Annotated in this window: 107 protein-coding genes, 1 tRNA gene and 1 riboswitch (2 of these 109 only partly in view); of the genes, 52 read left to right on the top strand and 56 right to left on the bottom strand. The window is 59.2% G+C overall.

Annotated features, from left to right (window positions below):
• Positions 1-28, bottom strand: partial view of a hypothetical protein gene (locus tag ACOYXH_RS02865; RefSeq protein ID WP_150692034.1) — the 5' end (the start) only. Its footprint begins 209 nt before the window's first position; the window shows 28 of its 237 coding nt (coding positions 1-28); the start codon lies at positions 26-28; its stop codon lies off the left edge, out of view.
• A gap of 180 nt (positions 29-208) precedes the next feature.
• Between ACOYXH_RS02865 and ACOYXH_RS02870 the strand changes: the two genes are divergently transcribed.
• Complete coding sequence (locus tag ACOYXH_RS02870) at positions 209-673, top strand: outer membrane lipoprotein (protein ID WP_007918566.1); 465 nt, start codon at positions 209-211, stop codon at positions 671-673.
• A gap of 76 nt (positions 674-749) precedes the next feature.
• Here the strand turns inward: ACOYXH_RS02870 and ACOYXH_RS02875 are convergent, their stop codons facing one another.
• The 5 genes from ACOYXH_RS02875 to nhaA form a co-directional block, all read right to left on the bottom strand.
• Positions 750-1,001, bottom strand: a complete 252-nt coding sequence (locus ACOYXH_RS02875) for a pyocin S6 family toxin immunity protein (RefSeq protein ID WP_095049131.1) — start codon at positions 999-1,001, stop codon at positions 750-752.
• Positions 1,002-1,028: 27 nt separating this feature from the next.
• The gene (locus ACOYXH_RS02880; RefSeq protein ID WP_034154981.1) at positions 1,029-1,274 is read right to left on the bottom strand and encodes a colicin E3-like toxin immunity protein; all 246 of its coding nucleotides are present in this window, start codon (positions 1,272-1,274) and stop codon (positions 1,029-1,031) included.
• 55 nt (positions 1,275-1,329) lie between these two features.
• Complete coding sequence (locus tag ACOYXH_RS02885; RefSeq protein ID WP_095049132.1) at positions 1,330-1,584, bottom strand: colicin E3-like toxin immunity protein; 255 nt, start codon at positions 1,582-1,584, stop codon at positions 1,330-1,332.
• 7 nt (positions 1,585-1,591) lie between these two features.
• On the bottom strand, positions 1,592-2,806 hold the full coding sequence (locus ACOYXH_RS02890; RefSeq protein WP_258709359.1) for an S-type pyocin domain-containing protein: 1,215 nt from the start codon (positions 2,804-2,806) through the stop codon (positions 1,592-1,594).
• Between the two features lie 171 nt (positions 2,807-2,977).
• Entirely contained in the window at positions 2,978-4,162 is a 1,185-nt protein-coding gene (gene nhaA / locus ACOYXH_RS02895) for a Na+/H+ antiporter NhaA (RefSeq protein WP_095049134.1), read from the bottom strand.
• A gap of 250 nt (positions 4,163-4,412) precedes the next feature.
• Between nhaA and ACOYXH_RS02900 the strand changes: the two genes are divergently transcribed.
• Positions 4,413-5,507 (top strand): PLP-dependent cysteine synthase family protein, encoded by a 1,095-nt coding sequence (locus ACOYXH_RS02900; RefSeq protein ID WP_460410245.1) that lies wholly within the window; start codon positions 4,413-4,415, stop codon positions 5,505-5,507.
• A gap of 147 nt (positions 5,508-5,654) precedes the next feature.
• Here the strand turns inward: ACOYXH_RS02900 and ACOYXH_RS02905 are convergent, their stop codons facing one another.
• From ACOYXH_RS02905 to ACOYXH_RS02915, 3 genes are all read right to left on the bottom strand, one after another.
• Positions 5,655-7,268, bottom strand: a complete 1,614-nt coding sequence (locus ACOYXH_RS02905; RefSeq protein ID WP_460063240.1) for an NAD(P)/FAD-dependent oxidoreductase — start codon at positions 7,266-7,268, stop codon at positions 5,655-5,657.
• A 97-nt stretch (positions 7,269-7,365) separates the two neighbouring features.
• Positions 7,366-8,019 carry a COG3650 family protein gene (locus ACOYXH_RS02910; protein WP_460063243.1) on the bottom strand — a complete coding sequence of 218 codons (654 nt, stop codon included), beginning with the start codon at positions 8,017-8,019 and terminating at the stop codon, positions 7,366-7,368.
• Positions 8,020-8,078: 59 nt separating this feature from the next.
• A complete protein-coding gene (locus ACOYXH_RS02915) occupies positions 8,079-8,678 on the bottom strand; it encodes a short chain dehydrogenase (RefSeq protein WP_095049138.1) in 600 nt (199 codons plus the stop codon).
• Positions 8,679-8,782: 104 nt separating this feature from the next.
• Here ACOYXH_RS02915 and ACOYXH_RS02920 point away from each other — a divergent pair, with 104 nt between their 5' ends.
• Positions 8,783-9,697 (top strand): LysR family transcriptional regulator, encoded by a 915-nt coding sequence (locus tag ACOYXH_RS02920; RefSeq protein WP_095049139.1) that lies wholly within the window; start codon positions 8,783-8,785, stop codon positions 9,695-9,697.
• Positions 9,698-9,810: 113 nt separating this feature from the next.
• Here the strand turns inward: ACOYXH_RS02920 and ACOYXH_RS02925 are convergent, their stop codons facing one another.
• From ACOYXH_RS02925 to ACOYXH_RS02940, 4 genes are read right to left on the bottom strand one after another with little or no spacing between them, the layout of a single operon-like run.
• A complete protein-coding gene (locus ACOYXH_RS02925) occupies positions 9,811-10,287 on the bottom strand; it encodes a DoxX family protein (protein ID WP_095125618.1) in 477 nt (158 codons plus the stop codon).
• Positions 10,284-11,042, bottom strand: a complete 759-nt coding sequence (locus ACOYXH_RS02930; RefSeq protein ID WP_095049141.1) for an HvfC/BufC N-terminal domain-containing protein — start codon at positions 11,040-11,042, stop codon at positions 10,284-10,286. The genes ACOYXH_RS02925 and ACOYXH_RS02930 overlap by 4 nt, the downstream gene beginning before the upstream one ends.
• Complete coding sequence (gene bufB, locus ACOYXH_RS02935; protein ID WP_460411537.1) at positions 11,039-11,926, bottom strand: MNIO family bufferin maturase; 888 nt, start codon at positions 11,924-11,926, stop codon at positions 11,039-11,041. The genes ACOYXH_RS02930 and bufB overlap by 4 nt, the downstream gene beginning before the upstream one ends.
• A gap of 25 nt (positions 11,927-11,951) precedes the next feature.
• Complete coding sequence (locus tag ACOYXH_RS02940) at positions 11,952-12,257, bottom strand: BufA1 family periplasmic bufferin-type metallophore (RefSeq protein ID WP_095049143.1); 306 nt, start codon at positions 12,255-12,257, stop codon at positions 11,952-11,954.
• A gap of 267 nt (positions 12,258-12,524) precedes the next feature.
• Between ACOYXH_RS02940 and ACOYXH_RS02945 the strand changes: the two genes are divergently transcribed.
• Both ACOYXH_RS02945 and ACOYXH_RS02950 read left to right on the top strand, forming a co-directional pair.
• A complete protein-coding gene (locus tag ACOYXH_RS02945) occupies positions 12,525-12,776 on the top strand; it encodes a hypothetical protein (RefSeq protein ID WP_093438705.1) in 252 nt (83 codons plus the stop codon).
• A gap of 32 nt (positions 12,777-12,808) precedes the next feature.
• The gene (locus tag ACOYXH_RS02950; RefSeq protein ID WP_256579902.1) at positions 12,809-13,075 is read left to right on the top strand and encodes a phosphopantetheine-binding protein; all 267 of its coding nucleotides are present in this window, start codon (positions 12,809-12,811) and stop codon (positions 13,073-13,075) included.
• Between the two features lie 103 nt (positions 13,076-13,178).
• On the opposite strand, the gene ACOYXH_RS02955 is transcribed toward ACOYXH_RS02950, so the two are convergent.
• The 5 genes from ACOYXH_RS02955 to ACOYXH_RS02975 all read right to left on the bottom strand — a co-directional run bounded on the left by ACOYXH_RS02955 (position 13,179) and on the right by ACOYXH_RS02975 (position 18,180).
• Entirely contained in the window at positions 13,179-13,880 is a 702-nt protein-coding gene (locus tag ACOYXH_RS02955; protein ID WP_008082262.1) for an ABC transporter ATP-binding protein, read from the bottom strand.
• Positions 13,881-14,648: a high-affinity branched-chain amino acid ABC transporter ATP-binding protein LivG gene (gene livG, locus ACOYXH_RS02960; protein ID WP_041478028.1), complete on the bottom strand. Its 768-nt coding sequence runs from the start codon at positions 14,646-14,648 to the stop codon at positions 13,881-13,883.
• Positions 14,645-15,901, bottom strand: coding sequence for a high-affinity branched-chain amino acid ABC transporter permease LivM (locus ACOYXH_RS02965; protein ID WP_093438700.1), 1,257 nt, complete (start codon positions 15,899-15,901; stop codon positions 14,645-14,647). The genes livG and ACOYXH_RS02965 overlap by 4 nt, the downstream gene beginning before the upstream one ends.
• Complete coding sequence (gene livH / locus ACOYXH_RS02970) at positions 15,898-16,821, bottom strand: high-affinity branched-chain amino acid ABC transporter permease LivH (RefSeq protein ID WP_007918526.1); 924 nt, start codon at positions 16,819-16,821, stop codon at positions 15,898-15,900. Before livH ends, ACOYXH_RS02965 begins: the two co-directional genes overlap by 4 nt.
• 231 nt (positions 16,822-17,052) lie before the next feature.
• The gene (locus ACOYXH_RS02975; RefSeq protein ID WP_016986598.1) at positions 17,053-18,180 is read right to left on the bottom strand and encodes a branched-chain amino acid ABC transporter substrate-binding protein; all 1,128 of its coding nucleotides are present in this window, start codon (positions 18,178-18,180) and stop codon (positions 17,053-17,055) included.
• A gap of 352 nt (positions 18,181-18,532) precedes the next feature.
• Between ACOYXH_RS02975 and ACOYXH_RS02980 the strand changes: the two genes are divergently transcribed.
• Positions 18,533-18,853 (top strand): DUF2288 domain-containing protein, encoded by a 321-nt coding sequence (locus ACOYXH_RS02980; RefSeq protein WP_460410247.1) that lies wholly within the window; start codon positions 18,533-18,535, stop codon positions 18,851-18,853.
• A gap of 290 nt (positions 18,854-19,143) precedes the next feature.
• Here ACOYXH_RS02980 and ACOYXH_RS02985 read toward each other — a convergent pair whose 3' ends face one another.
• Positions 19,144-21,342, bottom strand: a complete 2,199-nt coding sequence (locus tag ACOYXH_RS02985; protein WP_095049146.1) for a hypothetical protein — start codon at positions 21,340-21,342, stop codon at positions 19,144-19,146.
• A gap of 194 nt (positions 21,343-21,536) precedes the next feature.
• Between ACOYXH_RS02985 and ACOYXH_RS02990 the strand changes: the two genes are divergently transcribed.
• Positions 21,537-22,433, top strand: a complete 897-nt coding sequence (locus ACOYXH_RS02990) for an NAD(P)-dependent oxidoreductase (protein ID WP_460410248.1) — start codon at positions 21,537-21,539, stop codon at positions 22,431-22,433.
• Here the strand turns inward: ACOYXH_RS02990 and ACOYXH_RS02995 are convergent.
• Positions 22,324-24,606, bottom strand: coding sequence for a putative bifunctional diguanylate cyclase/phosphodiesterase (locus ACOYXH_RS02995; protein ID WP_258709365.1), 2,283 nt, complete (start codon positions 24,604-24,606; stop codon positions 22,324-22,326). The two genes, ACOYXH_RS02990 and ACOYXH_RS02995, sit on opposite strands and share 110 nt — an antisense overlap.
• A gap of 149 nt (positions 24,607-24,755) precedes the next feature.
• A complete protein-coding gene (locus ACOYXH_RS03000; RefSeq protein WP_034155003.1) occupies positions 24,756-25,124 on the bottom strand; it encodes a YkgJ family cysteine cluster protein in 369 nt (122 codons plus the stop codon).
• A 301-nt stretch (positions 25,125-25,425) separates the two neighbouring features.
• Between ACOYXH_RS03000 and ACOYXH_RS03005 the strand changes: the two genes are divergently transcribed.
• Positions 25,426-26,775 (top strand): spinster family MFS transporter, encoded by a 1,350-nt coding sequence (locus ACOYXH_RS03005; RefSeq protein WP_258709366.1) that lies wholly within the window; start codon positions 25,426-25,428, stop codon positions 26,773-26,775.
• Positions 26,776-26,937: 162 nt separating this feature from the next.
• Here ACOYXH_RS03005 and rapA read toward each other — a convergent pair whose 3' ends face one another.
• Complete coding sequence (rapA, locus tag ACOYXH_RS03010; protein WP_095125612.1) at positions 26,938-29,784, bottom strand: RNA polymerase-associated protein RapA; 2,847 nt, start codon at positions 29,782-29,784, stop codon at positions 26,938-26,940.
• Positions 29,785-30,036: 252 nt separating this feature from the next.
• Here rapA and ACOYXH_RS03015 point away from each other — a divergent pair, with 252 nt between their 5' ends.
• The 3 genes from ACOYXH_RS03015 to ccoM all read left to right on the top strand — a co-directional run bounded on the left by ACOYXH_RS03015 (position 30,037) and on the right by ccoM (position 30,915).
• Complete coding sequence (locus tag ACOYXH_RS03015; protein WP_003222394.1) at positions 30,037-30,378, top strand: hypothetical protein; 342 nt, start codon at positions 30,037-30,039, stop codon at positions 30,376-30,378.
• 116 nt (positions 30,379-30,494) lie between these two features.
• Positions 30,495-30,656, top strand: a complete 162-nt coding sequence (locus ACOYXH_RS03020) for a hypothetical protein (protein ID WP_007918490.1) — start codon at positions 30,495-30,497, stop codon at positions 30,654-30,656.
• 145 nt (positions 30,657-30,801) lie between these two features.
• Positions 30,802-30,915: a cytochrome c oxidase subunit CcoM gene (ccoM, locus tag ACOYXH_RS03025; protein ID WP_003222396.1), complete on the top strand. Its 114-nt coding sequence runs from the start codon at positions 30,802-30,804 to the stop codon at positions 30,913-30,915.
• Positions 30,916-31,900: 985 nt separating this feature from the next.
• Here ccoM and ACOYXH_RS03030 read toward each other — a convergent pair.
• Complete coding sequence (locus ACOYXH_RS03030; protein WP_007917114.1) at positions 31,901-33,376, bottom strand: inorganic phosphate transporter; 1,476 nt, start codon at positions 33,374-33,376, stop codon at positions 31,901-31,903.
• Positions 33,377-33,750: 374 nt separating this feature from the next.
• Positions 33,751-33,951 (bottom strand): hypothetical protein, encoded by a 201-nt coding sequence (locus tag ACOYXH_RS03035; RefSeq protein WP_008080067.1) that lies wholly within the window; start codon positions 33,949-33,951, stop codon positions 33,751-33,753.
• 204 nt (positions 33,952-34,155) lie between these two features.
• Between ACOYXH_RS03035 and ACOYXH_RS03040 the strand changes: the two genes are divergently transcribed.
• The 12 genes from ACOYXH_RS03040 to pcaC all read left to right on the top strand — a co-directional run bounded on the left by ACOYXH_RS03040 (position 34,156) and on the right by pcaC (position 45,643).
• Positions 34,156-34,317: a hypothetical protein gene (locus ACOYXH_RS03040; protein ID WP_156685510.1), complete on the top strand. Its 162-nt coding sequence runs from the start codon at positions 34,156-34,158 to the stop codon at positions 34,315-34,317.
• Positions 34,318-34,600: 283 nt separating this feature from the next.
• Complete coding sequence (gene pcaR / locus ACOYXH_RS03045) at positions 34,601-35,443, top strand: pca regulon transcriptional regulator PcaR (RefSeq protein ID WP_007917109.1); 843 nt, start codon at positions 34,601-34,603, stop codon at positions 35,441-35,443.
• A gap of 294 nt (positions 35,444-35,737) precedes the next feature.
• Positions 35,738-37,084, top strand: coding sequence for a 4-hydroxybenzoate transporter PcaK (locus tag ACOYXH_RS03050; protein WP_093438668.1), 1,347 nt, complete (start codon positions 35,738-35,740; stop codon positions 37,082-37,084).
• A gap of 287 nt (positions 37,085-37,371) precedes the next feature.
• Positions 37,372-38,229, top strand: coding sequence for a CoA transferase subunit A (locus ACOYXH_RS03055; RefSeq protein WP_077571457.1), 858 nt, complete (start codon positions 37,372-37,374; stop codon positions 38,227-38,229).
• On the top strand, positions 38,229-39,008 hold the full coding sequence (locus ACOYXH_RS03060; RefSeq protein ID WP_064393051.1) for a CoA-transferase subunit beta: 780 nt from the start codon (positions 38,229-38,231) through the stop codon (positions 39,006-39,008). The genes ACOYXH_RS03055 and ACOYXH_RS03060 overlap by 1 nt, the downstream gene beginning before the upstream one ends.
• On the top strand, positions 39,005-40,210 hold the full coding sequence (pcaF, locus tag ACOYXH_RS03065) for a 3-oxoadipyl-CoA thiolase (RefSeq protein ID WP_460410249.1): 1,206 nt from the start codon (positions 39,005-39,007) through the stop codon (positions 40,208-40,210). Before ACOYXH_RS03060 ends, pcaF begins: the two co-directional genes overlap by 4 nt.
• 36 nt (positions 40,211-40,246) lie before the next feature.
• Positions 40,247-40,951 (top strand): protocatechuate 3,4-dioxygenase subunit beta, encoded by a 705-nt coding sequence (gene pcaH, locus ACOYXH_RS03070; RefSeq protein ID WP_008080089.1) that lies wholly within the window; start codon positions 40,247-40,249, stop codon positions 40,949-40,951.
• 1 nt (position 40,952) lies between these two features.
• On the top strand, positions 40,953-41,519 hold the full coding sequence (pcaG, locus tag ACOYXH_RS03075; RefSeq protein ID WP_095049153.1) for a protocatechuate 3,4-dioxygenase subunit alpha: 567 nt from the start codon (positions 40,953-40,955) through the stop codon (positions 41,517-41,519).
• 210 nt (positions 41,520-41,729) lie between these two features.
• Positions 41,730-43,025 (top strand): MFS family transporter, encoded by a 1,296-nt coding sequence (locus tag ACOYXH_RS03080; RefSeq protein WP_095049154.1) that lies wholly within the window; start codon positions 41,730-41,732, stop codon positions 43,023-43,025.
• A 46-nt stretch (positions 43,026-43,071) separates the two neighbouring features.
• Positions 43,072-44,436 carry a 3-carboxy-cis,cis-muconate cycloisomerase gene (locus ACOYXH_RS03085; RefSeq protein ID WP_095049155.1) on the top strand — a complete coding sequence of 455 codons (1,365 nt, stop codon included), beginning with the start codon at positions 43,072-43,074 and terminating at the stop codon, positions 44,434-44,436.
• A 12-nt stretch (positions 44,437-44,448) separates the two neighbouring features.
• Complete coding sequence (gene pcaD, locus ACOYXH_RS03090) at positions 44,449-45,240, top strand: 3-oxoadipate enol-lactonase (protein ID WP_095049156.1); 792 nt, start codon at positions 44,449-44,451, stop codon at positions 45,238-45,240.
• A 10-nt stretch (positions 45,241-45,250) separates the two neighbouring features.
• Positions 45,251-45,643 carry a 4-carboxymuconolactone decarboxylase gene (pcaC, locus tag ACOYXH_RS03095; protein ID WP_007957838.1) on the top strand — a complete coding sequence of 131 codons (393 nt, stop codon included), beginning with the start codon at positions 45,251-45,253 and terminating at the stop codon, positions 45,641-45,643.
• A 105-nt stretch (positions 45,644-45,748) separates the two neighbouring features.
• On the opposite strand, the gene ACOYXH_RS03100 is transcribed toward pcaC, so the two are convergent.
• The 5 genes from ACOYXH_RS03100 to emhA all read right to left on the bottom strand — a co-directional run bounded on the left by ACOYXH_RS03100 (position 45,749) and on the right by emhA (position 54,302).
• Positions 45,749-46,552: a methyltransferase domain-containing protein gene (locus tag ACOYXH_RS03100; RefSeq protein WP_095125608.1), complete on the bottom strand. Its 804-nt coding sequence runs from the start codon at positions 46,550-46,552 to the stop codon at positions 45,749-45,751.
• A 268-nt stretch (positions 46,553-46,820) separates the two neighbouring features.
• Positions 46,821-48,080, bottom strand: coding sequence for an OprD family porin (locus ACOYXH_RS03105; protein WP_460410250.1), 1,260 nt, complete (start codon positions 48,078-48,080; stop codon positions 46,821-46,823).
• 439 nt (positions 48,081-48,519) lie between these two features.
• Complete coding sequence (gene emhC, locus ACOYXH_RS03110) at positions 48,520-49,980, bottom strand: efflux RND transporter outer membrane subunit EmhC (protein ID WP_093438633.1); 1,461 nt, start codon at positions 49,978-49,980, stop codon at positions 48,520-48,522.
• Positions 49,977-53,141, bottom strand: a complete 3,165-nt coding sequence (emhB, locus tag ACOYXH_RS03115) for an efflux RND transporter permease subunit EmhB (RefSeq protein ID WP_095125606.1) — start codon at positions 53,139-53,141, stop codon at positions 49,977-49,979. Before emhB ends, emhC begins: the two co-directional genes overlap by 4 nt.
• 3 nt (positions 53,142-53,144) lie before the next feature.
• On the bottom strand, positions 53,145-54,302 hold the full coding sequence (gene emhA, locus ACOYXH_RS03120; protein WP_095049160.1) for an efflux RND transporter periplasmic adaptor subunit EmhA: 1,158 nt from the start codon (positions 54,300-54,302) through the stop codon (positions 53,145-53,147).
• Positions 54,303-54,568: 266 nt separating this feature from the next.
• Between emhA and emhR the strand changes: the two genes are divergently transcribed.
• Complete coding sequence (gene emhR, locus ACOYXH_RS03125) at positions 54,569-55,201, top strand: efflux system transcriptional repressor EmhR (protein WP_016982806.1); 633 nt, start codon at positions 54,569-54,571, stop codon at positions 55,199-55,201.
• Positions 55,202-55,777: 576 nt separating this feature from the next.
• Here the strand turns inward: emhR and ACOYXH_RS03130 are convergent.
• From ACOYXH_RS03130 to ACOYXH_RS03140, 3 genes are read right to left on the bottom strand one after another with little or no spacing between them, the layout of a single operon-like run.
• The gene (locus tag ACOYXH_RS03130) at positions 55,778-56,827 is read right to left on the bottom strand and encodes an alkene reductase (RefSeq protein ID WP_460410251.1); all 1,050 of its coding nucleotides are present in this window, start codon (positions 56,825-56,827) and stop codon (positions 55,778-55,780) included.
• Between the two features lie 28 nt (positions 56,828-56,855).
• On the bottom strand, positions 56,856-58,022 hold the full coding sequence (locus tag ACOYXH_RS03135; RefSeq protein ID WP_095049162.1) for an MFS transporter: 1,167 nt from the start codon (positions 58,020-58,022) through the stop codon (positions 56,856-56,858).
• Positions 58,023-58,056: 34 nt separating this feature from the next.
• Positions 58,057-58,359, bottom strand: a complete 303-nt coding sequence (locus ACOYXH_RS03140) for an ArsR/SmtB family transcription factor (protein ID WP_007917068.1) — start codon at positions 58,357-58,359, stop codon at positions 58,057-58,059.
• Positions 58,360-58,529: 170 nt separating this feature from the next.
• Between ACOYXH_RS03140 and ACOYXH_RS03145 the strand changes: the two genes are divergently transcribed.
• A complete protein-coding gene (locus ACOYXH_RS03145) occupies positions 58,530-59,114 on the top strand; it encodes an acyl carrier protein phosphodiesterase (RefSeq protein WP_220558245.1) in 585 nt (194 codons plus the stop codon).
• 105 nt (positions 59,115-59,219) lie between these two features.
• Here the strand turns inward: ACOYXH_RS03145 and ACOYXH_RS03150 are convergent, their stop codons facing one another.
• Both ACOYXH_RS03150 and olsB read right to left on the bottom strand, forming a co-directional pair.
• Positions 59,220-60,014 carry a lysophospholipid acyltransferase family protein gene (locus tag ACOYXH_RS03150; RefSeq protein WP_095049164.1) on the bottom strand — a complete coding sequence of 265 codons (795 nt, stop codon included), beginning with the start codon at positions 60,012-60,014 and terminating at the stop codon, positions 59,220-59,222.
• On the bottom strand, positions 60,014-60,769 hold the full coding sequence (olsB, locus tag ACOYXH_RS03155; RefSeq protein WP_093438600.1) for an L-ornithine N(alpha)-acyltransferase: 756 nt from the start codon (positions 60,767-60,769) through the stop codon (positions 60,014-60,016). Before olsB ends, ACOYXH_RS03150 begins: the two co-directional genes overlap by 1 nt.
• Before the next feature lie 153 nt (positions 60,770-60,922).
• On the opposite strand from olsB, the gene ACOYXH_RS03160 reads away from it, so the two are divergent.
• From ACOYXH_RS03160 to ACOYXH_RS03180, 5 genes are all read left to right on the top strand, one after another.
• Positions 60,923-61,801 (top strand): acyl-CoA dehydrogenase middle domain-containing protein, encoded by an 879-nt coding sequence (locus tag ACOYXH_RS03160; RefSeq protein ID WP_220558246.1) that lies wholly within the window; start codon positions 60,923-60,925, stop codon positions 61,799-61,801.
• 181 nt (positions 61,802-61,982) lie between these two features.
• Positions 61,983-63,056 carry a serine hydrolase domain-containing protein gene (locus ACOYXH_RS03165; protein ID WP_095049166.1) on the top strand — a complete coding sequence of 358 codons (1,074 nt, stop codon included), beginning with the start codon at positions 61,983-61,985 and terminating at the stop codon, positions 63,054-63,056.
• Positions 63,053-63,349 carry an amidase gene (locus tag ACOYXH_RS03170; protein ID WP_095049167.1) on the top strand — a complete coding sequence of 99 codons (297 nt, stop codon included), beginning with the start codon at positions 63,053-63,055 and terminating at the stop codon, positions 63,347-63,349. Before ACOYXH_RS03165 ends, ACOYXH_RS03170 begins: the two co-directional genes overlap by 4 nt.
• Positions 63,350-63,532: 183 nt before the next feature.
• Positions 63,533-64,123: a YceI family protein gene (locus ACOYXH_RS03175; protein ID WP_095049168.1), complete on the top strand. Its 591-nt coding sequence runs from the start codon at positions 63,533-63,535 to the stop codon at positions 64,121-64,123.
• 1 nt (position 64,124) lies between these two features.
• Positions 64,125-65,282, top strand: coding sequence for a phospholipase D-like domain-containing protein (locus tag ACOYXH_RS03180; protein WP_093438576.1), 1,158 nt, complete (start codon positions 64,125-64,127; stop codon positions 65,280-65,282).
• Between the two features lie 61 nt (positions 65,283-65,343).
• Here ACOYXH_RS03180 and bglX read toward each other — a convergent pair whose 3' ends face one another.
• Positions 65,344-67,635, bottom strand: a complete 2,292-nt coding sequence (bglX, locus tag ACOYXH_RS03185) for a beta-glucosidase BglX (protein WP_460410252.1) — start codon at positions 67,633-67,635, stop codon at positions 65,344-65,346.
• Between the two features lie 262 nt (positions 67,636-67,897).
• Here bglX and ACOYXH_RS03190 point away from each other — a divergent pair, with 262 nt between their 5' ends.
• From ACOYXH_RS03190 to ACOYXH_RS03205, 4 genes are all read left to right on the top strand, one after another.
• Complete coding sequence (locus tag ACOYXH_RS03190; RefSeq protein WP_320413980.1) at positions 67,898-68,506, top strand: LemA family protein; 609 nt, start codon at positions 67,898-67,900, stop codon at positions 68,504-68,506.
• A 13-nt stretch (positions 68,507-68,519) separates the two neighbouring features.
• Positions 68,520-69,272 carry a TPM domain-containing protein gene (locus ACOYXH_RS03195; protein WP_220558251.1) on the top strand — a complete coding sequence of 251 codons (753 nt, stop codon included), beginning with the start codon at positions 68,520-68,522 and terminating at the stop codon, positions 69,270-69,272.
• Between the two features lie 33 nt (positions 69,273-69,305).
• Positions 69,306-69,923: a TPM domain-containing protein gene (locus ACOYXH_RS03200; RefSeq protein ID WP_038358258.1), complete on the top strand. Its 618-nt coding sequence runs from the start codon at positions 69,306-69,308 to the stop codon at positions 69,921-69,923.
• A 284-nt stretch (positions 69,924-70,207) separates the two neighbouring features.
• Positions 70,208-71,425, top strand: a complete 1,218-nt coding sequence (locus ACOYXH_RS03205; protein ID WP_320413981.1) for a class I SAM-dependent methyltransferase — start codon at positions 70,208-70,210, stop codon at positions 71,423-71,425.
• A 111-nt stretch (positions 71,426-71,536) separates the two neighbouring features.
• On the opposite strand, the gene ACOYXH_RS03210 is transcribed toward ACOYXH_RS03205, so the two are convergent.
• Complete coding sequence (locus ACOYXH_RS03210) at positions 71,537-72,427, bottom strand: DMT family transporter (RefSeq protein ID WP_220558253.1); 891 nt, start codon at positions 72,425-72,427, stop codon at positions 71,537-71,539.
• Between the two features lie 291 nt (positions 72,428-72,718).
• On the opposite strand from ACOYXH_RS03210, the gene ACOYXH_RS03215 reads away from it, so the two are divergent.
• The 3 genes from ACOYXH_RS03215 (at position 72,719) to ACOYXH_RS03225 (ending at position 74,156) form a co-directional block, all read left to right on the top strand.
• A complete protein-coding gene (locus tag ACOYXH_RS03215) occupies positions 72,719-73,300 on the top strand; it encodes a DJ-1/PfpI family protein (RefSeq protein ID WP_095049176.1) in 582 nt (193 codons plus the stop codon).
• A 13-nt stretch (positions 73,301-73,313) separates the two neighbouring features.
• The gene (locus tag ACOYXH_RS03220) at positions 73,314-73,619 is read left to right on the top strand and encodes a ribbon-helix-helix domain-containing protein (RefSeq protein WP_095049177.1); all 306 of its coding nucleotides are present in this window, start codon (positions 73,314-73,316) and stop codon (positions 73,617-73,619) included.
• Positions 73,620-73,811: 192 nt separating this feature from the next.
• Positions 73,812-74,156, top strand: a complete 345-nt coding sequence (locus tag ACOYXH_RS03225) for a YegP family protein (protein ID WP_095049178.1) — start codon at positions 73,812-73,814, stop codon at positions 74,154-74,156.
• 138 nt (positions 74,157-74,294) lie between these two features.
• Here ACOYXH_RS03225 and ACOYXH_RS03230 read toward each other — a convergent pair whose 3' ends face one another.
• On the bottom strand, positions 74,295-75,176 hold the full coding sequence (locus tag ACOYXH_RS03230; protein WP_449123160.1) for a dihydrodipicolinate synthase family protein: 882 nt from the start codon (positions 75,174-75,176) through the stop codon (positions 74,295-74,297).
• A gap of 22 nt (positions 75,177-75,198) precedes the next feature.
• Complete coding sequence (locus ACOYXH_RS03235; RefSeq protein WP_077571483.1) at positions 75,199-75,981, bottom strand: aldolase; 783 nt, start codon at positions 75,979-75,981, stop codon at positions 75,199-75,201.
• Positions 75,982-76,087: 106 nt separating this feature from the next.
• Between ACOYXH_RS03235 and ACOYXH_RS03240 the strand changes: the two genes are divergently transcribed.
• Positions 76,088-76,630 carry a helix-turn-helix domain-containing protein gene (locus tag ACOYXH_RS03240; protein ID WP_034153101.1) on the top strand — a complete coding sequence of 181 codons (543 nt, stop codon included), beginning with the start codon at positions 76,088-76,090 and terminating at the stop codon, positions 76,628-76,630.
• 99 nt (positions 76,631-76,729) lie between these two features.
• Here the strand turns inward: ACOYXH_RS03240 and ACOYXH_RS03245 are convergent, their stop codons facing one another.
• Positions 76,730-77,749 (bottom strand): DUF4917 family protein, encoded by a 1,020-nt coding sequence (locus ACOYXH_RS03245; RefSeq protein WP_095049181.1) that lies wholly within the window; start codon positions 77,747-77,749, stop codon positions 76,730-76,732.
• A 156-nt stretch (positions 77,750-77,905) separates the two neighbouring features.
• Between ACOYXH_RS03245 and yiaY the strand changes: the two genes are divergently transcribed.
• The gene (gene yiaY / locus ACOYXH_RS03250; RefSeq protein ID WP_460410253.1) at positions 77,906-79,054 is read left to right on the top strand and encodes an L-threonine dehydrogenase; all 1,149 of its coding nucleotides are present in this window, start codon (positions 77,906-77,908) and stop codon (positions 79,052-79,054) included.
• A gap of 31 nt (positions 79,055-79,085) precedes the next feature.
• On the opposite strand, the gene ACOYXH_RS03255 is transcribed toward yiaY, so the two are convergent.
• The gene (locus tag ACOYXH_RS03255; RefSeq protein WP_095125604.1) at positions 79,086-79,703 is read right to left on the bottom strand and encodes a hypothetical protein; all 618 of its coding nucleotides are present in this window, start codon (positions 79,701-79,703) and stop codon (positions 79,086-79,088) included.
• 221 nt (positions 79,704-79,924) lie between these two features.
• Here ACOYXH_RS03255 and ACOYXH_RS03260 point away from each other — a divergent pair, with 221 nt between their 5' ends.
• The 8 genes from ACOYXH_RS03260 (at position 79,925) to ACOYXH_RS03295 (ending at position 86,464) form a co-directional block, all read left to right on the top strand.
• Positions 79,925-81,202: an NHL repeat-containing protein gene (locus ACOYXH_RS03260; RefSeq protein WP_460410254.1), complete on the top strand. Its 1,278-nt coding sequence runs from the start codon at positions 79,925-79,927 to the stop codon at positions 81,200-81,202.
• Between the two features lie 368 nt (positions 81,203-81,570).
• Positions 81,571-82,305, top strand: a complete 735-nt coding sequence (locus ACOYXH_RS03265; RefSeq protein WP_449123162.1) for a PA3715 family protein — start codon at positions 81,571-81,573, stop codon at positions 82,303-82,305.
• Positions 82,306-82,334: 29 nt separating this feature from the next.
• Complete coding sequence (locus ACOYXH_RS03270) at positions 82,335-83,063, top strand: PA3715 family protein (RefSeq protein WP_095125602.1); 729 nt, start codon at positions 82,335-82,337, stop codon at positions 83,061-83,063.
• Between the two features lie 4 nt (positions 83,064-83,067).
• Positions 83,068-83,484 (top strand): fosfomycin resistance glutathione transferase, encoded by a 417-nt coding sequence (gene fos, locus ACOYXH_RS03275; protein ID WP_095049186.1) that lies wholly within the window; start codon positions 83,068-83,070, stop codon positions 83,482-83,484.
• 60 nt (positions 83,485-83,544) lie between these two features.
• Positions 83,545-84,183 (top strand): LysE family translocator, encoded by a 639-nt coding sequence (locus ACOYXH_RS03280; protein WP_095049187.1) that lies wholly within the window; start codon positions 83,545-83,547, stop codon positions 84,181-84,183.
• A gap of 79 nt (positions 84,184-84,262) precedes the next feature.
• The gene (locus tag ACOYXH_RS03285; protein WP_320413986.1) at positions 84,263-85,612 is read left to right on the top strand and encodes a sensor domain-containing protein; all 1,350 of its coding nucleotides are present in this window, start codon (positions 84,263-84,265) and stop codon (positions 85,610-85,612) included.
• Between the two features lie 116 nt (positions 85,613-85,728).
• Positions 85,729-85,884, top strand: a complete 156-nt coding sequence (locus ACOYXH_RS03290) for a KGG domain-containing protein (protein ID WP_007911485.1) — start codon at positions 85,729-85,731, stop codon at positions 85,882-85,884.
• A gap of 76 nt (positions 85,885-85,960) precedes the next feature.
• The gene (locus ACOYXH_RS03295) at positions 85,961-86,464 is read left to right on the top strand and encodes a DUF4142 domain-containing protein (protein WP_220558257.1); all 504 of its coding nucleotides are present in this window, start codon (positions 85,961-85,963) and stop codon (positions 86,462-86,464) included.
• 81 nt (positions 86,465-86,545) lie between these two features.
• Here ACOYXH_RS03295 and ACOYXH_RS03300 read toward each other — a convergent pair whose 3' ends face one another.
• Complete coding sequence (locus tag ACOYXH_RS03300; protein ID WP_007911483.1) at positions 86,546-86,956, bottom strand: low affinity iron permease family protein; 411 nt, start codon at positions 86,954-86,956, stop codon at positions 86,546-86,548.
• A gap of 164 nt (positions 86,957-87,120) precedes the next feature.
• On the opposite strand from ACOYXH_RS03300, the gene tam reads away from it, so the two are divergent.
• Positions 87,121-87,891, top strand: coding sequence for a trans-aconitate 2-methyltransferase (gene tam, locus ACOYXH_RS03305; protein ID WP_460410255.1), 771 nt, complete (start codon positions 87,121-87,123; stop codon positions 87,889-87,891).
• 203 nt (positions 87,892-88,094) lie between these two features.
• On the opposite strand, the gene ACOYXH_RS03310 is transcribed toward tam, so the two are convergent.
• Entirely contained in the window at positions 88,095-88,832 is a 738-nt protein-coding gene (locus tag ACOYXH_RS03310; protein ID WP_220558840.1) for a class I SAM-dependent methyltransferase, read from the bottom strand.
• A gap of 571 nt (positions 88,833-89,403) precedes the next feature.
• On the opposite strand from ACOYXH_RS03310, the gene ACOYXH_RS03315 reads away from it, so the two are divergent.
• A complete protein-coding gene (locus ACOYXH_RS03315; RefSeq protein ID WP_220558260.1) occupies positions 89,404-89,766 on the top strand; it encodes a DUF6124 family protein in 363 nt (120 codons plus the stop codon).
• 86 nt (positions 89,767-89,852) lie between these two features.
• Here ACOYXH_RS03315 and ACOYXH_RS03320 read toward each other — a convergent pair whose 3' ends face one another.
• The 13 genes from ACOYXH_RS03320 to ACOYXH_RS03380 form a co-directional block, all read right to left on the bottom strand.
• Positions 89,853-90,257, bottom strand: a complete 405-nt coding sequence (locus ACOYXH_RS03320) for a type II toxin-antitoxin system HicB family antitoxin (protein WP_220558261.1) — start codon at positions 90,255-90,257, stop codon at positions 89,853-89,855.
• Between the two features lie 217 nt (positions 90,258-90,474).
• Positions 90,475-90,548, bottom strand: a tRNA-Gly gene (locus ACOYXH_RS03325).
• Between the two features lie 158 nt (positions 90,549-90,706).
• Positions 90,707-91,591, bottom strand: coding sequence for an alpha/beta fold hydrolase (locus ACOYXH_RS03330; RefSeq protein ID WP_095049196.1), 885 nt, complete (start codon positions 91,589-91,591; stop codon positions 90,707-90,709).
• Positions 91,592-91,907: 316 nt separating this feature from the next.
• Positions 91,908-92,600, bottom strand: a complete 693-nt coding sequence (locus ACOYXH_RS03335; protein WP_460410257.1) for a pseudouridine synthase — start codon at positions 92,598-92,600, stop codon at positions 91,908-91,910.
• Positions 92,601-92,633: 33 nt separating this feature from the next.
• On the bottom strand, positions 92,634-92,864 hold the full coding sequence (locus ACOYXH_RS03340) for a cysteine-rich CWC family protein (protein ID WP_064119704.1): 231 nt from the start codon (positions 92,862-92,864) through the stop codon (positions 92,634-92,636).
• Positions 92,857-94,344, bottom strand: coding sequence for a sensor domain-containing diguanylate cyclase (locus ACOYXH_RS03345; protein ID WP_095049198.1), 1,488 nt, complete (start codon positions 94,342-94,344; stop codon positions 92,857-92,859). Before ACOYXH_RS03345 ends, ACOYXH_RS03340 begins: the two co-directional genes overlap by 8 nt.
• A gap of 391 nt (positions 94,345-94,735) precedes the next feature.
• Positions 94,736-96,508 carry an allophanate hydrolase gene (gene atzF / locus ACOYXH_RS03350; protein ID WP_460410258.1) on the bottom strand — a complete coding sequence of 591 codons (1,773 nt, stop codon included), beginning with the start codon at positions 96,506-96,508 and terminating at the stop codon, positions 94,736-94,738.
• Between the two features lie 24 nt (positions 96,509-96,532).
• On the bottom strand, positions 96,533-100,165 hold the full coding sequence (uca, locus tag ACOYXH_RS03355) for an urea carboxylase (RefSeq protein WP_460410259.1): 3,633 nt from the start codon (positions 100,163-100,165) through the stop codon (positions 96,533-96,535).
• Positions 100,166-100,443: 278 nt separating this feature from the next.
• On the bottom strand, positions 100,444-101,085 hold the full coding sequence (locus ACOYXH_RS03360) for an urea amidolyase associated protein UAAP2 (RefSeq protein ID WP_095049201.1): 642 nt from the start codon (positions 101,083-101,085) through the stop codon (positions 100,444-100,446).
• A gap of 11 nt (positions 101,086-101,096) precedes the next feature.
• Entirely contained in the window at positions 101,097-101,822 is a 726-nt protein-coding gene (locus ACOYXH_RS03365) for an urea amidolyase associated protein UAAP1 (protein WP_460410854.1), read from the bottom strand.
• Between the two features lie 25 nt (positions 101,823-101,847).
• Positions 101,848-102,636 carry an ABC transporter ATP-binding protein gene (locus ACOYXH_RS03370; RefSeq protein WP_095049203.1) on the bottom strand — a complete coding sequence of 263 codons (789 nt, stop codon included), beginning with the start codon at positions 102,634-102,636 and terminating at the stop codon, positions 101,848-101,850.
• Positions 102,633-103,448 carry an ABC transporter permease gene (locus ACOYXH_RS03375; protein ID WP_095049204.1) on the bottom strand — a complete coding sequence of 272 codons (816 nt, stop codon included), beginning with the start codon at positions 103,446-103,448 and terminating at the stop codon, positions 102,633-102,635. The genes ACOYXH_RS03370 and ACOYXH_RS03375 overlap by 4 nt, the downstream gene beginning before the upstream one ends.
• Positions 103,449-103,466: 18 nt before the next feature.
• Positions 103,467-104,534: a putative urea ABC transporter substrate-binding protein gene (locus ACOYXH_RS03380; RefSeq protein ID WP_095049205.1), complete on the bottom strand. Its 1,068-nt coding sequence runs from the start codon at positions 104,532-104,534 to the stop codon at positions 103,467-103,469.
• Positions 104,535-104,597: 63 nt separating this feature from the next.
• A riboswitch (guanidine-I (ykkC/yxkD leader) is annotated at positions 104,598-104,698 on the bottom strand.
• 283 nt (positions 104,699-104,981) lie between these two features.
• Here ACOYXH_RS03380 and ACOYXH_RS03385 point away from each other — a divergent pair.
• Both ACOYXH_RS03385 and ACOYXH_RS03390 read left to right on the top strand, forming a co-directional pair.
• A complete protein-coding gene (locus tag ACOYXH_RS03385; protein WP_095049206.1) occupies positions 104,982-105,245 on the top strand; it encodes a hypothetical protein in 264 nt (87 codons plus the stop codon).
• A 181-nt stretch (positions 105,246-105,426) separates the two neighbouring features.
• Complete coding sequence (locus tag ACOYXH_RS03390; protein WP_460410260.1) at positions 105,427-105,834, top strand: hypothetical protein; 408 nt, start codon at positions 105,427-105,429, stop codon at positions 105,832-105,834.
• A 131-nt stretch (positions 105,835-105,965) separates the two neighbouring features.
• Here the strand turns inward: ACOYXH_RS03390 and ACOYXH_RS03395 are convergent, their stop codons facing one another.
• Positions 105,966-111,263 (bottom strand): SET domain-containing protein-lysine N-methyltransferase, encoded by a 5,298-nt coding sequence (locus tag ACOYXH_RS03395; RefSeq protein WP_460413254.1) that lies wholly within the window; start codon positions 111,261-111,263, stop codon positions 105,966-105,968.
• Between the two features lie 303 nt (positions 111,264-111,566).
• Between ACOYXH_RS03395 and ACOYXH_RS03400 the strand changes: the two genes are divergently transcribed.
• On the top strand, positions 111,567-111,581 hold the beginning of the coding sequence (locus tag ACOYXH_RS03400; protein WP_095125586.1) for a glycosyltransferase family 4 protein. 1,230 nt of this gene lie beyond the right edge of the window; the window shows 15 of its 1,245 coding nt (coding positions 1-15); the start codon lies at positions 111,567-111,569; its stop codon lies beyond the right edge, outside the window.

Raw genomic sequence — 111,581 nt, forward strand, 5'->3', positions numbered from 1 at the left:
TGGTGACGACGATGATGAAGTAATCCATGAAAATCCTTGGTGTCCGTGGCGCAGAATCGGTAATTTGGCGCTACTGTAGGGGCTAAATCAGGGAGAGCGTGCAGGTGTCTGTACCGCGCCTGAATGAAAGCCAATTTATCCGGGCAGTGTCGTGACAGGCGTCAAGCCACGGAGTTTAATGACTATATGTTTCTTTGGAGTTGATGCTATGCGTAAGTCTGTTCTGCTGGTTGCTTCCTTTTCCACGATGGCGATGTTGCTTACCGGCTGCCAATCGAGCCTGACCGGTGACTCCTACTCCCGTGACGAAGCGCGTCGCGTGCAGACGATTCGCATGGGCACCATCGAATCCCTGCGCCCGGTGAAAATCGAAGGCACCAAAACCCCGATCGGCGGCCTCGCTGGTGCAGCGGTCGGCGGCGTTGGCGGCAGCGCCATCGGCGGCGGCAAGGGCAGCATCGTTGCCGCGGTTATCGGTGCGGTGGCGGGTGGTCTGATCGGTTCGGCCACGGAAGAAGGCCTGACTCGTACGCAAGGTGTGGAAATCACCGTGCGTGAAGACGACGGCAGCATGCGTGCTTATGTGCAGCAGGTGCAGGAGAATGAAGTGTTCCGCGTTGGCGAGCGCGTGCGCATCTCCACCGTTGGCGGGACCAGCCGCGTTTCGCACTAAGCGGAATTCAGGGTAAAGAAAACCCCGATCAGGTGACTGGTCGGGGTTTTTTGTTTTTTGCTTCCCAATTCGGTAGTCAGTAATCAGCACCGGTGCCCATGAAGAACTCCAAACCCTTCGGGAGGCTAACTTTGAGAAGAGTTTTCAGCGCAGTGACTTGATCTGTAGTCAATAACAGCTCCCCGGGTTCCAATTCATTCAGGGGCTTGGATTCAATGAGCTGTGCAACTTTTTCGTTCATCTCGCTATCTTTTATATGTAACTCGAATTGCAAAGAGTCATCTTGAGCGTCATCAGGGTAAAAGCCGGTTATCGAAAGGTAGCGCATTAAATTTCAATAGCCTGTTTGTCGGTATTAACTGTAGTCAAACGAAATTTGATAGTCGTTGGCACTCAGAATGATTTGATGTTGAAAGTATGGCTGAATGGTCGCAACCCACTTCTCGACGACGTTGAAGCTGCCATTATTGATGTTGCCCTCCACCGGAATGCCTAAGGCATTCAGTACTGATTCATCATCCCCCAGATCTTTTGACGACTCCTCGCCCTGCAATTGCAGGGTTGCTGTGTCGTACCACTCCAGTCTCAGTTCTAGTCCCATATCTCTTCCTCACAGATATCTTTTTTTGATATTTTTTCGGGTATTGAATGGGTATCTACCAGTTGTCGCGGTATACGAATGATATCTGATAGTCGTAAGACGAATATTGGATGAAGTGCTGGAAGTACGGTTGAAGAATCTTTAACCAATCGGATTTAACATCAAATCCGCCATTATTTATGTTTCTGGCAGGCGACAGGCCTAACGCTTCAATTAGTGAGCAGTCCTCACCAAAATCTTTCGACAGCTCCTCTCCTTCACCCAGTTCGGTTTGCTTGTCATACCATTCAAGCCTGGCCTTCAGTCCCATGTAATCCTCATAAATATTTTTTGATATTTCGTTTCTTTTTGGGCGGATCTATCTGTTCGCCAGTCCTATGATCGAAAGAGCCTAAATGGCTGCCATCGCTTGCGCGGTATGCTTCAAGTTCACCGTGCAGATAGTCCCATTCGTATATTATCCGGCCTTTCGCGTTGATCCAGCGATCCCGAAGCCCTCCGTTGTATGGTGTTTTCTTTTTTGCTCTTCTCAAATCAGGAAAGGCTGTTATATCCACCGTTTCAGGAGCTGGGTGATAGGTATGACCCTCTTCGGCGGTACCTTTCGCAGCGCTGACAACAATGTAAATCGGTTTTACTCCCGACCCCACCGGAAAAACCAGAATGAAATCCCGGTACTCCGGCGGATAAACCGGATTCACCAGAATCCCGTCCGCTGCTTTCGTCGGCGGATACACCCAGATATGCGGCGCTTGCGGTGCAGCCTCCAGCGCGGGGATGCCAAGGATGTCCGAGCCATCCACGGCAGGCGTCCAGATCAGTTCTACGCCTTCGCCCAAGTCAGCAATGAACCGGCTGTCACGCAACTTGAACTGCACGACATCAACCATTTCCCAATCGCGATTCTTGCCGGTGTAGAAACCGTAGCCCTTCAGGCTGCCGTCGGCCTGCTGTTCGACCCTCAGCCGAACACGCGTTCGCGCCTGTTCAAGTCCACGCAGTTGTTCGTCGGTATAGAGCGCACTGTCGCCAAGACTCGATGGCATGAACAGCGCAACCAAACCAACTAAAGGCGCAACAGCCGCGCTTGATACAGCAGCGGGCAGTGCTTCAAACACCGATCCCGCCAGAGCCAGACTGCCAAATCCGGCCGGAATAGCGGTTGCGCCGATTTTCTTGAGCGGAACTGCGCCGCTTTCATCGGCCTCACGCGCGCCCAGCAGAATCAGATCGCCGTAATCCTTCAGGCTGTCGGTCGGCACCATCCCCGAAGGACTCGAGTAATCGATAATCGCATCCGGCAATTTGCAGGACTTGGCGAATACGCAGCCGGCGCGAACGGGATCGGCTTTTTTGACCGCCACCTCACGACTGCGCTCGAAAGCCTCCTGCCGCGCCAGCATGGCGTCGTAAGCGTTTTGTCTGGCATCGCGCTCGGCCAGTTCAGTGGCCGTCATGTAGCGGTAGGTGACGTGATGCCCGTCGCCTTGCGGTGGGTTTTGAACCCGAGGAATGTCCTTGTTGCCAGCCACTGATCGTCCTTTCGTTCATCCATCGACAGCCCTTCGCAAAGGGCTGCGCAACGTTAACGAAGCAGGAAAATGGTGGCTGTAGGACGCGTCGCTAAAGACGTGAGGATTGTTCGCTGTGTAACGGGAACGCAGGAAGTTTGTGGCGAGGGTGCTTGACCCTCGCCACAGAGGTTATATCGGTTGGGAGTTCTTGCGACTCGCCGCCGCCGTCACCGCATAACCAATCAACGCCGCCAGAATCGACCCGGTCAAAATCCCCATCCGGTCCATGCCAGCGTAATCACTCACACCCGGTTCAAACGCCAGCGAGCCGACAAACAGGCTCATAGTGAAGCCAATGCCGCACAGGATCGCCACGCCCAGCACCTGACCCCAGTTGGCACCTTGGGGCAGGGCGGCGATGCCGGTTTTGACCGCGAGCCAAGTCAGGCCGAACACGCCGACGGTCTTGCCCAGCAGCAGGCCCACCGCGATGCCCATCGGCACATGGTGAGTGAAGCTTTCCACGGTGACACCGCTCAGCGACAGGCCGGCGTTGGCGAAGGCGAACAGCGGCAGGATGCCGTAGGCCACCCATGGGTGCAGCGCATGTTCGAGGGTCAGCAACGGCGACGGTTCGGCGTTTTTCGTGCGCAGCGGGATGCAGAAGGCCAGGGTTACGCCAGCCAGCGTTGCGTGGACACCACTCTTCAGTACGCAGACCCAGAGGATCAAACCGATGATCATGTACGGCCCAAGCTTGACCACCCCGAGCCGGTTCATCGCCACCAGCGCCGCGATGCACGCTGCTGCAAGGCCCAGGGAAAGAGTCGAGAGTTCGCCGGAGTAGAAGATGGCGATGATCACGATGGCGCCGAGGTCATCGATGATCGCCAGGGTCATCAGGAACAGTTTCAGCGACACCGGTACGCGCTTGCCGAGCAGTGCAAGCACGCCGAGGGCGAAGGCGATGTCGGTCGCGGTCGGGATTGCCCAGCCGTCGAGGGCTGCCGGATTGTCGCGGTTGAGGAACCAGTAGATCAGCGCCGGCACCAGCATGCCGCCGATCGCGGCTGCACCGGGCAGGACGATCTGCGACGGTTTAGACAGCTGACCGTCAAGGACTTCGCGCTTCACTTCCAGGCCGATGAGCAGGAAGAACATCGCCATCAGACCGTCGTTGATCCACAGCAGCAGGGGTTTAGCGATTTTCAACGCACCGATCTGCGCCACCACCGGGGTGTCGAGCAGGCCGGTGTACAGCCACGACAATGGCGAGTTGTTGATAATCAGGGCCAGGATGGCTGCAGCGATCAATAACAGACCGCTGGCAGCTTCCAACTGAAAGAAACGCGTGAAAGTGCTACGCAGAGGCAAGGTCGCTCTCCATCGAATCGTCAAAAAGGTGGGACACCCTAACCCGTACTGTTAGTTGTTAAAACAAAAGTTATATTCTTTTTTGTTATATGTCGTTACAGGGTGTCTGGCTCAAGCCACGCTGAGCCTAGCAGTTGCCTGACATATTGAGACTCAGCTGTATCTGTGCGCGCTATAGGATTTTTCCTAAGCTGATGAATGAGCCTTTCGAACAGCTTCATTTCCTGCCGAATCAACGAGAACCATCACCATGAGCGACAACCGACAGTGGGCCCGCGAAGCCATCCGCATCATCGAAGCGGATTTCCAGCGCAGCGCCGACACCCACCTGATCCCTTTGCCGCTACCGGGTTTTACGGGCATCGAGTTGTACTTCAAGGATGAGTCCAGCCATCCGACCGGCAGCCTCAAGCATCGGTTGGCGCGCTCGCTGTTCCTCTATGCATTGTGTAATGGCTGGCTGAAACCCGGCGCACCGGTGATCGAGGCGTCCAGCGGTTCGACGGCCATTTCCGAGGCGTACTTTGCGCGGATGCTCGGTTTGCCGTTCATTGCGGTGATGCCGGCGACTACCTCCAAGGAAAAAATCGCGCAGATCGCTTTCTACGGTGGCCAGAGCCATCTGGTGAAAGATCCGACGCAGATCTACGCCGAATCCGAGCGCCTGGCTCGTGAGCATGGCGGCCACTTCATCGACCAGTTCACCTACGCCGAACGTGCCACTGACTGGCGCGCGAACAACAACATCGCCGAATCGATCTTCCAGCAGATGCGTTACGAGAAACACCCGGAACCGAGCTGGCTGATCTCCAGCCCCGGCACCGGCGGCACCACCGCGACCCTGGGCCGTTACGTGCGCTATCGCCAGCATTGCACCCGCGTGTTGTGCGCCGATGCCGAGCGTTCGGTGTTCTTTGATTACTACCAGACGGGCGACGCCGGTTTGCGCCTGGATTGCGGTTCGCGGATTGAAGGTATTGGCCGGCCGCGCGTTGAGGCGTCGTTCCTGCCCAAGGTGATCGATGCGATGGTCAAGGTCCCGGATGCCCTCTCGCTGGCGGCCATGCATTATCTGGCGCAGCGCCTAGGACGGCATGTTGGCGGGTCGAGCGGGACCAATCTGATCGGTGGGTTGATGGCGGCGCAGCAGATGAAAGCGGCGGGGGAGTCGGGGTCGATCGTGGCGATTCTGTGCGATGGTGGCGAGCGGTATGGCGACACGTATTACGATCAGGATTGGTTGAAGGCGCAGGGGTATGAGTTGGCAGGGTTGATCGAAGCAGTGACTGCGAGTGCCGAGCGCGGTGAGCCGCTGCCTGACTCAGTCCTGCGCGCCAATATCTAAAGCCGAATGCAAAAACCAATGTGGGAGCGAGCCTGCTCGCGAAGGCAGTGTGTCAGGCAACTTGGTTGTTGAATGACACTCCGCTTTCGCGAGCAGGTCGAATCGTCGCACCGTCGCTCCCACAGGGATTTTTGTTGCTTCAGACGATTAGTCAGTCAGGCCGAGAATATCCCGTGCCACGGCTTCTGCAATCCGAATCCCGTCAACACCCGCCGACAGAATCCCGCCCGCATAACCCGCGCCTTCACCCGCCGGGAACAAGCCCTTTACGTTCATGCTCTGCAGCGTTTCGTTACGAGTGATGCGCAGAGGTGACGAAGTGCGCGTCTCGATCCCGGTCAACACCGCATCATGCAGCGAGTAACCGCGAATCTGCTTCTCGAACGCCGGCAACGCTTCGCGGATTGCCTCAATGGCAAAATCCGGCAAGGCCAAGGCCAGATCACCCAGCGCCACACCCGGTTTGTACGACGGTTCGACTTCGCCCAACTCGGTCGATGGGATGTCGTTGATGAAGTCGCCAACCAGTTGCGCCGGGGCCTTGTAATCGCTGCCGCCGAGGATAAAGGCGTGAGATTCCAGACGTTCCTGCAACTCGATCCCGGCCAGCGGGCCGCCCGGGTAATCGACTTCCGGGGTGATACCGACAACGATCCCGGAGTTGGCATTACGCTCGTTGCGCGAGTACTGGCTCATGCCGTTGGTGACCACGCGGTTCGGCTCTGACGTCGCGGCGACCACGGTGCCGCCCGGGCACATGCAGAAGCTGTAGACCGAGCGGCCGTTCTTGGCGTGGTGCACCAGTTTGTAGTCGGCAGCCCCGAGTTTCGGGTGGCCAGCGTATTTGCCCAGACGTGCACGGTCGATCAGCGATTGCGGGTGTTCGATACGGAAACCCACCGAGAACGGCTTGGCTTCCATGAACACGCCACGGCTGTGGAGCATGCGGAAGGTGTCACGGGCACTGTGGCCGAGGGCCAGAACCACGTGTTTCGAATGCAGGGTTTCGCCGCTCGCCAGTTGCACGCCGACCAATTGGCCGTCTTCGATCAGCACGTCGGTGACGCGTTCCTGGAAGCGCACTTCGCCGCCCAGATCGCGGATCTGCTCGCGCATGTTTTCAACCATGCCGGTCAGACGGAACGTACCGATGTGCGGCTTGCTGACGTAAAGGATTTCTTCCGGTGCACCGGCCTTGACGAACTCGTGCAGGACTTTGCGGCCGAGAAACTTCGGGTCCTTGATCTGGCTGTACAGCTTGCCGTCGGAGAACGTGCCCGCACCGCCTTCGCCAAACTGCACGTTGGATTCCGGGTTGAGCACGCTTTTACGCCACAGGCCCCAGGTGTCTTTGGTGCGCTGGCGGACTTCGGTGCCGCGTTCGAGGACGATCGGCTTGAAGCCCATTTGCGCCAGCAGCAGGCCGGCGAAGATCCCGCACGGGCCGAAACCGACAACGATCGGACGCTGGCTCAGGTCGCTCGGCGCCTGACCGACGAATTTGTAGCTGACATCCGGCGCCACGTTGACGTTACGGTCATCGGCGAACTTGCCCAACACGTTGGCCTCGTCGCGTACGTTGAGGTCGATGGTGTAGATGAAGCACAGTTCGGAGGACTTTTTGCGCGCATCGTAGCTGCGCTTGAACAAGGTGAAATCGAGCAAATCATCGCTGGCGATGCCCAGGCGTTGCACGATGGCAACGCGCAGGTCTTCTTCGGGATGGTCGATTGGCAGCTTGAGTTCAGTGATTCGTAACATGGCGAGGATCCGGGTTCGCGGGGCGCACAACTGCGCCAGGGCGTTTGAAGGCCGCGATTATAAGCCGCAAAGGCCGGATCCGGTGAGGCTAAAACGCTCAGTCGTTGCGCGATCCGCCGAAATACCCGCAACCACGCTGCACCTGGCCGTCGATGCGCAACTCGGCGCTCATGTGCTGCACGCTGCCGGTGCTGCTGTCGACGCAGCGTTGCGGTGCGACCCACAATTCGATGCGCTGGTTGTTGGCTTCGCTGCTCAGATTGAAGCGGCCATCGCCCAATTGATCTTCAATATACGGCACAGCAAGTGGCGGCTGACCTTCGCGGTCGATGACCATGCCTTTGCCGCTGACTTTGACATTCCACTCCGGGCCATGGCCGGCGGCACGCAGGATCAGCAGTTTGAAGTTGGGATCGTCACACGCGGTGCCGGAGCGCTCGACACGATACAACTGAGTCAGGTCGAGTCGATCGCCGGCGACTTTGCCGCGAACATCGGCAAACAGTTTGCCTTGCTCATCAGCCAGCGTTGCCGCTTCTTGCAGAATGCTGGTGCCACCAATGTCATTGACCACCAGTTGACGCTGATCCTGACATGGCTGAAACACCAGTTTGCCGTCAGCGGCGGTCAGTTGCCCCTGCATCCGCGTCTGCCCGACGTGCGAGGCACTTTCTCGCTGGCCATCGAACAACTGGCAAGCGGCAAACAACGGCAGCAGGGCAATAACGACTAACGAACGGGCAACACGCATCTTCGGCTCTCCAGACAAGTGCCGCCACGTTACGCAGCCTGACCGTTCATCACAAGGGTTTAGCCCACGTGAAATGTCTGACCTGTCTGCAAGCCTTCGACACTTTTCGCGTAGGCCAGCGCCACATCCGCCGCAGGAACCGGCTTGTAACCACGGAAATACGGGGCGTAGCTACCCATGGCTTCCAGCAGTACGGTCGGGCTGATCGAGTTCACTCGCAGGCCGCGTGGCAATTCGATCGCGGCGGCGCGGACGAAGCTGTCGAGGGCGCCGTTGACCAGCGCTGCCGAGGCACCGCTGCGAATCGGATCGTGGCTGAGCACTCCGGTGGTGAAGGTGAATGACGCGCCGTCATTGGCGAATTCGCGACCGATCAGCAGCAGATTGACTTGGCCCATCAGTTTGTCTTTAAGCCCGAGGGCGAAGCTGTCTTCAGTCATCTCACCCAGCGGTGCGAAGGTCACGTTTCCGGCAGCGCAGACCAGTGCATCGAACTTGCCGGTCTTTTCGAACAATTTGCGGATCGATGCGCTGTCGCTGATATCCACCTGCAAGTCACCGCTGGTGCGGCCAATGCGGATGACTTCATGGCGTTGCGACAGTTCTTTGTCCACCGCTGAACCAATGGTGCCGCTAGCGCCTATCAACAGAATCTTCATCGTGCCGTACCTCAAGTGATTGAACGAGGTTTCAGTCTAGAGTGGTTTTTTCTGTGGATAAGCGCGCTAATAGGCAACCTTTGGTTTTCAAATGGAAACAATCCATGAGCGAAATGGATGATCTGGCGGCGTTCGCGGTGTTGATCGAAGCGGGCAGTTTCACTTTGGCGGCGCAGCAGTTGGGTTGCAGCAAGGGCCAGTTGTCCAAACGCATCAGCCAGCTCGAAGCGCAGTTTTCCGTTGTGTTGCTGCAACGCACCACCCGGCGCTTGAGCCTGACTGCGGCGGGCGCTGCGTTACTGCCGCAGGCGCAGGCGCTTGTAGTCCAGGTCGAAAAAGCGCGTCAGGCATTGGCGCGATTGAAGGACGATATGGCCGGACCGGTGCGTATGACCGTGCCGGTGTCGCTGGGCGAAACCTTCTTTGATGGTCTGTTGTTGGAGTTCTCGCACAAATACCCCGAGGTGCAGATCGAGCTTGAGTTGAATAACAGTTACCGCGATTTGTCTCGGGACGGGTTTGATCTGGCGATCCGTAGCGAAGTGGCCAACGACGAGCGACTGGTCGCCAAACCGTTACTGGCATGGCAGGAAATGACCTGCGCGAGCCCGGCTTACCTCGAACGCTTCGGTGAACCGTTGACCCCGCAGGCACTGGCCGAGCATCGGTGCTTACTCAACAGCCACTACAGCGGGCGTGAGGAATGGCTTTATCACCAGCAACACGAATTGCTGCGGGTGCGGGTGTCGGGACCGTTTGCCAGCAACCATTACAACTTGCTGAAGAAAGCCGCGCTTAGCGGTGCCGGTATCGCGCGACTGCCTTCCTACTTGCTGCAAGCGGAATTGGCTGACGGTCGATTGCGCTGGCTCCTGCGCGATTTTCAGACCCGGCGCATGCCGATGTACCTGGTGCATCCGTATCAGGGCGGACTGCCGAAGCGCACGCAAGTACTCGCTGACTATCTGATCGGCTGGTTCAGACGCAGCGGTGAGGCGCTGGATCGCCTTCAGCGCTGATCATATGAACGTAAACCCAATGTAGGAGCTGCCGAAGGCTGCGATCTTTTGATTTTTTTTTTCAAAGCAAGATCAAAGGATCGCAGCCTTCGGCAGCTCCTACAGGTCGGCGTTCAGTTGGCGAAATGGCGGGCGATCAGATGATCAATCGACAACTTGCCCGGCCCCGTCGCCATCAGGTACAGCAACACCGCCGCCCAGGTGCCGTGGGTCGGATAGGCATCGGGATACACAAACAGTTGAATGGTCAGGGTCATCCCCAACAGCGCCAACGCCGAAAAACGCGTAGCGAAGCCGATCAGAATCAGCAGCGGAAAAAAGTGCTCGGCGAACGCGGCCATGTGCGCGGCAATCTCTGGCGACAATAACGGCACGTGGTATTCGCTCTTGAACAACGGAATCGTCGAGTCGGCCAGACGTGGCCAGCCGAGTTGAAAAGTGCCGTCAATCAAATCAATGGCCAAACCTTCAACCTTGGTCTGTCCTGATTTCCAGAACACCGCGGCAATCGAGAAACGCGCAATGAACGCGATCAGGCTGTGGGGGATTTTTTCCAGCAGCGCGATGGCGCGGGTGATGAGCGTTTTCATGGCAGTTCCTTGTTATTCAAGTGGGTAATGGCGTTGTGCGCGATCAGCAAGCCAAGGGTTTGCGCGAGGTCGAACTCAGGGCTGTTTTCCGCCGCTTTCAGCAGTGGCTGGCCATCGATCAGGTTGCGGATAAACGTACTGGCGCCGGGGTCAACGGCAAACACTTCGACGTCCAGGCCATTGCGCAATACCAGCGCGTGTTGCCTTTGGTTGATGTCGATGCCCTCCAGTGTCGCGTCGTGTTGATGTGCGCCCCAGATCGCCACCACGGCATAGGTTGAGTCGAGCAGGTGCAGGGAGGGATGAAGGTCGAGGCGCAGCTCACTCAGCGTTTGCGCATCAGTCAGTGCTGCCGTGATTTCTTCTGGCCGGACGGGCAGGGCGTCGGCGGCGTGATAGGCGAGGGTGCGCAGGTGCTCAAGGCGCGCCACGTCGGCCAGATAAGGCACGCTGCCGGCCGGTTCAAACGCTGCAATGAAGTCCGCCAATTGTTCGCCGTAGCGGCTCATCAACCGACTTTGCGGCGGTTGCTGTTGTACGAAAACGGCCGCCATGGCGCGGAAGAATTCTTCGCCCACCAATTGCGCAACCACCGGATAGCTGTCGCCCAACGCATTGCTCAGCGAGCCCTGCACGTTGTTGCGATACACCGCGAAACGGCTCGCCGGATCAGCGCCGTTGGCACTGCACAGACCTTCGGGGCAGGGCAGCCGCGTGTCGATGAGCGCAGCCGCGAAAGCGCGTTGAGTGCTCATGTGCGGCCTCCGGCATCGCGCAAAAGCGCATCAGCCTGTTGCGCCTCGGACAGCAGCACCGTGAACGCCGGCACTTGATTGTCGCGTTCGATCAATGTCGCCACCGGGCCGGTGCGCTGCAGCACTTGCCGGTACAAACCCCAGACGGCTTGATCGATCGGCGCGCCGTGATCATCGATCAGCAAACGGTCGCCGAGGCTGTCGCTATCTTCGGCAAAACCGGCCAGATGAATCTCGCCAACCCTGTGCAGGGGCAGGGCATCGAGATACGCCAGCGGATCACGCTGATGGTTCACACAGGAAACGTAGACATTGTTGACGTCCAGCAACAGGCCACAGCCGCAGCGGCGAATGACCTCTGCGATGAAGTCTGCCTCATCGATCGTCGAGCGCTCGAACGCCAGATAGGTTGCCGGATTCTCCAGCAGCATGGGTCGTTGGAGGGTGTTCTGCACCTGATCGATATGTTCGCAGACGCGGTTCAGCGTCGGCGTGTCATAGGCCAGTGGCAGCAGGTCATTGAGAAACACCGGGCCGTGGCTCGACCAGGCCAGATGCTCGGAAAAGGATTGCGGTTGATAGCGCCGAATCAGTTCGGCGAGGCGCTTGAGGTGCTGTTCATCCAGCGGCTCTTCAGCACCGATGGACAAGCCGACACCGTGCAGCGACAGCGGATACTGCTCGCGGATCAAACCGAGAAAATGATGAAACGGACCGCCGACCACCATGTAGTTTTCGGCGTGGACTTCGAAGAAGCCGATGTCCGGTTGTGAGCCGAGCACTTCACGAAAGTGCCCGGTCTTGAGTCCCAGCCCGGCACGGGGCGGGAGCCCGGTGAGGGCTGCCTGAGTGCGGGGTTGGGCATGGTCATTGAGGGTGAGCATGATCGTCACTCAGGCAGTTCGCGGATCAGGACTTGGCTTTGAACGCTTCCATCTGACCGAAACCGGTCGGCGAGGTCTTGCTCTCGGTGGTGGCGCAGGTGCCTTTCGGAACGAGTTTCCAGGCGTTGGCCTGGTAGTCCGTTTTCGACGTGCCGGCACAAGTGGTGCCTGCGCCTGCGGCGCAATCGTTGTGACCTTTCATGGCCACGCCGAAGCATTTTTCCATGTCGGCGTCAGCGGCGTGGACGGTCGATACAGCAGCCATGCTCAGGGCAGAACCGAGGGCCAGAACCAGGGCAGTGGCGGACAGGGTGCGAGTGGTAGCAGTCATGATGTTTCTCCAGTCTTGTTCAGGGTTTTTACAAGCGGTTTGTGCTTGCTTACCCCACTAGAGAACGCTCACTGCGATGCGTTACAGCAACGCTCAAATCTTTTCCAAAAGAACCAACGCACGTCGCCGGTGGGAGCAGAGATAGCCCGAGGGAATTGAATAATGGTTATCGTGAACGGTTATTAAAAACTGTCATTTCTGACAGTTGGCAGGGTTTTTCGACTGAGTATATTGGGCTTGTGGCGGTACACATCAGGGAGAAAGACCATGAATTTGTCCGAATTGAAAAAGCTCGTGCAAGCCAGGATCGACGAGAAGGCCAATATCATCCTGGATGAAAAGGTTGTTAATGACGGCGCTGCATTTGGTGAACTGCAGATCTATTTTTGCCTGCGTCGCATTCTGAATAAAAAAGCCACTCTTGAAGATTTTGGTGTCTTGCACGCGGTGAGTGATTTGCTGCAGGCGACGGGTGTTATTTCTGCGAATCAGACGCTGGGATCAAGAGTTGCCCCCTGATTCGGGACGTTTCCTCGCGGCAGGAACCTTCAATGAAAAGTGAGGTGTTGGAAATGGACGATGTAGAGCAACAAGTGAGAAAGTTTGTCGCTGATTATTTTGAAATCAATGAGGACCAAGTCAAAAATGAAAGCAGCTTCGTCGGTGATCTGGGGTTGGACGACGTGGACAAGCTTTATTTGATGATGGTGATTGTGAATGAGTTTGGTATGGAGATCCCGGAGTATGAATCCATGGCTTTTACAACGGTGCAGGACGTGATCAATTATCTACGCGAAGAAAACGTCAATGATCAGTAAAACATGGCAGCCTGTTATGAACCGCCAAAGTCCGGTCCCCAAGGGAGGAATGCCAGGCACAAAAAAAACGGCCCGAAGGCCGTTTTTTGTTGGGCGAAACACATCAACCGCCGAGGTACGCCTCGCGTACTTTCGGGTCGGTCAGCAGCGCTTCACCGGTGCCTTGCATGACCACACGGCCGTTCTCCAGAACGTAGGCGCGGTCAGCGATTTTCAGCGCCTGGTTGGCGTTCTGCTCGACCAGGAACACGGTCACACCGTCCTTGCGCAGCATTTCGATGATGTCGAAAATCTGCTGGATGATGATCGGTGCCAGGCCCAGTGACGGCTCGTCGAGCAGCAGCAGTTTCGGCTTGCTCATCAGCGCACGGCCGATGGCGAGCATTTGCTGTTCGCCGCCGGACATGGTGCCGCCGCGCTGGTTGAAGCGTTCTTTCAGGCGCGGGAACAGGCCGAGGACCTTGTCCATTTGTTCCTGATAGTCGCCCTTGTCGGTGAAGAAGCCGCCCATGGAGAGGTTTTCTTCAACGGTCAGACGGGCGAATACCCGACGACCTTCCGGCACCACCGCGATGCTCTTGCGCATGATCTGCGACGAGTCCTGGCCGACCAGTTCCTCACCCATGTAGCGGATGCTGCCGCTGTGCGCTTGCGGCGAACCGCAGAGCGTCATCAGCAGCGTGGACTTGCCGGCACCGTTGGCGCCGATCAGGGTCACGATCTCGCCCTGACGGACTTCGACGTTGACGCTGTGCAGGGCCTGGATCTTGCCGTAGAAGGTGGAAACGTTTTCGAACTGCAGCATTTACGCTTCCCCCAGGTAGGCTTTGATCACTTCAGGATTGTCGCGGATCTGTTCCGGTGTGCCGTCGGCCAGAGGCGTGCCCTGGTTGATCACGACGATGTGGTCGGAAATGCTCATGACCAGTTTCATGTCGTGTTCGATCAGCAGCACGGTGACGTTGTGCTCTTCACGCAGCACGCCGATCAGCGCCTTGAGGTCTTCGGTTTCCTTCGGGTTCAGACCGGCCGCCGGTTCGTCGAGCATGAGGATCCGTGGACGGGTCATCATGCAGCGAGCGATTTCCAGACGCCGTTGCTGACCGTAGGCCAGGGTGCCGGCGGTACGGTTGGCGAACTCTTTGAGGTTGACCTTTTCCAGCCAGTACTCGGCAAATTCCATGGCCTCGCGCTCGCTTTTGCGAAACGCCGGGGTCTTGAACAGACCGGCCAGGAAGTTGGTGTTCAGGTGACGGTGCTGGGCGATCAACAAGTTTTCGACCGCGGTCATGTCCTTGAACAAGCGCACGTTCTGGAAGGTGCGCACCACGCCTTTGAGGGCGATCTTGTGGCCCGGCAGGCCTTGGATCGGCTCGCCGTCCAGCAGGATGCTGCCGCCGGTGGGCTGATAGAAACCGGTCAGGCAGTTGAACACAGTGGTCTTGCCCGCGCCGTTCGGCCCGATCAATGCAACCACTTGTTTTTCTTTGACGGTCAGGGCCACACCGTTGACCGCCAGCAAGCCGCCGAAGCGCATGCTCAGGTTTTCGACTTTAAGGATCTCGCGGCTCATTTTCGCAACTCCATGTGTGGGCGTTGCATCGGCAGCAGACCTTGTGGACGCCAGATCATCATCAACACCATCAGGGCACCGAACATCAACATGCGGTACTCACTGAACTCACGCATCATTTCCGGCAACAGGATCATCACCACGGCCGCGAGAATCACGCCCAGTTGCGAGCCCATGCCACCCAGCACGACGATGGCGAGGATGATCGCCGACTCGATGAAGGTGAACGACTCCGGCGTCACCAGACCCTGACGTGCAGCGAAGAAGCTACCGGCGAAACCGGCGAACGCAGCGCCGAGGGTGAAGGCGGACAGCTTGATGATCGTCGGATTCAGCCCCAGCGCACGGCAGGCGATTTCGTCTTCACGCAGCGCTTCCCAGGCACGGCCGATCGGCATGCGCAGCAGGCGGTTGATGACGAACAGTGCGGCCAGTGCCAGCAACAGGGCAACGAGGTAGAGGAAGATCACCTTGTTGATCGAGTTGTATTGCAGACCGAAATACTCGTGGAAGGTTTGCATGCCTTCCGCGGCCTTACGTTCGAAGGTCAGGCCGAAGAACGTCGGTTTCTCGATGTTGCTGATGCCGTTCGGGCCACCGGTGATGTCGGTCAGGTTACGCAGGAACAGACGGATGATCTCGCCGAAGCCGAGGGTTACGATCGCTAGATAGTCACCGCGCAAACGCAGCACCGGGAAGCCCAGCAGGAAACCGAACGTCGCCGCCATCAGGCCGGCAATCGGCAGGCAGATCCAGAAGCTCAGGCCGTAGTAGTGCGACAGCAGCGCGTAGCTGTAGGCGCCGACGGCGTAGAAGCCGACGTAACCGAGGTCAAGCAGACCGGCCAGACCTACGACGATGTTCAGGCCGAGGCCGAGCATCACGTAGATCAGGATCAGCGTCGCGATGTCCACCGCGCCACGCGAGCCGAAGAACGGCCACACCAGCGCCACCAGGATCAGCGCAATGATGAAATAGCGCTGGGTGGTCGGCAGGGTCAGGAAGTTGCTGGCCTTGGCCGGAATCAGCGGCAAGCCCGGCGAGGATCGCCAGGCCTTGCTGATCTGCTGATTGAACAGCACGCGCAGGAACATCAGTACCGAGCAGATGGCGATGGTCGCCAGCACGGCCGGGCTGGTGTTGTGCACTTCCAGGTTGATGCCGACGATGGTCAGTTTCAGACCGAGTACCGGGTAGGCCACGGCCCACACCAGCAAAGCGCTGAACAGCGCCTGTTTAAGATTCCTAGTCATACTTTCTCAACCTCCGGACGGCCCAGAATGCCGGTCGGACGGAACAACAGCACCAGAACCAACAAGCCGAAAGCCACGACGTCCTTGTACTGGTCGCCGAAGATATCGGCACCAAAGGCTTCCGCCACCCCAAGCACCAGCCCGCCGAGCATGGCGCCGGGGATGCTGCCGATACCGCCCAGTACCGCTGCGGTGAAGGCTTTGAGGCCGACGAGGAAACCGGCGTTCGGGTTGATTACGCCGTACTGCATGCTCAGCAGCACAGCCGCAACGGCCGCCAGCGCGGCACCGATGACGAAGGTCAGGGCAATGATGTTGTTGGTGTTGATGCCGAGCAGGTTGGCCATCTTGATGTCTTCGGCGCAGGCGCGGCAGGCGCGACCCAGGCGAGAGCGGGAGATGAACAGGGTCAGGCCGAGCATGGCGATCAGGGTCACCACGAACACCACGATCTGCATGTAGGAAATCAGCACTTCTTGTGCGCCACCTGGGCCGAAGGCAATGTTGCCCGGAATCAGGTTGGGGATAGCTTTGTCCTTGGAGTCTTGCGCCAGCAGAACGGTGTTCTGCAGGAAGATCGACATACCGATTGCGGAAATCAGCGGGATCAGACGGTTGCTGCCGCGCAACGGGCGGTAGGCAATGCGTTCGATGCTGTAACCGTAGGAACTGGTGACGACGATGCTGGCGATAAACGCTGCGGTCATCAACAGCGGGACACTGTCGAGTCCCATCATGGTCAGCCCGGCGATGGCGATGAACGCCACGTAGGAACCGATCATGTACACCTCGCCGTGGGCGAAGTTGATCATTCCAATGATGCCGTAGACCATCGTGTAGCCGATGGCGATCAGGGCATACATGCTGCCAACGTTCAGGCCGTTAACCAGCTGTTGGAAGAAGTGATAGATGTCAGGCATTACAGCGCTCCTAAAAACCTGATACGCATTTCACTGGTGGAGTCATTTTCCCGCCCGGCCCCGTGGATCTTTATCCACTTCGAATCCGGGTTTTGCCAGCGAACCGCTGATGACGGTTTTGAGATTTTCAGGTGGGGAGACTGGCGGATCACGCCAGCGCGGCCCAATACATTCGTAAAACAAAGCCCACGGCACGCCGTGGGCTTTATTGGCAGTCAGTCAGGCAGCGCCTTACTGAGGTGACACTTCGGTTTTCGGCTTGCCGTTGTGCCACTCGTAGACTACGAATTTGAAGTCTTTCAAGTCGCCCTTGGCGTCGAAGCTCAGGTCGCCAGTAGGCGTCTTGAAGGTACCGGCATGAATGGCTTCAGCCACTTTGGTCGCGTCTTCGGACTTGGCTGCCTTGATGCCTTCGGCAATCACTTCAACCGCCGAGTAGGAAGGGAACACGAACGGGCCGCTCGGATCTTCTTTCTTCGCCTTGAAAGCATCAGCCAGGGCAATGTTGGCTGGATCCTGGTCGAAGGATTTCGGCAGGGTCACCAGCAGGCCTTCGGCCGCGTCTTTGGCGATCTGGGTGATCGAGTCGTTACCCACGCCTTCCGGACCCATGAACTTGGCTTTCAGGCCTTTTTCCTGGGCTTGACGCAGGATCAGACCCAGCTCCGGGTGGTAGCCGCCGTAGTAAACGAAGTCGACGTTGGCTTGTTTGAGTTTGGCGATGATCGCCGAGAAGTCTTTGTCGCCGGCGTTGACGCCTTCGAACACGGCAACCTTGGTGCCTTTCTTCTCGAGGGTCGATTTCACAGCGGTGGCGATGCCTTCACCGTACTGCTGTTTGTCGTGCAGCACGCCAACGATTTTCGGTTTGACGTGATCGGCAATGTAGTTACCGGCGGCAGGGCCCTGGGCGCTGTCCAGACCGATGGTGCGGAAGATCATTTTGTAACCACGGGCGGTGATGTCCGGGCTGGTGGCAGCCGGGGTGATCATGATCACGCCTTCGTCTTCGTAGATGTCCGAAGCCGGTTGAGTGGAGCTGGAGCACAGGTGACCAACCACGAACTTGACGCCGTCGTTGACGACCTTGTTCGCGACCGCTACCGCTTGTTTCGGATCGCAGGCATCGTCGTATTCAACGGCTTCGAGCTTCTTGCCGTCGACACCGCCCTTGGCGTTGATTTGCTCGATGGCCATTTTCGCGCCACTGAACTGCATGTCGCCGTACTGGGCTACAGGACCGGTTTTAGGACCGGCGATACCGATTTTGATGGTGTCAGCTGCGAACGAATGGCTGGCAACCCCGGCCAGAACCATAGCGGCAAACAGTTTGGAAATCTGCTTAGTAGCCTTAGTCATAGTGCTCCACTCTTACTGTTGTAATTTTTTTGAGTTCTGGCGCCGTAGCAGCAGAACCGGGTCAGATATCTTTGCGATACCCTCCGGAAATGCCCCCGGCAACTGTACCGGTACAGTGTAGAGCGCCGGTTGTCAGCCTGGGAAGCGGGCGCCGAGGGGCAAAACTTCGGGGTGTCGCATTTTTGAATGAAAAAGACAGAATTGCGGCGGGGCGTTCGTGGGCATATATCCCAATCAGCAGCATTCCCTGGCGTTCCTGCTCTTTTCGTTCGGTGCAGCCATTTGCAACCGGGTTTTGCTGGCGGACCACCGACGTTATTATTCGCGTCGATTTCTTTTCCGGACAGCACCCATGAATCAAGAACCTAGCACCCTCTATGCCAAGCTGCTTGGTGAAACCGCATCTATTACCTGGAAAGAGTTGGAGCCGTTCTTCGCCAAGGGTGCCCTATTGTGGGTCGACCCTGCGCTGGATTTGATCGCCGCTGCCGAGGCCGTGGCGTCGGATGATGGCGAGAAAGTGGCTGCCTGGCTGGCCGAAGACAGACTCGCCAAGCTGTCTGAAACGCGGGCGCTGGATCTTTACGAGCGCGATCCGTCGTTGTGGGCGGTGGTGGTTTCGCCGTGGATTATGATCCAGGAAAGGGCAGTCGCTGCTGACGTCGCACCGTGATAGTGCGACCAGCCATCAGCGAAAAGTGTGTAGCGGAGTAGCGTGATGGCACGTTGCCGTAGAGAAACACCACAAGCGCAGGCGGGCTCACGGTGACGTAAACGTAACGGGAACAGTTTAGTAAGCAGCCTAACGGCTGCTTAATTGTTTCTGGATATTGGAAAGGCCGAAATCTTCAGTGAATTTGAAGGCCTCTTCGCGAGCAGGCTCGCTCCCACATTTGGAATGTATTCCCCTGTGGGAGCGAGCCTGCTCGCGAATGGGGCGACTCGTTCTCAGATCAGATCAGATCAGACCGAGAACGACTTGCCGGTATGGTTATTGAGGGAAATAACCTTGGTCTTGCCAATCCGGTGACGGTAAATCTCGCGCAGGTACTTGATCGACTTCTTCACGCAATCACGCGACAAACGAATGTCGTTGATCGAGACAAACTTCTCTTTGTCGTTGATCAACTCGCGGTACTTCTTCTCGTACATCGGTTTTATTGCATACCAGTTAGTGTCGAGGATCTTCGCCGGGTTCTCGAATTCGTTGAGCAGGTCGTCGATGCGGTCTTCGTCGAACTCTTCGTTGATGATGAAATCGAGGATCGAGTTGTCCAGGGTCTCGTCGAAACGGTACGGGTTCTTCGCGAAGCAGCGCTTGATAAACGCCACGATCAAGGTCAGGAAGTCATCCGACAGGCACGGGCTCTTCGCGATCAGGGTGGTCAGCGAGAGGTTGGCCGAGGCGCCGATCACCAGCGCGTAACGCTTGAGCGTGGTGTTGGGGAACAGGCTGTTGAGGTGAGTCTTCAACCGGTTCAGGTCCATGTACGACAGCTTGTAGTCTTTCGGCAACGAGACAATCGAGACCACCGACGAGCAGTTCTTGAAGAAGTGCAGGTCGTGCAGCGCGGCAGCGTCGTAGCCGGAATTCTTGTACTGCTCCAGCGAAGCGCGATAACGCTTGGACTCAATCGGCAACAGACTGATGCCTTCAATCGCCTGGGTGACTTTGTTGAAGTGCGGCAGGTCGATCGAGCGGAAGAACAGGTCGTCGATGTTCAGGCGCTGCGGCTCTTTGTCGAACACCTTGAACTTGTCGCTGCTCGGTGGCGGGGTTTCCGGCACCACCGATTCGGCGTAGGCAATTGCCACCGGGCCGGCCAGACTCATGAACAGGTCGTTGGCGTCGAGGCGAATGGTTTCGCCGATGTCGATGCCGGCGCGGCGGAAGTAGTTCTGGTCGTAGTCGGTGGTGACGGCCTGCGCTGTCAGAATGTTGAAGATCTGCTGCGAGATGTATTGATTGGCGTGCTTCTCCATCGCATTGACATCAATGTTCTGGATGTTGCCGTCATCGCTTTCTTCGGCGTAACGCATGATGTCGTTGGAGATCAGCATCATCGCGTTCCAAGGGCGGATACGCCCCATGACGCTCGCTTCGCTGCTGTCTTCGTTAGCGAAGTTGTAGGAGAAATCCCATTCTTCCGAGAGGTATTTGCACAGCAGGCGACCGGCGTTGATGTGCAGCGCCTCGGACATTTCGCTGCGGTGGTCGGAAATGTTCGGCAGCACGCAGATGCCGCTGGTGAAGATCGGTTCGAACACAAACGAGTGACCACTCTTGCCGTCATGCTCGTCCATCGGTTTGGTGTCGAACGTCTTGTTCATGTACGAGTGCTGCTGGGCCAGACCGAATTCCGAAGCCATGCCGGAACCGGTACCGCCGCCGGCACTGAAGATCGAGAAATACAGACGCGACTGGTTGGCCTTGATGCCGCAGCTGTCGATCAGGTACGAGTGGATCATTTTCCAGTCAGGGCTGGAGAAGCGCTGGGTGTCCTTGTTGAGGATGATCTTCGCCAGGTACTGGCCGAGGATCGGCGCGTTACCGGCGCCACCGGCGTGGACTTCGGACAAGTCCATGATCTTCATTTTGCTGTAGTCGCGCAGGAAGCCGCTTTTCTCGCCCTTGCGCGAGAAACGGATGCGCCCGGCGATGTCCTTGTCGAGGTCGCCGAGCATCACCAGCGGTTCGACCAGGAACACCGGTTTGGTCGATTTGTTCGGGCCGATGCGCAGGTTGTTCTTGATCCACTGGGCCGGGCTGTAGCCCTTGTCGGCCAGACGCCGATCTGCCGCGCGGTCTTCGTTGTTGAATTCGTTGAGGTAAAACTTGCGCGCGTTGTACACCAGCTCCGCGACATCGAGCGCGATGTTGGAGCCGCAGCGACCGAGGCCGATCAGGCACACAGACGGGAATTCCTGGTCGTTGTGCTGTTCGTTATCGCCTTCCAGGTGCGGCGGGCGCGGGAACACCAGATCACGCAAACCGTCGAGGTTGTCGAGGATGCGGTCGGTATTGGTTTCGGTGAAGTACAGGTATTGCTGAGTCGACAGCGGGCGCGACGGCAGCAATGGCTTCGACGGTGACGGGCTGTTGGCGGCGGGGCTCAAAGTCAGATCGGATACCGCAGTGGCGGGATTGTTTTTAGAAGTCATTGTGCGCCATATACCTGGACTGGGTTGGCTCGTGGGCTTTTGCCTGCGAACCTCACGGAATAAGATCTCGCGTCTTTGTGCGCGAATTGAGCCCGAGCATCAGGTTTTTGGCCTGACTGTCGCTGGGGGGAATCCTTTCCTGATCGTTGATGAATCGGCCATTATTCGGCGATCTTTAATCGAAAAGAGGCAAAATGATGTCAACGCTACCTTCGTTGGGGTTCGCCGGAATCGGTCTGATGGGCCTGCCCATGTGCCGGCGTTTGTTGGAGGCGGGTTATCCGCTGACCGTGTGGAACCGCAACCCGGCCAAGTGCGCGCCATTGGTCGAGGCCGGCGCGCGACAGGTAGCGAGCCCCGCTGAACTGTGCGAACACGCTGACGTGGTGATGCTGTGTCTGGCCAATACGGCGGTGGTTCGCGAGGTGGTGTTTGGCCCTGTTGGTGTTGCCGAAGGCGCGAAGAGAGGCCAGTTGCTGGTGGATTTTTCCAGTCTTGAGCCAACCGCCACGCGCGAGATGGCCACAGAACTGGCGGAGAAAACCGGCATGGCCTGGTTGGACTCACCGGTGTCCGGTGGCGTGGTGGGTGCCGAGGCGGGCAGTCTGGCAATCATGGTCGGTGGTGACGCTGCGGATCTTGAGCGGGTGCGCCCGGTGTTGCTCAATCTCGGTCAGCGCGTCACGCACATGGGCGGCATCGGTGCGGGGCAGGTGACCAAGGCCTGCAATCAGATGATCGTCGCCTGCAACGCGCTGGTGATTGCCGAGGTGGTGGCGCTCGCCGAGCAAGCGGGGGTCGATGCGAGCCTGATCGCCGAAGCGCTGGCCGGTGGTTTTGCCGACTCCAAACCGTTGCAGATCCTCGCCCCGCAAATGGCTGACAGCCGTTTCGAACCGATCAAATGGCACGTGCGCACATTGCTCAAGGATCTCGACACCGCCGTCAAATTCTCCCGCGAACAGGGTTCGGCGACGCCGATCAGCGGATTGGCCGCACAACTGATGCGTCTGCATGGGGCGCAAGGCTATTTGGCGCAGGATCCAGCGACACTGGTGCAAATGTACCGCGCGCCAGAATCAGCGGATTGACCGTGTGTGAATGCTTGCGCTGATTGATTTCTTCCAGCACCGGGCGCAACTCGTCCAGCGGCACGGGGCGACTGAGCAGGTAACCCTGGATGAAATCGCAGCCCGAGCGTTCAAGGAATTCGTACTGCTCCAGACTTTCCACGCCTTCGGTCACCACCTGTAAATGCAGGGTGTGCGCCATAACGATGATCGCCTGGACGATCTCCATGTCGGCGGTCGCCGTGGGAATGTCGAGGATAAACGAGCGGTCGATTTTCAGGGTGTTGAGCGGCAGGCGTTTGAGGTAGGCCAGCGAGGAATAACCGGTGCCGAAGTCGTCGATCGACAACGACACACCGAGCGCACGAATCTGACGCAGCAGCACCAGGGTGTTGGCAATGTTGCCCATCAACGCGTTTTCGGTGACTTCCAGTTCCAGCCGTCCCGGCGCCACCCCGGCGGTGCGTAATGCGCTTTCGATTTCCGTGGCCAGTTCTTCCCGGGTGAGGTTGAGCGGAGAGCAGTTCCAGGCAATTTTCAGTTCTTCGCAGCCATGCCGCGAGAGTTCGCCCAGATCCTTGCAGGCCCGGCGCAGCACCCAATTATCCAGTTCGGCAATCAGGCCATTATTTTCGGCGATAGAGATAAAGCGATCCGGGGTCAGCAACCCGTGCAGTGGATGCTGCCAGCGGATCAGTGCTTCAAGCTTGGTGACGCGGCCGGTCTTCAGTTCGAAGATTGGTTGGTAATACAGCGTCAGGCCGTTTTCTTCGCGCAAAGCGTGGCGCAATTCTTCTTCCAGTTGCAGCTCGAAGCTGGCGCGGGTCTTGAGGTTGGAACTGAAAAAATGCAGGCCGTTGCGCCCCGCGCCTTTGGATTGATACAGCGCCAGATCCGCGTGTTTGAGCAATTCTTCGCAGGTGCTGCCATCCTCCGGAAACAGACTGATGCCGATGCTGGTGGTCATCACCATGCGGCGTCCGGCCAGTTCGATCGGCTCCTTCATCTTGAGCATGATGCGCTGGGCCATGTTGCGGGCTTCTTCGCGGTCACGCAGATTGATGAGGATGCAGAACTCGTCGCCGCCGAAACGCGCGACCACGTCTTCATGGCTGCGCACCGAGCCTTTGATGTGCTGGGCGATGACTTTGAGCAGTTCGTCACCGGCGTCATGGCCGAGGCTGTCGTTGATCCGCTTGAAGTGGTCGATGTCGAGAAACATCACCGCGAGCATGCCGCCCTCGGTGGCTTTCTGGCAGAGTTTCTCGGCGAAGATCTGGTTGAACCCGCGGCGGTTGATCAGGTTGGTCAGGGCGTCGTAGTTGGCCGCTTGTTGCAGCGACATGCGCGCCTGATCGAGCTGGCTGAGCAGGGCGTTGACGCGGCGCAGGTCCTCTTCTTTGTTCTGCAGTTTCTTGTCGGCCAGCGCCGCACTGATCGCACTGCCAAGGATCAGCAGGATGATCAGCGCCACGGTCAGGCCCAGTTGCAGATGCCCGTTATCGCCGCCGCTCGCTGTCAGGCCTCCCTCGGGAAGAACCAGATCCAGCGCAGCCATGCCGGTGAAATGCATGCTGATGATGCCAGCGCCGAGAATCAGCGCAGCGCCGTACTTGAGCAACTGATGCGCCACGCCGCTGCCTTCGCTCAGATAGCGGGCCACACACAGCGCGGCGAAACTGGCGCCGATGGCGATCGCCACAGACAGCGCGAACAGTCCTGGCTGATAGTAGGCGGTGGCGCTCGACTTCATCGCCGCCATGCCAACGTAATGCATGCCGGCGATGCCCAGGCCGATGACAAACGCGGTTTTCAAGCAATGCAACGCACTCGGCTGCGCTTCGCTCAAAGTTTGCATGGCCAGCCAAGAGGCGAGCAGGGCGATCAGCAACGAGAAAAGGGTGATACCAAGGTCGTACTGAATGTCGATCGGTGTCTGGAAAGCCAGCATGCCGATAAAATGCATGGCCCAGATGCCGCCGGCCAGGCAGGTCGCGCCGATCCAGCGCCAGATCCGCCGCGATCCCGGATCTTCGGCATTTACAACGCGCTCAGCCATATCCAGGGTGGCGAAACTGGCTGCGCAGGCGACCAGATACGCAACCATCACCAGGAGAGGGTTGTGACTGCAATCGAGGATGACCTGCCCGCTCTCCGGCAGCTCGGCAACAAACTGCAAACCAAGCCACTCCATAGCATGCCCCGTCTCTGAAGTCGTCCCGAGTGCGCGTTGAACGCAGTTGAATGTCAGGAGTATAGAGGCCGATTTCGGCGTGCAAGCGGTAGTGGCACATTGGCGCTAATGATTTTGGCATTAGCGTCATAGCGATTGGCGCTAAAAGCTTAAGCGATCTGTTCGAAAGGGATTTGCGCCCAATCGGGTTGCAGGGGCGGCAAGCCGAAACGCGCGCGGGCCTTATCGCAATCGACATTCTGCTCGCCGTTTTCCCACGACGACTCGAATTCGCGGCAGGGGCTGGAACGCAGTTCATAAATCGAACACTTCACCTCGCTGCCGACTTCGCCGACCAACGCCGTGCAGCGCGGCGATTTGCAGTCGGTGCCGTTCATCGCCACCCGGCTGGGGCTGATCTGTGTGACCAGTTCATCAGGCACCGTGCCGCCGGAAGATGCGCACTCACCCCAAAAGAAAGACACGCGAAAATGGGAACAGCAGGCACCGCAATTCAGACACGGACTGACTTCAGACATGGGCGAGGGTATCAAAGGGATTGATCGGGAGATCCGGACGGATCCGGCGGCCATTCTAGGCTTTGCCGCAGACTTGGGAAGGGGGGCAGGAAACTATTTTTTTGTGGCAAGGTTTTGCCGCAAAAGCCCCGGTTTTCGGGGGATTTCAGGCTTATCAAGGGCTTACGTTTCGTTACAGTGCCATGGGTCGATATCAGGCAGACGAATGATCACAGACAGCCTTTGCGCGGCTGACTAGATTGCAGGTTCCGGGCTCGGATGCGGTGGCAGTGAAGCCCTATAACAATAAAGAGACGGACCCATGCAGAACTCGACCCAAGCGGCGAATGCCTGGCGCATTCTGTTCCTGCTGTTCCTCGCCAACCTGTTCAACTTTTTCGACCGCACCATTCCGGCGATCATCATCGAGCCGATCCGCATGGAATGGCACCTCAGTGACTTTCAACTGGGCATCGTCGGTACCGCATTCACCATTGTGTACGCGATTGCCGGACTGCCGCTGGGGCGGATGGCCGATACCGGTTCGCGCAGCAAGCTGATGGGCTGGGGCCTGGCGACGTGGAGTGCGCTGACGGCAGTCAATGGCCTGGTCGGCAGTTTCTGGAGCTTCCTGATCGTGCGCATGGGCATCGGCATCGGTGAAGCCAGTTATGCGCCGGCGGCCAACTCGCTGATCGGTGATTTGTTTCCTGCCCATCGTCGGGCGCGGGCGATGGGCATATTCATGCTCGGTTTGCCGTTAGGGCTGTTATTGGCGTTTTTCACCATCGGGGCGATGGTCAAGGCGTTCGACAGCTGGCGTGCGCCGTTCTTTATTGCCGCAGTACCAGGGCTGATCCTAGCGATTTTCATGTTCTTCATTAAAGAGCCGAAGCGCGGGGCGGCGGAAACCGTGCAGGTTTCGCAAGAAAAGGTCGACAAGCCGATCCGGCGGATTCTGGCGGTGCCGACTTTTCTCTGGCTGGTGATGGCCGGGTTGTGCTTCAACTTTGCGACGTATGCCTGTAACTCGTTTTTGGTGCCGATGCTGCAACGCTATTTCCTCATGCCGTTGCAGGAAGCGGCGGTGGCCACCGGAGTTATCGTTGGCGTGACCGGGCTGGTCGGCTTGACCCTGGGCGGCTGGATTGCCGACAAAATTCACCAGCGTGTGGCCAACGGGAGACTGTTGTTTGCCGCGTTCAGCCTGATCATTTCAACGCTGTGCACGGCGTGGGCGCTGCACGCCGGGCGTATCGAGATCGGTGTATTCGTGGCGGTGTTCAGCGTCGGCTGGCTGTTCGCCTACAACTTCTACACCTGCGTTTATACGGCGATTCAGGACGTGGTCGAACCGCGCCTGCGAGCGACGGCGATGGCGTTGTTCTTTGCCGGGTTGTATTTGCTGGGCGGTGGTCTGGGGCCGGTGGTGGTGGGGGGCTTGTCGGATCATTTTGCGCACACGGCGATGCTGGCGGCGGGGGCGGAGCAGATGACCGAAGCGTTCAAGGCAGTCGGGCTGCATGATGCGATGTACCTGATTCCGGTGGCGCTGTTTTTGACCATGGTCTTTCTGTTTCTGGCGGCGCGGTGTTTTGTCCGCGATGCGCAGCGGATGAAGGCGGGGTTGGTGGCGGTGGTTGAGCCAGAAGTGGCTGCGGCGACTGCATAGCCGCTATCGCGAGCAGGCTCACTCCTACAGGGGGACGCATTCCAACTGTAGGAGTGAGCCTGCTCGCGATAGGGCCCTTAGTATCGGCAAGTAAATAACAGGCAAACAAAAAGGCCCGCATCGCTGCGGGCCTTTCTGTTTTCAGCGGTGGAGCGGGGCGGTTTAGCCCGCCACCAACACCCGAATCGCTTCCAGGCGCAACGCCGCTTTATCCAGCATCGCCAGACCCTGCTCACGCTGCTGGCGCAGCGCATCCAGTTCGCTGTCACGCACAGTCGGGTTGACCGCTTGCAACGCGGTCAGGCGCGCCAGTTCTTCGTCGGTGTCGGCTGCCAGACGGCGGCGGGCCTCGGCCACGCGCTCGGCGTGACGCGGGGCGATCTTGTCTTCACCGGCGTTGATCCGTGGCGTCAACTGATCGCGCTGGGCCTGGATGAACTTGTTGGCGCTGGCACGCGGCACGCTTTCCAGCTGATCGTTCAGCGTTTCAAACGATACCCGTGGCGACAGGTCGTTGCCGTTGGCGTCGAGCAGGCAGCGCAGGGCGGCCGGCGGCAGGTAACGGCCCAGTTGCAGCGAACGCGGCGCGACCACTTCGCTGACATACAGCAATTCCAGCAACACGGTGCCCGGCTTCAGGGCTTTGTTCTTGATCAGTGCGACAGCGGTGTTGCCCATCGAACCGGACAGCACCAGGTCCATGCCGCCCTGCACCATCGGGTGTTCCCAGGTGATGAACTGCATGTCTTCGCGCGACAGCGCCTGGTTGCGGTCGTAGGTGATGGTCACGCCTTCGTCGTCGCCCAGCGGGAAACTGGCGTCGAGCATTTTTTCGCTCGGCTTGAGGATCAGGGCGTTTTCCGAATGGTCTTCGCTGTCGATGCCGAACGCGTCGAACAGGGTTTCCATGTAGATCGGCAGGGCAAACTGATCGTCTTGCTCAAGGATGGCCTCGACCAGCGCTTCACCTTCGCCAGCGCCGCCGGAGTTCAGCTCCAGCAGACGGTCGCGACCGGTGTGCAGCTCGGCTTCCAGACGCTCACGCTCGGTGCGTGCTTCGTCGATCAGCGCTTGCCACTCGCTGTCGTCGGCTTCTTCGAGCAGCGGCAGCAGGCGCGGGCCGAACTGGTGCTGCAAGGCGTTGCCAGTCGGGCAGGTGTTGAGGAACGCGTTGAGCGCTTCGTGGTACCACTGGAACAGGCGCTCTTGCGGGCTGGTTTCCAGGTACGGTACGTGCAGTTCGATGATGTGTTTCTGGCCGATCCGGTCGAGACGACCGATACGCTGCTCGAGCAGGTCCGGGTGCGACGGCAGATCGAACAGCACCAGGTGGTGCGCGAACTGGAAGTTGCGACCTTCACTGCCGATTTCCGAGCAGATCAGCACTTGCGCGCCAAACTCTTCGTCGGCGAAGTAGGCGGCGGCGCGGTCACGCTCAAGGATGTTCATGCCTTCGTGGAACACCGTGGCCGGGATGCCGGAACGCACGCGCAGGGCGTCTTCCAGGTCCATCGCGGTTTCGGCGTGGGCGCAGATCACCAGCACCTTGGTGCGCTTGAGCATTTTCAGCTGATCGATCAGCCACTCGACACGCGGGTCGAATTTCCACCAGCGCTCTTCTTCGCTGGCGTCCGGCTGGGCCTGGAAGCTGACCTCCGGGTACAGCTCGGCGTGTTCGCCCAGCGGCAGTTCGAGGTATTCGTCCGGGCATGGCAGCGGGTACGGGTGCAGTTTGCGCTCCGGGAAACCCTGCACGGCGGCGCGGGTATTACGGAACAGCACGCGGCCGGTGCCGTGACGATCGAGCAGTTCACGCACGAGGCGCGCGCTGGCTTCGGTGTCGCCATCGTTGACAGCGGTCAGCAAGGCTTCGCCTTCGTTGCCGAGGAAACCCTGAATGGTTTTGTGCGCTTTGGCCGAGAGACGGCCCTTGTCGAGCAGTTCCTGAACGGCTTCGGCCACCGGGCGATAGTTCTCGCTCTCGGCGCGGAAGGCAGCCAGGTCATGGAAACGGTTCGGGTCGAGCAGGCGCAGACGGGCGAAGTGGCTGTCCTGGCCGAGTTGTTCCGGGGTGGCGGTGAGCAGCAGCACGCCCGGAATGACTTCGGCGAGTTGCTCGACCAGCGAATATTCCGCGCTGGCTTTCTCTTCGTGCCAGACCAGGTGGTGGGCTTCGTCGACCACCAGCAAATCCCAACCGGCAGCAAACAGTGCGTCTTGCGCCTTTTCGTCGTCGACCAGCCATTCCAGCGCGACCAGCGCCAGTTGGGTGTCTTCGAACGGGTTGGTGGCATCGCTTTCGATGAAACGTTCTTCGTCGAACAGCGCAACTTGCAGGTTGAAGCGGCGGCGCATTTCGACCAGCCACTGGTGCTGGAGGTTTTCCGGGACGAGGATCAGCACGCGGTTGGCGCGGCCCGAGAGCAGTTGGCGATGGATCACCAGACCGGCTTCGATGGTTTTACCCAGACCCACTTCGTCCGCCAGCAGAACGCGCGGCGCGATGCGGTCGGCGACTTCGCGAGCAATGTGCAATTGGTGCGCGATTGGCTGAGCGCGTACGCCACCCAGGCCCCAGAGCGACGATTGCAATTGGCGGCTGGTGTGTTCGAGGGTGTTGTAACGCAGCGAGAACCACGCCAGCGGGTCGATCTGCCCGGCGAACAGACGGTCGCTGGCCAGACGGAACTGAATGAAGTTCGACAGCTGGGTTTCCGGCAGGGTGACGGCTTCGTTCTGCCCGTTGAGACCGTGATAGACCATCAGCCCGTCGACGTCGTCGACTTGCTGCACGGTCATCTTCCAGCCTTCGAAGTGGGTGATGCTGTCGCCCGGCGAGAATCGCACGCGGGTCAGGGGCGCATTCCGTAGCGCGTACTGGCGGGTTTCGCCAGTGGCCGGGTAAAGCACGGTCAACAAGCGGCCGTCCTGTGCCAGAACGGTGCCTAAACCAAGCTCTGCTTCGCTGTCACTGATCCAGCGTTGCCCCGGTTGATACTGCTGCGCCATGCTGCCTGACTCCCACCTTGAAAAAGCGGGCTATCTTAACGGAATGCAGGCTTCAGGGCCAAAGATTACTGGCGTAGGAGCTGCCGTAGGCTGCGATCTTTTGATCTTTGAGAACCCTTGAGGTTTGAGCTGTCTGATGAAGATCGCAGCCTTCGGCAGCTCCTACACGTGCCAAGTGCGTCACAGATTTTCGACCAGTGGCTCAAGGCGCCTTTGCCGCAGCCGATAGCCTGCTGACAGGAGACCCCATATATGTTGCCACCGATGCTCCCCCTGAGCGCTGTGCCGATCACTTCCCAGCAGGATCCGATCCGCCAGCGGCCGGACATTCCTCCGGTGGTGCCGGTGCAGGAAAGCTCCAACGAAAGCACGATCGATCTGCAAAAGCGCGACCCGGAAGAGGATCGACTGCTGGCGCGTGAAGAGCAGCGCCGTCAGCAAGAACGTGATCGCCGTCGTCGCGAAGCCGACGAAGACCCGGAAGAACACCTGGCGGTGCCCGGTACCGAACTGAATGCCGACAACACCGTGCCGGTGGTGCCGCTGATGGAAGATCAGCCGCGTCAGGGCTTGTGGGTCGATATCGAGATTTGAGTCGCTGTACCGCGTGGGGCGCGCCGGCTGGTCAGCGCGCGTCTGAGGCTGCATTATTGGCGCAGTCCTGCCGGTGATGTGGCAGTTGTGATTCTTTCAAGTGATGTACTGACGCCATGAGCCAAGACGACAAATTGATTGACCTCAGCACTGAGCGCGCCAAGCGTGTGCATGACATTAAAGAGAAGCGCCTGAACGAGGTGCGCCAAGCGTTCGAACAGGCTATGCCGCTGGGAAAAGCCAAGAAAAAGTCGAAAAACAAGCCGAAAAAGCGTTGATCTCCCCCTGCATCCGTTGATGCAGGTCAGTTATTTTCCCTCCTTTATCCCCCTTCGTTGCTGGTATTGATCCCGGTCAATTTGTGCGCCTGTGTGTTTGGTAACTTAGTCCCATCGCAGCAGAGCAGGGGCCAGGAGGCCAGTCATGTTTTTCGATAACGTGGTGTTTGCCGGGGTCCTGACTGTAGGGCTGATGGTTCTGTTTTTTGCAGGGTTTGGATTTTTTATCTGGAAGGATGCGAATAAGCGCAAGAAGTGATTCTTCTGGATTGATGAGCACGCAAGGCATTTTGGGGCGACTTCGGTTGCCCCTTTTTTTTGTGTCTTGGCGGCCTTTGGGCCGACCATGCTCCTGGGGTTCTGGGTGAATATCCGTTTTTGCGGGTGTTGCTGATTACGGTTCCGCCCTTACGGCGGGTCACCTTTTTCAAACGCCAAAAAGGTAACCCAAAAGGCTTGCTCCTGCGTTCGGCCCTCGCAGGCTCGGGTTCCTTCGCTCCGGGATCGATCCGGGCGCAGCGGCTCCGGTTTGCTTCGCTGCACCTCCTTCCGCTGTGTTTGGCTTCGCCAAACGGTCGCTGCGCTCCCACGCCCGGATCAATCCCTCCACTCAGCCTTCCGACGTCGCCTTACAGATCAAGATCAAGAGCAGGCGAGCTGACACTCGGCCTATTGAGTGGTGAAAAGCGGGTGTTCGGCTTTGGGTTTGTGGTGCTCTTGCCACTCACCCCAGCCCTCTCCCGAGGGAGAGAGAGCCGATGGTGGGCCTGTGAAAATTTGCGTTCAACTCGGACTTTCACGTCGGCGTAACTCTACCAAACACCTCGATCAGTCCCCTCTCCCTCCGGGAGAGGGCTAGGGTGAGGGGCTTTTGATCTGGCTTTTGATCTGGCTTTTTGCCCCATCGGCAGGCCGAGCGAAGGTGTTCATCCGGGGGTAGGCGCGTAGCGCCGTGCGGCGTAGCCGCATACATCGAGAGGAGGTGCAGCGAAGCAAACCGTAGGCGATGCCCCCGGATGGACACCGTAGCGAGGGAACACTGAGCTTCAGCGAAGTGCCGTACGCCAGGGGCAAAGCCTTTTGGTTCCTTTTTGGCGTTTGAAAAAGGGACTCGCTGTAAGAGCGAAACCGCCAGCGGCAGCACCCGCAGCAACGGATATGCCCCCAATCCCAATCCCAAAACCCCAAACACAAAAAAAGGCGCGATCCTCTCGAATCGCGCCTTTCTCAAGTACCGCTATCTATCAACTACCCAGCGCCTTCGACGCCAGCCAGAACAACCCGGCCGACAGCGCCACAGTCGCCGGCAGGGTCAACACCCACGCCAACAGAATGGTACGCACCGTGCCACCCTGCAGGCCGCTCTTGTTAGCAACCATGGTGCCCGCCACGCCCGAAGACAGCACGTGAGTGGTCGACACCGGCAGGCTGAAGATATTGGCCATACCGATCAAACTGGCAGTAGTGATCTGCGCCGACATGCCCTGGGAATAGGTCATGCCCTGCTTGCCGATCTTCTCACCGATGGTCAGTACCACGCGTTTCCAGCCAACCATGGTGCCCAGGCCCAGGGCCAGTGCAACCGCCAGAATCACCCAGAACGGGGCGTATTCGGTGGTGGTGGTCAGGTCTTTGCGCAGCTTGTCGAGGTCAGCCTTTTCACGGGCTTCCAGGCCAGGCAGCTTGCCAACCTTCTTCGCGGTGTCGTCCAGGCAGAGCAGGTAACGGCGCACTTCAATGCGGCTTTCCGACGATAGCGAGTGATAGTCCGCTACGCCTTTAAGCGTGTGCAGCAGGGCGCTGATGGTCGGTTCGGTCTGCTGCGGGTTGCAGCGGAATTTCTCCGGCAGGTCGCCTTCCACGCTTTTGCCCAAGGCCAGGAATTCACCCAGCGAATCGGCGTTGCGCTGGTAGAACTGGCTCAGGTGCAGGGTCGCATCGCGAGTGCGTTCGATCTGGTACGTGGTGCTGTTCAGATCAAGGACGAACTGCGCCGGGACGATACCGATCAACACCAACATGATCAGGCCGATGCCTTTCTGGCCATCGTTGGAACCGTGCACGAAGCTCACGGCCATGGCCGAGATCACCAGAACGAGACGGTTCCAGAACGGTGGGTGCTTCTTGTCGTCGATCTTACGGCGTTGTTCCGGTGTCTTGTGCATCTTCGACAGCGGACGCCACCACTTCAGGCCGATCAGGATCAGCGCGGCGATCAGGAAGCCGGCCATTGGCGAGAACACCAGCGAGGCACCGATGTCGATCGCTTTCTGCCAGTTCACGCCGTCGGCCAACGGAATGTCGTTGATCAGGGCGTTGGCGAGGCCGACACCGAGGATCGAGCCGATCAGGGTGTGCGAGCTGGAAGCCGGGATACCGAAGTACCAGGTGCCCAGGTTCCAGGCGATTGCCGCGGCGAGCAACGAGAACACCATCGCCAGGCCATGGCCGGTGTTCACATTGATCAGCAGCTCAACCGGCAGCAAATGGACAATGGCATACGCCACGCCAACGCCGCCCAGCAGCACGCCGAGGAAATTGAACACACCGGAGAAGAACACCGCCAGATGGGGCGGCATGGCTTTGGTGTAGATAACAGTGGCTACCGCGTTAGCGGTGTCATGAAATCCATTGATGAACTCGAAGGCGAGGACAAACGTCAGGGCGAGCAAGAGGCTCACAAGCACCCAAGCATCCAGTCCGCTGAATAAATCGATCATGAAGGTTTTCTGACCCGGTCGTAAGGGGGCGCGATTATGCCAGAAAAGACTGGAAATCGATCCCCTCCCTGCTCATCGGTTACACACTTCTTCGATTTAATTTGTTGCAACGCATGAAAACCAAGCGTGCTACAGGGTTTTTCAAGTGTTTGATTTGTTTAATAAAAAGCTTGTTTTGCAAGCGAATTTACCGATGCGCAGACGTCTCAAACGCTTGTCTGAAATATCTGTGAAACCTGTAGGACGCCCGTTCTCAGTCAGTCAGACCGGATGATGGCCGCTGCCCGCGGGTAGCGGGCGCGCAAGGCATCGTCGTTCCACCGCGCTTGTAACCGGTGTGGACGCAAACCTTCAAAAGATCCGAAAACCGTGGCTCAAGGCTCTTCGGCTTTGAGTTCCTTTTCGATTTTTTCGATTTCCTGCTTGAAGACCTGATCCTGAACGGTAGGGCGTTTACGCCATGCTTTGCGTTCCGGTTCGGGCTGAGCGGCGTAGGTGGTGACTTCCCCGCCGTAAACTTCCTTGTAACGTTGTTCCTGGCGCTCAAGTTCCGCGCGCAGTTCGTCTTTCGTCACAGTGCTACCTGTATGAGTTGAGTTAAGTGTCTGGTGAAACGCACTGCAACGAATCGATTGAACGGAGCCACCGCGAGTTCAACGCCCGGACAGGCATTGGTGTGAACGGTGGGGCGATCAAGACTTCCGTGTTACAGGCGGCTACGGCACCAGATAAAAACTGACGCAGCATCAGTTTCCTGTTTCAGCGAGCGCAGGCGTTGCATGAGTAATGCGCGTCAGGCGCTGGCCGGGCTGTTGGCGATGGGCATCGCCGCAGCGGGTGACGACCTCGCGATTGAAAACGAGGTGCCACTGAGCTGCATTATAGCGGTCGATTCAGGAATGACTATCTTTGCCAAGTTAAAAACGGTTCCGGATGTGTGATTGTTTTGTGACTCGCAACTTTTGTTACTAGTTGAAGTGCGTGTTGGCGCTTATTGCGTGGGTGATCTGTTTTTGGCGCCATTTAGTCGGACAACTAAGGCTGTGATTCTGATAATCGCAAAGTTTGGCTTGCCCCATAAATGGCTAGAGGCTAGCCCATCAGCTGATTGCGATTATCGGTCGACGGTTCGATAATCGCCCAATCTTGCAGCCCGACGCTTGTGCATTTGTCGGCGAGCCGCTTGTATAGCCCATTGATCCGTGCCGGATAAAAGGACAAGAAATGAACGATCAAATGCGCAACTCCTTCACCTCCGTGGCGCCGCCGATCGTCGCCTCGCCGGCCAAACGCATCCAGGCGCTGACCGGTGATCCGGACTTCATGACTTCGCTGGCTCGTGGTCTGGCGGTGGTGCAGGCGTTTCAGGAGCGCAAGCGCCATCTGACTATCGCCCAGATCAGCCACCGCACCGAGATTCCCCGCGCCGCCGTGCGCCGTTGCCTGCATACGCTGATCAAACTCGGCTACGCCACCACGGACGGTCGCACATATTCATTGCTGCCCAAAGTGCTGACCCTCGGCCACGCCTATCTGTCGTCGACGCCGTTGGCAGTGTCCGCTCAGCCGTACCTCGACCGCATGAGCGAACAACTGCACGAAGCCTGCAACATGGCAACGCTCGAGGGCGACGACATTCTCTACATCGCCCGCTCGGCGACCACCCAGCGACTGATTTCGGTGGACCTGTCGGTGGGCGGCCGTCTGCCGGCGTATTGCACATCAATGGGCCGGATTCTGCTGGCAGCCCTTGATGACACCTCGCTGCGTGAATACCTCGATCACGCCGAACTGGTCGCCAAGACCAGCCGCACGATTCACACGCCCGATGCTTTGCTCGAATGCCTGCAGGAAGTGCGGCAGCAAGGCTGGTGCATCGTCGATCAGGAACTGGAACAAGGTCTGCGTTCGATTGCCGTGCCGGTCTACGACGCTTCCGGCCAGGTGGTGGCAGCGCTCAACGTCAGCACCCACGCCGGTCGCGTCAGTCGTACCGAGCTGGAGCAGCGCTTCCTGCCGGGACTGCTCAGTGCCAGTCGTGACCTCAGTGCGCAGCTGTTCGCCTGATGAAGCTGTTCGATAAACGCACAGTGTTGCGTTTATCGAATTGACGCTAAAACCCTCGGATCATTAATGTCGCGGCAGCGTCATCCGGCGCTGATGTGAATGAACCCGCCGGACTGCCGACTCCCATAATAATGACAAGAGGCAACTCACCATGCGCATGCTCTCCGACTGTCTCCGCCCCATCCGCTGTTGCCGGGTTCACCGCAACGCCTGATCCAGACCTTCTATTCTTGTGACCGTGCCGCTCTCTGGCCGGCCGCCGTTCGACTGCGTTTTTTGCGTGGAATAAAAATAATGAACCAGCCTCAGTCCGCTGTGGGTAACTGCCTCGACGTGCAGACCTTCATCAATGCCCAACCGATCTCGCGCTATCAGTGGCGCGTAGTGATCCTGTGTTTCCTGATTGTCTTTCTCGATGGCCTCGACACCGCCGCGATGGGGTTTATTGCCCCGGCGCTGTCGCAGGATTGGGGCATCGACCGGGCCAGCCTTGGCCCGGTGATGAGTGCCGCGCTGATTGGCATGGTCTTCGGCGCACTGGGTTCCGGGCCTTTGGCTGACCGCTTCGGACGCAAAGTGGTACTCGTTGGCGCGGTGGTTCTGTTCGGTGCCTTCAGCCTGGCGTCGGCGTACAGCAGCAACGTTGAACAGCTGCTGGTGCTGCGCTTCCTCACTGGCCTTGGCTTGGGCGCGGGGATGCCGAATGCCACAACTCTGCTCTCGGAATACACCCCGGAGCGCAAGAAATCGCTGCTGGTGACCAGCATGTTCTGCGGTTTCAACCTGGGCATGGCCGGTGGCGGGTTTATTTCCGCCAAGCTGATTCCGGCGTTCGGCTGGCACAGCCTGCTGCTGATCGGCGGGATCCTGCCGCTGATCCTCGCCGTGGTGCTGCTGTTCTGGCTGCCGGAATCGGCGCGTTATCTGGTGGTGCGCAATCGTGGCACGGACAAAGTGCGCAAGACCCTGGCGCCGATCGACCCGGTCACCGTCGCTCAGGCCTCGAGCTTCAGCGTACCGGAACAGAAAACCGTCAAGGCGCGCAACGTGTTCGCGGTGATCTTCTCCGGCACTTACAGCACTGGCACCTTGCTGCTGTGGCTAACCTACTTCATGGGGCTGGTGATTGTTTATCTGCTGACCAGTTGGTTGCCGACACTGATGCGTGACAGCGGCGCGAGCATGGAGCAAGCCGCATTTATTGGCGCGTTGTTCCAGTTCGGCGGGGTGTTGAGCGCGGTCGCTGTGGGATGGGCGATGGACCGCTTCAATCCGCACAAGGTCATCGGCATTTTCTACCTGCTGGCCGGGGTGTTTGCCTACGCGGTCGGACAGAGCCTGGGCAACATTACGTTGCTGGCGACTTTGGTGCTGGTGGCGGGGATGTGCGTCAACGGCGCGCAATCGGCGATGCCGTCACTGGCGGCGCGGTTTTATCCCACCCAAGGGCGGGCGACCGGGGTCTCATGGATGCTGGGGATTGGCCGCTTTGGCGCGATTCTCGGGGCATGGATGGGCGCGACATTGTTGGGCCTGGGCTGGAATTTCGAGCAGGTGTTGACGGCGTTGGTGATTCCGGCGGCATTGGCGACTACTGCGGTGGTGATCAAAGGCATGGTCAGTCATGCGGATGCGACCTGAGTATCAGCGCATGATCGTTCCCACGCTCTGCGTGGGAACGCCTCAATAGACGCTCTGCGTCTGCTTTGGGAGGCGGAGCGTCCCGGGCTGCATTCCCACGCGGAGCGTGGGAACGATCAATCAAAACACGAACCGATAGGCTGACAACAATCTGTTCGATAAACGAACACTCAGTCGATTATCGGATTGTTTGGCGATTTTCCCAGGCTTAATCTGCAGTGACTCCGGCGCTGAACCTCGCGCCTTTTTATCACTGGCGATTCATTACAAAAACAGGAGCCCGCTCCATGGCTGAGATCCTTTCGCTGCACGACGCGGTGAAGCAATTCGTCAACGACGGTGACACCGTCGCACTCGAAGGCTTCACTCACCTGATCCCTACAGCAGCGGGTCATGAAATCATTCGTCAGGGCAAGAAAGATCTGACGCTGGTGCGGATGACACCTGACCTGATCTACGACCAACTGATCGGCGCCGGTTGCGCACGCAAACTGATTTTCTCCTGGGGCGGCAACCCGGGCGTCGGTTCGCTGCACCGCCTGCGTGACGCGGTCGAGAAACAATGGCCGCATGCTCTCGAAATCGAAGAGCACAGCCATGCCGACCTGGCCAATGCCTACGTCGCTGGCGCATCCGGCCTGCCGTTCGCGGTGCTGCGCGCCTACGCCGGCTCCGACCTGCCGAAGGTCAATCCACTGATCAAAACCGTGACCTGCCCGTTCACCGGTGAAGTGCTGGCGGCGGTGCCGTCGGTGCGCCCGGACGTGACCGTGATCCACGCACAGAAAGCCGACCGTCAGGGCAACGTGCTGCTGTGGGGCATCCTCGGTGTGCAGAAAGAAGCGGCACTGGCGGCCAAACGCTGCATCGTCACCGTGGAAGAGATTGTCGACAACCTCAACGCGCCGATGAATGCCTGCGTGCTGCCGACCTGGGCCTTGAGCGCAGTCTGCCACGTACCCGGCGGCGCGCACCCGTCCTACGCCCACGGTTACACCGAGCGCGACAATCGTTTCTATCAGGCGTGGGACCCGATTGCCCGTGACCGTGAAACGTTTACTGCGTGGATCAACGAATACATCCATGGCTGCGCTGACTTCAGCGCGTTCCAGGCCAAGTTGGCCGCTGCTTCGGAGGCCAAGTAATGACTTACACCACCAATGAAATGATGACCGTCGCGGCGGCCCGTCGCCTGAAGAACGGCTCGGTGTGCTTCGTCGGTATCGGCCTGCCGTCGAAAGCCGCCAACCTCGCGCGCCTGACCTCGTCGCCGGACGTGGTGCTGATCTACGAGTCGGGCCCGATTGGCGCCAAGCCAAGCGTGTTGCCGCTGTCCATTGGTGACGGCGAGCTCGCTGAAACCGCTGACACCGTCGTACCGACCGGTGAGATTTTTCGCTATTGGTTGCAGGGCGGACGCATTGACGTTGGTTTCCTCGGTGCTGCGCAAGTCGACCGTTTCGGCAACATCAACACCACCGTGGTTGGCGATTACTTCTCGCCGAAAGTGCGTCTACCGGGGGCCGGTGGCGCGCCGGAGATTGCCGGTTCGGCAAAAAGCGTGTTGATCATCCTTAAACAGTCGGCGCGTTCGTTTGTCGACAAGCTCGACTTCATCACCTCGGTCGGTCACGGCGAAGGCGGCGACTCGCGTAAACGTCTGGGCCTGCCGGGCGCCGGGCCGGTCGGGATCATCACCGACCTGTGCATCATGGAACCGGAAGAAGGCACCCACGAATTCGTGGTCACCGCGCTGCACCCGGGCGTGACCCGCGAGCAAGTGGTCGCGGCCACCGGTTGGGCGATTCGTTTTGCCGAGCATGTTGAAAACACCGCTGAACCGACTGAAGTCGAACTGACTGCGCTGCGCGATCTCGAAGCGCGTACTGCCGCCGCCCACGGCCAGGCACCGGGAGAAGCATGATGCGTGACGTTTATATCTGCGACGCGATTCGCACCCCGATCGGCCGTTTCGGCGGCGGTTTGTCCGCCGTCCGCGCCGATGACCTGGCCGCTGTGCCGATCAAGGCCCTGATGGAACGCAATCCATCGGTGGACTGGAATGCCATCGACGAAGTCTTCCTCGGTTGCGCCAACCAGGCCGGCGAAGACAACCGCAACGTTGCGCGTATGGCCCTGCTGCTGGCGGGCCTGCCGGAAAGCGTACCGGGCGTGACGCTCAATCGTCTTTGCGCTTCGGGCATGGACGCGATCGGCACCGCATTCCGCGCCATCGCCAGCGGCGAGATGGAGTTGGCAATTGCCGGCGGCGTCGAGTCGATGTCCCGCGCGCCGTTCGTGATGGGCAAGGCTGACGCAGGGTTTTCGCGCAACATGAAACTGGAAGACACCACCATCGGCTGGCGTTTCATCAATCCGTTGATGAAGGCGCAGTATGGCGTCGATGCGATGCCACAGACGGCTGACAACGTCGCCGACGACTATAAAGTGTCGCGCGCCGATCAGGACGCGTTCGCTCTACGCAGTCAGCAACGCACTGCTGCCGCGCAGGCTGCGGGCTACTTCGCCGAAGAAATCGTCGAAGTGCGGATCGCCCACAAGAAGGGCGAAACCGTGGTCAGCCAGGACGAACATCCGCGCGCTGACACCACGATTGAAGCGTTGACCAAATTGAAACCGGTCAACGGCCCAGACAAAACCGTCACCGCCGGCAATGCTTCTGGCGTCAACGACGGTGCTGCCGCACTGATTCTGGCTTCCGCCGACGCGGTAAAAAAACATGGCCTGACCGCCCGCGCCAAAGTGCTCGGCATGGCCAGCGCCGGTGTCGCACCTCGGGTGATGGGCATCGGCCCGGTGCCGGCGGTGCGCAAATTGATCGAGCGCCTGGGCGTCGCGGTCAGCGATTTCGACGTGATCGAACTCAACGAAGCGTTTGCCAGCCAGGGTTTGGCGGTGCTGCGTGAACTGGGTCTGGCGGATGACGCCGCGCAGGTCAACCCGAACGGCGGGGCGATTGCCCTTGGTCACCCGTTGGGCATGAGCGGTGCGCGTCTGGTGCTGACCGCGCTGCATCAGCTGGAAAAGACCGGTGGCAAGAAAGGTCTGGCGACCATGTGCGTCGGTGTCGGCCAAGGTCTGGCCCTGGCCATCGAACGCTTCTGACGCAAGCCGTGACGAAATAGAACAGAGGAAAGCGACATGTCTGACAAGCCTGGTTACCGTCGTCCGCAGGAAGGCACTCAGCCTGAGTACCTGCACCCGACGTATCAATCCACCAACCTGCGCTCGCCGTCCAAACCATTGGTGTTTCTGCCGCACTCGCTGTCGGAAATCACCGGGCCGACCATCGGCGCCGAGCGCGTGGGCGACACCGATAACGACCTGACCGCCCAGCATGAAGGCGAGCCGCAGGGCGAACGCATCATCATTCACGGCCGCGTGCTCGACGAAAACGGTCTGCCGGTGCCGGGGATTCTGGTGGAGATCTGGCAGGCCAACGCCGCCGGCCGCTATAACCACAAGCGCGACCTGCACGACGCGCCGCTGGACCCGAACTTCACCGGTACTGGCCGCACCGTCACCGACGCCGATGGCTGGTATCAGTTCCAGACCATCAAGCCCGGCGCCTACCCTTGGGGTAACCATCACAACGCCTGGCGCCCGGCGCATATCCACTTCTCGCTGTTCGGGCCGAGCATCCTCACGCGTCTGGTCACGCAAATGTATTTCCCGGGCGATCCGCTGCTGGCCTACGACCCGATCTACAACTGCGTGCCGGACACCTCGGCCAAGGAACGCCTGATCGCCAGTTTCGATCTGGAAAAAACCATTCCGTCCTACGCCCTCGGTTATCGCTGGGACATCGTGCTGCGCGGGCGTGAAGCCACGCCGATGGAGAAATAAGATGACGCTGACTGCGACCACGTCCCACACCGTCGGGCCGTACTACCACATCGGCCTGACCTGGCTGAACCGTGAAGACCTCACCGTTGAGCAAACCCTCGGCGAGCGCGTGGCAATCACCGGGCAAGTGGTGGATGGCAACGGCGATGTCGTTAACGACGCCATGCTCGAAGTCTGGCAGGCCAACGCTGCCGGCAAATACGACCACCCGGAAGACGAGCAGGACAAACCGCTTGATCCGCACTTTGAAGGTTTTGGCCGGGTGCCGGTGGATGCTGAAGGGCGCTTCCGTTTCACCACCATCAAACCGGGCACGGTTGAGGGGCTGAAGGGCTCGACCCAGGCGCCGCATCTGGTGGTGCTGGTGTTTGCCCGTGGCTTGGTCAAACACTTGCTGACGCGGATCTACTTTGAAGGCGAGCCGGCCAACGTTGATGATCCGTTACTCGATTGTGTGCCGGCCGAGCGTCGCAGCACGTTGCTGGCCAAGCAGGACGCCTCGGGTGTTTACCAGTGGAATGTGATTCTGCAGGGCACTGATGCCGAAACCGTGTTCTTCGATTATTAAAATCAAAAGATCACCGCCTGCGGCAGCTTCTACATGATCGTTCCCACGCTCTGCGTGGGAATGCCGCCATGGACGCTCCGCGTCCACTGTGACGCGGAGCGTCACCGGATGCGTTACCACGCGGAGCGTGGGAACGATCGATGTAGGATGTGGAACGGGACTGTTGCAAAGTATGTCTAGACTCTCACTGTCCCTATCGAGTGAAAAACAATGACAACGACCACCTCCCATTACACCGGTGAAGAGCGCAGCAAGCGCATCTTTGCCATTGTCGGCGCCTCGTCTGGCAACCTCGTCGAATGGTTCGACTTCTACGTCTACGCTTTCTGCGCGATCTATTTCGCCCCGGCGTTCTTCCCCTCCGACAACCCGACGGTGCAACTGGTCAATACCGCTGGCGTGTTCGCCGCCGGCTTCCTGATGCGCCCGATTGGTGGCTGGATTTTCGGCCGGGTCGCCGACAAGCACGGGCGCAAGAATTCGATGCTCATCTCGATTCTGATGATGTGCTTCGGCTCGTTGCTGATTGCCTGCCTGCCGACCTATAAGGACATCGGCGTCTGGGCACCGGTCCTGCTGTTGTTCGCACGCTTGCTGCAAGGCTTGTCGGTCGGCGGCGAGTACGGCACCACCGCGACCTATATGAGCGAAGTTGCCCTTAAGGGCCAGCGTGGATTTTTCGCCTCGTTCCAGTACGTGACCCTGATCGGCGGACAACTGCTGGCGGTGTCGCTGGTGGTGGTCCTGCAGCAATTCCTCACCGAAGAAGACCTGCGTGCCTACGGCTGGCGGATTCCGTTTGTGGTCGGTGCGGTGGCGGCGCTGATTTCGCTGTTCCTGCGTCGCAGCCTGAAAGAAACCACCAACAAGGAAACCCGCGCGCATAAAGACGCCGGCAGCATCAGCGCACTGTTCCGCGATCACAAAGCCGCGTTCATCACCGTGCTCGGTTACACCGCCGGTGGTTCGCTGATTTTCTACACCTTCACTACCTACATGCAGAAGTACCTGGTCAACACCGCTGGCATGCACGCCAAGACCGCCAGCTACATCATGACCGGCGCGCTGTTCCTGTATATGTGCATGCAGCCGCTGTTCGGCATGCTTGCTGACAAGATTGGCCGCCGTAATTCGATGCTCTGGTTCGGCGCGCTCGGCACGCTGTTCACCGTGCCGATTCTGTTGAGCCTGAAAAGCGTCAGCAGCCCGTTCCTCGCGTTTGTATTGATCACCGTGGCGCTGGCGATTGTCAGTTTCTACACCTCGATCAGCGGCCTGGTAAAAGCCGAAATGTTCCCGCCGGAAGTCCGCGCCCTTGGCGTTGGTCTGGCCTATGCGGTGGCGAACGCGATCTTCGGCGGTTCGGCGGAATTCGTCGCCCTGAGCCTGAAGAACATCGGCATGGAAAACTCCTTCTACTGGTACGTTACGGCCATGATGGCGATCGCCTTCCTGTTCAGTCTGCGCTTGCCGAAACAGGCGGCGTATTTGCACCACGATCTCTAACCCGAAGTGCGCGGGTCGTCACGGCCCGCGCCGGCAAGGACTGTTTATGACTCAGCGACCGGGCAATCAATTGTTCGATGCCTATTTCACTGCCCGCGATATGCGTGAGGTGTTCTGCGATCAGGGCCGCGTGCAGGCCATGCTCGACTTCGAAGCGGCGCTGGCCCGGGCCGAGGCGCGGGTCGGGTTGATTCCAGCTTCCGCTGTGGCACCGATTGCGGCGGCATGCAGCGCTGGTCTGTATGACTTCGCGGTGCTGGGCGAGGCGATTGCCACGGCCGGCAATTCGGCGATTCCGCTGGTCAAGGCATTGGGCAAGCAGATTGCTGCCAGCGACGCTGAAGCCGAACGTTATGTGCATTTGGGCGCGACCAGTCAGGACGTGATGGATTCCGGGCTGGTGTTGCAATTGCGTCAGGCGCTGGCGTTGATCGAGAACGATCTCTCGCAACTCGCTGATTCCCTCGCGATCCAGGCGCAACGTCATGCTGCAACGCCGTTGGCCGGGCGCACGTGGCTGCAACACGCGACGCCGGTAACCCTCGGCATGAAAATCGCCGGATGGCTGGGCGCGGTGAATCGCAGCCGTCAGCGCTTGCGTGAACTCAAGCCGCGTTTGCTGGTGCTGCAATTCGGTGGCGCTTCCGGGACCCTCGCCGCGTTGGGCGAACAGGCCTTGCCGATTGCCGAAGCGCTGGCTGAAGAACTGCAACTGACCTTGCCGGAACAGCCGTGGCACACCCAGCGTGATCGCGTGGTCGAGTTCGGCGCGGTGCTGGGTTTGATCGCCGGCAGCCTGGGCAAATTCGGCCGCGACATCAGCCTGTTGATGCAGACTGAAGCGGCTGAGGTGTTCGAGCCATCGGCACCGGGCAAGGGTGGTTCGTCGACCATGCCGCACAAACGCAACCCGGTGGGCGCGGCGGTGTTGATCGGCGCAGCGACGCGGGTGCCGGGTCTGGTCTCGACGCTGTTCAGCGCGATGCCCCAGGAGCACGAGCGCAGCCTCGGTCTGTGGCATGCCGAATGGGAAACCCTGCCGGAGATTTGCTGCCTCGTTTCCGGTTCGCTGCAACAGGCACGCTTGCTCGCCGACGGTCTGGAAGTCGACGCCGCACGCATGGCCCGCAACCTCGAATTGACTCAGGGGCTGGTGTTGGCCGAAGCCGTCAGCATCGTCCTTGCCCAGCGTGTCGGCCGCGACGCCGCGCATCACCTGCTCGAACAATGCTGCAAACGCGCGGTGGCCGAGCAGCGCCATTTGCGCGCCGTGCTCGGTGACGAACCGCAAGTCACCGCCGAGTTGAGCAGCGCTGAACTTGATCAACTTTTGAACCCCGCTCATTACCTCGGCCAGGCAAAAACCTGGGTCGAGCGCGCGGTGGCCGAACACAACGCATTGTCTGTCTGAAAGGAGAGGGCTGTGGCTTTCGTTCAACTCGCCGATGGCGAACTGCATTATCAAATCGAGGGCCCGGTCGATGCGCCGGTGCTGGTGCTCTCCAACTCGCTAGGCACTGATCTGCACATGTGGGACGCGCAGATGCCGGCGTTTACCGAGCACTTTCGCGTGCTGCGTTTCGATACCCGTGGCCACGGCGAATCGCTGGTGACGCCGGGTCCTTACAGCATCGAGCAACTCGGTCATGACGTGCTCGGTTTGCTGGATGCACTGCACATTGAGCGTGCGCATTTTTGTGGGCTGTCGATGGGAGGCCTGATCGGCCAGTGGCTGGGGATCAATGCCGGGCATCGGCTGCATAAGCTGATCGTCTGCAATACCGCGGCAAAAATCGGTGATCCGTCGGTGTGGAATCCACGCATCGAAACCGTGCTGCGTGACGGTGCGGCAGCGATGGTGGCCCTGCGTGATGCATCGATTGCCCGCTGGTTCACCCCGGACTTTTCGGCTGCTCATCCGGCAGCGGCCAAGCAGATTACCGACATGCTCGCGGCCACCTCGCCGCAAGGTTATGCGGCTAACTGCGCAGCGGTGCGTGATGCGGATTTCCGCGAGCAACTGGTTTCGATCAACGTGCCGTTGCTAGTGATTGCCGGCACTGAAGATGCGGTGACGCCGCCGGCCGGTGGGCACTTTATTCAGGAACATGTACGCGGCGCCGAATACGCCGAGTTCTATGCGGCGCACCTGTCCAACGTGCAGGCTGGCGTGGACTTCAGTGATCGTGTGTTGGCGTTTTTGCGGGCTAAGTGAGGAAGTTTTTGTGGACGAGAAACAACGTTACGACGACGGCATGCAAGTGCGTCGCGCGGTGCTGGGCGATGCCCATGTCGATCGCAGCCTGACCACGCTGACCGAGTTCAACTCGGAGTTTCAGGAAATGATCACCCGGCATGCGTGGGGCGATATCTGGACGCGACCGGGCTTGCCACGTCATACGCGCAGTCTGATCACCATCGCCATGCTGATCGGCATGAACCGCGAAGGCGAACTGAAACTGCACTTGCGCGCGGCGGCCAATAACGGCGTGAGCCGGGGTGAGATCAAGGAAGTGATCATGCAGAGCGCGATCTATTGCGGGATTCCAGCGGCGAATGCGACGTTTCATCTGGCTGAATCGGTTTGGGATGAGCTGGGTGTTGAATCCAGGGATTGATGGTGCCTGAGCTGACGTCTTCGCGAGCAGGCTCGCTCCCACATTTGGAATGCGTTCCCCTGTAGGAGTGAGCCTGCTCGCGATAGCGATAGTGGCCGCGACGAATCAGACGGTGGCAACAATAAATATCCGCTTGAACGCAAACAACGTATGCCCATCCCCCTCCTGCGGATAATGCTTATGCACCCGCATCAGGTAGTGATAGATAAACCGCGCCTGTTCCGCTGAATCCAGCGCCTGCATCACCGGCCGCAGCGCCGAGACCTTCACCCAGTCATAAATTGGCGATTTGCCGTCAACCACCTGCAACTGCTCGGTCTCCCAGATATCCAGGGATGAGGTCAGCGGCGCGAGCAAGCGGTAGTAATCCTCCAGTGCCAACAACGGCCGCGCGGCCATGCGCTGGCGCAGTTCAGGTGTGCCCATTGGCGTGCCACCGGGGCCGCCATTTTCGAGAGTGTCGAGCATCAGCCGATACCACAGCGCATCGCGCCAGTCCGGCATGTGCGCCGCCAGACAACCGCCGGGATTCAGATAACCGAGCAGATGCGGCAGCAGCGTTTCATGGCCCTCGATAAAGTGCAGCACGGCGGCTGCGAGCAGCAGGTCCGCCGGCTGCTCCGGTTGCCAATCGAGCAGATCGCAGTGTTTCCACGATGCCCTGAGCGGCAGACAGCGCGCTTCTGCGAGCATCTGTGCCGAGCTGTCGATCCCCTGCAACTGCGCGCGCGGCCAGCGTTTGGCCAACAACTGCGTGGCAATGCCGGTGCCGCAGCCAAGGTCGTAAATGCGTTGAGGATTTGGCAGGTCAACACGGTCGAGCAATTCATTGACCGGGCGTTGCCTGAGACGGGAAAACTGCTGGTACGCCTTGGCGTCCCAGTCGGGTGTTGCAAGACGAGAGATCATTGAGGTGGTCCTCCAGTGATCGATGGTGTCTTCCGATGACAACCTGGCTCCCAGCTTGAGGACCGACTACGACGACGGAAGCGGAAAGGTGAAGCACCTGACTCCTTCAGGTTTTGTCACTTTACCTGCCGGCCGGCAAAGTGCCACTTCTCCTGACCAATGGCGAGAATTCCAATGTAGGAGCTGCCGAAGGCTGCGATCTTTTGATCTTGTTTTTAAGATCAAAAGATCGCAGCCTGCGGCAGCTCCTACAGGGGTGGATCGGTGTTTACAGGAGGCTGATCGGGTAGCTGACGATCAAGCGGTTCTCATCGAACTCGTTGTTGCTGAAGTCCCGGCGCATGGTCGAGTTGCGCCATCTGACGTTCAGATCCTTAAGCGCGCCGCTCTGCACGGTGTAGCCCAGTTCTGATTCGCGGCCCCACTCCTTGCCGTCGGTGATGGTCCCGGTGTGCACGTTGTAGCCGCTGATGTAGCGGTTCATCAGGGTCAGGCCGGGGATGCCCAGCGCGACGAAGTTGTAGTCATGGCGTACTTGCCAGGAACGTTCCTGCGCATTGTCGTAGCTGGCGTTGTAGCTGTCGTTGGCCAGCGTGCCGCCGCTGGTGCCGTTGACGCGCATCCACGCGCTGTCGCCGGTGAGTTTCTGCAGGCCGACGTAGAAGGTGTTGCCGCCGTACTTCGCCGAGAACATCCCCGACCAGGTTTTGTTGTCGAGGTCGCCGGCGCGGGCGCTGCCATCGTCCTTGCCGTAGAAGAAGCCGAGGTTGGCGCCCAGCGTCCAGTCGCCCAGCGGCTGGCTGTGGATCAGGTTGACGTATTGCTGGCTGTAGATGTCCTTGAGTTCGGCGTTCCACAGGCCGATCTGTGTGCGTTTTTCGTTGAAAACGTATTCGCCGCCCTGAAAGTTGAAGCGATCAGAGGTGAACGCCGCTTTGCCGGTCATCGACATGTCGCTCATGCTGCTGTCATCGCGCGGGCTGTTGGCGCGGAACTGGCCGCCGTAGAGGGTCAGGCCGTCGATTTCTTTGGACGTGATCTGCCCGCCACGGAAGGTCTGTGGCAATGAGCGGCCATCGTCCGAACGCAGGATCGGCAGCACCGGCATCCACTCGCCGACCTTCACTTCGGTCTGCGAAAGCTTGGCTTTGAAAGCGACGTTGGTGCGACCGAAGTTGTCCGCCGGACGACCGTCATGGTCCAGCGGCAACAATTGGGTGCCGCCCGTGCCTTTGCCGCCATCAAGCTTTACCGAATACAGGCCCAGCACGTCCATGCCGAAGCCGACGGTGCCTTGGGTGAAGCCGGATTTGGCGTCGAGGATGAAGCTCTGCGTCCACTCTTCAGCCTTGCCCTGAGCCTTGGTCGGGTTGGTGAAGTTACGGTTGATATAGAAGTTGCGCAGGTTGAGATTGACCTTGGCGCCCTCGATGAAGCCGGCTTCTTCAGCCGCTGCGGGCAGCGCCGCGCCGGCCAGGGCCAGGGCGATCAGGCCGGGAATTGCGTAAGGCGCAGGGGAGGTTGTCATGGGCTCGGGTCTCTCTTGTTTTTTTAAGGCGAACAGGTGCGCTGACACCGGTTTTCGGAGTGCAAACATGAAAAGTGTTCAGAGGTGAAACGACGGCAATCAGCCGGACGGGGCAGGGCGCGGGAGCATGGTGTCGAACCTGTTGTTATTGGTTTTGTGGAGCGAATGGTGCGGGGGGCGGTGGTGGGGATTCAATCGGCGGAAGCGGTTTTTGGGCGATTATCGAACGCAAGATTTGCTCGGGGTTTTGGGTGAATGGGAGGGCCTCATCGCTGGCAAGCCAGCTCCCACAGGTTTTTGTGTCGTTCACAATGTTGGGTACACCACAGAACATTGTGGGAGCTGGCTTGCCAGCGATGGGGCCAGCCCAGACACCACAACTTTCCGACAGGCAACAAAAAGCCCACCAATCGGTGGGCTCCTTGTATTCAGCCGATGATCAGAACAACTTCATCTTCGGCGCTTCTTCTTTCAGCGGTTCGTTCTGCGCGGTCTGCGCATTCCAGCCACCGCCCAAGGCCTTGTACAGGTTGACCGCACTGGTCAGCTGCGCGAGGCGGTCGGTGATCAGCGCTTGTTGCGCGCTGAACAGCTGACGCTGGGCATCGAGGAAGGTCAGGTTGCTGTCGACGCCGATGCGGTAGCGACGTTCGGCCAGGCGGTAGTAATCCTGGTTGGCCGCGACGAAGTCACGCTGCGCTTGCAACTGCTCGGTGTAGGTCTGGCGGGCGGCGAGGCCGTCGGCGACTTCCTGGAAGGCCGTTTGAATGGACTTTTCGTAGTTCGCCACGCCAATGTCCTTCTGGATCTTGGCGTAGTCGAGGCTGGCGCGCAGGCTGCCGGCGTTGAAGATCGGCAGGTTGATCTGCGGCTGGAACAGCCATGTCCCCGAACCACCCTTGAACAGGCCGGACAGGTCCGGGCTCAGGCTGCCCGCGTTGGCGGTCAGGCTGATGCTCGGGAAGAACGCGGCACGGGCTGCGCCAATGTTGGCGTTGGCCGCTTTCAGGTTGTACTCGGCTTGCAGAATGTCCGGACGACGTTGCAGCAGGTCCGAAGGCAGGCCGGCCGGTACGTCGCTGAGCAGGTCATCGGACAGCGGTTTGGCCGTTTGCAGATTAGCCGGGATACCAGTGCCGAGCAGCAGGGTCAGGCTGTTTTCGTCCTGCGCCACCTGGCGGGTGTAACGCGCCAGTTGTGCGCGGGCGTTCTCGACCGAGGTGCGCGACTGCGCCAGGTCCAGTGCCGAAGCGACACCGACTTCGTTGCTGCGGCTGGTCAGCTTGTAGCTTTCTTCAAAGGCACCGAGGGTGTCTTGCGTCAGCTTGAGCAGTTCCTTGTCCGCTTGCCAGGTCAGGTAAGCGTTGGCGACGCTGGCGACCAGACTGATCTGCGTGCTGCGGCGTGCTTCTTCGGTGGCGAAGTATTGTTGCAGCGCTTGTTCGCTCAGGCTGCGAACGCGACCGAACAGGTCGAGTTCGTAGGCGCTGATGCCGACAGTGGCGGAGTAGGAGCTGGTGATGCTCGACTCGCCGGTCTGCGATGCACGGGCCGGAACCCGCTGACGGCTGCCGCTGGCATTGGCCGATACCGCCGGGAACAGGTCGGCGCGCTGGATGCGGTATTGAGCCGCATAGGCGTCGATGTTCAGCGCCGCGACACGCAGGTCGCGGTTGTTTTCCAGGGACACCTGGATCAGCTGTTGCAGCGCCGGGTCATGGAAAAACTGCTTCCAGCCTTGCTCGGCAGCGGCTTGCGCCGGTGCCTGGGCCGGCGAATAGGCCGGCCCCTGCGGGTACTGACCTGCGACCGGAGCCTCAGGCTGCTGATAATCAGGTATCAGCGAGCAACCGCTCAGCACGAAGGCGGCGACTGCGATGGAGAGTAGCGACTTGCTCATTGGCCAGCCTCTTTAGGAGTTTCTTTAGTGTCATCCGGGTCGGTGATTTTACGCTGGCCCATGGACGAAACCGTAACGAAGAACAGGGGTACCCAGAAAATCGCGAGTACGGTGGCGGTGATCATACCGCCAATTACCACGGTGCCAATGGCGTGCTGGCTGCCTGAGCCGGCGCCTGTGGAAATTGCCAGAGGCACTACGCCGAGGATGAACGCCAGGGACGTCATGATGATCGGACGCAGACGCATGCGGCAAGCTTCGATGGCTGCGTCGCGCAGACTGGCGCCCTGTTCATGCAATTCCTTGGCGAACTCGACGATCAGAATGGCGTTTTTCGCTGCCAGACCGATGGTCGTCAACAGCCCCACCAGGAAGTACACGTCGTTGGACAGCCCGCGCAGACTGGTCGCCAGCAAGGCACCGATGATCCCCAGCGGAACCACGAGCACCACCGCAATCGGAATCGACCAGCTCTCATAGAGAGCCGCCAGACACAGGAATACCATCAGCAGCGACAGCGCAAACAGTGCCGGCGCCTGCGAACCCGCCAGACGTTCTTCATAGGACAGCCCCGTCCAGGAGATGCCTACGCCTTTCGGCAGTTTCGCGGCAATGGCTTCGACCTCGGCCATGGCTTCACCCGTGGAGTAACCTGGAGCCGGGGCACCGAGGATTTCCACCGCTTCCACACCGTTGTAGCGCGAGAGCTTCGGCGAACCGTAGATCCACTCGCCCTTGGCGAATGCCGAGAACGGAACCATGGTGCCGCTGGCGTTGCGTACGTACCACTTCTTCAAGTCTTCCGGTTTCATGCGCGAATCCGGCTGGCCTTGCACGTACACCTTCTTCACCCGACCACGGTCGATGAAGTCGTTGACGTAGCTACTACCCAAAGCAATCGACAAGGTGTTGTTGATGTCGCTGATGGTAACGCCCAGGGCGCTGGCCTTCTCGTCATCGATTTCGAGCTGGAATTGCGGCTCGTCATTCAGACCGTTCGGACGTACCTGCGACAACACTTTGCTTTGCGCCGCCATGCCGAGGAACTGGTTGCGTGCCTCCATCAGTTTTTCATGACCGATACCGGCGCGGTCCTGCAGGAACACGTCGAAACCGGTGGCGTTACCCAACTCCAGCACTGCCGGCGGGGCGAAGGCGAACACCATCGCGTCGCGGAAGGTAAAGAAGTGCTGCTGGGCGCGAGCCGCCAGCTTGAACACGCTGTTGTCGGCGTTACGCTCATCCCATGGCTTGAGCATGATGAATGCCATACCCGAGCTCTGACCACGGCCGGCGAAGTTGAAACCGGTCACGGTGAACACCGAGGCGACGGTGTCACCTTCACCGCCATCCTTGGTCGGACGCAGCAGGTATTCACGCATTTCATCCACGACTACCTGGGTGCGCTGGGCGCTGGAACCGGCCGGGGTCTGCACTTGAGCGAACAGTACGCCCTGGTCTTCTTCCGGCAGGAAGGAGGAGGGGATGCGCATGAACAACCAGATCATGCCGATCAGAATCAGCGCGTAGGCCAGCAGGTAAGGCACCTTCTGGCGCAGGATATTGCCGACGCCACGCTCGTAGCTTTTGACGCTGCGATCGAAGTTGCGGTTGAACCAGCCGAAGAAGCCTTTTTTCGGAACGCCGTGCTCACCATGGGGAATAGGCTTGAGCATGGTCGCGCAGAGTGCCGGGGTGAAGATCAGCGCGACCAGCACCGACAGGGCCATGGCCGAGACAATGGTGATCGAGAACTGCTTGTAGATCACACCGGTCGAGCCACCGAAGAACGCCATTGGCAGCAGAACCGCCGACAGTACCAAGGCGATACCAACCAGTGCGCCCTGGATCTGGCCCATGGATTTCTTGGTCGCTTCCTTCGGAGACAGGCCCTCCTCAGCCATGACTCGCTCGACGTTTTCCACCACGACGATGGCATCGTCCACCAGCAAACCGATGGCCAGTACCATGCCGAACATGGTCAGGGTGTTGATGCTGAAACCGGCGGCGGCGAGGATGCCGAACGTACCGAGCAATACCACCGGCACGGTCATCGTGGTGATGACGGTGGCGCGGAAGTTCTGCAAGAACAGGAACATCACCAGGAACACCAGCGCGATCGCTTCGACCAGCGTGTGAACCACACCTTTGATCGACTCGGTCACTACGGGGGTCGTGTCGTACGGGAACACCACTTCCATGCCTGGCGGGAAGAACGGCTTGAGGCTGTCGATAGTGGTGCGCAAGGCTTTGGCCGTATCGAGGGCGTTGGCGCCGTTGGCCAGTTTCACTGCCAGACCGGATGCCGGGCTGCCGTTGAACTGGGCACTGATGGCGTAGTTTTCGCCACCCAGGCCAACATCAGCCACGTCTTTGAGGCGAACCTGCGAACCGTCCTTGTTGACCTTGAGCAGGATTTCCTTGAACTGCTCGGCCGTCTGCAGACGGGTCTTGCCGATGATCGTCGCGTTCAGCTGCTGGCCCTGTACGGCCGGCAAGCCGCCGAGCTGGCCGGACGAGACCTGGACGTTTTGCGCCGCGATGGCAGTCTTCACGTCGATCGGGGTCAGGTTGAAATTGTTCAGCTTGGCCGGGTCGAGCCAGATGCGCATCGCATACTGGGCACCGAAGACCTGGAAGTCACCGACGCCAGCAGTCCGCGAAATCGGATCCTGCATGTTCGACACGATGTAGTTGGACAAGTCGTCCTTGGTCATGCTGCCGTCACGCGAGACCACGCCGATGACCAGCAGGAAGTTTTTCACTGCCTTGGTCACGCGGATACCTTGTTGCTGCACTTCCTGCGGCAACAGCGGAGTGGCGAGGTTCAGCTTGTTCTGAACCTGCACCTGCGCGGTGTCGGAGTTGGTGCCTTGCTCGAAGGTCGCGGTGATGGTCATGCTGCCGTCGGAGTTACTTTCCGAGGACACATAACGCAAGTTGTCGATACCGTTGAGCTGCTGCTCGATCACCTGGACCACGGTATCCTGCACGGTTTGCGCCGAAGCGCCCGGGTAGGTCACGGAGATCGCAATGGCCGGTGGCGCAATGCTTGGGTACTGGTTGATCGGCAATTTCAGGATCGAAAGTGCCCCGACCAGCATGATCACCAGGGCAATTACCCAGGCAAAAATCGGACGGTCGATGAAGAATTTTGACATGGATTACTCCCCTTTGCCGCCGGCGGCTTTGTCAGCTGCCTGAGCGGGGGCCGGGTTCTTGGTGCCGACGTTGGTCGCTTCAGTCGGTTTGACCTCGACGCCCGGTTTGACGAATTGCAGCCCTTCGGTGATCAGGCGATCGCCGGCCTTCAAGCCGTCTTCGATCAGCCATTGGCTGCCGACGGTGCGGCTGGCCTTCAACTGACGCAACTCGACTTTGTTGTCCGGGCCGACGACCAGTGCGGTCGGCGTGCCTTTGAGGTCACGGGTCACGCCTTGCTGCGGGGCGAGGATCGCGGCGCTGTTGACACCGGCCTGCAGCTGCGCGTGGACGAACATGCCTGGCAACAGGGTGTGATCCGGGTTCGGGAACACGGCGCGCAGGGTTACCGAACCGGTGGTCTGGTCGACCGACACTTCGGAGAATTCCAGCTTACCGTCGAGCTTGTATTGGCTGCCGTCTTCCAGAGTCAGCTTGACTGCGGCGGCGTTGTCACCCGCTTTCTGCAGACGACCGCTTTCCAGTTCGCGGCGCAGCTCCAGCAGTTCCACCGAGGACTGGGTGACATCAACGTAGATCGGGTCCAGTTGCTGGATCACGGCCATGGCGTCGGTTTGACCATTGCTCACCAAGGCACCTTCGGTGACCGAAGAGCGGCCGATACGCCCGGAGATCGGCGCGTACACCTTGGTGTAACGCACGTTGATCTGCGCGCTCTGCAGCGACGCTTCCGATTCCATGCGGTTGGCCACGGCGGTGTCGTATTCCTGGCGGCTCACGGCCTGTTCATCGACCAGTTGCTTGTAGCGGTCGGAGATCGACTTGGTCGAACGCAGGCTGGCTTCGGCGCTTTTCAGGGTCGCTTCATAAACCGCCGGATCGATCTGATACAGCTGCTGACCGGCTTTGACATCGCCGCCTTCCTTGAACAGGCGCTTGAGAATGATGCCGTTGACCTGTGGTCGAACTTCCGCGATGCGGTACGCACTGGTGCGCCCCGGCAGTTCGGAGGTGAGGGTAAAGGCTTGTGGTTGCAGGGTGACGACGCCGACCTGAGGCGGTGGAGCGGCCGGTGCCGCTTCTTCCTTTTTACATCCGCTGAGCAGCGATGCCAGGGCGACGGCAGTGACCAGAGCGGTAACAGCTGGCTTGAATTGCATGAAGATCCTCGGGTCAGGCGCGCAAAAAGCGCACAAGAAGTGTGGAAGGGTAAAAAATGGGTATCGGGTGGATAAGTAGCTTGCTAAGGAATATACTTACGTTCATGGTTGTTTGTAAATACCTTGGCGTCGTATCCACCCTGTTACAAAACTCGTCGCAAGGTTTGAAATTGTAGGCCGGGGAGCAGATCCGTGAGAGATCGCCCCCTCTTTATTCAGCGGATATTCAGCCATCCCTGAAACATCCTGTTTGAGGTTTTACTGTCATGGTCCGTCGTACCAAAGAGGAAGCTCAAGAAACCCGTAGCCAGATCCTGGAAGCGGCGGAGAAAGCCTTTTATGAAAGGGGTGTCGCTCGTACGACGCTGGCCGATATCGCGACAATGGCCGGCGTCACACGTGGTGCTATTTACTGGCATTTCAGTAACAAGGCCGATCTGGTCCAGGCCATGCTGGATTCGCTGCGTGAGCCGCTGGATGAATTGGCCAGGGCCAGCGAAAGTGAAGATGAACTCGATCCGTTGGGCTGCATGCGCCAACTGCTGATTCATTTGTTTCATCAAGTTGCGCTGGACCCGAAAACCCGGCGTATCAACGAAATTCTGTTTCATAAGTGCGAGTTCACCGATGAAATGTGCGATTTGCGCCAGCAGCGCCGGGACGTCAGTCTCGATTGCAACGAGCGCATCGCTCTGACGTTGCGTAATGCGGTCAATCGCGGCCAGTTGCCAGAAGATCTCGACACCGCCCGCGCGGCCATCAGTATTCACAGCTATATCGATGGCCTTCTGTATGGATGGCTTCTGGCGCCGGACAGCTTTGAGCTGCATGCCGAGGCCGAGCGTTGGGTCGATACAGGGTTGGATATGCTGCGCCTGAGCCCCAGCCTGCGCAAATGAAACAAAATGCGTAATTGACACCGCTTATGTCAATTGGCCTGCCTTTATATAGCTTCGCAGCGGGGGGGGTTTAAACGTAGCGAGCTACGCATTTTGTAGGGGATTTGTGTCTTGTGTGTGAATGAGTGTAAGCCGCTTGCCCTCACCCTAACCCTCTCCCAGAGGTAGAGGGGACTGACCGAGGTGTTCTTGCGAGATACACCGACGTGAAAAATCCAGCCGAACTCAGGTTTCGAATATTCCCCGATCGGCCCCCTCTACCAGAGGTAGAGGGGACTGACCGAGGTGTTCTTGCGAGTTACGCCGACCTGAAATGTCCGGTTGAACTCACGTCCCGAACATTCCCCGATCGGCCCCCTCTCCCAGAAGGAGAGGGACTGACCGAGGTGTTCTTGCGAGTTACGCCGACCTGAAATATCCGGTTGAGCTCCGATTTCGAACGTTCCCCGATCGGCTCCCTCTCCCCTGGGAGAGGGCTGGGGTGAGGGGCTACGTACTCAGACGCGCAATCATTCTCCAGGCGAGCACAAAAAAGCCCCCGACTCTCAAAAGTCGGGGGCTTTGTGTTCCTACTGCTTATAGCGCTGGATAGTCGATGTAACCGACCGGCCCCTTACCGTAGAACAACTCCGGACGCGCATCATTCAACGGCGCATCCGCCTGCAAACGAGCCGGCAGATCCGGGTTGGCAATGAACGGCACACCAAATGCCACGGCATCAGCCTTGCCGCTGGCCAGCCATTCATTGGCGCTGTCCTTGGTGAATTTTTCGTTGGCAATGTACGGGCCACCGAACGCCTCTTTCAATTGCGGACCGAGGCTGTCGGCGCCTTCTTTCTCACGGGAGCAGATGAACGCGATGCAGCGCTTGCCCAGTTCACGTGCGACGTAGGTGAAGGTTTCCGCCAGGTTGTCATCGCCCATGTCATGGGAGTCAGCGCGCGGTGCCAAGTGCACACCAACGCGACCAGCGCCCCAGACTTCGATCGCGGCGTCAGTCACTTCCAGCAGCAGGCGCGCACGGTTTTCCAGCGAGCCACCGTAGTTGTCGGTGCGCTGGTTGGTGCTGCTTTGCAGGAACTGGTCGAGCAGGTAACCGTTGGCGCCGTGGATTTCCACGCCGTCGAAACCGGCGGCTTTGGCGTTCTCGGCACCGGTGCGGTAAGCGTCGACGATCTCGGCGATTTCAGCGGTTTCCAGTGCGCGCGGGGTTGGGTAGTCGGCCAGTGGGCGCACCAGGCTGACGTGACCTTTAGGCTGGATCGCGCTTGGTGCCACCGGCGTTTCACCGTTGAGGTACGACTCGTGGGAGATACGGCCCACGTGCCACAGTTGCAGGAAGATCTTGCCGCCGGCAGCGTGAATCGCTTTGGTCACGTTGGCCCAGCCGCGCACTTGATCGTTGGACCAGATTCCCGGGGTGTCCGGGTAGCCAACGCCCATTGGCGTCACCGAAGTGGCCTCACTGAGGATCAGGCCAGCGGACGCGCGCTGTACGTAGTATTCAGCCATCAGCGCGTTCGGTACGCGGCCTTCGTCGGCGCGGCAGCGGGTCAGCGGGGCCATGATGATGCGGTTGGCCAGCTCGACGTCGCCGAGTTTGATCGGATCAAAAATAGTTGCCATGTCTACAACCCTCGTAAGTAAAAGTTAATCAGTTGGTTGCCGGGGCCAGATCGGCATTGCCGTTCTGACGGAAAGTAATCAGGGTCACCAGCAGGGCGAGCACGGCCAGAGCCGCCGCCGCGAGTGGCACGCTGGTCAGGCCATAGCCGTGGGCGATGACGCTGCCGCCGACCCAGGCGCCGAGGGCGTTGCCGACGTTGAAGGCGCCGATGTTCAGGGTCGAAACCAGGTTCGGTGCGGCTTTGCCGAAGGTCACCACGTTGACTTGCAGCGCCGGCACGGCGGCGAAACACGCGGTGGCCCAGAGGAACAGAGTGATTTCAGTCGGGATCAGCGCAACGCTGGTCCAGGTCAGTACGGTGGAGACCACGGCCATGGCGATGAACACGCCGATCAACGTCGCGGCCATGCCCTTGTCGGCGAGTTTGCCGCCGATGATGTTGCCGACGGTCAGGCCCAGGCCGATCAGCATCAGCGTCCAGGTCACGCCACGCGGTGACACGCCGGTGACTTCGCCGAGCAGCGGGGCGACGTAGGTGAACAGGGTGAAGACGGAGGCGGCGAACAGCGCGGTCATGCTCAGCGACAGCCAGATCCCGGCACCTTTGAGGGCGGCGAGTTCGGCGCGCATGTCGAGTTTTTCTTCGTCACGCTTGGCCGGCAGGAAGCGGATCAGGCCGATCAGCGCGATCACGCCGATAACGGTCACCGCCCAGAAGGTCGAGCGCCAGCCGTATTGCTGACCCAGCGCAGTGCCCAGCGGCACACCGAGGACGTTGGCCAGGGTCAGGCCGGTGAACATCAACGCCACCGCCGAAGCACGTTTGTTGGCCGGCACCAGATTGGCCGCCACCACCGAACCGATGCCGAAGAACGCACCGTGGCACAGCGCGGTGATCACCCGGGCGAACATCAGCACGTTGTAATCACTGGCAATGGCGCAGAGCAGGTTGCCGACAATAAAGATGCCCATCAACGCCACCAGCGCCGCTTTACGCGGCAGTCTGGCGGTGGCCATGGCCATGAACGGCGCACCGATGGCCACGCCGAGGGCGTATCCGGTCACCAGCCAACCGGCGCCGGGTATCGACACACCGAGGTCGGCCGCCACATTGGGCAGCAGGCCCATGATGACGAACTCGGTGGTGCCGATGGCGAAGGCGCTCAAGGCGAGAATGAGGAGCGAGAGGGGCATGCGGGTTTCCTTGTCGGCTGGCTGACGTTAAGGGTCAGAGCTCTTTACTGAGGGTGCTGAGGAACGCCTGGATCACGTCCTCGTTACGTTTGAAAAAGTGCCATTGCCCGGCCTTCTGGCTGCTGATCAGGCCGGCGCGCTGCAACGTTGCGAGGTGTGCCGAAACGGTCGATTGCGACAAGCCGCAGCGTTGATCGATCTGCCCGGCGCAGATGCCGTACTCGTGGTTGTGCAACTGTTCCGGAAATTCGTTCTTCGGGTCTTTCAGCCAGTTGAGGATGTCTCGCCGTACTGGGTGCGCCAGGGCTTTTATTATTTCGTCGAGGTCGAGGTTCATGGCAGGGTGCTCACAATGTGTACAACGCTATATCGCGATGTGGCGAAATATAAATCGTTAGATCGCGATACACCAATATGATTTTGATCTGACATCAGCATAAATTGGTATATCGCGTTATAACGATACGTGGGTGTATGGCTTGTGGGTCGCAGTGCTAAGCTGCGCCCATGAACTATCTCGCACATTTACACCTCGGTGGCCAGCGCCCCGGGCAACTGCTCGGCAGTCTGTATGGCGATTTCGTCAAAGGTCGGCTGCAAGGGCAGTTTGCCCCGGAGGTCGAGGCGGCCATTCAACTGCATCGGCGGATTGACGTGTTTACCGATCGCCATCCGTTGGTGGACGTTGCGTTGGGGCGGTTTTCCGATACGAGGCGGCGTTATGCCGGGATCGTCCTCGACGTGTTTTTCGATCATTGCCTGGCCCGGGACTGGCGGTTGTATGCCGATCAGCCGCTGGAGGTTTTCACCGCTGATGTGTATCGGGTGCTGACCCGCGAACGGCAACTGCCCGAGCGATTGGCGAAGATTGCCCCGCACATGGTCGCCAATGATTGGTTGGGCTCGTATCAGGAATTTGAAGTGCTGGAGCAGGTGTTGCGCGGCATCTCACGGCGACTGACCCGGCCGGAAGAGCTGGCGGGGGCGATGGAGGAATTGCGGCGGTTGTATGAGCCGCTCAGTGAAGACTTCCGCTTGTTCTACCCGCAACTCCAGGACTTCGCCCAAAACCCCGAATCACTCAAGATCTAAATGTGGGAGCGAGCCTGCTCGCGAAGGCGGCGTGTCATTCAGCATCTACATTGGCTGAGACACCGCTTTCGCGAGCAGGCTCACTCCTACAGGGGATGTGTGTTTTCAGGCGGCGATCAGTTCGCCTGCACGACGCGGTTCGGCCGGTTTCGCCACCTCACCAAACAACGCCTTCTGCACCGCCTGCTGTGCTTCAAATGCCAACGCCGCACGCTCACGACCCTGACAGGCAAGCGGCTTGAGCAGATGGACTTCGACATCGCCGCAATCATTGCTGAACAGACGCATCAGGTGCGAGAGCAGATCATCATCACCAATGAACGGCGCCAGCGCATCGATCTCGCCATCACGCAGATAACGGATCGCCACCGGTTGCAGCATCACCTCGGAATCAATCGCCGCCGCCAGCAAGCGACCATGAAAGGTACGCAGCGAGCGGCCATCGGTGGTGGTGCCTTCCGGGAACATCAGCAGGGCGTGGTCGGTTTGCAGGTGACGGGTCATCTGCTTGCGGATCAACTGGCTGTCGCCCGAACCGCGACGGATGAACAGGCTGCCAGCCTTCGCCGCCAGCCAACCAGCCACCGGCCAGGTACGCACTTCGGCCTTGGACAGAAACGACAACGGCGTGAGCATGCCGAGCAGCGGAATATCAGTCCACGACACATGATTGCTGACCCACAGCATCGGCTGTTTCGGCAGCTCACCGTGCACGGTCACGCGAAAGGGCAGGGCATTGCTCAGGCGCGCCATGAAGAAGCGCGACCAGCGCTGACGCCGTTCCATCGAATGCGCCAGGCCAATTCGTTCAAATACGCCAAAGACAGTGGCCATGGTCAACCCCAGCGCCACCACCAGCAGCACCCGCGCGATCCGCGCGTACACCCGCAGCCGGCTCATCACACGGCCGCCTTGAAGTGCTTGGCGTAGCGCGGGCAGAGTTCGTCGCGCTTGAGCAGGATAAACACATCGGCGACCTGGAAGTCTTCGTCCCAGCACGGCTCGCCGCAGATCTTCGCGCCCAGGCGCATGTAGGCCTTGAGCAGCGGCGGCATTTCGGCGATCACGTTGGAAGGAATATCCAGCGTCGGCAGCGGATTTTTCGGTTCGGCGCGCAGGTGTTCGGTGCACAGATAGCGTTCACGCAAACGCTGCATGATCGCGTGGGCCTGGATGCCGCCGTCTTGCATAGGAATGCTCGCGCAACCCATCAAGTAGCTGTAACCGCCCTGATTCAACACTTCGGCCAATTCGCCCCACAACACCGCAATGGTGCCGCCGTTGCGATAGGCCGGGTCGACGCAGGTGCGACCGATTTCGAGGATCGGGCCTTGCAGATGCGTCAGGCCGTGCAGGCTGAATTCTTCTTCGCTGTAAAACTTGCCGAGGCTGCTGGCGGCGGTGTGATCGAGCAGACGCGTGGTCGCCACCAAACGGCCGGTGTTCAAGTCACGCACACCGATGTGGCTGCAGTGAACATCATAATCATCCATGTCCAGACCCAGTTCCGCGCCTTTCAGTTTGGCGTTGAACTCGCCGCTGAAGACGTTGAAGCGCAAGGCCTGGGCTTGCTGCAAGGCCTCGGCGCCGATCAGGCGTTCGGCTTGCAGGCGGCGTTCATTGCCGGTGTCGCTGATGCGGGCGATCTGAGTCATGTGAATCTCCGTACGGGCCTTTAACCCGTCGTGGGTTGCAGCCGATCGACTTTCTTTATGCAGCCGTGTTGTGCAAAGTCAGGCTATGTAGCCCCGGTGTCATCGCCATGAACGTTCGGTGATGCTTATATGACAGCCCACAAGGAGCCTCTTATGCCCTGGCCAGATTTGCTGCACCGCCGTGAACGATTGCCCGCCGTTGCTGACCTGGCCGAGGGTTTTGCGACGTTGTTGCAGCAACTGGGCAACGTCACCCCGTTCGAATTGGCGGTCGCGGGCGGGCGGCGGATGGCGACGCCGGGGCTGGCGTTTCTGGTCGGTTACCAGGCGGCATTGCGCATGTTGTGGCCGAGTGCACCGCTGAGCCTCGGTGCGTTGTGTGCGACCGAACAGCGCAGTTTGCGCCCGGCGGACATGCACACGCGGCTTGCCGATTTACGTCTGAGCGGACGCAAGGATTTTGTCACCGCCGGCGATGCGGCGGACTGGTTGCTGATCGCCGCGCGCAGTGAAGAATCCGGTGAAACGCCGCGCCTGAGTCTGGCGGTGGTGTATCCCGGCGAACCCGGCGTGACCGTGGAGAAGCTGCCGGCGCTGCCGTTGATGCCTGACATCAGCCATGGTCGGCTGCAGCTTGATAACGCGTTGTGCGAGTTGTTGGCCGGCGATGGTTGGGACGCTTACGTCAAACCGTTCCGCACCCTGGAGGACGTTTATGTGCTGAGCGCGATGACCGCGTGGCTATATGGCGTCGGCCAGGACAGTGACTGGCCGCAGGCGCTGCAATTGCGCTTGCTGGCGCTGTTGGCCGGGTGTGCGGAGGCGAGTCGGCAACCGCCGAACAATCCGGCCGGGCATGTGTTGTTGGGCGGGTTGTTTGCGCAGTTTGAAGCGCTGGAGGGGGAGGTGAGTCAGGCGTTGACTTACGGGCCGGCAGAATGGGCGCAGATGTGGCAGCGGGATCGGGGGGTGATGCAGTTGGCCTCCGGCGCTCGGGCCAAGCGGTTGGCCAAGGCACTGGTGGTGTCCTGACTGGCCCCATCGCTGGCAAGCCAGCTCCCACAGGTTTCACAGGTGTTCACAAAATTTGTATCCACTCAAGAACCCTGTGGGAGCTGGCTTGCCAGCGATGGCGATTTCATGGAAAAGCAAAATCTCAAATTTGTCATGAGTCCTGACTAATCTCAGCAGGTTCTCCCCAAGAGCCCTCACCATGCGCAAAGGCCTGTCGCTGTTTCTGCTACTGATCAGCTTCACCGTTCACGCCGAACAATGGCCGGGTGAAGAATGGCCAATCGGCACGACGATCACCGATACCGGAGCGCTGGATAATTACGCCTTCCCACCCCGCGACGACACAACCCGCAAAGGCATCCGCACCGATGCCCTGCTGATCATCCACGACGGCCAGATCCTCTACGAACGTTACGCCGGCCCGACCACCGAACAAACCCCGCATCTGACTTGGTCAATCAGCAAAAGTCTGATGGCCACCGTCCTCGGTATGGCGTATGGCGAAGGCCTGTTCAAACTCGAAGCCCCGGTCGTGCAGTTTTACCCGCCGCTGGAACAACACCCGGCCATCAAAATCGCCGATCTGTTGCACTGGGCCTCCGGTATCGACTGGCAGGAAGACTACGAATACGCGCCACTGAAATCCTCGGTGGTGGCGATGCTCTACACCCGGGGCCATCGCGACATGGCCGCGTTCACCGCCGATCACGATGCTTACGCCGAACCGGGGCAGGCCTTCCGTTATTCCAGCGGCGACAGCAACCTGCTCGCGGCGGCGTTGAAAAATATCGTCGGCCCGCAGCGTTATCCTGATTATCCGTGGACGGCGTTGTTCGAACCGTTGGGCATCCGCCACGCCGTTTGGGAGACTGATGCCAACGGCACGTTTGTCGCGTCGTCTTATGCTTACCTGACGGCGAGGGATCTGGCGCGCGTCGGTCTGTTGATGGCCCGTGACGGGCGCTGGAACGATCGGCAATTGCTGCCCAAGGAGTGGGTCGACTTCAATCGGCAGCCCTTCGCCGGCTACAAGGCTCATCAGGACGAAGCGGTGCCCGGCGGTCAATGGTGGCTCAATCGCCCGGCCGATGGCGCCTTGTCACCGTGGCCCGATGCACCGCTCGACACCTTCGCGGCCCTCGGCCACTGGGGCCAGGCGCTTTACGTGATCCCCAGCGAGAAACTGGTGATCGTGCGATATGGCGATGATCGCGACGGCAGCTACCGTCACAACGAGTTGCTTAAGCGTGTGCTGAAGGCGGTGCGCCCATGAAGCGCTTATTCCTGTTAATGCTGGTCCTGTTGCTCGGCTGGATCGTCTACGAGCGCGAAAATCTGTGGGCCTTCCCCGACATCATCAGCGCCTACACCGCCAAGGAATATTGTTCCTGTCGTTATGTGATGAACAATGATGCCGAGTACTGCCGTGGCTATGTAAAACAATGGCTGCCGACCAGCCAATTCACGGATGACAGCGCGAACAAAACCATCACGGTCAGCGGCATGGGCCGCAGCAACCGCGCCCAGTGGCAAAGCGAACGGCAAGGCTGTCGCCTGAATCCCTGAAACACCCGATTGTTTTTTGTGGGAGCGAGCCTGCTCGCGAATGCAATAGCAGGCGCACCTTCTCTGTTGAGGCAGATGACGTCTTCGCGAGCAGGCTCGCTCCCACCGGGTGTGATCTTCAGTTTGCAATAACAGCGTGGGCGGTTAAGGTTCGTGCAGGTTTATCGGCCCTACGAGTGTTCAATGTTCAACCGCTCTCTCTGTGCAACCCTGTCCAGTCTGCTGCTCGCCACCGTCGCGTTGCCGGCGCAGGCCAATTGGTATCTGGACGGCGAGTCGTCGCGGCTGTCTTTTGTCAGCACAAAAAACACCCATATTTCCGAGGTGCAGCGCTTTCTGGTGTTGCACGGCAAGGTCGACCCCAACGGTCGCGCCGAAGTCGAAGTCGAGCTGGATTCGATCAACAGTGGCATCCCGCTGCGTGACGAGCGCATGCGCAAGGAGCTGTTCCAGATCGAGCAATTCCCCGAAGCGACCATCACCACCCAGATCGACCTGCGCCCAATCAACGATCTGGCTCCCGGTGCGCAGCTGGAATTGCGTCTGCCGCTGACCGTCAACCTGCACGGCAAGCAACACGAATACCCCGCTGAGCTGCTGGCGACGCGCCTCGATGACCGGCGTTTTCAAGTGGTCACCCTGGAGCCGCTGGTGATCAACGCCGAGGATTTCGATCTGGTGCCGGGGCTGGAAAGCCTGCGCAAACTCGCCGACCTGTCGGCGATCAGTCTGTCGGTGCCGGTGGGTGCGGTGCTGATTTTCACGGCGCGCTGACATGCGCGGCGCGGTGTTCCCGTGGCGCGATGGCAACCGCTTCGAGCTGTTGATCGATGGCCCGCAATTCTTTCCGCGCATGCTTGAGCAGATTGCTGGCGCGCAGGAGCAGATCGAACTGGAGTTGTATCTGGTCGAGGCCGGCGCCTGTGCCGAAACCATCGTGCAAGCGTTGGTGCTGGCCGCCGAGCGTGGTGTGCGCGTGCGCTGCCTGTTCGATGATTACGGCAGCCTCGCGTTCACCCTCAATCTGCGTCAGCGCCTGACCCATGCCGGGGTTGAACTGCGTTTCTACAATCGGCTGAATTGGCGGCGCTGGGTCGGCAATTTCTATCGTGATCATCGCAAGTTGCTGTTGGTCGATCAGCGTCTGGCAGTGGTCGGCGGCACCGGAGTCACTGATGAGTTCTGGACACCGGGGCACGACACCAGCGAGTGGCACGAAGTGATGGTCGAGATCAGCGGCCCACTGGTGATTGACTGGCAATTGCTGTTTGATCGTCAGTGGATCGCCAACCGCTATCGCCGCGCCTGGCGCCCGGCCGCGCATTTCGGCTTGCCGCGATTACCACGGGTGCCGGACAAGGGCGAGGGCATGGGCCGCGTGGCGTATGCCGACGCCCGCCAGCATCGCGACATTTTGCAATCGCTGTTCCGCGCTTTGAACAGTGGGCAAAAACGCATCTGGATGGCCACACCGTATTTCCTGCCGACCTGGAAAATCCGCCGCTCCCTGCGCAAGGCTGCTGCACGCGGAGTCGATGTGCGGCTACTGCTGACCGGGCCGCGCACCGATCATCCGTCGGTGCGTTACGCCGGGCATCGCTACTACCCGCGACTGCTCAAGGCCGGGGTGCAGATCTTCGAATACCAGCCGTGCTTCCTGCACTTGAAAATGGTCTTGGTCGACGATTGGGTGAGCATTGGTTCGTGCAACTTCGATCATTGGAACTTGCGTTTCAATCTGGAGGCGAATCTGGAGGCGCTGGACCCGTCGTTGACGGCAGCGGTGCAGGCGAGTTTTCTGAAGGACTTCGGGCTGAGTCAGCAGGTGAGTCTGGAGGAATGGCAGCGCCGGCCGCTGTGGCGGCGGGTGAAGCAGCGGGTGTGGGGCTGGGTGGATCGGGTGGTGGTCAACATCCTCGACCGCCGCGGATAACCGCTCACCTGATGATCGTTCCCACGCGGAGCGTGGGAACGATCAGCCGAGCAAAAACCGGTTACAGCAATTCAAAGCTCTGCTGCGTCACGTCCTGGGAATCCAGGCCGATCTGCACGTTGAACTTGCCAGGCTCCGCCGCGTATTTGAGCTGGGCGTTGTAGAACTTCAGGTCATCCTCGCTGATGGTGAAGTGCACGACTTTCTGTTCACCGGCCTTGAGCATGATTTTCTGGAAGTTCTTCAGTTCTTTCACCGGACGAATCATCGAGCCGGTGACGTCCTGAATGTACAACTGCACCACGGTTTCGCCGTCACGCTTGCCGGTGTTCTTGACCATGACGCTGGCGTCGAGTTTGCCGGTGGCGTTCAGGGTGGTCGACGACAGCGCCATGTCACTGAGGGCGAATTGGGTGTAGCTCAGGCCATAACCGAACGGGAACAGCGGCCCGGTCGTGTCATCGAAATACTGCGAGGTGTAGTTGCCCGGTTTGCCCGGCGTGAACGGCCGGCCAATGCTCAGGTGGTTGTAGTAAGTCGGGATCTGGCCCACGGAGCGCGGGAAGGTCACCGGCAGTTTGCCCGACGGGTTGTAGTCGCCGAACAGCACGTCGGCGATGGCGTTGCCGCCCTCGGTGCCGCTGAACCAGGTTTCCAGAATCGCGTCAGCCGACTGGTTCTCTTCGAGAATGGTCAGTGGGCGGCCGTTCATCAGCACCAGCACCAGCGGTTTGCCGGTGGCTTTCAGCGCGCGGATCAGCTCACGTTGGTTTTCCGGGATGTTCAGGTCGGTGCGGCTGGAGGATTCATGAGACATGCCACGGGATTCGCCCACAGCCGCAACGATCACGTCAGCGTCCTTGGCGGCTTTTACCGCTTCGTCGATCAGCACGTTGGCCGGTCGCGGATCGTCGACCACTTCCGGCGCATCGAAGTTGAGGAAGTTCAGGTAGTCGAGCACCTTCTTGTCGCTGGTGATGTTGGCGCCACGGGCGTAGATCAGGTTCGCCTTTTCACCGATCACCGAGCTCATGCCATCGAACAGCGTGACCGATTGCGCAGGGCGCCCGGCGGCGGCCCAACTGCCCATCATGTCGATCGGTGCTTTGGCCAATGGGCCGACCAGCATGACTTTTGCGTCTTTCTTCAGCGGCAGGGTTTCGTTCTGGTTCTTCAGCAGCACCAGACTGCGACGCGCCACTTCACGGGCCTCGGCGCGGTGCAGGCGGCTTTCGGCGTAGGTGTCGGACGGATCATCTTCAGCCTTGCCGATGCGCAGGTACGGGTCTTTGAACAGGCCCATGTCGTACTTGGCCGCGAGCACTTCACGCACGGCGTTGTCGATGTCTTTCTGTTCGATCTCGCCGGACTTGAGCAGCCCCGGCAGTTCTTTGCCGTACAGGGTGTCGTTCATGCTCATGTCGATACCGGCCTTGATCGCCAGCTTCGCCGCTTCACGACCGTCGCGGGCCACGCCGTGCTTGATCAGTTCGAAAATCGCGCCGTGGTCGCTGACCGCCAGGCCCTTGAAGCCCCAGTCTTTGCGCAGCAGATCATTCATCAGCCAGGTGTTGGCGGTGGCCGGAATGCCGTTGATCGAGTTCAACGCGACCATCACACCGCCAGCGCCGGCATCGATCGCGGCGCGGTACGGTGGCAGGTAGTCCTGGTACATCTTCACCGGGCTCATGTCGACAGTATTGTAGTCGCGACCGCCCTCGACCGCGCCGTACAGGGCGAAGTGCTTGACGCTGGCCATGATGCTGTCGGCCGCGCTCGGGGTGGCCCCCTGATAGGCGCGCACCATGACGCCGGCAATGCGTGAAGTCAGGTAGGTGTCTTCACCGAAGCCTTCGGAGCTGCGGCCCCAGCGCGGGTCGCGGGAGATGTCGACCATCGGCGCGAAGGTGATGTCGAGGCTGTCGGCAGCGGCTTCTTTAGCAGCAACGCGCCCGGACTGACCGATGGCGTCCATGTCCCAGCTCGAAGCGAGGGCCAGTGGAATCGGGAAAATCGTACGGTGACCGTGGATCACGTCGTACGCGAAAAACATCGGAATCTTCAGGCGGCTGCGCATGGCGGCGTCCTGCATCGGACGGTTTTCCGCGCGGGTGATCGAGTTGAACGTGCCGCCGATGTTGCCACCGGCAATCTCCTTGCGGATCAGCTCACGGGGCATTTCCGGGCCGATGCTGATCAGGCGCAACTGGCCAATCTTCTCGTCGAGGGTCATTTGCTTCATCAGGTTGCTGATGAACGCGTCCTTGTTTTCCAGAGGTACCGGGGTCGTAGCGGCCAATACTTGATGACTGGCCAGGCTGACGAACAGACCCAGCAAACACAGCTTCTTCATGAATAGTTTTCTCAAGGGCCCATGCGGCAATGCAACGCCGGCCAGCCAAAATTTAGGGAGCGACTATTGTTGTTCGGGTACAGGCTCAAAGAAACAGAGCCAAAAAACGGCAGCCGACACTTGGCCGCATGATCACGCAGGGCACTTTTTAGCCCATTGCCCCGTCGTAATCCAGCGACGCGGCCGATTATGCCCCAACAGCCCGCTGAGAATGTTTCGCGCTCGGTTTTTATAATGATATGTGCCAAGGAGCATCACTGCGATGAATGTAAGCCCAACCAATCGCTCGCGTTTGCAGGTCGCCACACTGCTGGTGCTGGCCACGCTGTTGACCGCGTGCGGAATCAACAATATCCCGACCCTCGACGAACAGGCCAAAGCTGCGTGGGGCCAGGTGCAGAACCAGTACCAGCGCCGCGCCGACCTGATCCCCAACCTGGTGGAAACGGTGAAGGGTTATGCCAAGCATGAAGAGGAAACCCTCACGGCAGTGATTGAGGCGCGGGCGAAAGCGACCTCGATTCAGGTCGACGCCAACACCCTCGACAATCCCGAGAAACTTAAGCAATTCCAGCAGGCGCAGGATCAACTGACCGGTGCATTGAGCCGCTTGATGGTGGTCTCAGAGCGCTATCCGGACCTGAAAGCCAACCAGAACTTCCTCGCCCTGCAATCGCAGCTGGAAGGCACGGAAAACCGCATTGCGGTGGCTCGCCGCGATTTCATTCTGGCGGTGCAGAAATACAACACCGAGATCCGCACCTTCCCCGGTCGCCTCTGGCACAGCGTGATGTACAGCGATCTGCCGATCCGCGAAACCTTCGAAGCCACCACGCCCGGCGCGGAAAAGGCCCCGGAAGTGAAATTCTGATTCGAGGTTGTCCATGCGCGTGTTGAAAATGGGTCTGGTGCTGATGCTGTGGCTGTTCGCCGTCAGCGCCCAGGCCGAGTTGACGTTCCCGGCGCTGAGCGGGCGGGTGGTGGACGAAGCGCAGATGCTCGAGCCGTCGGTGCGCACGCAACTGACCCAGCAGTTGCAGGCCCACGAACAGGCGACCGGCGAGCAGTTGGTCGTGGTCACGCTGCCGGATCTGCAAGGTACGACCATCGAGGACTTTGGCGTTCAACTCGGGCGTCACTGGGCAATTGGTCAAAAGGACAAGAACAACGGCGCGCTGCTGATCGTTGCCCGTGACGAGCGCAAACTGCGCATCGAAGTCGGTTATGGCCTGGAGGATCGGCTGACCGATGCGCAGACTTCAGTGATCATCCATCAAGTCATCACGCCCGCGTTCAAGAGCGGCAATTTCAGCAAAGGCATCAGCGACGGCGTGGCGGCGATGCTGGTGGTGCTGGGTGGCAATCCGCTCGATGAACCGTCGACGGTGTATGAATCCACCGGTGATCCGTCCGATGATTTCATCTCGCGGCATCCGGCATTGTTTGTGTTTTTGGTGATGTTGTTCATCCTGACGGTGTTTGTCTGCCAGATGCTCGGTATCCTGCCTGCCGGCCGGGGCGGCTCAGGAGGAGGGGGCGGCTTTGGCGGTGGTGGTTTTGGCGGCGGCGGTGGAGGTGGAGGCTTCAGCGGCGGCGGGGGCAGTTTCGGCGGCGGTGGTTCGTCCGGCGGCTGGTGATATCAGAAGAATAATGAGCAGGCACTTTTCAACATGGCACTACTGACCGAACACGAACAACGCAAAGTCGCCGAGGCGATTGCCCGGGTCGAGCGCGACACCGACGCCGAACTGGTGACGGTGCTAGCCGCGCGCGCCGATGACTACGCGTACATCCCGCTGCTGTGGGCGAGCCTCTTGGCACTGGTGGTGCCGGGCGTCGTGCACTATCTGACCGGCTGGCTGACCCTGCGCAGTCTGCTGTTGGTGCAGTGGGGCGCGTTTATCGTGCTGTGTCTGCTGTTTCGTTTGCCGAAAATCACCACTCATTTGATCCCGCGTCGCGTGCGCCACTGGCGCGCCTCGAATCTGGCGCGGCGGCAGTTTCTAGAGCAGAACCTGCACCACACCGTGGGCAGTACCGGCATGCTGATTTTTGTCTGCGAGGCGGAGCGGTATGTGGAGATTCTGGTGGATGAGGGGATTTCCAAGCGGCTGGATAACAAGAGTTGGGATGCGATTGTCGCGGCGTTTACCGAGCAGGTCAGGCAGGGGCGCACGCTGGAGGGATTTGTGACGTGTATCGAGGCGTGTGGGGAATTGCTGAAGGTGCATGTGCCGGTGACGCAGGTGAGGAATGAGTTGCCGAATCGGTTGATTGTGCTGGGGTGAGACAAACCCTCACCCCAGCCCTCTCCCGGAGGGAGAGGGGGCCGACCGAGGTGTCTTGCGCTCGACATCGACCTGAAAAACCGTGTCGATTATGGATTCAAGGCAAATCGTTCAAGTCGGTGTATCTCGTCAATATCCCCCAATCAGTCCCCTCTACCTCTGGGAGAGGGCTAGGGTGAGGGCTGCTTTAACCAACCGTTCGGTAAATAAGAGCGTGTCCCCAACCCCCTTCCCCCCTAAAATACCCGCCATTCCCGATTTCGCCCGTCCGAGGCCGCTTTTTCATGTCCGTTACTGCCCCGTCCATCAAGCCTGCGCCCGATCACCACGCCCAGTTCATCGAGCTGCTGCAAACCAGCCTCGAACAGAACGGCTTCATCAAACTGGTGCTGGCCAAATACGTTGGCGAAGAAGTGGATCTGCAGCGAGTCATCATCAAACCGGTGACGGTCAAGGCGCAGCCGAATCTGTCGTTCGTCTATCGATACAAAACCCGCGACATCACCAAAAACCTGCCATTGGCTGACGGTGTGACGGCGATTGCCGAGTTGTTGCCGGCCTCGTTCAAAAATGCCCATTTACTCGCGGTGACTGATGAAGCCCAGCTCGAATACAGCAAAAAGGGCAAGAGTTCGCTGTTCAAGAGCAAACCTCAGCAATTGCGCGAAGCGCCGTCTGCCGAGCACAACCGCGAGAAAAATCGCTTCCTCGAACTGAGCCGACCGTTCCTCAAGGACCTGGGCGTGACCAACGCGCAGCATGAGCTGATCCCGGCGATGTCACGCAAGTGGAAGCAGATCAACAAGTTCATCGAAGTGTTCAGCCATGCCCTGACCTCGTCGCCGCTGGCGCTGGACAAACCAGTGCGGGTGGCAGATTTCGGTTCGGGCAAGGGCTATCTGACGTTCGCCATTCACGATTACCTGCGCAATACGCTCAAGGCTGAAGGCGAGGTCACCGGCGTCGAGTTGCGTGAGGAAATGGTCAACCTGTGCAACGCCGCTGCAGCGAAACTCGATCACCCGGGGCTGGTGTTCAAGTGCGGTGACGTGCGCAGTGTGGCGCCGAGCGAGCTGGACGTGATGATCGCCCTGCATGCCTGCGACATCGCTACCGATTACGCGATCCACACCGGCATCCGTTCCGGCGCGTCGATCATCATGTGCTCGCCGTGCTGCCACAAACAGATCCGCCTGCAGATCCAGAGCCCGGCGCTGCTCAAGCCGATGCTGCAATACGGTTTGCATCTCGGTCAGCAAGCGGAAATGGTCACCGACAGTCTGCGCGCACTGTTCCTTGAAGCCTGCGGCTACGAGACCAAGGTCTTCGAATTCATCTCGCTGGATCACACCAACAAGAACAAAATGATTCTGGCGGTGAAGCGCGCCGAGCCGGTGGACCCGGCGCAGTTGTTGGTGAAGATCGAAGAGTTGAAGGCTTTCTACCACATCAGCGAGCACTGCCTGGAAACACTCCTGCGCGCCGACGGCTACCTGACCTGACAAGATCTGAAATAAAACCACTATAGGAGCTGCCGCAGGCTGCGATCTTTTGATCTTAAAAAACAAGATCAAAAGATCGTAGCCTGCGGCAGCTCCTACAAGGGAATGTGTTCAGGCTGTGGCAGGTTGGGCAGGGCGCACGGCGGTTTTGCGCCCGAGCGTGACCGTTGCAATCACGCCACAGGCAAACACCCAGGTAATCGGCTCGACATGTTCGCCAAAGAACAGCGCCGAAAACGCGATGGTGAAGAAGATCTGCAGCAACTGGATCTGACTGACCCGGGCGATCCCGCCCATGGCCAGCCCTGCGTACCACGCGAAAAATCCGAGAAACTGCGAAAACAGCGCCACATACCCGAACGCCCACCAGGCCTTGGCCGACACTGCGCCCTGATGTTGCAGGGCCAGATACAGCACCGGCCCGATCAACAACGGTGTCGACAGCACCAGCGCCCAGCAGATCACCTGCCAGCCGCCCATCTCCTTGGCCAACCGGCCACCTTCGGCGTAGCCCAGTCCTCCGACGGCAATCGCGCCGAGCATCAACAGATCACCCGCCTGAATGCTGCCGGCCCCGGTGTATAGCGCATAACCGAGCACCAACGCACTGCCCAACGCTGCGCAGGCCCAGAAGGCTTTTGACGGCCGCTCATGGGACAACCACGCGGCATACAGCGCCACGCACAGCGGTTGCAGTCCGTTGACCAAGGCACCGTGGGACGCCGGCAACGTTTGCATGGCCCACGCCGACAACACCGGAAAACCCAGAATCACCCCGGCGATCACCAGGCTCAGGCCTTTGACTTGCTGCCACGTCGGCCATTTCTCGCGCCGCCACAAAAGCAACAGCGCCGCCGGAATCGCCGCGAACAATGCGCGGCCCAAACCGTTGAGCAGCGGATGCAGTTCCTGCACCACGATGCGGGTGAAGGGCAGGGTGAGGCTGAAGATCACCACGCCGAGCAGGCCGAGGGCCATGCCGGTGTTTTCGCGCGAGGACATGAGGGGGGACCGGAATTGAAGGTGGCAGGGAATGACCTTCATAAAGCCATAAACCTTGCAGTTCGGGCTGTTACAGCTAGGCACAGACTTATCCGTACAGTTTGAGATCGCATCGCTGGCAAGCCAGCTCCCACAGTGTCCGAGTTGAACACAACATCGGTGGTCGCCTCAGAACCTGTGGGAGCTGGCTTGCCAGCGATGAGTCAACTCGGTAGTAGCCGGTTGTTACCCGACCTCGCGGATAAGGTCTACCTTGAACACTCCCAAGCATTCTCCAGAGGAGTCCTCCCCATGGCCGCGAAAAAGATCCTGATGCTGGTCGGCGATTACGTCGAAGATTACGAAGTGATGGTGCCGTTCCAAGCCCTGCAAATGGTTGGTCACACCGTCCACGCCGTGTGCCCGGACAAGGCTGCCGGCAAAACCGTGCGCACCGCGATCCATGACTTCGAAGGCGATCAGACTTACAGCGAAAAGCCCGGTCACCTGTTCGCCCTCAACTTCGACTTTGCCAAGGTCAGCGAGGCCGATTACGACGCGCTGCTGATCCCCGGCGGTCGGGCGCCGGAATACCTGCGTCTGAACGAAAAAGTCCTCGACCTGGTGCGCGCCTTCGACAAGGCCGGCAAACCGATTGCTGCGGTCTGCCACGGCGCGCAATTGCTGGCAGCGGCGGGCGTGCTTGAAGGGCGCGAATGCAGTGCCTATCCGGCCTGCGCGCCGGAAGTGCGACTGGCGGGTGGTACGTACATCGATATCCCGGTGACGGACGGCCACGTTCAAGGCAATCTGGCCACAGCCCCGGCATGGCCGGCGCATCCGAACTGGCTGGCCGGTTTCCTTGGTTTGCTCGGCACCAAAATCACCCTGTAACGAGGATCCGCCGATGTGCGAGCTCTACGTCAAGGCTGACCCTATTCTCTACGAATCACGCTCGCGCTCGTTGCGCATCTGCGGCGTGGTGACGACGTTGCGCCTGGAGAATCAGTTCTGGGACATCCTCAGTGAAATCGCCGAGGTCGACGGCATGACCACCAACCAGCTGATCACCAAGCTGTATGAAGAGGTGATGGATTATCGCGGGGAAGTGGTGAATTTTGCCTCGTTCCTGCGGGTGAGTTGTACGCGCTATCTGAGTCAGCGGCGGGTGGGTGCGCCGGAGTTGTCGGTGGTGCGGGCGGTGGTGAAATAGGCCAGACCGGGTTGACCCCATCGCTGGCAAGCCAGCTCCCACAGGTATTGTGATGCGGCACAGTTATAGGGCACACAACAGACCTCTGTGGGTGCTGGCTTGCCAGCGATAGGGCCGGTACAGGCGACAGATAATCAGGACTGGTCTTTACTCTGAAGCGCGAAATCTCTCAATCGCCAAGGAGAAACGAGCATGTCCGGATGGTACGAAATCAGTAAAAGCAGCAACGGCCAGTTCAGGTTCGTGTTGAAAGCGGCGAATGCCGAAACGATTCTGACCAGCGAGCTGTACACCACTCGCGCTGCGGCCGACGGCGGCATCGCGGCGGTGCAAACCAACAGCCCGCTGGATGAACGCTACGAGAAGAAGTCAACGAAGGACGGCCATCCGTACTTCAATCTGAAAGCGGCCAATCACCAGATCATCGGTAACAGCGAGGCGTATTCATCGGATGCTGCGTGCGATAAAGGCATTGCCAGCGTTAAAACGAACGGGCCGAGCAAAGTGATCAAGGACAAGACTTTGCCGGTTCTCTAAACCCGCTTTCAAATCCAACACCATTCCTGTGGGAGCTGGCTTGCCAGCGATGAGGCCATTTCATTCAGCATTGATGTTGAATGATTCACCGCCATCGCTGGCAAGCCAGCTCCCACAGGTTTTTGCGTTGTCAGTGGATCAGCGCAGGGTTTTCAGGATTGCTTGCAGCTGGGTCTGGCCCGCTTCACTCAGCGGGAAGACCGGCAAGCGCGGATCGCCCACTTCAAGCCCGGTCTGCCGCAACCCTGCCTTGATCGTCGCCGGCAAGCCACCCTTCAAGATGAAATCCAGCAGCGGCAACTGGCGGTAAAACAAATCCCGCGCGCGATCCAGATCACCGGCCATGGCGGCCTCGTACAAGTCCAGATTCAACTGCGGGATCAGGTTCGGCGCCGCTGTGCACCAGCCTTTCGCCCCGGCCGCAAACGCTTCCAGTGCCAGCGGATTGCAGCCGTTGTAGAACGGCACCTGACCTTCGCCGAGCAATTGCAGCTTGTGCATGCGCTGAATATCGCCGGTGCTCTCCTTGACCATGGTCACGTTTTCCACGCCTTTGACGATGCGCAAAATCAGCTCCACCGACATGTCAGTGCCGCTGGTGGCCGGGTTGTTGTAGAGCATGATCGGCACGCCGATGCGCTCGCCAATAGCGCGGTAGTGAGCGAAGATTTCCGCCTCGGTGAGCTTCCAGTACGAAGCCGGCAGCACCATCACCACATCGGCACCGTGGGCTTCGGCGAAACGTGCGCGGCGCACGGCTTTGACGGTGGTCAGGTCAGAGACGCTGACGATGGTTGGCACCCGTTTGGCGACGTGCTTGATGCTGAACTCGGCAACCTGATCCCACTCCGCATCGCTCAGGTAAGCGCCTTCGCCAGTGCTGCCCAACGGCGCGATGGCGTGGACGCCGCTGTCGATCAGGCGATCGATCGATTGCCCGAGCGCTGGCATGTCCAGCCCTTCGCCGTTGGCGCCGAACGGGGTGATGGTGTAGCCGATGATGCCGTGAATAGTGGACATAGGAATCTCTCCGTAACAGGTTTCAGTTCAGGCAATCGGCGTGTTGGCGCAGGTTCTGCCGGGCGTAATAGTTGAAGGCAGCGGCGTGGCGTTTCGGCTTGGCGATCCAGTCATGGGCTTCGCGACCCAGTTCGGGAATGATCGGCTTGATCGTACCGGCCGCCATCGCCAGCAGTTGCAGCTTGGCCGCGCGCTCGATCAGTTGGGCGATGACACAGGCTTCTTCAATCGTCGTACCGGTCGACAGTTGACCGTGGTGCGAAAGCACAATCGCGCGTTTGTCGCCCAGCGCGCCGGCAATCAACTCACCTTCTTCATTGCCCACCGGCACACCCGGCCAGCCTTCAAGAAACGCGCAGTCGTCGTACAGCGGGCACAGGTCCATGTGGGAAATCTGCAACGGCACCTCCAGCATCGACAGCGCCGCGACGTGGGTCGGGTGGGTGTGGATGATGCAGTTCACGTCCGGCCGGGCGCGGTACACCCAGCTGTGGAAACGGTTGGCCGGGTTGGCCATGCCGTGACCTTCGAGGACTTCCAGATCCTCGTTGACCAGCAGCAGATTGCTCGCGGTGATTTCGTCGAAACCCAGCCCCAGTTGCTGAGTGTAATAGGTGCCGGGTTGCGGCCCACGGGCGGTGATTTGTCCGGCCAGACCGGAGTCGTGACCGTTCTCGAACAAAATCCGGCAGGTCAGGGCCAGCTTTTGCCGGTCCGTCCACGTATTATCCGCCAGGCTTTTTTGCATCTGGGTCAGCGCTTGCTTGACCAGTTGGTCTTTGGGTAGTGCTAATGTCTTGGCCATGTCTGTGTCCTTTGGGTGAGAGCAAATGACACGAAAGAGGCTATATGACACAAAGTGTCATTAGCAAGCACAAATCGTCGCTTCCTCCATGGAATAACTGCTGCGCATGTCTATCCGTTTGAAATTATTGAGAAAAAAACTTGGCGTAACCCTTGAGGCATTGGCCGAAAAATCCGGCATGACCAAGAGTTATCTGTCCAAAGTCGAGCGCGGGCTGAACACGCCGTCGATTGCTGCTGCGTTGAAACTGGCGAAAGCGCTGAATGTGAAAGTCGAGGAATTGTTCTCCGAAGACAACGTCAGCCTCGACAGCTACAGCCTGGTGCGCAGCCACGAGCGCCAGTCACTGGCAGCGAATGACCAGAGTCCGGGATATGCCGTGCTCGCGCATCAGGTCAGCGAGCGCAACCTGCTGCCGTTCATCATCTACCCGCCCAGCGAGTTCACTGACAAAACGTTCAAAGAGCATTTGGGCGAAGAGTTTCTGTTCGTCCACGAAGGGCAGGTCGAAGTGGATTTCATGAACGAGAAGGTGCTGCTGGAACGTGGCGATGCGTTGCACTTCAATGCACAGAAGCCGCACCGGATCCGCTCGGTGGGGGAGGTGCAGGCGCAGTTGCTGGTGGTGGTGCACAGCGCCGAAGATTGAGGCGCCCCCAAAAGCTTCGCGAGCAGGCTCGCTCCCACAGGGGAATGCGATCCAAATGTGGGAGCGAGCCTGCTCGCGAAGGCGTCAGTCAGGCCTGCATCAAACCTCGACGGGCACCGACAACTTCGGATTGCCGAGCGCATGGCTCTTGGCATCAAAAAACCGCAACTCAACCCCGGTCCCCTCAAACACCTGCGCGTAATGCCGCTTCTGATGCTGCACAAACGCCGCACTGCGCGGATAAATCGAGATCGCCACAGTCTTCGGTTTCGCCAACCGCAGCGCCCGAACGATATGCGCATCCTGCTCACCCAAGGCATGACCAAAGATGCACAAACTGCCGCCATGCCCGAGCAACTGCTCATAACAGAACGACAGGTAATCCGAACTGCGAATGGTCTTGAGCTTGTCCGCGCTCGGCCCTTCGGTGACGAACAGCGGCACGTCATCCAGCGTCTTGAGCGTGTTGTTGATCGCAAAACTACCAAGCAACGTGCCTTCGGTTGAAGTCAGCTTGCGCGCCGTGCCGTCCTGATTGCGCACCAGATGCAGACCGCCGTGCAGGTACAACAAGCGCGGTTTGTCGGTGGCAGTTTCGCTCAGATCAAAACTCGCGCTGGCGCCGTTGAACAGATCGTCAATGGCCGCGCTGTTGTGTTGCAGCGCCCAGTAGTTGAGCAGGTCGTAATTGGTGGTGAACACGGTGCGATAGCGCGCCAGTTCTTCGTTCACCGTCGCCAGCGTCGAAGGCTTCACCAGTCGCCACGGAATGTGCACCGCGTGCACTGTGTTGATCAGCGCTTCCTTGATCGCGTAGTAGCGGTTGCGCGGCGCCGCCGAACTGACGGCCAGGGCCTTGTTGACCCGGCTGGTGGTTTTCAGCGCACCGAGCACCTGCTCGAAGCTGCGTGTTTGCAGCGCGTCGAACACTGCCAGTTCCGATGGGCTCAGCGGTTTTTCTTCGACGGTGCGGGCGTTTTCGAACAGCGAGTCGTAGCCGAAGTCGTCCCACACCGCACGGCTGGCGCCATTGCCCACCAGCAAACCGCTGAAATCGGTCGCGGCGCGCACGGTGTTCCAGTCTTCGAGGCTGGCGTCGACATCGAGAAAATCGGTCATTGCGTAGGCGGTCTCAAAACAAAGGGGCTGATGGGCGGCGACTTTATCACGAGCGGGCATTGAGCCAGATCAACATCGGTCGTGACCGATCGGTCGATCCTGTGTGCATCCGCCGGATCGGCGCAGTCGATTCGGCCTCAGTCAGGAGATGCGCGCATGACCAGCACCTTTTTCATTCCGGCGGTAAACATCATGGGCAACGGCTGCCTCGACGAAGCCATGGTCGCCATTCGCAATTACGGTTTTCGCAAAGCGCTGATCGTCACTGACGTGGGGCTGGCCAAGGCTGGCGTGGCCACGATGGTCGCCGAGAAACTGGCGATGCAGGACATCGATTCGGTGATTTTCGACGGCGCCAAACCGAACCCGAGCATTGCCAATGTCGAGTCGGGGCTGGGCCTGCTCAAGGAAAGTCGCTGCGATTTCGTCGTCTCGCTGGGCGGCGGTTCGCCGCACGACTGCGCTAAAGGCATTGCCCTGTGCGCGACCAATGGCGGGCAGATTCGCGATTACGAGGGCGTCGACCAATCGAGCAAGCCGCAACTGCCGCTGATCGCGATCAATACCACCGCCGGCACCGCCAGCGAGATGACCAGGTTTTGCATCATCACCGACGAATCGCGCCACGTGAAAATGGCCATCGTCGACCGTAATGTCACGCCGCTGCTGTCGATCAACGACCCGGCGCTGATGCTCGCCATGCCCAAAGGCCTGACCGCCGCCACCGGCATGGATGCGCTGACCCACGCCATCGAGGCTTATGTCTCGACCGCCGCCAACCCGATCACCGACGCCTGCGCCCTGAAAGCCATGACCCTGATCAGCAACAATCTGCGCTTGGCTGTGCGTGACGGCAGCGACCTTGCCGCGCGGGAAAACATGGCGTACGCGCAGTTCCTCGCCGGCATGGCCTTCAACAATGCTTCGCTCGGTTACGTGCATGCGATGGCGCATCAGTTGGGCGGTTTCTACGACTTGCCTCATGGCGTGTGTAACGCCGTGCTGCTGCCTCATGTGCAGACGTTCAACGCGCTGGTGTGTGCCGAGCGGCTGACCGATGTTGCCCACGCCATGGGTGCAGATATTCGCGGTTTCAGCGCGGAAGAGGGCGCGCAGGCGGCGATCAATGCGATCCGCTGCCTGGCCAGGGATGTCGAAATTCCCGGTGGCTTGCGTGAACTCGGCGCCAAGCTCAGTGATATTCCGCTGCTCGCCACCAATGCGCTGAAAGACGCCTGCGGTTTGACCAATCCTCGGGCGGCGGATCAGCGCCAGATCGAGGAGATTTTTCGCAACGCGTTTTGAGCGGTCATGACGGGGGCAACGGGCTTGACTGCTAGGTTTTGCCCTTGTCTTTGTCCTCAGTGATCACCGTAAATGTTCGAACACGGCCCCAGTCTGACAATTCTCCGTTGATGTTGTGAATGGCGGATATTCGATACCTGCCTTTCGTTAGGGGGGGTGTAGCTTGAGTATGCCATTGCATTTCGCTGTCGACGCTGGCTCTGGCAATCTCCAGGTCGGTGTCCAAATCGATAATGCTAACGATGCCAATGGGCTTGGTGACATTGCCATAAAAGACCGGAACGGCATCTACCTCCGCTTCTTCCTCCGGTCCCATCACTATCGGAATGTTGACGGGGGGCACCAAGAGCGCCTTGTATTTGCGCACTTCACTCCAACCTGACATGACGCCATCCACCTCCTGGCGGGCCTTGATCCTATGCTCTCCCGGAAACTGGGCACCGCTGAAGCTAAACGCCCATCGTCCCTTTGCGCTGACCTGTCCTCCACCCAGCGAATGTGTCTCTTCAACGTTCCAGACCTGCACCAGAGCCCCCGGTATACCGCTGCCGAGAAACAGTGTTGCAACCCCCGTGTTCTTGTCCTCTTCGGGGTAGGTGATGGTCGGGGGCGGGACAGGTTGCGTATTGGGTTTGTCGGGAGTGCTCATTGTGCTTCTCGTTTCAGGCTGAATTTGAAACGAAACACTGGCACGGTGTGTCCCGTTTAGAACCTGTAAGAACTACCAGTTTTTTAGCTTTTTTTACTTGATCGGTAATTTCGTTTTCTTCTAAAAAACTGTCATTTCTGTCAGTTGTCTGCTGTGGCTGCTTCGGATCGAATGCTCTGACAACGGGGGTCGACTCCGATCGCCTTGAGGAGCACACGAACATGCCGAAAGCCAATGCACGTAAAGCACGATCAGCCGGTGAGCTGGATCAGACCTTTGCCCATTCGGGCCTGCAAACACTGCAGTTTCCAGCCGCGCGCAAAACCATCGGGAAAAGTGTCGCAGTGCTGCCTTCGGGACACATCATGGTCAGTACGACCGTCATCGATGCATCGGGAGCCTCGCATTACGGCCTGACGCGACTGCTCGCGGACGGTCATCTCGATACCAGCTTCGGCGAGGGCGGGTACCTTCACGGTCAGTTTGTCAGGGGGCGATTGTCACAAGGCGGGAACCTGGCCGTCGTCGAGAGCGGCGTATTCTGGTTGTGCGCAGTGCTTGCAGATGCAGCAGGCAAGCTTGAGCAAATCATCGCTCGATTCAAACCGGACGGTACGCTCGATCCCGAATTTGGTGATGGACAGACTGGCTACCGAGTCGTGCCGACGCGTATTCCCGTGCTGAACAATGCCACGGGCGGCCGCTTGATACTGGCGCACTCCACTCCAGCGAAAGCGCTGCCGGACAGATTGCTTTTCGTCACCTCTCAAGGGGGCAGCGGGTTGTTGACGCGTTTTTTTCTGGATGGCAAGGATGACCCGGAGTTTGCAGGCAAAGGCTGGATTCACCTGACGCTTTCCGGTGTGGCGATCACGTTGCACGGGGTTACGCAGTTGGACGATGGGCAGATTCTGGTCCATGGCAAGACTGAAGTGACCAACCAAGGTTTAGTCATGGCTTACGAGCGTTCCGGGCAGGTTGCCACGTCGTTCGGCAAGGACGGTACGCTGCTGCTGGAACTGCAAAATGCGGGTGCACCGCTCGAAAGCTCGGTGAATCGCATCGTTGGGCAATCGGCGCAGCGCCTGTTGTTGATCGGATCGGCCGTCGAGTCGTCTGCCGGGGAAAAGCGTCAGCATGGCTTCATCAGCGGGATCACCCGCGACGGTGAGTTTGATCCAGCATTCAACGGCGGTGCGCCAGTCATTACTGCCGCAACGCGGCCACTGGATCTTAAAAGCTGGAGCGCAGGGTTTGCGCTGGATGACTTCCCCGGTCCGCGAATCGTCACGGTCGGGCAGACCTCGGACGGAGAACGACGCTTACTCACCGGAGGCTTTTTGGTCGATGGCGCCGTGGATCCTGCATTTGATGTCGAAGGCGCCGCCGGTATCGAGTGGATTGCGCAGGATGCCTGTCTGCAGGAGTCGTCAGTGTTGGTACTGGGGCAGAGAAATGAAGCCGCTCATCTGGTGCGATTGTTGACGGTAGCGGACTGACGGGGAGGGCTGACAAGCCTTCGCTGAAGGGGCTGGCCTCTTCGCGAGCAAGCTCGCTCCCACAGTTGATCGCATTTCCCAGTTGAAATGCATTCCCCTGTGGGAGCGAGCTTGCTCGCGAAGACTGACTTCCAGACGCAGAAAAATCATGGATTCATGACATCAGCTAACAGCCAGTCCGCTCCTCTCAAGCATCCGAATCAACACCACCCCCCCGCGATCACCAACATCGCCCCGCCACCCGCGACGCCGTCAACTGCTTCTCGCTACCAAACGGGAAATGCGCTTTGGTCTACTGATGATTCGGTTGAAAGGGCCGATATAGCAAGGGATAGTGCGCGGCTGAAAAAGTAATCAAGGAGCGGGAATTGACAATGAAGTCTGGCTGGATCGGATGTGCGGCATTGTGCGGGTGGTTGCTGGCGGGGCAGGCATTGGCCGATTGCACGCCGGCGCCAAAGGCGCATGAGATGGATTTTTCCATCTGTAAGGATTGGCCAGCGTATCCAGGGCTGACGCTCACCGCCGCCGCCAACTTCTCGCCCGATCCGGTGTATGGCGAGTCAGAGACTATAGGGCTTTACGATCTGCGTTTGGCCTTGGTGGCGAGTGCAGACTCCAAGCCGTTAGCGAGCTTTTATCAGCCCTCGGCATTCTCTGTGGATGCCATCGCGCTGGACGAACTGAAATTCGATACCGCCCGCTATAAGCTCACGCCGCAATTGCAGGCCTTTGGCGTTCGGGTTCGATTCAAAGGCTCTTCCCGTGTGAATCCTTTGGATGAAACCTGGTTGTCGCTCTATGTGAAAGACGGCAACGCATTGCGTCCTGTCATGGATCGGCTGGTGGTTTATGAATATGGCGGAGAGTGGGATGGCAATTGTGCGGGAGAGCGCTACGAGACTACGCGAACCGTGGCTCTGGCCAAGACCAGCAGCCATGGCTTTGCCGATCTGATGATCAAAACGATCCGTAGCTCGACCGTTGGCGAGGGCGAGGGCGAGGCGTGTGTATCCAATACCGTCACGCAAAAACCTGTCTTGACGACACTTCGCTATGACGGCAAAAACTACGTAATGCCTGAAGATTTCAAAGGCCTCTAAGACCGATGTCTTTTACTCAAGGAAGAACAATGATCTCGCGTTCCACATTGCTGGGCTCTTTCATCGCAATGGGCCTTTTGACGATGGCCGCTCAAGCCCAGGCCGCCTGCGAAGTGAAGAAGTTCGACGGCCATTCCCTTTCGCGCTGCAAAGCGTGGCCTGCTTTCAATGACCAATCGATTGCGGCGAAATCTTCATTTCTCTCGGATTCGGGCGACGATGAGATGGGGGTATTCGATCTGGAACTGGCGCTCGTCAGTTCGACAAGCGGCAAGAGCCTCGCTACCTATGCAAAGCCGGGTGCCTACAATTCCGATGCCATTAGTTTCGACGATCTGACAATCGATACGGCCCGTTACCGATTGGCTGCTGATGTCCGTGCATTCGGTTTGCGTTCAAAATTCGCCAGTCACGGCTCCAGAGCCAATCCTTACGCAAAAACTGATTTGGCGTTGTATGTGCGCGAAGGCAACAAATTGCGCCCTGTGCTGGAAGGCTTGGTGATTCGCAAGGAGTTCGGCGAAGGAACGGATGAGTGTGGAACCGAGGACACGCAAATCCGCAGAACTATCGATCTCGGCCCGACGAGCCACCATGGTTTCGCCGATCTGATCGTCAGCTCAAGTGGTTCAGTTTACAAATCCTTCCTGTCGGGCAAAGACTGCATCTCGAAAACGATCGAGATGAAGAAAACTCGCGTCACCCTGACCTACGACGGCCAACAATACATCGTCCCCGAAGACCTCAGAGGTTACTGACCCGATGCTCACCGGCCTCAACCACCTGACCCTCGCGGTCAGCGATTTGAATCGCAGCCTCGCCTTCTACCGTGATCTGCTGCAGTTGCGCGTCGAAGCCACGTGGGATGCCGGCGCCTACCTGTCGCTGCCGGGGCTGTGGTTGTGCCTGTCGCTTGATCCGCTGCGTTCGAGTCAACCGTGCGCCGATTACACCCATTACGCTTTCAGCCTCGATGCAGCCGATTTCTCAACGTTTGTGCATAAGCTACAAGCGGCAAACGTGCAAGAGTGGCGGGATAACCGCAGCGAAGGTGCGTCGTTCTACTTTCTCGATCCCGATGGCCACAAGCTCGAAGCGCATGTCGGCGATCTCGCTTCACGGCTGTCGGCGTGTCGGCAAAAACCGTACGCCGGCATGCGTTTTTACGACGAGTCATGATCAGACTCATTTGTCTGTTATAGACTGGCGGCCACGTGTTCTGGCGCTTGCAGGTTTTCCATGACTCCATCGTTGCTAATGGCCGTGCTGGCCTCGGGTTTCATTTACGGCATTACGCCCGGGCCGGGTGTGCTGGCGGTGTTCGGCATCGGTGCAGCCCACGGGCGGCGGGCCGGGGCGGGGTTTCTTTGCGGGCATCTGCTCGGCGATGTGGTCTGGTGCAGCACCGCGCTGATCGCGATTGTCGGCGCCCGGGAAATCGGCAGCACCGCGTTTGATGTGCTCGGTGTGCTCAGCGGTGTGTACCTGTTCTGGCTCGGCTGGCGCGCGGTGCGCGCCCAGCGTCGCAACGGTGACGAGCCGCAGGGCGCGGCGCGCAATCCGTTCTGGCACGGCATTCTGTTCGGCTTGACCAATCCCAAGGCTTATCCGGTGGCGGTCGCGACCTTCACCGCGCTGTTGTCGAGCCGCGCCGAACTGCTCAACTGGTCGATGCTGCCGGCGTTGATTGCCCTGAGTTTCCTCGGTGGCTTGCTGGCCTACGCTATTCTGATTGGCGTGGTCGGCGCGCAACGGGTACGCACGCTGTATCAGCGTCATGAGTTGCTTATCACCCGCTTGTGCGGCGTGATGTTTATCGGTTTTGCCATCAACGCGCTGGTGCATGCACTGCCGGGGCTGATGCCGAACAAGGCTTGAAAATGTGTGCAGGGAGGCGCAATAAAAAGGTCAGGGATGGTTGATCAGTGCTGCATTGTCCGGACACCCACGCTGAACCATGGAAAGCCGAAATTCCGCGCCGTTGGCGAGTTTTATTGATCTGTTGCTGGACGCCGTTTGCGCGGTCGACAAGCAGGGTCGCTTCGTTTTTGTCAGTGCCGCTTGTGAGCGTGTTTTCGGTTATTCGCCTGAAGAGTTGATCGGCCGGCAAATGATCGAGCTGGTGCACCCGGCGGATCGTCAGCGCACTCTGGCTGCCGCCAACGAAATCATGGGTGGCGAACCCAAACTCAACTTTGAAAACCGTTACCTGCGCAAGGACGGCAGCGTCGTGCATATCCTCTGGTCGGCGCGCTGGTCGGAAGTCGATCAGTTGCGCATCGCCGTGGCGCGCGACATCACCGAGCGCAAGCAGGCCGAGTCGCGCCAGGCTGCGCTCTATGCGATATCCGAAGCGGCCCATGCGGCTGAGGATCTGCTGGCGCTGTTCAAGCGTATTCATCTGATCATCGGCGAATGGCTGCCGGCGATGAATTTCTCCGTGGCGCTGTACGACGAGCACTGCGCACAACTGAATTTCCCTTATCACGTCGACGATCACGAATTGCAGCCCGAGCAACCGGGCACCGTCACCGGGCGGCTGTGCACGGAAGTTATCCGTAGCGGCCAGCCGATTCTTCTGACACCGGACAGTGCGGATTCCCCAGCCGATTTCGCCGAGTTGGTGGCGGGGCAGAACGCGCCGTGCTGGCTCGGCGTGCCGTTGAACTCGAAAAACGGCACCATCGGCGCCTTGATCGTCAAAAGCCTGCCCGGCGGCGAGCGCTACACCGAGCAAGACAAGGAACTGCTGCAATACGTTTGCGCCCAGGTCGCCACGGCCATCGAACGCCAGCAATTGCACGCCCGCCTGCGGCGCATGGCGCAGTACGATCAACTCACGCAGCTGCCCAATCGTGAATTGCTGCGCGATCGCTTGAAGGCTGCGTTGGCCGGCGCTCGCGCGCAATCAGGGCACATGGCCTTGTTGTATGTCGACCTGGATCGCTTCAAACAGGTCAACGACACCTTTGGTCACGCCGTCGGCGACATGCTCCTGCAAACCGTGGCCAACCGCCTAAAAGGCTGCGTGCGGGAAACCGACACCGTGGCCAGAATTGGCGGCGATGAATTTGTCGTGCTGCTGCACAGCGTGCAGGTTTCGGAAGATGCTGACGGCGTGGCGGAAAAAATCCGCCAGGTCCTGGTGCAACCAATGCGCCTCGATGGCCACAACCTTCACATCGAACCGAGCATTGGCGTCGCCCGCTATCCAGAGCACGGCAGTGAGGAACAGCAACTTTTTCGCCATGCCGATCAGGCGATGTACGCCGCCAAACGCTTGAACCATCACGCGTTGAATAGTTGATCCGGGGCCGCCGTTCGTCGCAGCGACTGCAATTTTTCTAAACCTTTGCCGGCCAGAAAATTCTCAATCTAGGCGGGCACCTGCTCGCCACGATCATTACCAAGAGGTAGAGAATCATGCCTAATTCAAGAAACTCGAACTCGGGAAACTTCGCCAACGATCGAACGAAGGCCTCTGAAGCAGGTCGCAAAGGTGGGAAAACCACCACAACGACCGTCGACAAAGAGCCAAAACCAGATATGGGCCGCAAGCCCGCTCAGAAATCGAAGTAGTCGGTGAAGGTAGTTTTGATTGAGAGGCGGGGGCGTAAGCTCCCGCTTGAATTTTGCAAGTAAGGAGGGCGCGACCATGAGCCGAATGGCCACCCGTATACGTACCGTGAGTTTTGCATCGCTGTTGGGTCTGTGTGCCAGCAGTGCTTTTGCCCAGTCGCCCGCCGATTTCATCAACGATGCCTCGGCCAAAGGCATGGCCGACATCGAGGCCAGTCGTCTGGCCCACAGCAAGGCCGAATCGAAAGAGGTCAAGGACTACACCATCGTCGTCATCAACGACCGTACGACGGCCAATCAGCACTTGGCGAAAATCGCCAAGAAGCTCGACCTGCCCGTCGCGCCCCGTGAAGAACTGGCCGACAAGGCCAAGGAAATGATGCCGCAAGTGACCGACGGCGCCTCCTTCGATCAGGCCTACGCCGCCAGTCAGGTCAAAGCCACTGAAGAGGCCATCGAGCAGATTCAGCAGGAAGCGCAGACCACCGACGTGCCGGAGATCAAGGCGTTTGCCGACGAGACATTGCCGAAACTGCAAAGCCATCTGGAGAAGGCTCGCGCCTTACAGGCTAGCCGCTAATCAAGGTTAAAAGATCGCAGCCTGCGGCAGCTCCTACACCAAACTTCGTAGGAGCTGCCGAAGGCTGCGATCTTTTGCTTTTTAGCACTCATTCAAGTCCTGCTTCGACTTACTCTTCTCGCCCAGCCCCTCTAGATTGAACACTTCCCCTTCGCCCAACGAGCGGTAGTGCCTGCGCAACGCCTCAAGTTGCTTCAAATCCAGCGCCTCCAGCCCAAGCATCGCGTTTTGCGCTTCTTTGGTCACCAACAACAACTCATCGATCTTCAAATGGAGAATGTCGGTATCGCGGTTCTGCGTGTTCTGGATCAGGAACACCATCAGGAAGGTGATGATGGTGGTCGAGGTGTTGATGATCAGTTGCCAGGTGTCGTTGTAATCAAAGATCGGCCCGCTCAGTCCCCACAACCCGATCAGGATCAATGCGCCCATGAAGGTCTTGGGACTACCGGCCACCATCGCGAGCTTCTGGGAGATTTTTGCGAATTTCATAGCCGTGTTCCTTATTGGGAAGAGTCTTGAAATTCAGACATTGGCGGCTGGTGGAAAATTCTAATTACAAATCCACCCACGTCACCGGACGTTGGTAGGAGAGGCAGGCGCGCTGGATCGCGGTATCGTGTCGAACCGCTGAAATGCCCCGACAGGAGAACGCAATGAGTTGGTCCGCCAAACAATACGTCGCTTTCGAAGATGAACGCACCCGCCCGGCCCGCGATCTGCTGGCGGCGATTCCCGCGGCTGAAGCGCGAACAGTGGTCGATATCGGTTGCGGTCCCGGCAACTCGACGGAGCTGCTGGTACAGCGTTATCCCGGGGCGAAAGTCAGCGGGCTGGACAGCTCGGCGGACATGATCGATGCCGCACGCAAGCGCTTGCCAGAGTTGCAGTTCGAGGTGGCCGAGATTGATAAGTGGGCCGATGCAGGCCCGTTCGATGTGATCTTCGCCAACGCCGTGTTGCAGTGGGTGCCGGATCACGCGACGTTGCTGCCGGCGTTGGCCAGCAAGTTGTCGGTCGGTGGCAGTCTGGCGATCCAGATGCCGGATAACCTTAATGAACCCTCACACCGCTTGATGCGTGAAGTCGCCGCGGATGGTCCGTGGGCGAGCAAGCTCAGCGGTGCAGCGGGGCAACGTACCGACATGGCGAGTGCCAGCGATTATTTCTCGATGCTGCGGCCGCACTGTGCGCGGGTCGATGTGTGGCGCACCACCTATCACCATCAGCTGTCTGGCGGGGCAGCGGGGGTGGTGGAGTGGTTCAAGGGGAGCGGGTTGATTCCGTTTTTGAATCCGCTGACCGAGGCGGAAAAGGCGCAGTACCTGGAGCAGTATCTGGCGGAGGTTGAGAAGGCTTATCCGGCATTGGCGGATGGCTCGGTGTTGTTGCCATTTCCACGCTTGTTTATCGTTGCGACTCGCTGAAATAAATTGGGCCTGTTTTTCGGCTGGAGATTTTTGGTGCGCTTTCGGACGGGCCCCTCATCGGAACGCCGCCCGCCCAGCCCTCTCCCGAGGGAGAGGGAGCCGATGGCCGTTGCTTCAAAAACCTGAGTTCAGCTCGATATTTCAGGTCGGCGTAACCCTAGAGAACAACTCGGTCAGTCCCCTCTCCATTTGGGAGAGGGCTAGGGTGAGGGCTTCTGCACCGCCACCAACATCATCATCGGCCGCTCCCGCTCTTCCGCCAGCGCCGGTTGCGCCGCCACTTCAGCATCGCTCGGCCCCCATTCATTGACATGTCGAATCGTGAACCCTGCGTCGATCAGCGAATTGAGCAATGTCCCCACCGTACGATGCTGCTTGATCACACCCTCAGCCAACCAGTTTGTAACCCGCTCGCCCTCCAGCTGATAGCTGTCCAGCGGCCAACGCTTGTTGCCTTCGCTATCTACCAACCAACCCGGATTACGCGGCGCCATAAAGATTGGATGCTCAATGGAAAACACAAAATGCGAACCCGGCTTCAGTGCCGCGTACAGGTGCGCAAACAGCCCCGGCAGATCCTTGATGTAGTGCAGCGCCAGTGAGCTGTAGGCCAAATCAAAACTACAGGCTGACAGATCGAGCTGTTCCAGATCAGCGCGCTCATAACAAATATTCGCCGCCGCCGTGGTCTCCCGCGCCCGCTCCAGCATCTTCTCCGAGACATCAAGTCCCAAGACACTGGCGGCGCCATTCTCAAGCGCCCAGCGACTGAACCAGCCATAACCGCAGCCCAGATCCACCACGTTCAGGCCGTGCATGGATGGCAACAGCGCCTTGAGCGCCGGCCACTCCGGCGCCGCGTCGAGGCCACTGATGGAGCGGTTCATCTGGCTGTAGCCCTGGAAAAATTCGGGATCGTCGTAAATATTTTGCGTCATGGTGAAGGCTCTTCTGAGTTCGGTCGTCAGCGGCAAAGTGGCCGCGATTGGAATCCCTCGAAAGTGATGGCGCGTATTCGTCGATGGCCGCGCAGGAGGAGGGTGGTGGGTGATGAGGAAATGCTAGTTGGTCGGGTGGGAGGTGGAAACCGGTGGAGTGTTATGGATCTGTAATGTCGGGGAAATCGCTATATTTTATCGCTGCGTAAACGTCTTCCGAGCGAAGTGTTTAAAGGCGTGCAGTGTTACGTCCTGAAGCCTACAAATCCTTGCGCCGTTGCCTACCGCTACGCCAGAATCCGCCGGCTTGTGCGCCTTTGGGGCAGTCGGTAACTTGGTTCGCGTCACTGATTTCCAGTGATCGGGTTTAGTAGCCTGGCATCCTCAATCTAAATAGCTGCATGAGTACCACTCAGTCAGGCGAATGCTTGCACCTGATGGTGGCTGTGCGCATGGCGCCCTCGGGTGCGCCGGATTTGGATTGGGGTCCGGTCTACTAACTTGCGCACAGCTGCCACCCATCCGTTTAGTAGCGAGATCGGTTGCGGCCTTACTAAAAGGTCTCAATCCAATGTTCAAAGTTACGCCCAATCCGCCGGAAACCGATCCGGCATCCCCCTACGAATCACCCAATTCCAAAAAATTCCACGAAGCCGCCGAGCGCGCGCTCGACCACTACCTCAGCCCCACGGCCAGAATCATGGGTTCCACCCACGAACCCGAACCGATGTACCTCGCCAACCCTGCCTACGACACCGAGTCTCTGCTGGCCAACGCCAGCGAAACCCTCGGCTCGGCCACCACCATGCTCAACAACTTCGCCGCGCTGCTCGACACCTCACACCGCAAAACAGCGCTCGGTATCGCGCAAGTCGTCATGTTGGGGGAATTGGCGGTGAATCAGGCACTGGATAAGGTCGTGCCGGCGGCGTAATCACAACATCGTCGATGTGTAGCAGACACAAAAAAACCGGCTTTAAAGGCCGGTTTTTTGTAGTTGCGCCTACGGATATTCACGATTCAGGGCGCCAACATCCGCAACGCCGCCGAAGTCAAAAACGCCGAACGATTCTTCTCCTCCGGATGATGGTGAACGTGAAGATCAATGCGCTCCAGCAGGTAGCCCGGCAGCGTAATACTCACTTCCTGCGGACTCCCGAGGCACCGACCGACATCCGCGTCCACCAATGCCCAAACGCAGCCTGCGTATTTCGGATTGGAAAAGTGAGTTCCAAGTTTGCCTGCGACCGGAATGGCTGCACCACTTTCGGCCAGAATCTCGATGTGGGCCTCTATGGCCGCTTTTGCCATCTCAATGGCATTCTCTTGATCCTCTCCTGCAGAAAAACATCCCGGCAGATCCGGCACCTCAACACCCCAGGCACATTCACTGTCACTGGCAGAGATTGCGATTGGATAGAGCATCTAGATCATCTCCTTGAGCACGCAGCGCTTCTTATCGTTAGAGAGATCAAAGGGTAAAGGGGGATGGCGAATCTGCAATCAACGGTGTGTTTCTGAATGGTTCTGCGCCCAAGTGACCAACCTCAAATCCCAGACACAAAAAAACCGGCCCTGTAGGCCGGTTTTTGCTGTTCTTGCATCCCCCGTCAAAAAACACAACGTGAGATCAAAATTCGATTGGAGCGGGTAGAGGGAATCGAACCCTCGTCGGAAGCTTGGGAAGCTACTGTTCTACCATTAAACTATACCCGCTCAGAGCGGCTGACTTTGTACCAGACTCGGCCACGGATTTGAAGTTTTTCTTTTACTCATGAACGCTTTGAATCACTGAAAACGGTCAATCGCGGGCGAGCACTGCGGTGAGAAAAGCAAAATCTCAGCCCCGCAGCCTCGCGCGCGATGACACTCTTTCAAATAGCCAATGCATGTTGATCCTGAACAAACGAGTAACGCGTTCGGCTGGCTTGCTGTGCCGGTTTCAGAAAGCCGAGCAGGGCGTTCTGGCTGTCGCGGCACGCGGCCTTGTGTTCCATGTCGAGGAAGTGCCCGGTGGCTTGTAGCGTGGTAAACGTGCTCTGCGCCACGTGGTTGCCGAACAGGCGTGCGTCCTCGGCTGCGGTGTATTCGTCCCATTCGCCGTTTAGAAACAGCACCGGCACGTTGATCTTTTTCGCTGCGTTCAGATAGCACTGCCGATCGCTGTGCAACACGTCGCTGATGTGGAAGTGCATCTGCCCGTATTCGTGCTCGGCGAGGCTGCTGACGTGGCGATAGTTGAAGCGTTTGAACAGTGACGGCAGGTGTTTACCGATGGTGCTGTTGACCAGATGGCCGACGCGGTCGCCGTCGCGCTGGCCGAGGTAGTCGACGCCGCGTTCGAGGTAATCGAGCATGTGCGCGTTGATCACTGGCGAGAACGAGCTGATCACGGCCCGTTCGATGCGCCGTGGCTGCTGGGCGAGAGCGACCAGGGTCGCGGCGCCGCCCCAGGAGAACGACAGCACGTGTTCGGCGGCGAAGTGGTCAATCAGCTCGAGCAGAATCTGCCCTTCGACGTCCTTGGTCAGATGTTTCTCGTGGCGGTTGTGGGCTTTTGACCGGCCCGCGTAGGGCTGGTCGTAGCAAACCACGTTGAATTGCGGGTGCAGGTTTTTCACAGTCTGTGCAAACGACGCAGTCGTGGCCATCGAGCCGTTGACCAGGATGATGGTCTTTTCTGCGGCGTCTGCGCGATAGAACTCCGTGTAAACCCGATACTGACCCTGTATATCCAGCACAGCGATTTCTGGCCTCATGTCATAAGACTCCTGGCAAGCAAGCGGGTATGCGCGCAAATAGAGATTGCACGAGCTTTGTGACAGGTAGGCATACGCCTGGAATTTGCTTGGCCCATGTCGATCCATGACTGCGGTCGACGGGTGTTGTTATTGGCGGGCAGTCTGCCGGCTGAGGCGGAGCCTTGAAGGCTCTCTACCGGCAAAAAGTTTCTTGGATGTATGTTGTGACTTATCGGTCACAATCTGGCCGACGTCCTGATTCAAGCAGGGGAGTAGGGATCGCGCAAGTGCCGTTGGTAAATTGTTCGACAACTTCTGCTGAGCGGTCGCGAGCTTAGAACAAATGGATCTCTTCGGTGCGCAAAGCGCGGTACTCGCCCGGTTTTAGCGCGTTATCGAGGTGCAGAAGCCCCATGGATTCGCGGTGCAGGCGCAGGACTTTGTTGTTGAAGAAACCAAACATGCGCTTCACCTGATGATAGCGGCCCTCGACGATGCTCAGCCGCGCCGAGCGTCGGCCGAGCAGCTCTAGGTGCGCCGGCTGCGTGGTCAGGTCTTCGAAGGCGAAGTAGATCCCCTCGGCAAAGGTGCTCGCATATTGCGCGCCAATCTCCTGCTCGGTCTCGACGTAGTAGACCTTTGGCAGTTTGGTCTGCGGCTGGGTCAAGCGGCGCGACCACGCGCCGTCGTTGGTGATCAGCATCAGGCCGGTGGTGTTGAAGTCCAGGCGTCCGGCGATGTGCAGGTCGTCCTTGTCCGGCTCATCGATCAGGTCGAGCACGGTGGGATGTTGCGGATCGCGGGTGGCGCTGACGCAGCCCGGCGGTTTGTGCAGCATGAAATAGCGTGCCGGTTTGCCGCTTTGCAGGACTTCGTCATCGACTTCGACACGGCTGAATTCCAGCACTTCGCTGTGCGGATCGCTGACGACTTTTCCGTCAACCCGCACGCGCTTTTCCACCAGCAACAGACGAACCTGCTGACGGTTGTAGCGGGGCAGGTTGCTGAGGAAACGGTCGACACGCATGTTCAGAGTTCGATCAATGAAGGGCCGCGCATCTTACGGGATCGGCCGCTTGGCCGCTTGCAGTTGCGCCTCGACCTGCGCGCAACGCGGGCACAGGCAGGATTGGTTGCGCAGTTCTGGCGGCAGCGCTTCAAGCACGGCCGGGTCGATGCTGACGCCATAGCACCAGCATTCGCGGTCGGCGGTGCGCGGGTCGGCCAAGCTGCAGTCGTTGCGGGCGCCGCAGGCCGGGCAATGATCGGGTTTAACGTCGGAATCAGGCATAAGTCGAGTGAGGCATTTCCACGCAGGTGCGGTTGCGGCCGGTTTGTTTGGCTCGGTACATCGCATGATCGGCCCGCGACAGCAGGCTGTGCAAGGTGTCATCGCGTTGCAGGGTGGTGGCGCCGATGCTCACCGTCAGATTGAGGCTGTGGCCGTCGTAGGCATATTCGTGTTGTTCGACGTGTTGGCGGATCTTTTCGGCAATTTTCTGACCGGTATCGCCGTCGGTGTCCTTCAGTAAAACGATAAATTCCTCACCACCCCAGCGGCAAACAATGTCGACTTGGCGCAGGCAACTTTGCAGGTCGCGGGCAAAACCGATCAGCACCTGATCGCCGGCCATGTGCCCGTAGGTGTCGTTCAACACTTTGAAGTGATCGAGGTCGAGCAGCAGCGCGGTTAACGGTTTGGTCTCGCGTCGGGCTTCGTGCAGGGCCTGTGCGGCGAGAATGTCGAAGCCACGGCGATTGGGCAGTTCGGTGAGGCTGTCGAGTATGGCCTGCGCCTGGATTTTGCTTTGGTAGCGCTTGATCACGCGGTTGAGCAGCGCCAGCACAATCAGCGTCACCAGCAGGCAGATCAGTAGATTCAGATACAGCGACTGACGGATTTCACTCAGGGCGCCGTCTTCGCGTTTATCGACAAACAGGTACCAGTTCAGCTCAGGAATAAACCGCACGTTGAGGAAGTGCCCCTGACCGTGGGCGGAGTATTCGTAGCTGCCGCTGTGCGGTTTCGGCAACTGGCTGACCAGGCTTTTCATGCTCTCGAGTTCACTCAGGCTCTGGCCGATGTGTGCGTCTTCAGGTCCGCCTTCGGCGCCGGTCAGGACCAACCGGCCAAAGGTGTCGACGAAGTACACGCTGCGTTGATAGCGCTGTTGATACTTGTCGATCAGCTTGATCACCGCGTCCACGGTCAGACCGACCCCGGCCGCGCCGATGAAGCGGTTGTGATAGTCGTAAACCTTGTAGTTGATGAAGAAGGTCAGGTTGTCCTTGTTGGCCAGGTCCGGGTCGACGTTGATCTCGTACGGATCCTTCATGTCACGCACGCGGAAGTACCAGGCGTCGCGCGGTTCATCGACCTTGACCTGCTTGAGCACGCCTTTGGCGTGGTAGTAGGTGTGGGTGCTGTTGGAGACGAAGAACGCCGTGTAGGCGCCGTAATGGGTCATGACCTCGTCGAGGTAACGGGTCATCTGCTCGGGGTTTTGTTCGCCGTTGACCACCCAGTCGCGCATGAAGGTGTCGCGGGACATCATCGAGGAAATCAGGATCGGCCGGACCAGGTCTTTCTGGATTTCCGAGTAGACCGTGTCGGACGTCAGCGGCAGTTCAGTGTTGACGATGTTGTCGCGGATCGACTCGCGGGAGGCGTAGTAGCTGAGCAACGACGTGGCGAGGAACCCGGCGCCGAGCAGGGCGATCAGCGTCAGGACCAGCGAGCGTTGCGAGTACAGGGGAGAACGAAGCGGCATGGCGGTTCCGTTGGCAGTGGCCCGATGGCATGCATTCTAGTGGGATGGCCGGGAAAAGACTGCGGGATTTATGCCTGAAATGGCGGGGGATATGACGTAGAGGGTGTGTCAGAAGGATAGCTCCCTCACCCCAGCCCTCTCCCGGAGGGAGAGGGAGCTAGATTGTGGTGATTTCAAAAATTGTGTTCGGCTCGGTATCACTGAATGACAACCACCTGACAAACACCCCGGTCAGTCCCCTCTCCCGGAGGGAGAGGGAGCTAGATTGTGGTGATTTCAAAAATTGTGTTCGGCTCGGTATCACCGAATGGCAACCACCTGACAAACACCCCGGTCAGTCCCCTCTCCCTCCGGGAGAGGGCTAGGGCTAGGGTGAGGGTTGGTTTCTGGATCAGTTCCGAGTCTCAAGATACGCCCGCCAGCCCCCCAAATGGCTGATGTCCAGCGCACCCTCCAGTCCATACGGCTCACAAATAAACCCGCTCTCCCAACGTCCATCCGCCAGTTGCACCTTGCCCAGTCCCAGCGGTGCCGGAATCCCGGTGAGGAACGAGCCCAATTCACTGCTCGGCAACTCCCACACTTCCACCGCAATCGTCACGCCGCCATCCTTTACCCGCACCATTCCCGGCCGCAATGGTGGGCCGCCGGCCAACGCATACAGTTGATAATCAGGTGAGCTCAACGTCGTCTCCAGCAAGCGCCCACCCCGCTGGGTCAGTTGCCAGTTCAACGCCAACCCTTGCAGATGCGCGCCACACACCACAATGCGTGCGCGATCATGGCGAGCTGCGTTCGCCGGTGTCGGCAGGTCGGAATCCAGCTGACGCTGCAGCGCATCGGCCACGCTCAACAGGTATTGATCGGTGAACGCCCGGCCAAACAGCGTCACGCCCCACGGCAAACCGTTGGCCATGAACGCGCTCGGCATGGCGACGGCGGCGTAGTCGAGCAGGTTCATGAAGTTGGTGTAGTAACCCAGTTCGGAGTTGCGCAGCACCGGTTCGGCGTGCAGTTCGGCCAGCGTCACCGCACGACCGATGGTCGGGCTCAGCACGCAGTCGAGGCCTTCGAGGGCCTGATCGCACAGGGCTTTCAGTGCTTGCAGCCGATACTGCGCACGGAAGGTCTGCACGCCGGTCACCGCCGGGGCTTTCGCCAGCACGGCTCGAATCACCGGTAACACCGCTTCGGGATTCTGCTCCATCAACTCACCCGCCACGCTATAGCGCTCGGCAACCCAGGGCCCTTCGTAAAGCAGGCGCGCGGCTTCAAGGAAGGGCGACAGGTCCAGTTCGACCGCTTCGCCACCCAAAGCCTTGAGCCGGTCGATGGCATCGCCGAACAACAGCGGCCCTTCGACGCAACCGAAAAACTCAAGATCCTGCGCACGCGGCACACCGAAACGAAATGCGCGTGGTGCTCCAAACGCCGAGCCGTCATTCCACGATGGATTGCGACGGCTGTACTCATCACTCGGATCTAGTTTGGCGGTCAGCGCCAGCAACTGACTGGCCTCACGCGCTGTGGCGGTGAACGTGGTCACGCAATCCAGCGTGCGACAAGCCGGCAGCACGCCGGCCGTGGAGATCAGCCCTTTGCTCGCCTTCAACCCGACCAGATTGTTCAGCGCCGCGGGCACCCGACCGGAGCCTGCGGTATCGGTGCCCAAGGCAAAACTCGCCACGCCCAATGCCACCGCCAGCGACGAACCGGCGCTGGAACCGCCGGACGGATATTCCGTCAGCACACTGTTCGGGCATGCGCCATAAGGCGAGCGGCTGCCGTTGAGGCCCGTGGCAAATTGATCGAGATTGGTCTTGCCCAGCGGAATCGCTCCCAAGGCGATCAACTGCTCGACGATGGTCGCCGAGCGTTCCGGCACATAAGCGAAGTCCGGACACGCGGCGGTGGTCGCAATCCCCGCCAGATCAATGTTGTCCTTGATTGCAAACGGCACGCCGTACAGCGGCAGGTTGTCGAGGTCACGACCGTCGAGGGCGGCGAGATACGGCTCCAGTTCGGCGGCGCTGAGCAGATGAATGAACAAGTGATAATCCGGGTTCAGCGCGGCGGCTTTCTCGCGCAATTTCAGCAGCAGTTGGCGCGGTGTGGTGTCGCCATTGCGATAGGACTGGCGCAGAACATCGAGTTGCAAATTCATGAGTAGATCCTTATCCAATTGGCTTCAGTCGAGTGCCAGCACCACGATCCGTTGTCCGGCGCGCACCGCCGAACCGGGTTGCACGCGAATCTCGCGCACCACCCCGGCCAGCGGCGCGAGTACCGGGATCTCCATCTTCATCGACTCGAGAATCACCAGCACATCGCCCGCCGCGACACGGCTGCCGGCCTCGACCTGCACCTGCCAGAGATTGCCGGCAATGTGGCTGTCAACGCTGTGTTCTCCGTCGGCTAGCGGCGCGTCTTCGCTGGACTCCGGCACGGCTTCTTCGCTGTCGAAATGCGCCTGACCGCTGGCGATCCAGCGTTCGCGTTCGGCGTTGAAGGCGCCCTGTTGCTGGGCACGAAAGGCGTTGATGCCTTCGGCTTCGCGATTGAGAAAAGCCTGATAATCGGCAAGGTTGAGCTGGCTGTGTTCGATGTTGAGATCGAAACGCCCCAGCGGAAAATCGCGGCGGATGCGCAGCAGTTCTTCGGCGCTGACCGGGTAGAAACGAATCTGATCGAAGAAGCGCAGCAGCCATGGTTTGCCATCGAACGCGGCGACTTCGCGGTAGCGATTCCACATCTGCAAGGTGCGCCCGACAAACTGATAACCGCCGGGGCCTTCCATTCCGTACACGCACATGTAGGCGCCGCCGATGCCCACCGAATTTTCGGCGGTCCAGGTGCGCGCCGGGTTGTATTTGGTCGTGACCAGGCGATGGCGCGGATCCAGCGGCGTGGCGACTGGCGCTCCGAGGTAAACGTCGCCAAGGCCCATCACCAGATAGCTCGCATCGAACACCGTGCGCTGTACTTCGTCGAGATTCGGCAGGTCGTTGATGCGGCGGATGAACTCCAGATTGCTCGGGCACCACGGCGCGTCCTTACGCACGGTGGTCATGTATTTCTCGATGGCCAACTGGCAAGCCGGGTCGTCCCACGACAGCGGTAAATGCACAATACGTGACGGCACTTGCAGGTCGTTGGCGGCGCACACCGCGTCCCATTCACCGGCGACGATGCCGAGCAGATCGGCCAGCGGCAGTTGCTCGGGCTGGTAGTGGATTTGCAGCGAGCGAATGCCGGGGGTGAGATCGATCACGCCGTGCAGGGATTTGAGTTCCAGCGCTTGCATGAGGGCGTGGGCGCGGAAACGCAGAACAAGATTGAGTTCAGGCTCGCCGATTTCCAACAACAAATGCGTATCCCCGGAAACCCGCGCAACAAGCCGCACATCCCCTTGACCCAACTCCAATACCACAGGTGACACAAGATCCTGTGGGAGCTGGCTTGCCAGCGATGAAGTTAATGCGGTGTCTGGCCGGGCCCCATCGCTGGCAAGCCAGCTCCCACAGTTATCCCATTGACAGGCGAGATCGCGAGCGGTTTTTAGATTGACCGGAATGAACTGGATTTTATCGCCTGCCTTGAGCTGCCCAAGTTGCCACAGATCCGCTTCGATCACCGTCACCGGGCAGACAAACCCGCCAAGGCTTGGGCCATCCGGGCCGAGGATCACCGGCATATCCCCGGTGAAATCCACCGCGCCAATGGCATACGGATTGTCGTGAATGTTCGACGGATGCAATCCGGCCTCGCCACCGTCGGCCCGCACCCATTCCGGTTTCGGCCCGATCAGACGAACACCGGTGCGGCTGGAGTTGAAATGCACTTCCCATTGGGTTTCAAAGAACGTGCCGATATAGTTTTCCGTGAAGTATTCCGGTGCGCCGTGCGGGCCGTAAATCACCCGAATCTGCCGCACCGCCGGCAACGCGGTGATGTGCTGCTCGGCCAGTTGCTCACCAGCACTGCGATCCTTCAGCGCAGCGATATGCAACACGTCCCCGGCACGCAACGCCCGACCACCATGCCCACCAAACTGGCCAAGGGTGAAGGTGCTTTTACTGCCCAGATAATCCGGCACCTGCAAGCCACCGCGCAGGCACAGATAACTGCGTGCCCCGGCGCCACTGATGCTGCCCAGATGCAACGTTGCGCCCGCCGGGATCAGCAGGGCGGTGTTCATCGGTACGCTTTCGCCCTCGAGCGTCACGCCGATCGGCGCGCCGGTCACTGCGATAACCGCTTCACAATTGAAGCGCAACAGCGGCCCGCTCATGGTGATTTCCAGCGCCGCTGCCCCGTCAGCATTGCCGAGCAAGCGGTTGCCCAGACGCAATGCACGGCTGTCCATCGGCCCCGATGGCGGCACACCGACCGCCCAGTAACCGAGGCGACCGGGATAGTCCTGCACGCTGGTTTGCGTGCCGGCGCTGAGCACTTCGAAGGTGTTGGCGCGATAGACCAGATTCTCCAGACAACGGGTCCACGGCTCGCCGCTGGCGAATGGAGTGTCGCGGAGAATCTGCCGCAGATAATCACGGTTGGTTTCCACGCCGTACAACAAACTATCGCCCAATGCTTGATGCAACTCGGCACGCGCCTGTTCGCGGCTCGGCGCCCAGGTGATGACTTTGGCGATCATTGGATCGAAGTACGGCGGAATCTCGCAGCCAGCCTCGACCCAGGTATCGATGCGCAGTTGAATGCCGTTGGCCGGCGGAAACTCCACCGCCGTCAGCAAGCCCGGGCTTGGCTGGAAATCGCGGCCCGGATCCTCCGCATACAGCCGCGCCTGAATCGCATGGCCGTCAGGTTTCAACTGGCGATACAACTCGCTCAGCGGCGGCAGCTCACCCGCCGCCAGCTCAACCATCCAGCGCACCAGATCGACGCCCCAGACTTGTTCAGTGACGCCGTGTTCCACCTGCAACCGTGTGTTCACTTCGAGAAAGTAGAAGCGCTGCGCCTCGCTGTCGAAGACGAATTCCACCGTGCCGGCGCTGCGATAGTTCACCGCTTTCGCCAGCTTGATCGCCGCTGCGCACAACTCTTCGGCCATGCCGTGCGGCAGGTTCGGCGCCGGGGTTTCTTCGAGGACTTTCTGATTGCGCCGCTGCACCGAGCAGTCGCGCACGCCGAGGGCGATGACCTCACCGCGACCGTCACCGAACACCTGAACTTCCAGATGGCGGGCGCGCTGAATGTACTTCTCGATGAACACGCCAGCGTCGCTAAAGTTGTTCTGGCCGAGACGTTTTACCGCTTCGAAGGATTCGCTCAATTCGCTGGCGCTGCGGCACACGCGCATGCCGATGCCGCCACCGCCGGCGGTGCTTTTCAGCATCACCGGGTAGCCGACCTGTTCGCCGGCAATCAGCGCGGCGTCGAGGCTGTCGAGCAGTTCGGTGCCTTCGAGCATGGGCACGCCGTGCTGTTTGGCCAGCGCACGGGCGGTGTGCTTGAGGCCGAATACGCGCAGTTGTTCCGGCGTCGGGCCGATGAAAGCGATGTTGTGCGTTGCGCAGGCTTCGGCGAACGCGGCGTTTTCCGAGAGAAACCCGTAACCGGGATGGATCGCCGTGGCGCCGCTTTGTCGGGCGATGGCGAGGATTTTATCCACTGCCAGATAGGTACCGGCAGCGGCGCCTTCACCGAGGCTGTGCGCTTCATCGGCGTGCAGAATGTGCAGGCTGGCGGCGTCGGCTTCGGAATACACGGCCACGCCTTTGACCTGCAGTGAAGCAAGGGTGCGCAGGATGCGGCAGGCGATGGCGCCACGGTTGGCGATGAGGATTTTTTCGAACATGGCATAACCCCTGAAGGGGAAGCGGGCCGTCCCGCCGTTTTTCGACAGACATCCGGGTCGTCCCGGATGAAAAAAACACTTCAGATCACCACCGAGCCCCTGTAGGAGTGAGCCCGCTCGCGATAGCGTCGGATCAGTCAAAACTCATGTACCTGACACACCGCGATCGCGAGCAGGCTCACTCCTACAATGGGATTTGTGGTGGTTTCACTTTTTAAGGCACTGGCCGGAACGGGCCTGGCACAGGGCGAATAGCCAACGGCGCAAACGGCTGATTTTCAGTTCCATACCAGCAGCTCCGCAGGTGTCGGGTTATAGGCGTTGCACGGGTTGTTCAATTGCGGGCAGTTGGAAATCAGCACGATCACATCCATCTCCGCGCGCAAATCGACGTACTTGCCCGGCGCCGAAATCCCGTCCTCGAAGGTCAGCCCGCCATCCGCCGTCACCGGCACATTCATGAAGAAATTGATGTTCGGCCCGATGTCGCTTTTGCCCAGTCGCCCATCATGGACACAAGCGCGCAGGTAGTTGTCGCGGCAGCTGTGCATGTAGCGTTTTTCCAGGGCGTAGCGCACGGTGTTGCTCTCTTGTGCACAGGCACCGCCGAGGGTGTCGTGGCGTCCGCAAGTGTCGGCGACGATGGTCAGCATCGCGTGGCCGAGGTTGGAATACAGCACGCTGCCGGTGCTCAGGTAGACGCTGTTCTGCCGACGCAAGGTGCGCTGCACGTCGTAGCGTTCCTTGGGATTGGCGAGGCTGTAGAACAACGTATCGATGGCCTGATTACCTTCTAGATCGAGGATGCGCAGGGTCTGGCCGGCCTTGACCTCCATCAGCCAGGGTTCACCGGCCGGGATCGTGGCGCGGTACACCGCTGTGTCGGGTTGGTTTTGCGAAGTGGCGATAGCAACTGACATGGCAGCGATCCTCAGGCGAACAAACGGTCGGTGTTGATAAAGCCGCGCTCATTTTCCGGGCGCGAGGTGCGGCAGTGTTCGGCGACGCTGGCGTCGGCGTTCATCCAGCTCAGCTTTAGCGGTTTCGGTGCGTATTCCGGCGCCGGATCCATCGGGTGCTGCAGCGCAGTGAGCACCACCAGCGTGTCCATCGGTGCGTACAGTTCGATGTAATCGCCAGCCTTGGAATTGCCTTCGACGAAGTGGAAACGCCCGGCCTCGTCGACGTTGACGCGACTGAACAGATTGAGCGTCATCAACAGGTCGGAGAGGCCCAGGCCCCACTTGCCGAGTTCCACCAGCAGGTTGTCGGTACCGTTGCGGAAGAAGCCGTTGCGCAGTTCCTGATAGCGGCCCTGACCGTACTTCTGCGCGACTTCTTCGGCGCAGAGCACGCCGCCGAGGCTGTCGCTCCAGCCGCAGGTGTCGGCGGTGATTGCAGCCAGCACGCGGCCCATGTCCGAGTACAGGCAATGGCCACTGGTGAGCTTGGCGGTGTGTTGGCATTTGAGGCTGTCGGGCAGGTTCAGCCGCTCGGTTTTTTCATTGGCGTTGAGCAAGGTCAGGCTGACGTTGGCGCCGCCGCGCAGACCGGTCAGGCGCAGCAATTGGCCGCGCTTCAACACGAAGGAACGGTGGCCGCCGCCGGGGAGCATTTCTTCGGCAAACGGTGGAAACAGTTGAGTCGAATCGGTCATCGGCTTATTCATTGAAGAAGTCCTCTCAAGCGGTGCGAAGGGCGCCTGCCAGTGGCAACGGCAGGGCGTCGACGGCGGCGCGTTGGGCGCGGCGGTCGCTGTTCAAAGGGATGTCGTAGGTGATGCGCGCGCCATAGGCGCCGGGGGCGTGCGGGTCGAGGCGAACCTTGTCGAACACCAGCAGACGCGTGCCGAGGCTGAAGCCTTCGGACAGGTCATGGGTGACCATGAACACCGTCAGTTTGGTTTCGCGCCACAGTTCCAGCAGCAAGGCGTGCATGTCTTTGCGGATGCCCGGATCGAGCGCGCCGAACGGTTCGTCGAGCAGCAACACGCGCGGTTTCATGATCAGTGCCTGGGCAATCGCCAGCCGTTGCTGCATGCCGCCGGACAGCTGCGCCGGGTACTTGTCCAGTGCATGGCCGAGGCCAACTTTATTCAGCAATGCTGCCGCTTGTTCGCGAGCTTCACGTTTGGCGCTGCCGAACAGCCGACCGAGCAATGGCGCACGCGGCAGTTCGAGGCCGAGGGCGACGTTGTCGAGCACGCTCAAATGCGGGAACACCGAGTAGCGCTGGAACACCACGCCACGGCTGGCATCCGGTTCGCTGGCCAGCGGCTGACCGTCGAGCAGGATCTCGCCGCGACTCGCCGTTTCCTGGCCGAGCAGCAGACGCAGGAAGGTCGATTTGCCGCAACCGGACGCGCCGACCAAGGTGCAGAACTCGCCCTCGTTGACGCTTAGGTTCAGGCCTTCCAGCACCACCTGATCGGCGTATTGCTGCCAGACGTTTTTCACGGTGATGAAGCTCATTTGGCCGCCCCCTCATACCAAGGGAATGCGCGACGGGTCAGGTATTTCAGGCCCCAATCCATCAGCCAGGCGAGGAGGGTGATCCACACCACATACGGCAGAATCACGTCCATCGCCAGATAACGCCGGACCAGAAAAATCCGGTAGCCGAGGCCGTCGGTGGAGGCGATCGCTTCGGCGGCAATCAGGAACAGCCATGCCGAACCGAGCATCAGCCGCAACGAGATCAACAAACGCGGCAACAGTTGCGGCAGCACTACGCGCAGCATCAACGTCCAGGTCGAGGCACCGAGGGTCTGCGCTTTGATCAGCAGTTCGACGGGGATTTCCCGCGCACGCTGTTCAAGGTCGCGAGCGAGCGCCGGGGTGATGCCGATCACGATCAGCATGACCTTCGACAACTCGCCCAGACCGAACACGATGAACAGAATCGGCAGGATCGCCAGCGGCGGCACCATCGATAGCACTGTCAGCAGCGGCGACAACGGTGCGCCGAACAACGGCAGCGTGCCGGCGGCGATGCCCAGGCACAGCCCGGCCAATGCAGCGATGCCGAGGCCGATGGCCAGGCGCCGCAGACTCGACGCGGTGTCCTGCCACAACAGGTAGTCACCGGTGCGGCTGTCGGCATTGAAGGCCAGGCGTTTTACCGCGTCGCTCATCTGCACGGCGCTGGGCAGCAGTTTGTCGTTGGGGTTTTCCGCCAGGCGCTCGGCCGAGCCCATGAAATAGGCGAACAGCAGCAAAGCGAACGGCAGGATCACCAACAACAGGCGACTGGGGCGATCCGGGTGGCGATTGATCAGGCGCATGGCCAAATCCTCCGTGGCTTACAGCTTGGCGTCGGCGGCCATCTGCACGTAGGTCGGATCGAAACGCAGCTTGAGGTTGCCGGTATCGCCACTGGTCACGCCGTTGGCGAAGGCCATGCCGACCGCGCTGGTGTCTTTCGCGCCTTCACCGAGCAAGCCGTGCAGGAAGGAGAATTCGGCGACCTTGCGCATGGTTTCCGGCAGTTGCTTGCTGGTGGCGAAACTCAGCGCTTCGCTTGGCGTGGCGAACAGTCTGGTGGTGTCGAGTTGCGCCTGGAATCCGGCCAGATCCGTGCCCGAGGCCTTGGCCATGTGCTCCAGCGCAGCTTTGCTCGCGGCGTTCTTGGCGTTCATCAGCTCGACCACTTCGAACCACGCGCCAGTCAGCGCTTTGCCCAGCGCCGGGTTGTCTTTGAGGGTGGCGCTGTTGACCACCATCATGTCCATTATCTCGCCGGGAATCTGGCTGGAGTTGAATACTTCGGTCACGCCCGGCTTGGCCTTGATGTCCGAGAGCATCGGGTTCCAGGTGGTCACGGCGTTGACCTGATCGGTGTTGAATGCAGCGGAAATGTCGGCGTCGGAGGTGTTGACCACTTTCAGGTCTTTTTCGGTCAGGTCGACCGAGTCCAGCGCGCGGGCCAGCAGGTAGTGCGAGACCGACAGTTCGACCAGATTGACGTCCATGCCCTTGAGGTCGGCGACTGTCTTGCCCTCGCCCTTGAGGACGATGCCGTCGTTGCCGTTGGAGAAATCGCTGACGATCAGCGCGGTGCTGTCGACGCCGCCGGCGGCCGGAATGGTCAGCGCGTCCATGTTGGTCATGGTGCAGCCGTCGAACTGGCCGGCGGTGTACTGGTTGATCGATTCGACGTAGTCGTTGAGCTGCACGACGTCGATCTTGATCCCGTACTTCTTCGCCCATTTGTCGACGATGCCTTGGCTGCCGGCGTATTCCCAGGGCATCCAGCCAGCGTAAATCGTCCAGCACACGCTGAAGTGGTCTTTCTGGGCGGCGGGGGATTGCGTGCTGATGAGCGCGGCGAACGCAGCGGCGAGCAGGGCGGGAAAACTTAGTCGAGTCATGGTGGATTCTCCAGTTGATCAAGGGCGGACAGGAAGGCAACGCGGCACCGCGAACGGTGGCTTGTCTCCCGGGCTTTTGTCCCGCCGTGTAACCTCAACTGGAGGTCGCCAACTCTCGGACCAGCCACTCGCGATTGCGAGCCGGAACCCTAGTCAGCCATTGCAAATTGTGGTGCCGCGAACCTGTGATGACTCCTGCACGGGTTTGCTAAAGCGAGACGCGTGCCAAGTCGCGTCAGGCGCTCTGGCACGGGCGCGCGGGTTGCCTAGGGTTGGTGGCGAGGCTGCTGAGGCGCTTTGAGTTGGTGCGCGACTGCACCGTCATGCAGCGTGTTTGCCGCTGATCCGATGATTTTGCGCTGTTGGCACTCGGTCTGGTTTTGCCAGTCAAAACAGATGTTAGCCGGTCTGTGCCGACTGCTGTCGCGGGTCTTTCAGGAGGCCGCCATGCTTATTCAAAAAACATTGCGAAGGGTGCTGCTGGGAGCGGTGCTCGGTTTGGGTCTGTCCGGTTGTTACTACTACGCCGGACCCTACGGCGGTTACCCAGCCACTTATTACTATCCCGGCTATTACTCACCTTATCCGTACGGCAATTATTACGGCCCCCGCTACTACGGCGGCGCGCGTTATTACTACGGTGGCTACGGGTATCGAGGCGGTTACGGACGGAGTTATCACGGCGGCGGATATCACGGTGGGCACCATTAATCAGCGGCTGAATGACAGCGTTTTTGCGGATGAACAAGGTTTCATAGATCACTTGTTTCAACTTGTTGCAGCAACGCACCAGATGCCGAAAACGCTGTCTGATTTTTCGACAGTCACCGATTAAATGACTGTCGCCTGCCAGCGTCGCTGGTGTGGCCAACCCGCGGTCCAGGAGGCCGCCATGTATAGACGAATTCTTCTACTTGCTGCGATGATGTTTTCCGTTGCCGGTTGCGTCCCGTACTCTTACGCGGACTCGTATTACAGCTCAGAGGTCTACACATCACCTGCACCGGCCTACTACAACACGGGTGGCACGTATTACAACGGTGGCAGCAGGTATTACGCGCAGCCACGCTACTACCAGCCAGCCCCGCGGTACTACCAGCAACCGCGCTATTACCAATCGGCGCCGCGTTACTACCAACCGGCTCCACGTTATTACGAAAGCCGTCGCTGGCACGGCAACGATCGCGGGCGTTGGGATGGTCATCGTCGCGGCGGTTGGGATAGCGATCACCGCGGTCGCGGTAACTACGACCGACACAGTGGACGCGGCGACCATAACGGGCGTGGCAACCGCTGGTAGATTCACGCAAATGAAAGCGGCGCAATTAGCGCCGCTTTTTTGTGCCCGGGAATATCGTCAGGATTAAGGCGCCACCGTACAGCGCACCCAAGGATCAATGGCCGTCGTCGCTTTGACGCCTCAACGGGCAGTCAGCGACCAGGGTCCTGTTTGACCGCTATATCAGGCACGGGCTGATAGAGCAGGCCGTAATCCATCAGTAATTCATCACCCTTGCTGATGTCCTCTAGCGCCACGTAGAACGTCAGGTTTTTTCCCGCGGCAATGGAAATGACGTTGTTCGACTTCCATGCCGGCTCATTGCCCAGTTGTGAGGTATTGATCAGGCTCAGGGTATTGCCCGTGTGCAGCCCACTCACCGAGCGATTGCCCGAGCGTGTGCCGAACAAGTAAGTCAGTACAGCCCGTGAACCTTGTTTGCGTATCTCCTGAAACAACGACGCATCTGATTCATGAAACTTGCCTGCGTACGGTCCTAGCACTTCAAATTTGGCAATATCGCGTCGTGCCCACACTGACGCGCCGCGATTGGGGCCGTCATCCAGTGCCGTGAACACTTCCAGAGTTTGATCAAACCGCGATTGATGCTGTCCTTCGGTACGCAACCAGTCTTTGATCGATTCCTTGATCTGGCTTGAAACGTTTTTTTTGCTTGCGTTATCGAGACCGTCAAGCAAGCCATTCCAGTGGGCGATACGGATGTCATCTATCGGCCCCTCTAATGCATGGGTCAAACTGAGCCTGGGGTTCTTTGGGTCCTGCAGGATTGGCAATGTGTTGTCGACCTGATGAGGCAATGACGAGGACGTTCCGGTTTCAACCTTGATTGCGACAGGCAGGATGTCCGAGGAGGGGCCGGGAGCCTGTTCTGAGTTTTGTGGTGTGTCGGCAGACTTCTTCGGCTGGGTCGGGTCGACAGATTCCTGTGCAGGCCGCTTTTGTCCCGAACTTGTCTCGATTTGTTGAGGCGCGGGAGACAATGTGGTGTTTCTCCCTGCCTGTTCGAGACGCCGCACAGCGGTATCTTTTAAGAGTCCATTAGCTCTGACAAGTCGTCGCCAAGAGTTGGGGCTTAATCCGTGCTGGCGTACGAATTCTTCTACTGTGACTGTGTTGCCCGACTTCTCGAAGAGCATTTTCCACTGGCTTAGATGCTCATCTCTAATCGAGTTGTAAGCAACGCCTGCCGCCCTGTTCAACATCGCTTCACCGGCAGGTGCCAGGCTTCCATTTTGCCGGACAATACTTTTAAACAGACCCGGATGAAGGTGATGAAGACCGGCAAATCCCTCCATGGTCATTGCATCACGCAACGGTTGTGTCATGGCTTGCCAATCACGAATATGCGCACCGGTCACCTGATTGACGGGTGTGCCGGCGGGGCGTTCACGCACGATCATGCCCGCGGCGCTCAACTGTCCGTCAGGCTCCACATAGTACGCAAAGGTTTTGCCGGATAGCCCTTTCTGGCGGGTAAAACCCTCGCGGGTAAGCGACAGCTGTTCTGCTCGCGGTAATGCTTCCCAAGCCAATAAGTGCTCAGCAGTGATTAACTCACTACGCCGGCCTGGCACATGAGCCGGCAGGCTCGCAATTGCATCAGTTTTTTGGGGCGCGGAGGGGAGTAGTGCGACGTCGCGCCCTGCTGGATAGAGACGCTGCGCAGTCGCATCTCGTAAAGATCCATTAGCTCTTACTTGCGCATGCCAAGAGGTTGGGCTAAATCCGTGTTGACTGACGAACTCCGCTGCCGTGACCAAATTATCAGGTTGCCCGAATTGCCGGCTCCACTCGCGTAGATGATCATCGGTAATCGCGTTATAGGCGGTGCCGGTTGCTCTGTTCAATAGCGCTTTACCGGCGGGCCCCAAGCTTCCATTGCGCCGCACAAAGCTTTTGAACGTCCCCGGATGAAGGTGATGATGACCGGCAAATCCCTCCATGGTCATTGCGTCACGCGCTCGTTGCGTCATGTTTTGCCAATGATCGATATGCGTTTGGGTCACCTTGTCGAAGGGCATATTGGCGGGGCGGTTGCGCACAATGGCGCCCGTAGCACTCAGTTGGCCGTCAGGTTGCACGTAGTATTCAAAAGTTGTCTGGGACAGGTTATGTTGCCGGGCAAAGTCTGCACGACTCGTGTTCCCCTGTTCGTTACGCGACACCGCCTCCCAATTCAGTAGATGCTCGGCAGTGATCTTCTCCTCCGGTCCCCCCGGAACCCGCGCCGGTAAACGGGCTGGCGTCGCAGCGAGCGGCACGGCGGACGTCTGCCGAGCTTGATCAAGACGCTGCACAGTCTCATCTTTCAGGGTGCCATCAACTTTAACGTGAAGTCTCCAAGAGTTCGGGCTGAGCCCGTGTTCACGTATGAACTCTTGCGGTGTGACCGAGTTGTCCGGTTTCTCGAACAATCCTTTCCACGTGCGTAAATGGTCATCGGTAAGCGCGTTGTAAGAGCTGCCGGCCGCCCTGTTCAGCAGCGTTTCACCCGCGGGCCCGAGCCCGTCGGCTCGCACATAAGTTTTGAACGAGATCGGATTAAGGTGGTGGTGGCCGGCAAATCCTTCCATGGTCATTGCGTCACGCGCCGGCTGTGTCATGGTTTGCCAGTCACGGACATGTACATGAGTCACCTTGTTGAAAGGGGTGTTGGCAGGTCGGTTACGCATGAGCAAGCCGGCAGCGCTCAACTGACCCTCGGGTTCTACGTAGTACGCAAAGGTTTTGGCCGACACTCCGTTCTGTAGCGCAAAGCCCCGAATGGTCAGCCTCTTCTGTTCCGCTTGCGGCAACGCCTCCCAGGCCCGCAAGTGATCCGCCGTGATCTGCCCCCCACCAAACAATCCCAGTCGTTGCCACTGATCACCCTGGAGATGCTGGACCAGCAGACTGGTTTGCCGGTTGTCGTGATACACCCGCGCACGCACGACGCCGTCTTCCGTGCGAGTGACTTGCCTGACCTCGTACACCGCCGTGGTACCGCTGCCATCGGTATGGCGTATGTGGGAGAGGTGTCCGTCGGCGGCAACATACACCCCTTGGCTGTTGCGAGAGAGCCCGGCGATTCTGGAATCGGGCACACTGTAGCGGCTGAACAAGGTATGGCTCAGTTCGTCCCAATCATCGATGTGTGCAGCGAGCACTTCTCCGGCGACCGCCTGGGTGGCGACAGCGAATTCCTCGAGCGGGCTGCCGTAAGGTCGCATCGTGTCGGCATCAAATGAATACCATTGACCGCTCTTCAGCACGGCCGCACCTTCCACAGTCTGGCCGGTTACTTTTACGGTGCCCGTTGCCGCCGCGTCGTACTGTTTGCTGAGCGCTTTCAAGACATCGTAACTGTTGGCGGTCCCCCTGAGCCGGTTGACGGCTTTGGCGCCTCTGGACAGCAGATAAAGGCCACCGGTGCCCACGAGTCTGGCCAGATCACTCAAGCCACCCACCGGGTTGAGCACATCAATGGTGGCGACACCGATGACATGGGCGGTCTTCAATGCCTTGGCGCCGGTGGACAGAGCAGTCCTGCCGATTCTGATCAGTTTTCCTGCCGTGGCGACGCCCGCCGTGAGAAAACCGAATACATCCACAGTGAGATCAAACACCGCCTCGCCGTAGTTGCCCTTCTGAAAATTGACAATGGCGGATCTGAAGGGGATCAGGTTCAACAAAAACTCACCCAGCGGTTTGGGCCGGTAATATTCATCCATGGGGGTTTGCCCGCGTGCGAGCTCTTTGATTGCGGGGTCATCCAGATCCAGATGTTGCACAAAGGTGTCGGCAATCGCACGGGACCGCGCGCTGCTGAAACTGCTCACCAGTGATTCGCTTAAAGCGAGCTCGCGACCCAGTTCATTTGCCGCTTCACGGGGGACAAGCTCTTTGGTCGTGAAGTATTTGTTGGCCTCCCTTGATTCCTGTTGCTTTGCCTTGTGCAGGGCCGTCCGTTCAATCGTGTCTTTATTGATGTTGATTTCGTACGCCTGGAACGTGCCGCTCAGCTCCGTCCTGATGAGCAGCCCGGGCTCGTTGGGGCAAGGGGTATGATTGAAAAATCCATCCGAGACAAATGAGCCTTGTTGGAAAAAGCTGACTTTTCCAAACTCGAAATTCTTTTTGTCTTCTAGTGGGAGCAGGGAGATCATGTGCCTGATCGTTGTATTGACGGCGGCCTTTTTATCCAGAATTGAGCGGGCGAACTGCCGGTCGAAGGCTTCCTGCACACCGAACGTCGGGTTGTTATTCAATGCCTCGAGTGGGAGGCGGGTATCACTTGATGCAAGTGGACGCGGATTCGGCAAGTCCATCATTGCGTAATCCAGAAGCGAATGGATGCCACTGAAACCCGTCTGTCCACTCTCGCCACGATACGTATCCGTGTGGAGAGCCTTGACTTCGAAAAGCGTGCCCAGATCGCTAAACCGCTCTATCAGCAGGGCCAGGGCAATGTCTTTTCGTGTCGGTAATGCTTTGTCCAGAATCCTGGCGGCAGCAAGCCGCTCTTCAAGCTCTTGGTTAAATGTCGCTCTTATCGTTTCAAGTTGTCCTTCGGTGTAGGCGTCATCGTTTCTTTTCAGGATGATTTCGTTGGTGACAGCCCAATCGCGTAATACGGCTGTCTGAATGCGTTGAGTCGATGCCGGGTCAGCCCGGCGAGCACTTTCAGCCTTGCTCATGACTTGGGCAAACGTCAGGCCGGGGACTTTGCCAGGTGTTTGTGCCTCGATGGCCATTGCCGCCATGGTCAGGTTGGCCCAGGCCAGACTGCCAACTTTCACATTTCGGGGAATGTCTGCAATCAGAAACTGCGGTGCCGACCTGCCTAGCAAAAGGTATGCGCCGGTTTTCGCCAGGGCAGCGCTGGTTCTGCCTTCACGACTTAAGTGTTCGGCGAGGTCATCGATGACTGCAGATGCATGCCGGCCGCAATGTCGATTGCTGGCCAGATCCAAGCCAGCTGTCTTGTTGCGAAGGGGGGCGGTGATCGACTCAGGATCCATCTGCAGTGCGATCCCCGCCAGCAGGTAATCCATAACGCTGCTATCGCTGTCGATGCCTTGCATTCTCTGTTGCAGCGTTTTGCCCATCAGTTGCCCTTGCGGGGAGCGGAGCAGCGCGTCGAGCATCTTTGCAGGGTCGTCTGTCACGTTCTCGGGAATAGGGTGGTCATAACGCAAGAACTCCAGCACACCGCCCTTGATCTGCATCACCAGCGGCTGGTCGCCCAAATGGTGTGCATGGCTCATGGTGATCAGACGCAAGCGGCGTTGTTCGTCCGCACTCAGGGGAATGGGCCAGGACAACGCCCCACCCAAGTTAGCCAGGGGAGTAGCCGGGGAGTCGATGTCATCAGGTCCTGGCGTGGATTGATCGTCAGGGGAGAGCCGTTGAGTCTGCGAAGGTGTGAGTACGAGGGTGTTGGCCATCATGAGACTGTCCATAGTCAAAGAGTCATCCTTGGAAGCGCGCAGGTTGGCGCTTCCAGCGTTCACGAGTGTAAAAACACTCCGTGAATAAACGCCATAAACCAAGTATGAGTCTTTGCGTACAGGTCAGATGAGCCCTGCGCCGCTTTTTATGCCCGTCGAAAAAGTCGCCCCGTTAGCCATCTCCTAGGGCATTCCCAGACGCTTCCTACAGTTTCATTTCCTTGCATTTGTTAGCGTCTGTTCGTGCCGATCGAGGTGAGCAAAACTCAGTTCAACAGCGGCGAATAAAAGGACGATGCCGCTATGAAGCTTCTTGTG

Source organism: Pseudomonas sp. Mb7, from assembly GCF_054790525.1.

What these genes read in the sequence shown, in the direction of transcription:
- ACOYXH_RS02870 (WP_007918566.1), top strand. Translation starts at nt 209, where the DNA reads ATGCGTAAGTCTGTTCTGCTGGTTGCTTCCTTTTCCACGATGGCGATG.
- ACOYXH_RS02875 (WP_095049131.1), bottom strand. Translation starts at nt 1,001, where the DNA reads ATGCGCTACCTTTCGATAACCGGCTTTTACCCTGATGACGCTCAAGAT.
- ACOYXH_RS02880 (WP_034154981.1), bottom strand. Translation starts at nt 1,274, where the DNA reads ATGGGACTAGAACTGAGACTGGAGTGGTACGACACAGCAACCCTGCAA.
- ACOYXH_RS02885 (WP_095049132.1), bottom strand. Translation starts at nt 1,584, where the DNA reads ATGGGACTGAAGGCCAGGCTTGAATGGTATGACAAGCAAACCGAACTG.
- ACOYXH_RS02900 (WP_460410245.1), top strand. Translation starts at nt 4,413, where the DNA reads ATGAGCGACAACCGACAGTGGGCCCGCGAAGCCATCCGCATCATCGAA.
- ACOYXH_RS02905 (WP_460063240.1), bottom strand. Translation starts at nt 7,268, where the DNA reads ATGTTACGAATCACTGAACTCAAGCTGCCAATCGACCATCCCGAAGAA.
- ACOYXH_RS02910 (WP_460063243.1), bottom strand. Translation starts at nt 8,019, where the DNA reads ATGCGTGTTGCCCGTTCGTTAGTCGTTATTGCCCTGCTGCCGTTGTTT.
- ACOYXH_RS02915 (WP_095049138.1), bottom strand. Translation starts at nt 8,678, where the DNA reads ATGAAGATTCTGTTGATAGGCGCTAGCGGCACCATTGGTTCAGCGGTG.
- ACOYXH_RS02920 (WP_095049139.1), top strand. Translation starts at nt 8,783, where the DNA reads ATGAGCGAAATGGATGATCTGGCGGCGTTCGCGGTGTTGATCGAAGCG.
- ACOYXH_RS02925 (WP_095125618.1), bottom strand. Translation starts at nt 10,287, where the DNA reads ATGAAAACGCTCATCACCCGCGCCATCGCGCTGCTGGAAAAAATCCCC.
- ACOYXH_RS02930 (WP_095049141.1), bottom strand. Translation starts at nt 11,042, where the DNA reads ATGAGCACTCAACGCGCTTTCGCGGCTGCGCTCATCGACACGCGGCTG.
- bufB (WP_460411537.1), bottom strand. Translation starts at nt 11,926, where the DNA reads ATGCTCACCCTCAATGACCATGCCCAACCCCGCACTCAGGCAGCCCTC.
- ACOYXH_RS02940 (WP_095049143.1), bottom strand. Translation starts at nt 12,257, where the DNA reads ATGACTGCTACCACTCGCACCCTGTCCGCCACTGCCCTGGTTCTGGCC.
- ACOYXH_RS02945 (WP_093438705.1), top strand. Translation starts at nt 12,525, where the DNA reads ATGAATTTGTCCGAATTGAAAAAGCTCGTGCAAGCCAGGATCGACGAG.
- ACOYXH_RS02950 (WP_256579902.1), top strand. Translation starts at nt 12,809, where the DNA reads ATGAAAAGTGAGGTGTTGGAAATGGACGATGTAGAGCAACAAGTGAGA.
- ACOYXH_RS02955 (WP_008082262.1), bottom strand. Translation starts at nt 13,880, where the DNA reads ATGCTGCAGTTCGAAAACGTTTCCACCTTCTACGGCAAGATCCAGGCC.
- livG (WP_041478028.1), bottom strand. Translation starts at nt 14,648, where the DNA reads ATGAGCCGCGAGATCCTTAAAGTCGAAAACCTGAGCATGCGCTTCGGC.
- ACOYXH_RS02965 (WP_093438700.1), bottom strand. Translation starts at nt 15,901, where the DNA reads ATGACTAGGAATCTTAAACAGGCGCTGTTCAGCGCTTTGCTGGTGTGG.
- livH (WP_007918526.1), bottom strand. Translation starts at nt 16,821, where the DNA reads ATGCCTGACATCTATCACTTCTTCCAACAGCTGGTTAACGGCCTGAAC.
- ACOYXH_RS02975 (WP_016986598.1), bottom strand. Translation starts at nt 18,180, where the DNA reads ATGACTAAGGCTACTAAGCAGATTTCCAAACTGTTTGCCGCTATGGTT.
- ACOYXH_RS02980 (WP_460410247.1), top strand. Translation starts at nt 18,533, where the DNA reads ATGAATCAAGAACCTAGCACCCTCTATGCCAAGCTGCTTGGTGAAACC.
- ACOYXH_RS02985 (WP_095049146.1), bottom strand. Translation starts at nt 21,342, where the DNA reads ATGACTTCTAAAAACAATCCCGCCACTGCGGTATCCGATCTGACTTTG.
- ACOYXH_RS02990 (WP_460410248.1), top strand. Translation starts at nt 21,537, where the DNA reads ATGATGTCAACGCTACCTTCGTTGGGGTTCGCCGGAATCGGTCTGATG.
- ACOYXH_RS02995 (WP_258709365.1), bottom strand. Translation starts at nt 24,606, where the DNA reads ATGGAGTGGCTTGGTTTGCAGTTTGTTGCCGAGCTGCCGGAGAGCGGG.
- ACOYXH_RS03000 (WP_034155003.1), bottom strand. Translation starts at nt 25,124, where the DNA reads ATGTCTGAAGTCAGTCCGTGTCTGAATTGCGGTGCCTGCTGTTCCCAT.
- ACOYXH_RS03005 (WP_258709366.1), top strand. Translation starts at nt 25,426, where the DNA reads ATGCAGAACTCGACCCAAGCGGCGAATGCCTGGCGCATTCTGTTCCTG.
- rapA (WP_095125612.1), bottom strand. Translation starts at nt 29,784, where the DNA reads ATGGCGCAGCAGTATCAACCGGGGCAACGCTGGATCAGTGACAGCGAA.
- ACOYXH_RS03015 (WP_003222394.1), top strand. Translation starts at nt 30,037, where the DNA reads ATGTTGCCACCGATGCTCCCCCTGAGCGCTGTGCCGATCACTTCCCAG.
- ACOYXH_RS03020 (WP_007918490.1), top strand. Translation starts at nt 30,495, where the DNA reads ATGAGCCAAGACGACAAATTGATTGACCTCAGCACTGAGCGCGCCAAG.
- ccoM (WP_003222396.1), top strand. Translation starts at nt 30,802, where the DNA reads ATGTTTTTCGATAACGTGGTGTTTGCCGGGGTCCTGACTGTAGGGCTG.
- ACOYXH_RS03030 (WP_007917114.1), bottom strand. Translation starts at nt 33,376, where the DNA reads ATGATCGATTTATTCAGCGGACTGGATGCTTGGGTGCTTGTGAGCCTC.
- ACOYXH_RS03040 (WP_156685510.1), top strand. Translation starts at nt 34,156, where the DNA reads ATGAGTAATGCGCGTCAGGCGCTGGCCGGGCTGTTGGCGATGGGCATC.
- pcaR (WP_007917109.1), top strand. Translation starts at nt 34,601, where the DNA reads ATGAACGATCAAATGCGCAACTCCTTCACCTCCGTGGCGCCGCCGATC.
- ACOYXH_RS03050 (WP_093438668.1), top strand. Translation starts at nt 35,738, where the DNA reads ATGAACCAGCCTCAGTCCGCTGTGGGTAACTGCCTCGACGTGCAGACC.
- ACOYXH_RS03055 (WP_077571457.1), top strand. Translation starts at nt 37,372, where the DNA reads ATGGCTGAGATCCTTTCGCTGCACGACGCGGTGAAGCAATTCGTCAAC.
- ACOYXH_RS03060 (WP_064393051.1), top strand. Translation starts at nt 38,229, where the DNA reads ATGACTTACACCACCAATGAAATGATGACCGTCGCGGCGGCCCGTCGC.
- pcaF (WP_460410249.1), top strand. Translation starts at nt 39,005, where the DNA reads ATGATGCGTGACGTTTATATCTGCGACGCGATTCGCACCCCGATCGGC.
- pcaH (WP_008080089.1), top strand. Translation starts at nt 40,247, where the DNA reads ATGTCTGACAAGCCTGGTTACCGTCGTCCGCAGGAAGGCACTCAGCCT.
- pcaG (WP_095049153.1), top strand. Translation starts at nt 40,953, where the DNA reads ATGACGCTGACTGCGACCACGTCCCACACCGTCGGGCCGTACTACCAC.
- ACOYXH_RS03080 (WP_095049154.1), top strand. Translation starts at nt 41,730, where the DNA reads ATGACAACGACCACCTCCCATTACACCGGTGAAGAGCGCAGCAAGCGC.
- ACOYXH_RS03085 (WP_095049155.1), top strand. Translation starts at nt 43,072, where the DNA reads ATGACTCAGCGACCGGGCAATCAATTGTTCGATGCCTATTTCACTGCC.
- ACOYXH_RS03100 (WP_095125608.1), bottom strand. Translation starts at nt 46,552, where the DNA reads ATGATCTCTCGTCTTGCAACACCCGACTGGGACGCCAAGGCGTACCAG.
- ACOYXH_RS03105 (WP_460410250.1), bottom strand. Translation starts at nt 48,080, where the DNA reads ATGACAACCTCCCCTGCGCCTTACGCAATTCCCGGCCTGATCGCCCTG.
- emhC (WP_093438633.1), bottom strand. Translation starts at nt 49,980, where the DNA reads ATGAGCAAGTCGCTACTCTCCATCGCAGTCGCCGCCTTCGTGCTGAGC.
- emhB (WP_095125606.1), bottom strand. Translation starts at nt 53,141, where the DNA reads ATGTCAAAATTCTTCATCGACCGTCCGATTTTTGCCTGGGTAATTGCC.
- emhA (WP_095049160.1), bottom strand. Translation starts at nt 54,302, where the DNA reads ATGCAATTCAAGCCAGCTGTTACCGCTCTGGTCACTGCCGTCGCCCTG.
- emhR (WP_016982806.1), top strand. Translation starts at nt 54,569, where the DNA reads ATGGTCCGTCGTACCAAAGAGGAAGCTCAAGAAACCCGTAGCCAGATC.
- ACOYXH_RS03130 (WP_460410251.1), bottom strand. Translation starts at nt 56,827, where the DNA reads ATGGCAACTATTTTTGATCCGATCAAACTCGGCGACGTCGAGCTGGCC.
- ACOYXH_RS03135 (WP_095049162.1), bottom strand. Translation starts at nt 58,022, where the DNA reads ATGCCCCTCTCGCTCCTCATTCTCGCCTTGAGCGCCTTCGCCATCGGC.
- ACOYXH_RS03140 (WP_007917068.1), bottom strand. Translation starts at nt 58,359, where the DNA reads ATGAACCTCGACCTCGACGAAATAATAAAAGCCCTGGCGCACCCAGTA.
- ACOYXH_RS03145 (WP_220558245.1), top strand. Translation starts at nt 58,530, where the DNA reads ATGAACTATCTCGCACATTTACACCTCGGTGGCCAGCGCCCCGGGCAA.
- ACOYXH_RS03150 (WP_095049164.1), bottom strand. Translation starts at nt 60,014, where the DNA reads ATGAGCCGGCTGCGGGTGTACGCGCGGATCGCGCGGGTGCTGCTGGTG.
- olsB (WP_093438600.1), bottom strand. Translation starts at nt 60,769, where the DNA reads ATGACTCAGATCGCCCGCATCAGCGACACCGGCAATGAACGCCGCCTG.
- ACOYXH_RS03160 (WP_220558246.1), top strand. Translation starts at nt 60,923, where the DNA reads ATGCCCTGGCCAGATTTGCTGCACCGCCGTGAACGATTGCCCGCCGTT.
- ACOYXH_RS03165 (WP_095049166.1), top strand. Translation starts at nt 61,983, where the DNA reads ATGCGCAAAGGCCTGTCGCTGTTTCTGCTACTGATCAGCTTCACCGTT.
- ACOYXH_RS03170 (WP_095049167.1), top strand. Translation starts at nt 63,053, where the DNA reads ATGAAGCGCTTATTCCTGTTAATGCTGGTCCTGTTGCTCGGCTGGATC.
- ACOYXH_RS03175 (WP_095049168.1), top strand. Translation starts at nt 63,533, where the DNA reads ATGTTCAACCGCTCTCTCTGTGCAACCCTGTCCAGTCTGCTGCTCGCC.
- ACOYXH_RS03180 (WP_093438576.1), top strand. Translation starts at nt 64,125, where the DNA reads ATGCGCGGCGCGGTGTTCCCGTGGCGCGATGGCAACCGCTTCGAGCTG.
- bglX (WP_460410252.1), bottom strand. Translation starts at nt 67,635, where the DNA reads ATGAAGAAGCTGTGTTTGCTGGGTCTGTTCGTCAGCCTGGCCAGTCAT.
- ACOYXH_RS03190 (WP_320413980.1), top strand. Translation starts at nt 67,898, where the DNA reads ATGAATGTAAGCCCAACCAATCGCTCGCGTTTGCAGGTCGCCACACTG.
- ACOYXH_RS03195 (WP_220558251.1), top strand. Translation starts at nt 68,520, where the DNA reads ATGCGCGTGTTGAAAATGGGTCTGGTGCTGATGCTGTGGCTGTTCGCC.
- ACOYXH_RS03200 (WP_038358258.1), top strand. Translation starts at nt 69,306, where the DNA reads ATGGCACTACTGACCGAACACGAACAACGCAAAGTCGCCGAGGCGATT.
- ACOYXH_RS03205 (WP_320413981.1), top strand. Translation starts at nt 70,208, where the DNA reads ATGTCCGTTACTGCCCCGTCCATCAAGCCTGCGCCCGATCACCACGCC.
- ACOYXH_RS03210 (WP_220558253.1), bottom strand. Translation starts at nt 72,427, where the DNA reads ATGTCCTCGCGCGAAAACACCGGCATGGCCCTCGGCCTGCTCGGCGTG.
- ACOYXH_RS03215 (WP_095049176.1), top strand. Translation starts at nt 72,719, where the DNA reads ATGGCCGCGAAAAAGATCCTGATGCTGGTCGGCGATTACGTCGAAGAT.
- ACOYXH_RS03220 (WP_095049177.1), top strand. Translation starts at nt 73,314, where the DNA reads ATGTGCGAGCTCTACGTCAAGGCTGACCCTATTCTCTACGAATCACGC.
- ACOYXH_RS03225 (WP_095049178.1), top strand. Translation starts at nt 73,812, where the DNA reads ATGTCCGGATGGTACGAAATCAGTAAAAGCAGCAACGGCCAGTTCAGG.
- ACOYXH_RS03230 (WP_449123160.1), bottom strand. Translation starts at nt 75,176, where the DNA reads ATGTCCACTATTCACGGCATCATCGGCTACACCATCACCCCGTTCGGC.
- ACOYXH_RS03235 (WP_077571483.1), bottom strand. Translation starts at nt 75,981, where the DNA reads ATGGCCAAGACATTAGCACTACCCAAAGACCAACTGGTCAAGCAAGCG.
- ACOYXH_RS03240 (WP_034153101.1), top strand. Translation starts at nt 76,088, where the DNA reads ATGTCTATCCGTTTGAAATTATTGAGAAAAAAACTTGGCGTAACCCTT.
- ACOYXH_RS03245 (WP_095049181.1), bottom strand. Translation starts at nt 77,749, where the DNA reads ATGACCGATTTTCTCGATGTCGACGCCAGCCTCGAAGACTGGAACACC.
- yiaY (WP_460410253.1), top strand. Translation starts at nt 77,906, where the DNA reads ATGACCAGCACCTTTTTCATTCCGGCGGTAAACATCATGGGCAACGGC.
- ACOYXH_RS03255 (WP_095125604.1), bottom strand. Translation starts at nt 79,703, where the DNA reads ATGAGCACTCCCGACAAACCCAATACGCAACCTGTCCCGCCCCCGACC.
- ACOYXH_RS03260 (WP_460410254.1), top strand. Translation starts at nt 79,925, where the DNA reads ATGCCGAAAGCCAATGCACGTAAAGCACGATCAGCCGGTGAGCTGGAT.
- ACOYXH_RS03270 (WP_095125602.1), top strand. Translation starts at nt 82,335, where the DNA reads ATGATCTCGCGTTCCACATTGCTGGGCTCTTTCATCGCAATGGGCCTT.
- fos (WP_095049186.1), top strand. Translation starts at nt 83,068, where the DNA reads ATGCTCACCGGCCTCAACCACCTGACCCTCGCGGTCAGCGATTTGAAT.
- ACOYXH_RS03280 (WP_095049187.1), top strand. Translation starts at nt 83,545, where the DNA reads ATGACTCCATCGTTGCTAATGGCCGTGCTGGCCTCGGGTTTCATTTAC.
- ACOYXH_RS03285 (WP_320413986.1), top strand. Translation starts at nt 84,263, where the DNA reads ATGGAAAGCCGAAATTCCGCGCCGTTGGCGAGTTTTATTGATCTGTTG.
- ACOYXH_RS03290 (WP_007911485.1), top strand. Translation starts at nt 85,729, where the DNA reads ATGCCTAATTCAAGAAACTCGAACTCGGGAAACTTCGCCAACGATCGA.
- ACOYXH_RS03295 (WP_220558257.1), top strand. Translation starts at nt 85,961, where the DNA reads ATGAGCCGAATGGCCACCCGTATACGTACCGTGAGTTTTGCATCGCTG.
- ACOYXH_RS03300 (WP_007911483.1), bottom strand. Translation starts at nt 86,956, where the DNA reads ATGAAATTCGCAAAAATCTCCCAGAAGCTCGCGATGGTGGCCGGTAGT.
- tam (WP_460410255.1), top strand. Translation starts at nt 87,121, where the DNA reads ATGAGTTGGTCCGCCAAACAATACGTCGCTTTCGAAGATGAACGCACC.
- ACOYXH_RS03310 (WP_220558840.1), bottom strand. Translation starts at nt 88,832, where the DNA reads ATGACGCAAAATATTTACGACGATCCCGAATTTTTCCAGGGCTACAGC.
- ACOYXH_RS03315 (WP_220558260.1), top strand. Translation starts at nt 89,404, where the DNA reads ATGTTCAAAGTTACGCCCAATCCGCCGGAAACCGATCCGGCATCCCCC.
- ACOYXH_RS03320 (WP_220558261.1), bottom strand. Translation starts at nt 90,257, where the DNA reads ATGCTCTATCCAATCGCAATCTCTGCCAGTGACAGTGAATGTGCCTGG.
- ACOYXH_RS03330 (WP_095049196.1), bottom strand. Translation starts at nt 91,591, where the DNA reads ATGAGGCCAGAAATCGCTGTGCTGGATATACAGGGTCAGTATCGGGTT.
- ACOYXH_RS03335 (WP_460410257.1), bottom strand. Translation starts at nt 92,600, where the DNA reads ATGCGTGTCGACCGTTTCCTCAGCAACCTGCCCCGCTACAACCGTCAG.
- ACOYXH_RS03340 (WP_064119704.1), bottom strand. Translation starts at nt 92,864, where the DNA reads ATGCCTGATTCCGACGTTAAACCCGATCATTGCCCGGCCTGCGGCGCC.
- ACOYXH_RS03345 (WP_095049198.1), bottom strand. Translation starts at nt 94,344, where the DNA reads ATGCCGCTTCGTTCTCCCCTGTACTCGCAACGCTCGCTGGTCCTGACG.
- atzF (WP_460410258.1), bottom strand. Translation starts at nt 96,508, where the DNA reads ATGAATTTGCAACTCGATGTTCTGCGCCAGTCCTATCGCAATGGCGAC.
- uca (WP_460410259.1), bottom strand. Translation starts at nt 100,165, where the DNA reads ATGTTCGAAAAAATCCTCATCGCCAACCGTGGCGCCATCGCCTGCCGC.
- ACOYXH_RS03360 (WP_095049201.1), bottom strand. Translation starts at nt 101,085, where the DNA reads ATGTCAGTTGCTATCGCCACTTCGCAAAACCAACCCGACACAGCGGTG.
- ACOYXH_RS03365 (WP_460410854.1), bottom strand. Translation starts at nt 101,822, where the DNA reads ATGACCGATTCGACTCAACTGTTTCCACCGTTTGCCGAAGAAATGCTC.
- ACOYXH_RS03370 (WP_095049203.1), bottom strand. Translation starts at nt 102,636, where the DNA reads ATGAGCTTCATCACCGTGAAAAACGTCTGGCAGCAATACGCCGATCAG.
- ACOYXH_RS03375 (WP_095049204.1), bottom strand. Translation starts at nt 103,448, where the DNA reads ATGCGCCTGATCAATCGCCACCCGGATCGCCCCAGTCGCCTGTTGTTG.
- ACOYXH_RS03380 (WP_095049205.1), bottom strand. Translation starts at nt 104,534, where the DNA reads ATGACTCGACTAAGTTTTCCCGCCCTGCTCGCCGCTGCGTTCGCCGCG.
- ACOYXH_RS03385 (WP_095049206.1), top strand. Translation starts at nt 104,982, where the DNA reads ATGCTTATTCAAAAAACATTGCGAAGGGTGCTGCTGGGAGCGGTGCTC.
- ACOYXH_RS03390 (WP_460410260.1), top strand. Translation starts at nt 105,427, where the DNA reads ATGTATAGACGAATTCTTCTACTTGCTGCGATGATGTTTTCCGTTGCC.
- ACOYXH_RS03395 (WP_460413254.1), bottom strand. Translation starts at nt 111,263, where the DNA reads ATGATGGCCAACACCCTCGTACTCACACCTTCGCAGACTCAACGGCTC.